The sequence below is a fragment of the Marinobacterium sp. LSUCC0821 genome (assembly GCF_012848475.1).
Taxonomy (GTDB): domain Bacteria; phylum Pseudomonadota; class Gammaproteobacteria; order Pseudomonadales; family Balneatricaceae; genus Marinobacterium_E.
On the sequence record NZ_CP051666.1, the window covers coordinates 1,470,456 to 1,575,000 of the forward strand.

Below are 104,545 nucleotides of genomic sequence, written 5' to 3' on the forward strand. Positions count from 1 at the left end.
TGTGAGCAAAGTCAGTCACTTCAAATTCAACACGCAGACTATTTGGATCGCGTTTAACACTACCCTCTACCACCATACCACCTGCTCGAATACGTGTATTAACAGGCGCTTCACCAGTAGCTATCTGAGTTGGCGAGTAGAATAGATTGATGTTTTGGCTCAATGCATAGAGTGTTAAACCAACGGCAACACCTACACCAATAACAATTGAAAGGACGATGATTAATCGCTTTTTACGTTTAGGATTCACGCCTTACCCTCTTCACGCAATATTCTGCGTCGTAGTGATTTACGGACTTCACGACCCTGAACTATAGGAACATAGATACAGAGCGCAATCGTGATGAGGCCAAGCCCATAGCTCAACCAGACGTAGAGACCATGACCACCCATGTTTAAAAATTCAGCAAACGAATTAAAAGCCATAACAGAACCAAACCACTCAATTTAAGAGGCAAAAATACCGAAACTAACTGAAATAAACCTTAACCTTTGGTGCCCGCCAAAAGCTCTTTAACCCAACCGCTGCGACGTTCACGCTGAAGAATTTCGTTTCTGAGACGTAGCATCAATGCCAACCCAAATACCATGTAACAGGCTATGACCATCACTAGCAGAGGCATCCACATCTCAGGAGGCATAGCTGGTTTTTCAGTAATCTTAAAGGTCGCAGGCTGGTGCAGGGTGTTCCACCACTCTACCGAGTATTTGATAATCGGAATATTCACTAAACCTACAAGCGCCAATACCGCTGTTGATTGTGCCGCAGTTGTTTCACTCTCGATAGCTGAGTTGAGTGCAATAACACCCAGGTAAAGGAAAAGCAGCACAAGCATGGATGTTAGTCGCGCATCCCAAACCCACCAAGAGCCCCAAGTAGGTTTACCCCAAATTGCACCCGTAGCCAGTGCTAGCACTGCGATTGCCGCACCTAAAGGCGCCACAGATTTAGCAACCATATCGGCAACTTTGATCTTCCAAATCAATCCAATAGCGCCGGCAATAGCCATCAGCATGTAGAAGCTTTGTGCCAAGATTGCAGTAGGCACATGCAAATAGATGATTCGAAAGCTATTACCCTGCTGGTAATCTGAAGGAGCAAACGCCAATCCCCAGACGATACCAACAGCCATCAACAGCCCACCCACTAGAGCAAACCAAGGAATTAATTTACCTGTGAAGGCATAACACCAACGCGGCGATGCCAATTGATAAAACCAACGAGGTAACCAGTTACTAGCCATAAACCTATCCGCTTACAGAAATTCTTAATGCAGCACCTGCCGCTATCGGAGCAAGTGCTAAAGCCAATGCTAATAGAGCGCCTAGCAGTGCGAGGTAACCTGATAGAGGCAAACCTGTCACAGCCGCTTGTACGGCACTCGACCCAAATATGAGCACAGGAATATACAACGGCAATACTAACAGTGAGATTAAAACGCCACCGCGACGTAGCCCAACAGTCAGTGCTGCACCAATTGCGCCAATGAGCGAAAGTGTCGGTGTGCCCAATAGAAGACTGAGCATGAGGCCCGGCATCCCTTCGCTAGGCAGGAATAGCATCACACCCAAGAGCGGTGCAATTAGCGTGAGCGCGAGACCTGACATCAACCAGTGCGCCGCCACTTTCGAAAGCACAATCAGAAATAGAGGCTGAGGGCTGAGTAACAACTGCTCGAGCGAGCCATCTTCAAAGTCCGATTTAAACAGAGACTCCATTGAAAGAAGAGTCGCTAAAAGCGCCGCAACCCAAAGCAGCCCAGGTGCTAGTTGCGAAAGAAAGTTCGGCTCTGGACTTACGCCGATTGGAAATAGCGACGCGACAATCAGAAAGAATATGAGTGGATTAACCAGCTCACTTTTACGCCTAAACGCCAGCACCATGTCACGCTTAAACGTCATCACAAATAGACGCGATATAGAGATCTCTTTGGACTGACTCACCACACTCTCTCCGATTTCGCGAACGCTTCAACATTGAGAGTGTGCACTGGCATGTCAGCACTCAAATCCTGGTGAGTTGTCATGATGACACTTCCACCTTGCGCGATATGATCCAGCATTAAGCTCTCTTTGGCTGCGACACCGATCTTATCAATTGCAGTAAAGGGCTCATCCAATACCCAAAGTGCAGCCCTGCTCATATACATTTTTGCCAAAGCGATACGGCGTTTTTGACCTGCAGATAACTGGTGTGCTGGCACATCTTCAAAACCACGCAAACCAACTTGCTCAAGAGCATATGCGATTTTGTTCTCATCCAACGATGGATGGAGTGCACACTGCCAACGCAAATTCTCTTCAGCTGTAAGTAAAAGACTGACACCGGTCTGGTGACCAATAAATAGAAGCTCCGAGACAAACTGATCACGAGACTCTGAGATAGCCTCGTCTCGCCAAAATAGCTCACCTTCAAAGTGAGTACTTAAGCCACATAGGATGCGAAGAAGTGTTGTTTTGCCACTACCGTTTCGTCCTTCGACCTGCCAAATTTGGCCCGGAGCAACTGAGAAGCTGAGATCATCAAATAGAATTCGATCATCTCGCTCACAGAAGAGGGATTCAGCTTTTAGTAGCGATTCGGACACGCACACTCCGCATATACAGACTAGAGACTATCTAGACACCTAGAAACAAAGAAGTATAACGTTATTCCGCGAGGCAGTCAGGAGGTTATTCCGAGAAATAGCCAGGAGGTCAATTAACATCCAAGGGTGAGTCACCATGTTTCAGCCGCACATACATAAGAGCCACAGTGATTGCATCACCTAATGCGGTGTGCCTCTGGATAATCGGCATATCCAATTTGCTCGCAATAGTATCGAAGCGAAGGTCAACATCTCCACCCACATGCTTCCACTTAATAATGTCATGATAGACGTGAGACAACTCAATCGCTTTATTTGGCAGACTGAAGTCAAACTCCTGACGCAAGAACTTATCCAGCATACGGATATCGTAATTGACGTAGTAACCAAGAATTGGACGGTTTCCCACAAACTCCAACACCTGCTCTAAGGCTTCACGAATATCCACACCATCAGCCAGGTCTGCTGCGCGAATTTTGTGAATCTTAATCGAGTCACCATTGAGGTCCGTGGGCGGTTTAAGACGAATATCAAGACGATCACTAGTCTTAACGCGCTTACCTTTAATCTTCACCGCACCAATAGAGAGGATCGACGCCTTACCCACATCGAGACTGGTCGTTTCACAATCCAGCGAGACGACCTCATCACCCTCGTAAGCATCAAAAAGGTGCGCCCAACGGCTATCAGCCATGGCGCGCTTATCGCGAAACTTACGAATACTGCGGGGCAAAATCATCTGCGAATCCTTTCAGCCTTTAACTTGAGAGGTGATAACGTGAGGTCAGTGATTTCTTAAAGCTTTTCACCACCAAGAGACCATCACGCAATAGATCACGGTCCATTTTATTCAATTGGTGTAGCTCAATGATATTAGGCGTTGGATCTAGACCGTCTTCACTCTCTTCTGCTCTTCGCATCTGCTGACGGAGTCGAATATTGATAAAGAGCCCCAAAGCCTCACAAAGATCTTTCGAGATACCAGACTCCAAAACGCCCGCTTCAGTTAAGGCTTCAAGACGGTCAAAGGTATTGGTAACAAGAATTCTATTCTCAAGCGCCATGGCACGCACACCGTGAACGATGGGGAAAATACCACCCTTCTTAATATCTAGCTCACCCTTATCTTTCAGGTTGCCGAAGAAGGTTAATGGGGTATCAAACTCAATAGCCGCTTTCGCAAAGTGCGAGAAGAACAGGTCATTATTCTTCATATTGCGCAGGAACCAGTTACGCGCCACTTTAAAGAAGGCGACATTACCTGCAACCGGCTTAGCATCGACAGCAATAGCCAAACGCATTTGATCTTCGCCATCATTACTCATCGACCAATCTTGTAGCTTCTGCGTCCAATCATCGACTGAATTATTCCACTCAGGATTAGAGACCATGATATTGCCAGGACAAGGCGGAAAACCAAAAGAGATTAGAGTCTCACTAAATCGCTGCATCACCTCACGCATCTCTGGCCATATCAAACCATTACGAAAGATCAGTGCATTATCCTGGTCGGTCTTCATAATCTGCTCAGCACGCCCTTCCGATCCCATCACAATCAGACAGACGTGAGGATGCATATCGGCAGGTACTACAAGGTCAAAGAGCTTAGCGATGATACGGCCATTCATGGCTGCCAATAGATCCATCGTAAAGCGAATACGTACACCAGTTGAGATCAGGGCTTTAATTAGAGTAGTCAGCCCCTGAGCGGCTTCACGAAGATCATCAAGCGTACTTGCTCGCTCCAAACGCAAGCCAATTACATGCGAGTGGCTTGAGAAGTAGGAGAGCACATCTGTCAGCTGAACAATACCGATCAAGGTGTCACCATCCATAACCACGACACGCTCAATCTGCTGCTGCGTCATCAGGACTAGGGCGCTAAATAGGTAGTCATCAGGCTTACAGGTAACAAGACGATAGGTCGCGATACCCGACACCTCAGAGCCTGTAGATTGCTCATTAATGACGACCGCATCAAGTATATCGGTACCGGTGACCATACCAATACGACTGCCTTTGCGAACTAAAACACAGTCGTTTTTTGTCTCGCGCATCAAGCGCGTCGCTTCGCTGATAGTGGTACCGGCATTCACGATGAGAGGATCTTGAATCACAACATCCTCAACCGTAGCAAGCATAAACTCCGCCATATCCTGGCCTTCGCCCTGCTGTGCCGCGATTTCACTCTTTACGGATAAGTTTTGTTGGAAGTAGTCTGCAAACCCTGGGTTAGAGCCAATCAACTCTAAAAGCGTTTCTGTAGGAAGGATGTGACAAATAGTCTCCTCTTCCGCCTCGAAGTTATGGATAGCGACCCCATTCAAAGCAGACCAACCGCCAAAGTAGTCTTCGTTCTCGTAGTGCATGAAGACGTGATGGATATCATCGCCCTCGGTCTGAGGCTCACTCTCAGCCACACGTCCTTTGAAGATAACGTAGACACCTTCAGACTGCTCACCTGCCTTTAGAATCATCTCCCCTGCCGAGTAGTAACCAAGATCTAAATTAGCGCCAAGCAAACGCTGCTCCTTCTCATTGAGCAGGCTAAACGGGAGATTTTGTAACTTAAACGAGTCAGGCATTTGATCCTCACAATTCAAAACAGATGATCTGTCGAGTATTACGCGTTTTAGAAAAAATTGCAGGAACTCACATCAACTTTTTCTAAAAAGCTCGGCAATTAAAAAAGGCGTCCCGAGGGACGCCTTCTTAGACTAGCGACTTCTTAGTGAGAAGAAGCTGCGCCCGCACCGCGTGGGATACGGATGTCTTCAACGATCTGCTGGATTTCAGCAGGTGGTTCAGCAGTCATAGAAGAGACTACTTTAGCCACTACGAAGTTCAGAATCATACCCACAGTACCGAAGCCCTCTGGAGAGATACCAAACCACATTTCGTCTTTTGTGCCGCCCATGAACTTGAAGTACACGATGTAAGCCATTGTTGATGCGATACCAACAATCATACCTGCAACTGCACCCTGAGTGTTCATGCGCTTGCTGAAGATACCCATTAGGATTGCAGGGAATACAGAAGATGCTGCTAGACCGAAGGCTAGTGCTACTACCTGTGCTACGAATCCTGGTGGGTTAACACCGAAGTAACCTGCTACAAGAATTGCTAAAACCGCTGCACCACGTGCATAGAGCAGTTCCTGTTTCTCGGTTATGTTCGGATTAATTGTTTTCTTCATCAAGTCATGCGAGATCGACGTAGAGATTACAAGCAACAGACCTGCAGCAGTTGATAGTGCCGCCGCTACTGCACCTGCAGCTACCAGTGCGATTACCCAGTTTGGAAGCTGAGCGATCTCTGGGTTAGCAAGTACCATGATGTCGCGGTTTACAGTCAACTCGTTCTCAGCAGTTTTGCTGTAGAACACGATGCCGTCGTTGTTTTTATCTTCCCACTTGATCAGACCAGTAGTTTCCCAACGTGCGAACCACTCAGGAATCTCTGAGTAAGCACGACCAGTGTTTTCTGGACCGTTTACAGTCTGGATTAGGTTTACACGACCGAAGCCTGCTACACCTGGTACAGATGTGTAAAGGATAGCGATGAAGATCAACGCCCAACCAGCAGATGCACGAGCATCTTTAACACGTGGTACTGTGAAGAAACGTACGATTACGTGTGGTAGACCTGCAGTGCCAGCCATTAGAGCCGCTGTCATGAAGAACAGGTCAACGGTGGTCTTAGAACCTGCAGTGTACTGTGCAAAGCCTAGATCAACTGATAGTTGGTCAAGAGTTGCAAGTACTGACTGACCGCTTTCAAGAGTTGCACCAAGTGCAGTCTGTGGAAGAATGTGGCCAGTTACCTGTACAGATAGGAAGATTGCAGGAACCATGAACGCCAGGATAAGTACTACGTACTGCGCAACCTGGGTGTACGTGATGCCCTTCATACCGCCTAGTACAGCGTAGAAGAATACGATAGCCATACCGATGATTACACCAGTGTTGATGTCAACGTGTAGGTAACGTGAGAATACGATACCAACGCCGCGCATCTGGCCAGCTACGTATGTGAACGAAATGATGATCGTACAGATTACTGCAATTGTACGTGCAGTGTTGCTGTAGTAACGGTCACCGATGAAGTCAGGCACTGTGAACTTACCAAACTTACGTAGGTAAGGAGCCAGAAGCATCGCTAGTAGTACGTAACCACCAGTCCAACCCATTAGGTAAGCTGATGCGTCACGACCGATGAACGATACGATACCCGCTAGTGAGATGAACGATGCAGCTGACATCCAGTCCGCAGCAGTCGCCATACCGTTTGCGATTGGTGGTACACCACCGCCTGCAACATAAAATTCCTTAGTTGATCCAGCACGCGCCCAGATCGCAATTGCGATGTAGAGTGCGAATGAACCGCCGACAAATAGATACGTTAACGCGTCAAGACTCATTTCCTATCTCCTTACTCGTGAACGTCGTACTTTTCGTCGAGTTTGTTCATGCTAGACACGTATGCCCAGATCAAACCTACGAATACGAAGATCGAACCTTGTTGTGCGAACCAGAAGCCCAGCGGGAAGCCGAAGAACTGGATCTGATCGAGTGCATCTACGAATAGAACGCCGCAGCCGTAAGACACGACGAACCAAATCGCTAGATAGGTGATGATAATGCGCAGGTTTTCACCCCAGTAGGCCTGTGCATTTTCGTTGCTCATTGACATAGCATCATCCCTTATTAGGTTGTTGTTATATTCCAAATTTACTGTGCTCCCACACAGATAACCCGAATAATACCTAATGAAAACGATAAATAAGAGAACGACTTTAGTAGTGCATATAGGAATAACAGCCTGTTTTTTAATCAATTTCGCTACTTATTTAGTCTCATACGCGCAAAACTCTTTTTTGCACGCCTGATCCTAATCGTTAGAATAGAGTTATTCGAAAGCCCATAGGGGCAATAAAAGGATAATAGGATGCTATCCGGATTAACCATTACGCTTATCGCCCTGGGCTATTTAGGCTTACTCTTTGCTATAGCCTACGTGGGTGAACAGAGCCGAGCGGGTAAAAGCCTTGCCGGAAACCCTGTTATCTATTCATTATCCCTTGCCGTTTACTGTTCGTCATGGACCTTCTATGGGGCAGTTGGACGCGCCAGCTCGACGGGATGGGAGTTTCTAGCGACCTACCTTGGCCCAACACTAGTATTCATCTTTGCATGGCGCGTTATTGAGAAGATCAACCGAGTCAGTAAACAGCAAAACATTACAACCATCTCTGACTTCATATCTTCGCGTTATGGTAAAAGCCAAACCATTGCAGTTTTAGTTACCGTCATCGCTGTACTCGGCACCATTCCCTACATCGCTCTTCAACTTAAAGCGGTCGCCGTTAGCTACAACGCGATAGCCCCTGGTGCTAGCGAGGCAGTTGGCCAGGGTAGTGACACCGCACTTATCGTTGCCATCATCATGGCCGTCTTCGCTATCCTGTTTGGTACGCGAGACATTGACGCTACAGAACACCATGAAGGGTTGGTATTAGCTGTAGCCTTCGAATCGGTCGTAAAACTCACTGCATTCTTAGCGATTGGCTTCTTTGTAACCTACGAGCTGTTCGGAGGAATCCAACCGACAATAGCGACTGTGCAACGCGAGATGATGGGGACCAGTGGCTTCACGAACTCAATTTTTGCAGGAAGTTTCCTTACTGAAATTGTTCTGGCCTTAGGTGCCACCATCTGTCTTCCTCGCCAATTCCACGTGACCATCGTGGAGAATATTCGTAGTAGGAACTTAAAAGTCGCTCGCTGGCTGTTCCCAACCTACTTAATGCTTCTCGCGCTATTCGTTCTACCGATTGCGACAGCTGGACATATTCTTATCCCCGCCTCTAACCCTTTCGGTCCAGATAGCTACGTTCTCACGCTACCTTTGCATTTTGGTAACGATGGTCTCGCTGCCTTTGCCTTTATTGGTGGCTTATCAGCGGCAACCAGCATGGTCATTGTTGCAGCTATTACTCTTGCAACGATGGTATGTAATGACATCGTGATACCGGTTCTGTTGCGTATTCCTAAGCTCAGACTGGCGGAAACGAAAGACCTTGGCGCACTTCTTTTAAGTGTGCGCCGAATCACAATCATCTCTCTGTTACTTTTAGGCTACTTCTATTACCGAATTCTGGGCGACAACGGCTCACTCGCCTCGCTTGGCCTACTGGCTTTTGTGGCTGCAATCCAGTTTTTGCCCTCTATCTTAGGCGCTGTCTACTGGAGCGAAGGGAACCGTTATGGCGCCATAGCAGGCCTAGTGAGCGGCTTCCTGCTCTGGCTCTACACCCTCGTACTCCCAGTTATTGAAGGTGCCAACCTTATTCCTGACACACTTCGCACAGATGATCTTGTGCCTATCTGGCTGTCGCCAACAAATATTCTGGGACTATCGAATGTTGACCCTCTGACACACGGTGTCATCTGGAGTTTGACGATCAATACGCTTGCTTACATTGTAATGTCGAAGCTAACCCGCCCAAGGCTGGTAGACCGCATCCAAGCCAGCGCATATGTTGATAGTCGCCGCGACCCTAACTCAGAGCCGGGCCGCCAAACTGCTCCGGTAACAGTGAGTGATCTTCAGATGCTTGCTGAGCGTTTCATTGGTATTCGAAGAACACAGCAAGCATTCAGCAGTTACTGGGCACAGCGCAAAGAGGAGCCGCAAGCACTTGGCGAGAAAGCGGTACCCGAGCTCATCCAACACACAGAGCGACTATTAGCTGGTGTGATTGGTGCATCTTCTGCTCGCATCGTGATGGACTCCACCCTACGTGGCAAAGATATGCAGCTTGGTGACGTGGTTGCCATCGTTGATGAGGCTTCGCAAGCACTCCGTTTCAACAGAACGCTCCTGCAATCAACGATTGAGAACGTGACCCTTGGCATTAGTGTAGTGGATCAAAAGTTTCGGCTTGTGGCTTGGAACCAACGCTTTGTTGATATGTTTGATTATCCAGACGAACTTATTGTTGTTGGCCGTCCAATAGAAGAGATCATCCGCTACAACGCCATTCATGGTGAATACGGCTTCTCTGGCCGCTCAGTTGATGAGCAGGTCAAACAACGCATGAGCTATCTGCTCGCCGGCGAACCACATGCATTTGAGCGCTACCGCCCTAATGGTCAGGTAATGGAGGTGCGTGGCAACCCAATGCCTGATGGCGGTTATGTAAACACCTACATGGATATCACGGAGCACAAACGCGTTGAAGAGGCGCTGCGTGAGAGTGAGCAGAACATTCGTGTCTACACCGACAACGTGCCGGTCATGATCACCTACCTCGATCCAGAACAGAACTTCCTCTTTGTGAACAAAGCGTTTGCCGACGGTGTAGGGATAGATAGACACAATATTGCAGGCACACCTTCTTACAAAATTTTCAGCACTGACCAGTACGAACTGCGCCAACCTTTTGTGAGACGCGTCTTAAACGGCGAGCGAGTGAAATTCGAGGCTATTCTCCCAACTCAAGATGATGAACACCGCTACGCCGAACTGACCATGATTCCGCATATCGGCGAGTACGGTGACGTGTTAGGTTACTTTACGCTCTATCAAGATATCACCGAGCGACGTAATGCCGAGATAGCACTTCAAGAGACCAACGAGAATCTTGAGAAACGCGTACTTGAGCGTACCCAAGCTCTCTCTCTAGTGAACAAAGAGCTGCGCAAAGAGAACACAGTGCGCGCATTGATGGAGGATGAGCTTCGCCAAGCGAAATCAGATGCTGACGCAGCTAACCTGGGTAAAACTCGCTTCCTCGCTGCGGCTAGCCACGACCTATTGCAGCCTTTAAACGCAGCCCGTCTGTTTACATCAGCTCTAGCGCAGCAGAGCCACCAAAGTGAAACAGCTCAACTGGTGGACAACCTTGATGGGGCTCTTCGTTCAGCTGAAGAGCTAATTACTACAATTCTAGATATCTCCAAACTCGACGCAGGGGCGTTGGAGCCTAACCTAACTCACTTCCACCTGCAGAACGTATTCACCAATTTGAATAACGAGTTCACTGCGATGGCGCAAGAGAAGGGCTTAGAGTTTAAGAGCATCGACTGTAAAGCTGTGGTGCACTCGGACCAGACGCTTTTACGCCGTATTCTGCAGAACTTCATCTCCAACGCTATTCGCTACACAGGCAAAGGGCGCGTGCTACTTGGCGCGCGACACCGCGGCAATCACCTTGAAATTCAGGTGTGGGATACCGGTGTGGGGATTCCTAAGGATAAAATAAACGAAGTGTTTGAAGAGTTTCGTCGCATCGACAATCCAAGACACTCTGAAGTTAAAGGTCTTGGACTGGGCCTTGCGATTACAGATCGTATCGCAAAAATGCTTGACCATAAGTTACGTGTCGAGTCCTGGCCTACACAAGGCACCATGTTCAGTGTGCTAATCCCACTAGGTGATGAGACTCGTGCTGAAAAAGCGAAGCCTCAACAACGCGGCTGGATCCGTTCGAAAGGCCTTAATGGCATCAAAGTACTCGTCATTGATAACGAGCCTAAAATCCTCGAGGGGATGTCTGCTCTGCTGAATGGCTGGGCGTGTGAAGTTAAAACAGCTATCTCAGCAGAGGTTGCAGAAGCTGAAGTCGCAGGCGGGTTCATACCCGACATCATGCTAGTCGACTACCACCTAGGCGAGACAGATACCGGCATCATGGCCCTTAAACAGCTTGAGGGGCATGGCACCAAAGAGGTACCTGCGATCATCATCACAGCTGACCGAACCGATGAGGTTAAAGCGGAGATCGCAGAGTACGGCGCGATTCTACTGAACAAGCCAGTTAAACCGGCTGCTCTTCGAGCACTGATCAGCAAGAACGTTTCGAAGTAATCAAAGATCAACATCGGGGTCAGAGTAGTCTAATAAGACTACTCTGACCCCGATGTTCTGTAGGAACCTACCCGCAGGGTCGGTGACCAAAAAGTTCTCGGCACCCCTTTGGGGAACCTCCCACAAAAAGCTAAACTCCAGCCTTCCAACCCGAAGTGATTGGATAGCGGCGATCACGACCGAAACCACGCTGGGTAATACGAGGTCCGATAGGCGCCTGACGACGCTTGTACTCGTTGATATCGATCAGACGAATCACACGCAAAACATCGGCTTCGTTGTAACCCTTCGCGATAATCATCTCTGCACTGTAGTCGTGCTCGACATACATCTCGATAATCGCATCAAGTTGATCGTAATCAGGCAGGCTATCTTGATCTGTCTGGTCTGGACGCAGCTCAGCTGAAGGTGGACGAGTTATCACGCGTTCAGGAATCACAGGGCTAATTTCATTACGGTAACGACAGAGACGATAAACCAGAGTCTTAGGAATATCTTTTAAGACACAGAATCCACCCGCCATATCTCCGTAAAGGGTCGAGTAACCTACGGCAGTTTCAGATTTATTACTGGTGGTCAGAACCAACAATCCCTTCTTGTTCGAGATGGCCATCAACATTACACCACGACAGCGGGCCTGTAGGTTCTCTTCAGTTGCATCCAGCCCTGCGCCTGAAAACTCGTTAGAGAGCTGCGACATAAAGGCTTCGTAAGTTGGTTCAATTGAGATCACTGAGTGTTTAATACCCAGAGCCTCTGCCTCTAAAGCCGCATCTTCAACACTAATTGATGATGTATAACGGAAAGGCATCATCACACACTCAACACGATCTTTACCAAGTGCATCAACTGCAACCGCAGCCGTTAACGCAGAATCGACCCCACCAGAAAGACCAAAAATCACACCTTTAAAGCCATTCTTATTGATGTAATCACGCACGCCCATAACCAGCGAATCATAAACCGCTTTCTCAATAGAGGGCTCAGCAGCGGATGCTTGATGCGGCACTACGCTGCCTGAATCAAGCTCAATAGTAACAAGGTAAACACCCTCTTCATGATGCGGCGCGAGGTAGGCAAGCTCACCCTCAGAGTCGACAACCTGTGAACCACCATCAAATACCAACTCGTCCTGCGCACCCACTTGGTTAACATAGATAACGGGGGCATTGGCGCTTTTAGCTCGAGCAGATATCTCATCAGTGCGCTCAGTTGTTTTGCCCATGTGATAAGGCGAGGCATTCGGCACTAGAATAGCTTTAACGTTCTGTTGCGCCTGTCGTGCTGTTGGCTCAACTTCCCAGATATCCTGACAGATCTGCAGCCCTAATTTGTGACCTTTAAACTCAAACACACCATCGTTTGAATGCGGTTCAAAGTAGCGCAGCTCATCAAAAACACGGTTGTTAGGTAGATGCTGCTTAGCGTATTTAATGACAACCTCACCGTTATGGATAACTGCGGCCATGTTACGCAACTCACCATCGAACTCGGCAGGGTAACCAACCACCATAGCCACATCAGTCACTTCTGACTTCAGACGTGATAGTGCCTCATCGATACGGCGTTTTAAACTTGGACGAAGCAGCAGATCCTCTGGTGGATAGCCCGTAAGCGACAACTCAGAAAAGAGCACCATATCCACCCCACCCTGCTTAGCAAGCTGGTTTGATGTATCAATAATTTTCTGTGTGTTACCTGGAATATCGCCCACAAGGAAATTGATTTGAGCTAGTGCAACGACAAGTTGTTGAGACATAGTGCGCTTAGAAGTCTTTAAATTAATCAGAATGCCAGAGTATACCGAGATGGACGGGGTCAGAGTAGTCTTATAAGACTACTCTGACCCCGAGGATGATCGAGTCAAAACGGTCTTGCAATAAACGGGTGGGTCCATTTAAGGTTTCCCAAAGGGACGCCGACAGATTCTACTCTGATCCCGAAGATTGGCAGTGACTTGGTAGATATTCACTTGGGATAAAAGAACTGTCTGAATCATCACTGATACAGCGCCAGCTTGTTGGAAAATCAGGATTGATAGCGCGAAGAACCAAACGGCGACCATCCAGTTGATCGATGTTGGCGATGGATACCCTTATCTCGCCTGCAGAGTGACTCCACCAGGCATTTTTCACATAGTCGGAGTTATCACCAAAGAAGTTGTTTGGCACCCCTAACTCTTTAAGCGCTGAACTCCAGTGCAGCCCTGCAAGGCCTGATGTCCCACCGTTAATGATTGCATAATCAGCAAGCGCGAGTTTAAGTTGATGTGTCGCCGCAATGGCATCTGTGATCTTCGCTTTTATGACGAAGGTTTGATACGAAGGGAGCGCCACGCCAGCGAGCACGCCGATGATCGCCACCACGATCATCAACTCGACCAACGTGAAGCCACCCATCCTTGGGATTGGCTTCTTTTTCATTTTCTCCTCCTTGAGAAAAGCTACTAATCAAGGGTATGAAGCTGTTACAGATGTTCCACTAACATTGGTAATTGTCACAGTTATATTTGTAGCTCCATCCAACAAAATCGAATCACTTGTATCTAATGATGTTGGAGCATCACATGATAAGGTCACCGTTTTGCCATTTTTCTTCCACGAAGCAGTAGAGTCTGTACACGCATAACTCACACTATCCACAACAATGTACTCGACATAATCTGCCAGATCATATGTCGTACCAGTATTATTGGTCATTACGACAGTATAGGTGCCTAGTGCCGGGGTTTCTCCGCATGACGCTCCGCTTGCAATTACGGAAACGGTTGCCCCCGATACGGATCCACTGATTGATGGGAAGGTTTGCATACCACCACTCGGCGCACAAATAGAGTAATTCGCATCAGAAATGCTGTGAGTAATTGACCCACTCCAAGTGGCTCCAGAGGCAGCAATAACAGAGCATAAAAAGCTAGAACTAGTATTGGTACAAATTGGCTCACTCGTACAACTCAAGTTACCGTTACCATCTCTTATACAGTTGTTAATTACACCAGTAGGAAACTGACTTGTAGCTGTTGAAACCAAAGGAGATGTTAAGGCTTGAGAAATAGTTCCAGAAATTGAGTAAATAGAAGCGCTCGTGACAGCACCTAGGGAACTAGGAATATTCGCTGGACAACTAAAGGCTCCATTAACTTCAAGACAGACAAAGTCACCATTATTTCCGGTAAAACTTGTAAATGCACCTGAAGAAGCGCCACTTGTTCCTGGGAAGTGTCCAGCGTAGCTCGGTATAGTGACTGTACTTAAAACAGTTCCACAAGTGGTATCCAGTTCGGCCGATGAGGGATTGCCTCCGGGCTGTTTCTCTAGCACGAAATCGTGGTTCCCATCGCCAATTACCAGTTGCTGTCCTGCCTCAGCAAGCCCATACCCATAAACAGCACCCTCAGCTAGCCCCTGCGCGACATAGAGTAGATTACCCGAGCTGTCAGCTTCGTAGCCACTACCTGCAACAACAGCAAGACCATATCCTCGGTACTCACGTTTATCGTCCAAAGGCTCGATCCAGTTAGGATGCCTACTCAGGTCTGTTCCATCATCAATCTCATTAGGATCACCTACACACTGGTTACGATAGGTGTCAGATTCGGACACAACATCATACAGGACATCAATATTTCCGTACCATCCAGCGCCGAAAAAGCAACGATACTCCACGAACCAATCACTACTTCCAGGGATAGTATGCGCATCACTTCTCGGGCATACACCGGTATCTGATGCTCGAACAACAAGATCATTAAAGCTAGTTGAGGGAATATTGGTTGAACTGAAATCAACATAAACAACACCACGTATTTCCGAAAAGGCATTCCCGTTATATGTCAAAAGTTCATATTCAATCGGATTAGAAGGATCAGTATCATCCGTATAGACTAACTTAACTCCACCGCCCTCGCTTTGCTGAACTGAGACAACTGAAATTTGGTCTCCCGTCAGGGTTACAATGTCGGGGAGATTCCCGCCTGGAGCATCATCACCATACTGCGCACCACCCGTTGGAGGGGTTAGCGCATATGGGTTACCACCCGCCTCTGCGTCGCCATTTCCACCCTGGGCTTTAGAGTCAAACATGTCCTCCACAATCACCGTATTGAGTGTCACAGATCCTTCATACCAACTTACTGTTATGGATGCGTCAGCCAGGCTAGTTCCAGATATCGCAGACCAAACCACATCACCGCTTAGCGTGTAGTTTTCACGAGTACCTGAAACCGATGTGCTGACGGGCCACACAGGTTCATCAGATATGATCGAACTCAATGAGTAAGAAGCAGCGTAGCCTCTAAGTACTTCAATTTCCTTTTGGGCAATTGATATAGCCTCAGATTCAGACTTAGCCTTAGAGGACTCGCCGATCATATTAGAGGTAAACAAAGCTATACCCAGCAATCCAACGGCTGAGATAACAAGGGCAATAATCGCTTCGATTAAAACAAAACCTCTTTGAGAGAAATTCATCACCAATCCCTCCAGGTTCCAACTACCGCTGTAGCTCCACTTTCGTCACCAAGATTATTGGTGTAAGTAGAGTCAAATATGACAGTAAAGCCGCCATTACCTAAATCGATATCCCCCTGAACGATAACACTACCGTTAAATTGTGCGTTACCGTTTGCCTTGTTGATATCGCCGGTTACAAACAATAACCCATAAAATTCAACATTACTGTTTACCTCAAAATCACCATCAATGATCAATACTTTGGGCGCAAGCGGGCTTCCCAATGATAAATTAGGCTTGATCGTTGCATTTGAAGCACTTGTTAAACAGACTCGCGCCCCTGCCAAATCGGCTGCAGCTTGAACATCAGATGTAGCGTCTACATCTATGAATGAATCACAAAAATCAGCAACCGTGTCACCCAAAAAAGCCCTTTGAAACTCAGAACTTGTTAGCCCAGCTAAATTAGGATCACTATCAACTATATCGCCGCCCCGATAATCCTTATTAGATGCTGTAATACAACTACCACTGGTTTCATTATCACATTTCGGATAACCAGGCGCGGGAATCGTTGTAGTCGCACTGCCGCCGAGTGAAACCTGATCACCACTCCAAATATTTAGGTTTCCTTGGGTGTTAGTAATGTCTAAGTTTCCGCTTGCTGTCATCACTCCACCGGCAACTACAGAAACCTCTGGAAGATCTAATTTAGCGAAACCGATTAACATACGAACTTGTCGTTCGACAGATAGATCATCGCTAAATCCTTTAGCGTATAGAAATACATCATCTCCACTGGATGCCCCCCAGTAGCTCCATCTAGCTCCAGCAGCATTGGATCCAGAAGCCGCAGAGGCTATAGCGGGTAGCTCACCTGAACGTCTAAATGAATCTATGCCCACTGCAAGCCCAGACTGAGCGGCCTCAAATGCGGCCAATGCTCTCATTTCATCTGCCACGATCTGCTTTTCACTCAAGATTGCAGAGGAAATTGTGAATGCCGTTATTGTGGTAATTAACAACAACACTAGGACGGTCACTAAGGTCGCAACCCCTCTCTGTTTGTGTTGGTTATTTTGGGAATGGAAGTACATCATCAATTCACAACCACATTATTAGGGATAAGAATTGAAACCGACTTAGTACCGCTAGTAATACCTTTGTGATCTTTGGCAGTGACTGTCATCTCAACTTTTCTAGTATAGGAGGTTGTACTGCCCGTAGTGTGAGCATCAATATTCAAATTAAATAAAAGTGACTCCACTAAAACGCTATTAGTGCTACTAAACTCTTCCCAGCCAGTGGTTGAAGCACAGGCTGCTGTTGCTGTTCGGGCAAACCAAAGCTTTTGCAGATCTAATTTAAAGCCACGAAACTCATTATCATTCTGTACCCCGTCTGCATTGACATCATAACCATATAAAATACAGGAACCGGAGATAGAAATACCTGCACTGCTGCTAGCTTGGTATGGATTTGCTCCCGAATTTGCGAAGTATCCATGGCGTCGAATTTCACCAGACATTGTATCTACCAAAATACCTAACTCACGATTTAGCTGCGTCGATGCGAGGGTAGATTGACTGACTGTATAGATCTTCAAATAGAGAAAAAGCGCACCAGAAAGCACAATCAAACCTACAGCCATGCCGATCATCAGTTCGATTAACGTAAAGCCGCTTTGCTTTTGAGTTGCAGTTTTATCCATCACTCAATTACAACCATTTGATTTTCAAAAATCTTTAGCGTTTTAACATCACCATTTTCGCCCGTAATTTCTACACTCACATTTGTTGCAACCAGTGCAGGCATAACAAAAATTGATGTAACACCGGTAGAGACGGTGACACCACTAAAATCCCTACCGTGTGTATAAAGCAAACTTGTCGCACATGTAGCATCACTCGTAGTAGAAACAAAGGCACACCAATCGCCTGAATCATCTTCAATCTTGAAATAGCGAGTGTCGTTATTAGATACCGATTGGCGTTTCGCCATTAACGCTTGTGCATAGATAGCCTGAGATGCGCCCGTCAATCGCTCACTGAATATATGATTTTGATACGCAGGTATTGCGATAGCAGCAATTATTCCAATAATTGCGATCGTCACCATTACCTCAGTGAAAGTAACCCCTTTTTCCCTATTGAGCATAAACTCTAGCGCTCCCAGCAAACATCAAGCGTTGCAGTTACAGCATCTACTGCACCATTTCGGTTTGCTACAAATTGGGTACAAACAGAGTCAACATGCGGACTTTTCGGCTCAGCGGTTACAACATAAGCAGATCCTGTAGCATCAGAGACAGCAAGGGTCCAGTAACCTTCTGGGGATGTTGAATAGTCAACGCTGTTAATGGTGGTAGATGAAGAGAAGGTTGTGTTACTGGATCGATGTTGCTCTTGTGCAATTCTAAGTGCTGCAATTCCATTCATTGCATCACCACGTTTCGCTCGGAGCAAATAATCCTGGTACGACGGATAAGCTATAGACGCAAGAATGCCGATGATCACTACAACGATCATCAACTCAATTAGCGTAAAACCTTTTTGATGGGACATAACAAAAACTCCGCCTCTTTATCTCAATATAGCAGAGGCTAGGAGTTTTAGTGCAAACAGTTCTACTGAATCTCTAGAACTTTGACTTCGAACAAAATAGTTTTGCCCGAGAGGGGATGGTTGAAGTCGATCACTACGTTTTTCTCATCGAACTCAACTACGACACCAGGTAGTTCACCACCTGGCTCTTGGAAACTGATCACCAAACCTGGCTCTAGTTCCATATCTTTGAAGTCTGAACGCTTAAGTGTCTGAATATTGCTTGGGTTGTGCTGACCAAAGCCGCGCTCTGGCGCGATTGTAAGATCTAGGTGGTCACCCACTTTCAAACCAACAAGCGCCTGCTCAAAGCCCTCTGGAATATTGCCATCACCAAATTCGAACTGAGCAGGATCACCTTCAAAATTACTGTCCACGATCTGGCCATTCTCTAACTTAATCGCAAAATGAAGTGTCACTTTTTTGCCTGGACCGATAGCCAATTCACTCATCTCAAATCTCACTCTTACTCTTAAAAAAGCCCAGTGCATCGACTATTAATGCTGCAGCACCCAGGGTTATTGCGATGTCTGCCACATTGAATGCAGGGAAGTACCAACCCTGATAATGGACAGAGATAAAATCAACGACATGACCGTGCACTATACGATCAAAAAGATTACCTAGAGCACCACCTAATATCAGCGCATAACCACTGGCAAGGAGGCAATCTGAGGAGTCTGTCTGTTTTAACCAACGGACGATAAAGAGAGAGACAACAATAGCGATGGCAACAAATAACCAACGCTGCCAACCCTCTTCAGAGGCAAGAAAACTAAACGCAGCTCCTGTGTTATGGAGTAGTCGAAGATCAAAAATTGGAAGCAACTCAACTGGCGAGTTGTAGGTGAGCACTGAGCTCACCCAATATTTACTCGCTAGATCTACGAGGACAATCGTAACGCTCAGCCACAACCAGCCAAGCGCACTCTTGTTAGGCAAAGTGACGTTGCTCACCCTCGCCCTCTACGTTGTCGATACAACGACCACAAAGATCTTCGTGACCTGCGTGAGTGCCCACATCTTCACGGTGGTGCCAGCAGCGACCACACTTCGCATGCTCAGATGCTTTCACAGCCACTTTCAGACCTGTAACCTGAGTTTCAGCTGCAGAACCAGCATTCTCTAGCGGCTCAACTGCAGCAGTCGATGTGATCAATACGAAACGCAGCTCATCGCCTAGACGGTTAAGATCTGCTGTTAGCGCTTCATCTGCATAGAGCGTAACTTCCGCAGCAAGCGAACCTTTCACAAGCTTCTCGTTACGCGCATCTTCAAGACACTTGTTCACTGCCTGCTTAACTTCAAGGATACGTTCCCAGTATGCACGACCAAATTGGTCGTTATCAGCCATTTCAAAGAGGCCATCGTACCAAGTTGTCAGCATCGCACTCTCTGGATTATTACCAGGCAGCACTTCGATGATCTCATCTGCAGTGAAGCTCAGAATTGGTGCGATCCAGCGAGTTAGCGCCTGTGCCACATGGTAAAGCGCCGTCTGACATGAGCGACGCGCAAAGCTGTCTGCCTTAGTGGTGTACTGGCGGTCTTTGATGATATCAAGGTAGAAGCCACCTAGCTCTTGTGCACAGAAGTTGTGAACAGCCTGGTAAACATCCAAGAAACGGTAGCTATCGAACGCATCAATAACACGTTTCTGCAGACGGTACGCCGCATCAACAGCCCAACGGTCTAGCGCCAGCATCTCTTCTGGTTTTAGAAGATCTGTCTCTGGGTTAAAGCCGTTCAAGTTCGCCAATAGGAAGCGAGCTGTATTTCGAATACGACGGTAGCTATCCGCAGTACGCTGAAGAATCTGATCTGAAACTGCCATATCGCCAGAGTAGTCAGTAGATGCCACCCATAGTCGCAGAATATCTGCACCAAGCTTGTCATTTACCTGCTGAGGCGCAATTACGTTACCCAGCGACTTAGACATCTTGTAGCCCTTCTCATCCACGGTAAAACCGTGAGTCAGAACCTGCTTGTAAGGTGCACAACCGTTAATAGCGATAGATGTTTTCAGAGATGACTGGAACCAACCACGGTGCTGATCCGAACCCTCAAGGTACATATCGGCTGGGAAGTGGAGACTCTCTTTGGTACGCAGAACAGAGTGGTGCGTAACACCTGAGTCAAACCACACATCCATGGTGTCGGTAACTTTATCGTAGTCGTTAGCCTCTTCACCCAGCAGCTCAGCGGCATCCATATCAAACCAGGCATCGATACCCGATTGTTCGATACGCAGAGCAACCTGCTCGATCAACTCGGCAGTGCGTGGGTGTAGATCACCAGTCTGCTTATGCGTGAATAGCGTGATTGGAGTACCCCAAGTACGTTGACGAGACACACACCAGTCTGGGCTCTGACCAACCATCGACTCGATACGGTTTTGACCCCAATCAGGGAACCACTGAACACCCTTAATCGCTTCCATCGCGTCAGCTTTAAGGTTCTTCTTATCCATAGAGATAAACCACTGCGGTGTCGCACGGTAGATCAATGGTGTTTTGGTACGCCAGCAGTGTGGGTAGCTGTGTTGGAAACGTTTTAGGTGAACCAACTTACCCTCACGCTCAAGCGCTTCAGTAACTGGACCATCTGCTTTGTAGACATGGATACCTGCAAATTCGCCAGCGTTATCGATGTATGTACCATCCGCTTGAACAAGGTTCAGTGTTGTTAGGCCATATTTAAGACCAACAACAAAGTCATCCATACCGTGGTCTGGTGCAGTGTGGACAGCACCAGTACCCGCATCAGTTGTTACGTGATCACCAAGAATGACAGGTACTTCACGATCATAAACTGGGTGTTTAAGCATCAGACTTTCAAGTGCCGCGCCATTAACAGAGGCAAGTACAGAGTAATTATCTACGCCCCAACGCTCCATGATCGACTCAACCATAGACTTAGCTAGAACCTGGTAATCAACGCCCGATTCAAGATGCACTTCAACCAGCGCGTAATCCAACTCACCGTTGATTGATACCGCTTGGTTAGCTGGAATTGTCCAAGGTGTTGTAGTCCAGATTACCAAAGAGACATTAGATTTATCTGTACCAAACAGCGCGTTAACTTTTGCCTGATCGATAAAAGTGAAGCGTACATCGATAGCTGTCGACGTCTTGTCTTGATACTCAACCTCAGTCTCGGCAAGCGCTGATTTACCAACAACACTCCAGTAGACCGGCTTGTAACCTTTTACCAGGTGTCCACGCTCAGCAATTTTACCCAGAGCGCGAACGGTGTCGGCTTCAGTTTTGAAGTTCATGGTTAGGTACGGGTCATCCCAATCACCCTGGATACCTAAGCGTATGAAATCCGCTTTCTGTCCTTCGATCTGCTCAGTTGCGTATGAACGACACTTAGCGCGGAAATCAGCATAAGAAACTTTCTCGCCGGCTTTACCGATAAGCGTTTCAACCTTGTGCTCGATAGGTAGACCGTGACAGTCCCAACCCGGCGTGTAAGGCGCGTCAAAGCCGCTCAGCGTTTTAGACTTGATGATCATATCTTTGATGATCTTGTTAACAGCGTGACCGATATGGATGCTGCCGTTAGCGTATGGAGGGCCATCGTGCAGAATAAATTTTGGACGCCCTGCACTCACCTCGCGAATTCGCGCATATAGATCCATCTCTTTCCATTTCGCAAGGCGAACTGGCTCAGCTGATGGTAGGTTACCGCGCATTGGGAACGCAGTTTCCGGTAGGTTAAGGGTCGGTTTGTAATCGGTCATTATCCAGTTCCAGTTAGGTATTTGCAGACGCGAACCAAGTTCGTGCTGCTGAAATATCTTTCGCGATCTGTTCGCGCAACGCATCCAGCCCATCAAAGCGTTTTTCAGGGCGCATAGGATGCAAAAATTCAACACTCAGAAGCTCTCCGTAGAGATCCCCTTTAAAATCTAAAAGGTGAACTTCCAAAACGGGACGAACACCATTCACAGTTGGTCGGCTGCCTACGTTACAGACACCATTAAACTGCGCACTTCTTAAATGTCCTCGTACTGCATAGACCCCTTTCAAGGGACAAGCGTACTTGTGCATTCTAACGTTAGCGGTTGGTGCACCCAGTTCACGGCCAATTTTTTGACCATGCTGGACACGCCCCGTTACGCGATATCTACGACCAAGCAATCGCGATGCCAACATCAAATTATTGGCACCTAGCGCTTCACGAATACGCGAACTGCTCACCCGCTCATCTTCAAGGATCAGAGTTTCAGTCTCTGCTACTGTAAAGCCATGACGCTGACCCGCTGCTTTAAGCAACGCATAATCACCACGACGATCACAGCCAAAACGGAAGTCATCACCGACAACAAAGTGCTTAACGCCAAGCCCTTCAAGCAACAGGCTCTCGATAAACTGTTCAGCAGAGAGAGCACGCAACCGCTCGTTAAAGCTTAAACAGAGCACGCGATCAACGCCCTCCGCCTCAAGGAGACGAATCTTCTCGCCAAAACGCGTCAGCCTTGGTGGCGCCGCATCAGGTGCAAAAAACTCACGTGGCTGAGGTTCAAATATGATAACCACCGAAGGTACACCGAGCTCTTGCGCTTTGCGACGCACCCCCGAAAGAACCTGCTGATGACCACGATGTACGCCATCAAAGTTACCGATAGTGGCAACGCAACCGCGATGTCGCTCGCGAAGATTGTGCAGGCCTCTGATCAGTTCCATGAATCTTAACTCACCGCCGTAATTTTGGACGTTAATTAAACGCGCGATTATAGCGCATTGGAGGGGCTAGGTTTAAGACCTAGGAGCAGGAGATTTGCAGAAAAAACGCGATTAGCCGCGAAGATGGCGTATACGCACACCGGTTAGTGCAAGCGTCACTAGATAGACAGCAACAGCACCACCCACTAGAAGCGCCATCCACTCTATGCGCCACCAGAGATCCCGAACAAGCCATTCACTAGCCGCAGGCGCTAGAAAGAGCACAAACAGTGCCATCAGCAGATTAGCCAAACCTAACTGCATCGACCAACGCGCCCAGCCAGACTGCCACTTAAAGACACCCTGCTTAATGAGCCCATGCAGCAACCAGCCCGCATTCATAAATGCTGACAGAGCTGTAGCCAATGCCAAACCCGCGTGCGCCAGAGGCACTATAAGCATCAGATTAAACACCATATTGGCAACCATCGCTTTTACAGCGATCTTAACTGGGGTTTTGGTATCTTGCCGAGAGAAGTAACCCGGCGCCAGCACTTTGATCAGCATAAAAGCGAGCAATCCAACGCCATAAGCCCGCAGACTCATTGCCGCCATCTCAACATCACGGTCACTCATCTGACCATAATGGAAGAGAGTTGTTAAAAGCGGTTCCGCCAACAGAATCAATGCCAAGGCTGCAGGCAAACCAATCAACAGCACCATCCGCACCGCCCAATCGAGCATCTGCGCGAACTGCTCACCTGACTTTTCAGCATGCTTGCGCGAAAGACTAGGCAGAATCACAGTTGCTATAGCTATACCAAACACACCCAAGGGGAGCTCAGCCAGACGGTCTGAATAGTAGAGCCACGAGACGCTGCCGGTTTGCAAGAAGGAGGCCAGCACCGTATCCAATAACAGATTGATTTGCGCTACAGAGACACCAAACAGTGCCGGCAGCATCAACCTCAGAATGCGGCGCACACCCTCATCCTTCCAGCCACTCTGCGGCATAGGCAAAAGCCGCAGCCTTGCAAGGAAAGGCATCTGGAAGATCAACTGCACTGCACCTGCCATCAACACACCCCAGGCTAACGCCATAATTGGCGGATCGAAGAGTGGACTCAAATAGACGGCAGAACCGATAAGACAAAGATTCAACAGCACCGGGGTGAAAGCAGGAACGGCAAAGCGCTGATAAGAGTTAAGTATCGCACCTGCAAAGGCAGTCAACGAAATCAACATCAGATAAGGAAAAGTAATGCGCAACATCTCTGCCGCCAAGTCATAACTTGGCGAACCAGACATATAGAAACCCGGAGCAAAAAGCATCGCCAATAGGGGCGAGCCGACACTACCCAGAAAAGTCACTACCAGAAGGACAGAGCCTAAACTACCTGCCGTTTTTGCCACCAGCAGACGGACAGCATCTAAATCTCGCTGCGTTCGATATTCAGACAATACAGGGACAAATGCTTGAGCAAAAGCACCCTCTGCAAAGAGGCGACGCAGGAAGTTCGGGATCTTAAAGGCAACAAAGAAGGCGTCGGAAGCACCGCTTGCACCGAAGTAACCCGCAACCACAACATCTCGGATCAAACCAAGCACACGGGAGATCATCGTCATTACGCCAACCACGGCGCTTGAACGCAACAACCCTTCACTTTTTGTTTGTGACCCGCTCAATTGCGACCCCTTAATTGGAAACTATGCGGTGATTATGGACTCAACTCAAATAAGGTCAACCAAAAGTCTACGAAAAGAACGAATAGGGCTTGACATGCAAAGCTGATATCGGAATAATTTCGCATCCAAATTTAAGAGACCTCGGTCTCACTAATGTATAACTAAATTTAAGGAGCCGACTGTGGCAAATTCCGCAGGATCTCGTAAACGTGCTCGTCAGGCGGAAAAGCGTCGTCAACATAACGCTAGCCTACGCTCTATGGTACGTACTTACATCAAGAAAGTACTTAAAGCTGTTGCTGGTGGTGACCAAGCTGCTGCTAACGAAGCATTCAAAGTTGCTCAGCCTATCCTAGATAGCTCAGTAAACAAAGGAATCTTCAAGAAGAGCGCTGTTGCACGCACTAAGAGCCGCCTAAACGCTCGTATCAAGGCAATGGCTGCTTAATAGCAACCTGCCAAGATCAAAAAACCCGCTAAGTGCGGGTTTTTTAATGCCTGAATTCACACCAGGGGTCAGAGTAGTCTTATTAGACTACTCTGACCCCATCGCATTAAGCCAACGCCATATTATCGCGATGTACCAATTCCGGCTCGCTGATATGACCAATTAAAGACTCTATCTCTTTAGTGGCGTGACCAATGATCTGCTTAGCATCAGCTACAGAGTAGTTCACCAGGCCTCGAGCGATCACATCACCCTGACCATTAACCAACTCAACCATCTCTCCACGTGAGAAGTCGCCCTCAACTGCAACAACACCCGCAGGCAGAAGACTTTTACCACCGGTTTTAAGCGCCTTAACAGCACCCTCATCCAAAACCAGTCGACCACGCGACTGCAAATGACCTGCAATCCAGTGCTTACGTGCAGTTTGACGCTCATGCTCTGGAAGCAACAGCGTGCCAAGCTCTTCGCCAGCAAAGATACGCAACAGCGCAGACTCTTCGCGGCCACTGGCTATGATTGTTGAGGCACCCGAACGCGCAGCCAAACGTGCAGCACGCACCTTCGTTGCCATACCGCCACGACCTAAACGACCACCGCCGCCAGCCATCGCGACAAAACGCTCTTCACTCGCCTGCCCTTCGGATATCAATTCAGCCGATGCATCTAATCGCGGGTCAGCCGTATAGAGACCCTGCTGATCCGTCAGAAGAATAAGCGCATCAGCCTCAACCGCATTGGCAACCAAAGCACCTAAGGTGTCGTTATCACCGAAGCGAAATTCATCGGTAACGACGGTATCGTTCTCGTTAACGATTGCTATAACACCAAGATCGATAAGCGAGCGAAGCGTAGAACGCGCATTAAGATAACGCTTACGGCTTGCAAGGTCATCATGCGTCAACAGAACTTGAGCCGTATGAATTGCGTGTCGATGGAATGAAGACTCATAAGCCTGCACTAACCCCATCTGACCAATTGCAGCAGCAGCCTGAAGCTTTGCTAGCTCGTTAGGCCGCTCCGTCCAACCCATGCGGGTCATACCCTCAGCAACCGCCCCTGAAGATACAAGAACAATCTCGATCCCCTGCGCAACAAGATGAGCAATTTGATCGACCCAATGCGCAATTGCATCTCGATCCAGACCCTTGCCATCATTGGTTAAAAGAGCGCTACCGATCTTAACGACCCAGCGACCTTTCTTAGTAAGACGTTTGCGAGCTACAGACACTTAAGGCCCCTATTTAGCGAACATACTCAACTTCAACATCGAACTCATCGTCGTCAAAGTCATCATCCCAATCATCATCTTCTGCCGCTTCGCGACGCGCACGCATCGCTGCACGCATATTCTCTAGGTTCTCTCGAGCCTCACGATCTATCTGACGGCGCACTTCAAGCTCAGCATCAACCAACTCAGGATCTTCAGCCAAAGCTGCCTTATGAGCATCAAGATAATCTTGGAGGTCATGAACCAACTGATCCAAACCCTGTTTATTAATGGCAGATATGCGATAGACAGGACCATCCCACTCAAGCGCATCAATGACAGACTGACAACGCTCTTCCAGCTCCTCTTCAGGAACCATATCCAGCTTATTCAGAAGCAACCAGCGAGGCTGATCTGCAAGCGTTTCAGAGAACTTAGTAAGCTCTTGAACAGCAGTTACTGCAGCCTGAGCAGGAGTGACTTCATCCCAAGGCGCCATATCGACAAGATGCAAAAGCACACGGTTACGCGCCAAGTGCTTGAGGAAGCGAATACCCAATCCAGCACCTTCAGCAGCACCCTCGATAATTCCAGGAATATCGGCAACCACAAAACTACGATGCGCTTCAGTACGCACTACACCTAGGTTAGGAACCAGTGTAGTAAACGGGTAATCAGCAACCTTAGGACGCGCAGCAGAGATAGAACGAATCAGCGTCGATTTACCCGCATTTGGTAGACCTAAAAGACCCACATCAGCCAGCACGCGCAACTCTAGACGAACGTTACGCAATTCACCTTCAGAGCCTTTAGTCGTCTGACGCGGCGCACGGTTCACACTACTCTTAAAACGAACATTTCCAAGACCGTGCCAACCACCCTGAGCAATCTTCTCAACCTGACCTATCTGCGTAAGATCCGCCAACACTTCATCAGTATCGACATCTACAACGGTTGTACCAACTGGGACTTTAAGAACCAAGTCCTCGCCTTTATTGCCGGTACAGTTACGCCCCTGGCCACCTTGACCATTCTGCGCCTTGTAGTGACGGGTAAAACGGTAATCGATCAGCGTGTTAAGACCCGCATCCGCCTCGACGAATATAGAACCACCGTCACCACCGTCGCCGCCATCAGGACCACCCTTAGGGATGTACTTCAAACGAAGAAAGCTTAAACAACCGTTTCCGCCTTTACCGGCTTGAACTGTAATTGTCGCTTCATCAACAAATTTCATTAGAACCTCACATATTTGAGGAAAAATAGGGGCGCACCCTCAAGAAGGCAAGCACCTATTTCCCCTCTCCAAAAACACAAAAACCCCGCCTTAAGCGGGGTTTTATCATACAGCAACGTGCTTAAGCAGTTACGATGCTGATGAATTTACGGTTGTTCGGGCCTTTGATTTCGAACTTAACAACGCCATTTGCTTTAGCAAATAGAGTGTGGTCTTTACCAATGCCTACGTTAGTACCAGCATGGAATTTAGTTCCGCGCTGACGTACTAGAATGTTGCCAGCAAGTACTTCCTGACCACCAAAACGTTTAACGCCAAGGCGTTTCGATTGTGAGTCGCGACCGTTCTTCGTTGAGCCGGCGGCCTTCTTATGAGCCATTTGTTATCTCCTAAATTCGGTATCAGCCGTTGATGCCAGTGATTTTAACTTCAGTGAACCACTGACGGTGGCCCTGACGCTTCATGTGGTGCTTACGACGACGGAACTTGATGATTGTCACCTTGTCACCGCGACCGTGAGAAACCACTTCTGCAGAAACTTTAGCACCTTCAACAACTGGTGCGCCAACTTTAACGTCGTCGCCGTTGCTAACAAGTAGTACGCGATCGAAATCAACGCTTGCACCAGCTTCAGCAGCTAGTTTTTCTACTTTAAGGGTCTGACCTTCTTGTACGCGGTACTGTTTACCACCGCTTACGATTACTGCAAACATCTATGTTCTCCAAGTTTTGCTTGTCCGGCTACTAAGTGCAAACCTACTTAGAAGGGCTTGAGGGCTGATGCCATCTCGTTTTGTCTTTCGACACCCTCTTGTAGGGAGCGGATTTGGACAAGCTAGGGCGCGCAATATTACAGAAAATCCCTACCAAACTCAACTCTTTTGACAGAATAAAATAACCCACTATCACCACCACATACTGAACAAGAGTTTTATTGACACCCCTCGCTTTGCTCCCTAGGATTTCGGGAACTATTTTTAGGCAGAATTACGATGCAACCACACCAACTCAATCCACATATCGAGCCACAATTTGACGCTGTTACGGAATACATCCTTAACAACCTCGGCTCGAACGTGCCATTAGTTGAAAAAATTGCACACCATATCGTTGAAGGCGGTGGCAAACGAATTCGCCCGCTTCTAGTTCTTCTTGCTGCCAATGCGTGTAATTACAAGGGCGAACAGCACATCTCTCTGGCTGCTGTGATTGAGTTTATTCACACAGCAACACTTCTTCACGATGATGTGGTCGATAACTCTGAGCTTCGCCGTGGTAATGCCACTGCTAATGCAAAGTGGGGTAATGCCCCTAGCGTATTAGTGGGCGATTTCCTCTACTCCCGCTCTTTCCAAATCATGGTTGAGATTGGCCGTATGGAGATCATGCAGGTTATTTCTCACGCAACAACCATTATTGCCGAAGGTGAAGTCCTTCAGCTCCTAAATCAGAGAAACCCAGATACAAGCGAAGAGTCTTACCTCCAAGTAATCTTAGGTAAAACAGCAATGCTCTTTGAAGCGGCGACTGAAGTCGGCGCCATCCTTGCCGACGCACCAGCAGAACATCGTGAAGCACTTCGCCTCTACGGCCGCCATATCGGCATCGCATTCCAGATTGTAGATGACCTACTGGACTACCTTTCAGACAGCGAAACCATGGGCAAAAACGTCGGTGATGACCTTGCTGAAGGTAAAGCTACACTACCACTTATCCATGCCATGCGTGTCGGGACTGATGATGATAAGGAGCTGATTCGCCATGCCATCCGCAAAGGCGGGCTTGATGATCTATCTCCTGTATTAGAGGTCGTTCACCGAAACGGCTCGATCGAATACTCAAAAGAGAAAGCAAAAGCGCAGGTCAATCTGGCTAAAGAGGCGATCAGCGTTCTTGATAAAACCTCTTTCAAAGAGACACTTCTCCAGATCGCCGATCTAGCGGTGGCGCGAACCAACTAAGTAATTTGATGACAGGCCTTCAGCCTGTCATCGGCTATCGAATTAAACTCACTGCCTAGTCAACAGGTAAACAACCTCTCGCTCATTCTCCATACGCCCACCCTCAATCTGTGCGCCATCAAGAACCTCAAGGGTAAAAGATGGCTCAAATAGCGAACGAACCTCATGACCAAAGACTGCAAAAGGAGGCTCATCTCGATCATTGTCATACTCAAGCGTCACTAGAAGCATTCGATCCCCACTTTGCGTCAACGCTTTAATATGCTTGGCATATCTCTCCCGCATTGAAGGCGGAAGCGCGATCAGAGCAGCACGATCATATATCGCCTTCACCGCTGGAATATCCGCCTCGTGCAGATCGAAAAAGTCCCCTGCTAACAACCTAATCCCATCACGCTCGCGAATATGAAAGCGATCGCGTGTTATTGCATCGACATCGACCTGTTGCTCAGCAAAAAAGTCTCGGCAGGCAAGATCACTCAGCTCAACCCCAACAACTCCGTGACCCTGCTCTCTAAGCCAGAGCATATCCTGACTTTTACCACAGAGCGGCACAAGAACATCACTTTCAGCAGAGACACCTAATACCGACCAGTACTCGGCTAACCAACGATTTGTCTTTTGCTGGTGAAAACCAATACGATTTTCCGCCCAACGTTTATGCCAAAAACCATGTTCCATAAACCCAATTCCTTACCAAGAAACGACATACGACCAATTTAACTGATGCATATCGTGATTAGCGAGCCCGAAAAAGGTATAATCCGCTAAATTTTTGAAAATAAGTTAGAAAATCTTAGATATGACTAGACCTTCATCTTTTAATCGTGACGAACTTCTTAGCTGCGGCTACGGGGAAATGTTTGGCGAGGGCAATGCCCGTCTACCTGTTGGCAACATGCTAATGATGGACCGCATCACCAAGATCTCTGCGGAAGGCGGCGAGCACGGTAAAGGCGAAATCATCGCTGAGCTAGATATTCATCCAGACCTTTGGTTTTTCGAATGCCACTTCCCAGGTGACCCGGTAATGCCAGGCTGTCTAGGCCTCGACGCTATGTGGCAGATCGTTGGCTTTTACCTAGGCTGGAAAGGCAACCCAGGACGCGGACGTGCACTTGGTTCAGGCGAGGTTAAATTCACGGGTCAGATACTTCCTACTGCTAAAAAGGTGACATACAACATCCAGATGAAGCGTGTCATTGAGCGCAAACTTGTGATGGGTATTGCAGACGGTTCTGTATCCGTTGACGGTCGCGAGATCTACACAGCAACAGATTTGAAAGTCGGTCTATTCACTAGCACCGAGAACTTCTAAGCCAAACCTTAGAAGCGACATAGATAGCAGCGATATAGATAATTAGAGAGAGAGTAAGCATGCGTCGAGTAGTTGTTACCGGAATGGGTATCGTTTCTTGTCTTGGAACAGACAAAGAGAGCGTTCTGGAATCACTAAAAGCGGGCAAGTCTGGCATTAAATTCCAACAGGAGTATGCAGACCTAGGTTTCCGCAGCCAGGTTGCAGGTAGCATTGATGATTTAGATCTTGATGAGATGATCGACCGTAAGCTTCGCCGTTTCATGGGCAATGCAGCAGCTTACTCTTACATCTCTATGGAGCAGGCGATCAAAGATGCAGGTCTAAGCGAAGACCAGGTATCAAACGTTCGCACCGGTCTTATTGCCGGCTCTGGTGGCGCATCTTCTGCAGATATCGTAGAGACTGCAGACATCCTTCGCGATAAAGGCGTTCGCCGCGTTGGCCCATACCGCGTTACTCGCACCATGGGCTCTACAGTATCTGCCTGTCTTGCGACTCCGTTCAAAATCAAAGGCGTTAACTACTCTATCACTTCTGCATGTGCGACCAGCGCACACTGTATCGGTAACGCGATGGAGCAGATTCAGCTTGGCAAACAGGACATCGTTTTCGCAGGTGGTGGTGAAGAACTTCACTGGTCACTAAGCGTCATGTTCGATGCAATGGGCGCGCTATCAAGCAAATACAATGAGACGCCTGAAAAAGCATCACGCGCATACGATGCAAACCGTGACGGTTTTGTTATCGCAGGTGGCGGCGGCATGCTCGTTCTAGAAGAGCTAGAGCACGCTAAAGCTCGTGGCGCTAAGATCTACGCCGAACTTGTTGGCTACGGTGCTACTTCAGATGGATACGACATGGTCGCTCCATCAGGCGAAGGTGCAGTACGTTGTATGCAGCAAGCGATGAGCACAGTAGATGGCTCTATCGACTACATCAACTCACACGGTACCTCTACGCCAGCAGGCGACATCCAAGAGCTTAAAGCGATGAAAGAGACCTTCGGTAGCAACATGCCACCAGTAAGCTCAACCAAGTCGCTAGCAGGCCATTCATTGGGTGCTACAGGTGTTCAGGAAGCGATCTACTGTCTACTTATGCAGGAGAACAACTTCATCTGTGCCTCTGCTAACATCGAAGAGATCGACCCAGAAGCCGAAGGCCTACCTGTAGTGCGTGAGCGTATGGATGGCGTTAACCTAGAGCGCGTTATGTCTAACAGCTTCGGCTTCGGTGGCACTAACTCAACTCTAGTGTTCCAGAAATACAACGGCTAATCGTATTTCGAATAGCAAAAAGGCGACCATCGGTCGCCTTTTTTGGTTTTTAATAAGGAATTTACATCCCTACGCCAAACATCGCCTCAAGGTCATATCCACTGAACGTCTTGAAAGCGAGCATCGTTTCAGTGGTCTGAATTGCATCCACCTTAGCAAGCTGCCCGGTCACCAAGTCCGACAAAGCCTCATTGTTCGCCACACGAACAATTGTGATCAGATCATAGTTACCACTCACCGAGTAGACCTCAGAAACACCTTCAATTCCCGCCAACAACTCTGCTGTTTTAGCAATTTGCTGACGATCGACATTCATTAAGATAAACGCAGTAACCATGTATAACCCCTATTTCAATCTATGGCGCCGGATTTGGGTAAGCGCGATGAATTGAATCTATCTCTTTAAGTAGCTCTTTGTCGAGCACCAACTCAGAACTATTAATATTCGACTCTAGCTGCTCAAGCGAAGTTGCACCAATAATGTTTGAGAGCACGAATGATCTAGAGCTGACAAAAGCCAGCGCCATTTGCGCAGGATCGAGGCCATTAGCCTCTGCCAACTGGCAGTACTTTTCGGTCGCAGATATCGATGGTTCGTTTGTGTAACGCGAGAAGCGCTCAAAAAGAGTCAAGCGCGCTTTCTCAGGCCGTGCACCATTACGATACTTGCCACTTAACATTCCGAAGGCTAGCGGCGAATATGCAAGCAAGCCCACATCTTCTCGATGGGAGATTTCTGCCATTCCGATCTCATAGGTACGATTCAAAAGACTGTAGGGGTTTTGAACAGTTTCAATGCGTGGTAGCCCAAGCGCCTCTGCATAATGGACAAACTTCATTGCACCCCAGGGGTTTTCATTGGATAAACCAATAGAACGAATTTTGCCGCTATCAACCAAATCACTCAGCCCCCGAAGTATCTCATCGACCGGCGTCTCATCTGAATCACGGTGACGATACTCCAATTGACCAAAAATGTTGGTATTTCGGTCTGGCCAATGCAACTGATAAAGATCGATGTAGTCTGTTTGGAGGCGCTTAAGACTCGCATCAACCGCCGCTTTTAACTGATCCGCAGTATGACGAGGACCGTTACGCATGTAATCGAGGCCTCGCCCAGGACCTGCTGCCTTAGATGCCAACACCCACTGATCACGCTTTCCCGACTTCGCAATCCAGCTACCGATATACTCTTCGGTGCGACCATAGGTTTCACCTGTCGGCGGCACTGGATACATCTCAGCTGTGTCCATGAAGTTGAGACCGCGCTCTAGGGCATAATCAATTTGAGAGTGCGCCTCGGCCTCTGTGTTCTGCTCGCCCCAGGTCATAGTACCAAGACAGAGTTTAGATACTTGTTTACCCGCAAGAGTTGTCAGTGCCATTACGCTTCATCTCCACTTTTCTTAGCCAGGGTTTCCTGTTTAGTATCAACCTTGGTTTCAAATTTAATTGTTGGGCGGTTTTCCTCAACCTCAGCCAAAGCTTCCGTCTCGATACAACTTAACTTAGATCGACGACCTAGCTCAATGTAGGCCTCTGTGCCCGAGTGTTTCCATGCCATCTCTTCTGAAGAGAGAGCTCGAACATCTTTCGCAGGCGTTCCCAAAATCATGCGCTCTGCATCAAACTGATCACCTGTTTTAACAAAGCTATGAGCTGCAACAAAACTGCGCTCACCGACAACTGCTTTATCCATCACAGTGGCACTCATACCGACCAACACACCCGCTTTTATGTGACATCCATGTAACGTAGCGCAGTGTCCAATATGTGCATAATCTTCGATGACTACGGTAATATCTTGGAAACTGTGCACAACACAACTGTCCTGAATGTTTACGCCACGCCCAATGTGGATGGGACCGAAATCACCGCGTAGACTCGCTAATGGACCTATGTAGCAGTCTGGTCCAATGATAACGTCGCCAATAATGACAGCTGTTGGATGTACATAGGATGAGGGGTGCACCACTGGAGTGACACCATCAATCTGATAAACCGGCATCAGAATTTTGTCCTTATTCTTAATTTCGTTGCTGAGATGTAATATATTTCATGTTTCGATTATAAAAAACAACCCTTATACCTAGGATTAATCATGAGCACGCAACTTCCGTTTACACCAGACCAGTATCCAAACCTACTCTGCTCACTGGATTCAGGGGTGCTCTTGATTCAATTTAACCGCCCAAAAGAGCTGAACGCCCTTTCGACCGATATGCTCAGTCAAATCGCTGGAGCACTCGTTTCTGGGGATAACTCAGATGCCGTTAAAGTGATGGTAATTACAGGTAACCAAAGAGCCTTTGCCGCTGGAGCAGATATCGATGAGCTGGCTCGCAAAACGGGTGACATGGTAGCTACAGATCCCCGTAATCACCACTGGGCAGCAATACGCAACATCAACAAACCTTTGATCGGTGCTGTAAACGGATTTTGTCTAGGTGGCGGGAATGAGCTAGCGATGCAGTGTGATTTCTTGATCGCAGGCAAGAATGCACAGTTTGGGCAGCCTGAGATCAACCTAGCGATACTACCTGGCGCTGGAGGCACGCAGAGGCTGACTCAACTTGCCGGCAAAGGACGTGCGATGCGCTGGACTCTAACAGGCGAATTCATCGATGCAAACACTGCGTTAGAGATTGGCCTTGTGACCGAACTATGTGAGCCAGAACTTACTCTAGAGAGAACGCTAGAGGTCGCTAAACAGATCACCAAAAAGGCGCCAACTGCTATTGATGCAGTAAAAAGAGCAATTAAAGCCGCGTCGGATGAGCGTCTTGAACCAGGATTAACTATCGAGCGAGAGCAGTTTGCTCGCGTTCTCTCTAGCGAAGACAAGCTAGAAGGTATTGCGGCATTTAAAGAGAAAAGAGCTGCTAAGTATCAAGGCAAATAACGTCAATATGAACTATTGTGCATTGACTTGCGTCTATAAAATGCATTATAAATCACATCACAGAATAATAATTCGGCGTACAACGTCGTGAAATTCAGAGACAGATTATGAGCGCACAAGCATTACAAGCACTTTTGAAACCCGTCGTTGATTCAATTTCTGGCAAAACGATTGAGGCCTCTCTATCTCAGGAGTTAAACACTCAATTTGCACACGGAAGTGAATGGTATGAGCAGGTTAAAGAGCTCTGCCAACAGGGGCTTGAGGCTGGCTGGGCATGCCAGTTCGAAGCTGGAGGCATTAAATATGGTCGCGTTATTAAGCCTTCCGAAGAGCTAAACAACTACAGCGTTGATATCGTACTTATGAATGATGTAGTTGGCCCTCACCATTCACACCCTAACGGTGAAGTGGATCTAGTCATTCCGCTCAATGAAGGGGCAGCATTCGATGGAACTTCTGAGGGTTGGGTTGTCTACCCACCGGAATCAGCACACAAACCAACAGTGACAGGTGGCGAAGCTTTCGTCATCTACCTACTTCCTGAGGGTGCAATCAACTTCACCCGCTAATGATTAATTAAAGCGCCAGAGAGCTGCTAAACATAAGAACAAGCAAGGACCTAAAGCAATGGGATACGAACTCAGCAGCTGTGATCACTCACAGATTCCACCACAAGTAACCGTTCCACGACTCTACAACGCCGCTCGCGATCTGATGGATCGCAACCTGAATGCAGGTCGTGGCGACAAGGTGGCCTACATTGATGACAATGGCACCTGTACCTACAACGAGCTTAACCGACGTAGTAATCGCGTAGGTTCAGCACTAGCAACTCTCGGACTACAACAGGAGCAGCGTGTTTTCCTTTGTGCTCTTGATAGTATCGATTGGCCGGTCAGTTTTTTGGGTGCAATCAAGGCGGGCGTCGTACCTGTTGCGATTAACACACTACTTACGCCTAGTGACTACGAATACATGCTGACAGATAGCCGTTCAAAAGTAGCCATCATCTCTCCGCATTTTGTCCCTGTATTCAAAGATCTATTGGAAAAGATTCCAACACTAGAAACGCTTATCGTCACTGGTAACGAGTCAGTTGATGGCGTGATGTCACTTGGAGAGTTAGAAGCACGCGGCACTGATGAATTTGAAGGCCCTGTCACAACAAGTGATGACCCTTGTTTTTGGCTCTACTCTTCAGGCTCAACTGGCGCACCTAAAGGCACAGTTCACATTCACCAATCGATCATCTACACCGCTGAGTTGTTTGGCACTGGTGTACTGGGTCTTCGAGAGAGCGACACAGTTTTCTCAGCAGCTAAGCTCTTCTTTGCTTACGGCCTCGGCAATGCCTTCAGCTTCCCTCTCTCGGTAGGCGCCACAACGGTGCTTATGGCAGAACGCCCAACTCCGGATGCCGTATACGAGCGATTAATCAAACATCAAGCGACCGTATTCTGTGGCGTGCCTACCCTATATGCCGGCATGCTCGCTAAAGCGGATAAACCTGCAAAAGGTGAACTTCCTATCCGAATTAGTACATCAGCAGGTGAGGCACTTCCAGCAGAACTGCTTCGCCAATGGTGTGACGAGCGCGGCAGCGAAATTATCGATGGCATAGGTTCTACTGAGATGTTGCACATCTACCTATCCAATATGCCAGGCAAAGTGGCTGCAGGTAGCACAGGCCAACCAGTCCCAGGCTATGAGATTAAGCTACTGGATGCAGATGATAACGAAGTACCTAAAGGCGAGATTGGCGATCTTGTTGCCAAAGGCCCTTCTACAGCGATCATGTACTGGAACAACCGCGCTAAAAGCACTGCAACCTTCCAAGGTGAGTGGACGCGCAGTGGTGATAAGTTCTACATCAATGAAGATGGTAACTATGTCTATGCTGGTCGATCTGATGACATGCTAAAAGTGAGTGGTATCTACGTATCACCAGCTGAAGTAGAAGCAACTCTGATCAGCCACCCGGCAGTTCTAGAGGCTGCGATTGTCGGCGCTAAAGATGAGAACGATCTGATCAAGCCTAAGGCATACATTGTTCTTAAAAACCCAAGCGATGAATCGGCTGAACTTAACCAAGAACTCAAAAATTTTGTTAAGGCCAACCTTGCTCCTCACAAATACCCTCGCTGGTTCATCTATGTGGAAGAGCTACCAAAAACGGCTACTGGCAAAATCCAACGCTTCAAGTTGCGTGAGCTCGGCTAGTGAACGGTTTTATCGATATCAAAGGCCGTCTTCATGAGACGGTCACTTTCACACCTGAAAGCTACCTTTTTAAAGATGCTGCCTTTGTGCTTCTTCACGAAGGGCTAGGCTGTGTTGAGTTGTGGAAGAATTTCCCACAAAACCTCGCTGATGCAATGGGTATGGATGTGGTTGCCTATAGCCGTGCAGGCTATGGTAAATCATCTCCTGTGGAGGTTCCTCGTGAACTCAGCTACATGCACGAAGAGGCAGAGGAGTGGCTACCGAAAATACTGAAGACGCTCGACTATCAGCGCATCATTTTAGTAGGCCACAGTGATGGCGGATCAATTGCCCTCATTCATGCCGGCAGTTGTGCAGATGAGCGCGTCAGTGGTGTTGTGACCCTGGCTGCACACGTTTTCAACGAGCCTGTCTGTGTTGCCAGTATCGAAAAGGCTAAAATCGCATTCCAAAAGGGTGACCTTAGACCTGCTCTAGAAAAGTACCACGGTGACAATGTCGATGTCGCATTTTGGGGCTGGAACCAAGCCTGGCTTAACCCTGGTTTTCTAAACTGGAACATCGAAGAGTACCTACCGAAAATTCGAATCCCTCTGCTCGTGGTTCAGGGTGATGCCGACGAATACGGCACCGAACAGCAGGTTGATGCAATCGTCTCAAAAACAGGCGGAGCTGCTGAAAAGCTAATGATCAAAGAGTGCCGCCACTCAATTCACCGCGATGCGCCAGCAGATCTTATCGGCGCGATTGCAGGTTTTATTGCCAAATACCAACTCGTTTAATTTTTAAGGATTTTTCATGCGCATTAGCAGCTTTCTTGCCGGTCAGTGGCAGGATAATGGGCAGACATTGGCTCAAGTATTTTGTGCTTTAGATGGCACCGTTATGGGCGACGTTGTCGGCCACAACACAAATATGGGCGATGCACTCAACTACGCTCGAACTGTCGGTGGACCAGCGCTTCGCAACCTAACCTACGCACAGCGAGGCCAGTTATTGAAGGCAGTCGCTGCAACACTTGCAGAAAATAAAGCAAAGTATGCTGAGCTTAGTTATAGAAATAATGGCGCCACTGATACTGATACCTTCCTAGATGTAGAAGGTGGTATTGGCACCCTTAAGTACTACGCTTCACTAAGTAAAGGCTTGGGTGAGCGTCACTGGATAACCGAAGGCGATATTGAGCCTGTCACTAAAGATGAGAACTTTCGCGCGGTACATCTTCTGACCCCAATCCGCGGAGTTGCTGTTCACATCAACGCTTTCAACTTCCCAGCCTGGGGCATGCTAGAGAAGCTTGCTGTCTCCCTTCTTGCTGGTGTGCCTATGTTAGTTAAACCAGCAACAGCTACCCTTCCGGTCGCTTATGAGATGGTAAGAGATATCGTAGCCGCAGAGATTCTCCCAGCAGGCGTTTTAAGTTTGCTAGCAGGTGGCGGCCGTGATCTGCTAGACCACATTACGTCACAGGATGCCGTGGCTTTTACAGGTTCTGCTGATACTGCAGAAAAACTTGCAAGCCATCCACGAATGATCAGCGAGCACGTCCGTTTTAACGCAGAAGCAGATAGCATTAACTCGTCGATCCTAGGTCCCGATCTAAATTCAGAATCAAGCGGTTTCAAATCATTCATTCATGAAGTTTCCAAAGAGATGACCATCAAAGCGGGTCAGAAATGCACAGCAGTTCGCCGTATTTTTGTTCCAGCAGCACTGCTTGATGATGCGCAACAGGCACTTAGTAACAAGCTTGCCAAAGGAGTACTTGGCGACCCCAAACGTGAAGGCGTGACTATGGGGCCACTTGTTAGCGCATCTCAAAAGCAGGCTGCGGTTGACGGAACCGAGCGTCTTGCCAGCGAATGTGAACTTGTCTTCGAAGGTAATCAATCGATTGATGGCGATGAAAACGGCTACTATGTGACCCAGAAACTGATGTTGTGCCGCAATCCAGTGGATGCCAAAGTAGTGCATTCGACAGAAGTTTTTGGCCCTGTTTCAACGCTTATGCCATACAGCTCAAACGAGGAGCTATTTGAGCTAGTTCGCCGTGGCGGTGGCTCACTAGTATCATCGATCTTCACTAATGATGATGAGTTTGCGTTTTCTGCAGTTGCAGAACTCGCATCTTCGCACGGCCGACTACTCGTTGTAGATGATACTATTAGTCGCGGGCACTCAGGACACGGTAATGTAATGCCTAACTGTAATCACGGCGGCCCTGGGCGCGCAGGCGGTGGTAGCGAACTCGGTGGTTTACGAGGACTTGGGTTCTACAACGTCCGCACTGCCGTGCAAACCAATGTAAACCGTGCTGCAACGCTTGCAGGCGAAATTAGCTAACCAAAGGCTAAATAGGAGTTAAGATGCAAGGGCTAGAATCCTTAACAGATCTCGAAGCTATCAAGGTAGCTGGCGAGAATGGCGTTGTTAGAATCACGCTTAACCGACCTGAGCGCCTTAATAGCTTTAGCAAAACAATGCACTTGGAGCTTAAACAAGCACTTGCTGCAATCAAACGGTTAAAAGATCTGCGTCTCTTAGTTCTTACTGGTGAAGGACGTGGATTCTGTGCCGGCCAAGATTTGGAAGAGCGCCGAATTCCAGAGGGGGAGCCACGTCCTGATCTTGGTGACTCACTAAAAAACACCTACAGCCCATTAGTATCTGCTCTACGTGAACTGCCAGTACCAACCATTGCCGCGGTCAATGGTGTGGCTGCTGGAGCTGGTGCATCTATAGCACTTGCATGCGATATCGTTATTGCAAAGCGTGGCGCTAAGATGACGTTTCCATTCAGCCACCTAGGCTTGGTACCAGATGCTGGGGCTACTTCGACTCTGGTGCGAAATATAGGTCAAGCGCGAGCGATGGCAGTTGCCATGCTTGGCGAGATGATTCTTGCTGAAGAGGCAGAACAGATGGGCTTAATCTGGTCAGCAGTCGATGCAGACCAGTTTGAAGATCAGGTTGAGAGCACCATCAAAAATCTATTAGGCCGCCCCGCTCTTGGATTGGAGCTCATCAAGCGCTCAATGTATCAAGCTTATGAAAACAGCTTTGCAGAGCAGCTTGAACTAGAAAGCAGCTGTCAGAAACTAGCGGGCCGCAACCCTGAATTCTGGGATCGCGTGAACGCATTCCTAAACAAGAAGTGATATGTCATGAGTAATCAAGTTTTAACACCCGAAGAGATCAAAACCGTTGGCGTCATTGGCGCTGGAACTATGGGCGCAGGTATTGCACAGGTTGCAGCTCAAGGTGGTTGCAAAGTGACGCTGGTTGATTTGAACAGCGAAGCCCTCGAACGCGGTATTGCAGGTATTGCAAAAGGTCTAGATGGTTTGGTCGCTCGTGGCAAGATGGATGCTACTCGCGCTAAAGAGATCGTAGCGGCTATTACACCGGCAACAGAACTTGCAGCACTTGCCGATGCAGATCTTGTTATTGAAGCAATCGTTGAACGCTTAGATGTAAAACAGAGTGTGTTCAAAGAACTAGAGAGCATCTGCTCTGAGAAGACCATTCTTACAAGTAACACATCGTCAATTTCAATCACCTCTATTGGTGCAGCACTTGAACACCCAGAACGTCTAGCAGGTCTTCACTTCTTTAATCCTGCACCAATCATGAAGCTGGTTGAAGTGATTCAAGGATTGGCTACAGACAAAGCGGTCATCAATACTTTGCTAACGCTTGCAACTGGCTGGGGCAAAACGGCTGTTGCAGCCAAATCAAGTCCTGGCTTCATCGTCAACCGTGTAGCACGTCCATACTATGCAGAGGGCATGCGCCTGGTTGAAGAGGGTGTTGCATCTGCACCGATGGTTGATGCACTTCTGAAAGAGGCCGGTGGATTCCGCATGGGACCTTTCGAGCTAACCGACCTCATTGGCCAAGATGTTAACTATGCGGTGACCTGCTCTGTCTTTGATGCTTTCTACAACGACCCTCGCTTTAAGCCATCGCTTGTTCAAAAAGAGCTTGTAGACGCTGGCTGGCTTGGCCGCAAATCGGGTCGTGGTTTCTACCAGTACGAAAATGGTAACCAGATCAAACCTGAGCTCGAGTGGGATAACATTCGCTTTGGCGGATTTTTCCAGATTCGTGAAGTTATTCGTTCACCACAAATAGAAGCTCTACTATCGCGAATTGAAATTGCAGGTGTCGCTCTTCCTTCAGTTACAGAAGGTGAAGTTGGCGAGATTCGTTTTGCAAATGGCGCACGCCTGATGCTGACCAATGGCCAGACAACTCTTGAGCGCTGTATAGAAGAGAATGATCCATTCATCATTCAGTTTGACCTAGCCCTCGATTACCAGAAAGCGACAGCACTAGCTCTTTCATGCCATCCTGAAGTACCCGAAGAGGTTTGGACTGAAGTGTACGCCCTACTCGACTTCATCGGCATTAAGAGCATTCGCCTAAAAGATATGCCTGGTCTAGCAGTCATGCGCACCGTCGCTATGCTCATCAATGAAGCAGCTGATGCGCTGCATTATGGCATTGGCTCAGCAGAGGGTATCGATGCTGCAATGTGTGCTGGCGTGAACTACCCAACAGGTCTTCTAAGCTGGGCAGATCAGTTAGGGGCTGACTACTTCTTTGAAGTACTCGATAATATGAATCTATTTTATGGAGATGACCGCTACCGTGTATCTCCTGCACTGCAGCAGCACAGCATGGCTGGCATGCAGTTCCACAGTGTTTAAGGAGTGACACATGCCTGAAGCTTTTATCTGTTTAGCAAAACGTTCAGCAATTGGCCGCTACGCTGGAACACTCGCCGCCGTTCGTCCAGATGATCTGTTGGGTGATGTCATTCGCCAAACACTGGCGCAAGCACCTAACCTAGATCCTGCATCCATTGAAGATGTACTGATGGGCTGTGCAAACCAAGCAGGGGAAGATAACCGCAACGTAGCTCGTATGTCGACGCTACTTGCCGGTATGCCAACTTCTGTTTCAGCAGCAACAATTAACCGTCTCTGTGGCTCTGGCCTTGATGCTGTAGGCACTATGGCACGCGCTATTAAAGCGGGAGAAATGAGCATCGCGCTTGCCGGTGGTGTCGAATCAATGTCTCGCGCACCCTATGTAATGGGCAAGTCAGAGACAGCTTTCGGCCGCAGCCAAAAGCTTGAAGATACAACCATGGGCTGGCGCTTTGTGAACCCAATCATGAAGCGCACTCATGGCATAGACACTATGCCTCAGACTGCTGACAACGTAGCAGTTGAGTACGGTATCTCACGTGAAGAGCAGGATCAGTTTGCACTTCACAGCCAGCAGAAAACAGCAGCGGCACAAGTAAACAACCTATTTGCCGACGAGATCGTTCCGATTGCTATCCCGCAACGCAAAGGCGACGCCATCATTTTTGACACTGATGAGCACCCACGCGCCAGCACAGATATGGCTGCACTCACAAAACTAAAACCGGTTAACGGTGAAGGCGGAACTGTTACTGCGGGTAACGCATCGGGCATCAATGACGGTGCTTGTGCTGTACTACTTGCAGATGAAATTGGCTGTCAGCTGCAAGGTCTTGAGCCTATGGCACGTGTGCTAGGCATGGCTACAGCAGGCATTGACCCGCGTATTATGGGCGTAGGCCCAATCGAAGCTGTAAAAAAGGTCTTGAAACAGACAGGTCTCACTTTAGAGCAGATGGATGTTATTGAGCTAAACGAAGCGTTCGCTGCTCAAGCGCTTGGTGTACTTAAAGGCTTAAACCTAGATGCACAAGATCCACGACTCAACCCACTAGGCGGTGCCATCTCTCTTGGCCACCCTCTAGGTATGAGTGGAGCTCGTCTAGTCACCTCTGCTACTTATCAACTGCAGCGAAATGGTGGAAAATATGCACTATGCACCATGTGTATCGGTGTAGGCCAAGGGATTGCGCTGATTATTGAGCGCGTTTAAACCCTCAATAAGAACATAAAGGCTCCTTTTTAGGGGCCTTTTTTCTGAAAAATATTGCATTTAATTGTGGTCAATCAATAAAACATGCAATATAATGCATCTCAAGCAATCGAAATAATAAGAACGATGCAAGCAACGAGGATGTATAAATGATCGACTTTCAGACAAACCCTTCAAAATACAATCACTGGAAAATCAGTTTTGAAGGTGAAGTAGCAACGCTAATAATGGACGTTAATCCAGCGGCTACTCTTAAACCTGGTTACGAGCTTAAGATGAACTCCTACGATCTAGGTGTTGATATTGAGCTATATGATGCAATTCAGCGTCTGCGCTTTGAACACCCTGAAGTTAAGACCGTTGTTATGACTTCAGCAAACCCTAAAATCTTCTGTGCTGGTGCAAACATCAAAATGCTTGGCCTATCATCACACGCACACAAGGTTAACTTCTGTAAATTCACTAACGAAACGCGCAACTCAATCGAAGATGCGAGCGCTGCTTCTGGCATGAAGTTTATCGCTGCAGTTAACGGCACCGCAGCAGGCGGTGGTTACGAGCTTGCACTTGCATGTGACGAAATTCTTCTAATCGATGATGGCAACAGCGCTGTATCTCTTCCAGAAGTACCACTACTAGCTGTACTACCTGGTACTGGTGGTCTTACTCGTGTTGTTGATAAGCGTAAAGTGCGCCGTGACCGTGCAGATATCTTCTGTTCAATCGAAGAGGGTGCACGTGGCCAGAAAGCTGTTGATTGGCGCCTAATCGATCAATCAATCCCACGCTCACAGTTCAGCGAAGCTGTTGTTCAGCGCGCTAAAGAGCTAGCAGCACTTTCCGATCGTCCAGCAGGTCAGGGTTGTTCACTTGGGGACCTAAGCCGCCAGTTCACTGATGCAGGTGTTGAATACTCAACCGTCTCTGTAGCAGTAAACCGCGATCGTCACGATGCAGAGATCACGTTGAAAACAGTGGGTACTGATATGCCTGCTGATGCTGAAGGCGCACTTGCGATGGGTGACCAGTTCTGGCCACTACGTCTGACTCGCGAACTAGATGATGCCCTACTTCACCTGCGTACCAATGAGACACTAGAAGGTGTTATGGTATTCAAATCGCAGGGTGACCTAGACGCTGTGATGGCTGCAGATGCATTCCTACAGGCTAACGCTGACCACTGGTTCATTCGCGAAATCCTTGCTTACTGGAAACGCACAATGAAACGTGTCGACATGTCTTCACGCACCCTAATCACTCTTGTTGAGCCAGGTAGCTGTTTCGGCGGTTTCATCTCTGAGCTTGTATTCGCAGCGGACCGCGCTTACATGCTTGAAGGCCAGTTCGAGGGTGATGATCGTCCAGCAGCTGAGATGAAGCTTAGCGCTCTCAATTTTGGCGCACTACCTATGAGCAATGATCTAACTCGCCTTGAAACTCGTTTCTATGGTGAACCTGAATCAGTAGATGCAGCTAAAGCACAGATCGGCGTTGCCCTTGATGCTGCTGCAGCTAACAAGCTAGGGCTAGTAACTGACGCACTTGATGATATCGACTGGGAAGATGAAGTTCCTATGGTAATCGAACTACGTGCTAGCTACTCTCCAGACGCGCTTACAGGCATGGAAGCGAACCTTCGCTTTGCTGGCCCTGAGACAATGGAAACTAAGATTTTCGGTCGACTTACTGCATGGCAGAACTGGATCTTCCAACGTCCAAATGCTGTATCAGACCAGGGTGCACTGAAACTTTACGGTACAGGCACTCGTCCAAACTACGACTTCAACCGTGTTTAATTGAATAACTGGGAGAACAACAATGACTGAATCAGTTCGCGTAGAAGTAAACTACGAAGACTCAATTCCAAACAACGTTGACCTATCTGGCGACCGTCGTCTTCTTAAAGCTCTAGAAGAGTGGCACCCAGGTTACATCGACTGGTGGAAAGACATGGGTCCTGAAGGCTGGAACGACAAAGAGGTTTACCTGCGTACCGCTGTAGGTGTAGACCCTAAAGGTTGGGCTGTATTTGACCACGTTAAGATGCCTGAGTACCGCTGGGGTATCCTTCTAGCACCACAGGTAGAAGGCCGTACCATTCCTTTCGGTAAGCACAAGGGCGAGCCTGTATGGCAGGAAGTACCTGCAGAGTACCGCTCAATGCTACGTCGTCTTCTTGTAATTCAGGGTGATACTGAGCCAGCATCTGTTGAGCAGCAGCGTCACCTAGGTGCTACAGCGCCTTCACTTTACGACATGCGTAACCTTTTCCAGGTTAACGTAGAAGAGGGTCGTCACCTATGGGCGATGGTCTACCTACTTGTTAAGTTCTTTGGTAAAGATGGCCGTGAAGAGGCGAAAATGCTTCTTGAACGCCGCTCTGGTAACGAAGACCTTCCACGTATTCTTGGTGCGTTTAACGAAGCGACTCCAGACTGGCTCTCTTTCTTCATGTTCACTTACTTCACAGACCGTGACGGTAAGATGCAGCTTGAGTCTCTAGCTCAGTCAGGCTTCGATCCACTATCACGTACTTGTCGCTTCATGCTAACTGAAGAAGCACACCACATGTTTGTTGGTGAGTCTGGTGTACAGCGTGTACTTGAGCGTACTTGTGAAGCGATGAACGAGGCAGGTATCACAGATCCAAACGACATCGAGGCCGTTCGTGCGCTTGGCGTTATTGACCTACCAACGATCCAGAAGAAACTGAACTTCCATATGTCAGTTACTCACGATCTATTTGGTGCCGAGCTCTCTACTAACGCTGCTGCAGCGTTTGAAGCAGGCCTAAAAGGTCGCTTCATGGAAGAGAAGATCGATGATGACCACCAGCTATACAACGATACCTACATGGTTATGCAGGTTGAGAATGGCCAGCTAGTTGAGAAAGAAGAGAACGCTATCGCAGCGATTAACGGTCGCCTTCTCGATGATTACATCAACGATGCTAAAGGTGGTATCAAGCGCTGGAACAAAGCGATTGCTAAGACTGGTATCGAATTTGAGTTAGTTGCACCTCATAAAGCATTCAACCGTAAGATCGGCCAGTTCTCTGAAATCAATGTAACTCCTGAAGGTGAAGTAGTTGACGCAGCGACTTTTGAAGCTAACTTAGACAACTACCTACCAAGCCAAGATGACCTTCTATTCATCAACAGCTTGATGAAGCCTTGTTACGAGCGTGGACAGTACGCTAACTGGATTAAAGAGCCTAAAGTAGGTATCAATAGCCAGCCAGGTGATTTCGAGTACGTACGTCTCGCTTAATCACTGACTAAAACCCCACTGGCATTCCCAGTGGGGTTTTATCGATTATAAGAATCTATATAAGAGCAACGTTATGACAGCATTACGCCAACACCTTATCGATCCAGAAGTTTGTATTCGCTGTAACACCTGTGAAGAGAACTGCCCTGTTGAAGGCGCGATCGAGCATAATGAAGACAACTACGTAGTTAACTCAGATCTATGTAACTACTGCATGAACTGTATCGCTCCATGTCCTACTGGCGCTATCGACAACTGGCGCATGGTTAACGATGCTTATTCACTTGAAGACCAGTACTCTTGGGACGAGCTTCCTGAGCAGATTGAACTGGCAGATATTACTGATGAGGCTGGCGAATCTGAAGCCGCATCAATTCTAGATACTGCGCACGCAGGCACAGGAGCCGTACCTGCGCCAGCAACAGCATCTAAGCCTGTAATCAACATGTGGACACGTGAGCAACCCGCCAAGGCCACTGTGACAGGTAACTACCGAATCACTGAAGAGGGAACTGATTCCGATATTCACCATATCGTATTGGATTTCGGTTCACAGTCCTTCCCAGTTTTGGAAGGGCAATCGATCGGCATCATTCCTCCAGGGACCGACGCAAAAGGCAAGCCACACCTTGTACGCCTCTACTCTATTGCCAGTGCCCGCGATGGTGAACGTCCAGGTTATAACAACCTCGCCCTCACAGTTAAGCGCGTCACTTTTGAGGCAGACGGCGAAACACACGAAGGGGTTGGCTCAAGCTACATGTGCAACCTCAACAAGGGCGATGAAGTACAAGTTACTGGCCCGTTTGGTAACACCTTCCTGATGCCAAACGACCCAGATGCGAACCTGGTAATGATCTGTACCGGAACTGGTGCTGCACCGTTCCGCGGTATGACTGAACGTCGTCGCCGTATCGGTGGTAATGGCGCTGGTAAGATGATGCTTTTCTTTGGTGCTCGCTCACCAAGCGAACTGCCATATTTCGGACCACTTCAGAAAGTACCTTCTAATCTGTTAGATCAAGAGCTTGTCTTCTCTCGCATGACAAAACTTGATGATCAACAGAAAGAGTACGTTCAACATCGCATGCTAAAACGCTCTACTGATTTAGCTAATCTTCTAAAAGATTCAAATACATACATTTATTTGTGTGGTTTGAAAGGAATGGAAGATGGTGTTGAACAAAGTTTTGATAAGATATGCTCAGACAACGGTTTGAACTGGTCTGAAATACGCCAAACGCTTCGCAGTGAAGGCCGCTACCATATCGAAACTTACTAACACTCAAGGATAGCTAACGAGATGAATGCCCCAGTTGAGTATATTCGCCAACCTCAATGGGGCGATACCGATGCTGCACACATTGTCTTTACGGGACGTATCGCTGATTACGTGGTAGATGCAATAGATCACTTTATGCGTGAAGTGGTGGGTGTACCTTGGTTTGAGCTTAATATGGACCACCAAATTGGTACGCCATTCGTCTCTGTTAGCTATGACATCTACAAGTCAATTACACCTCGCAGCCCTATTCGCTGCTTGGTCTTTGTCGAAAAGCTGGGTAACTCATCCATTATCTTTAATGTAGAGATCTACTTAGAGGATGGGACTAAGTGCGTTGATGGCCGAACAGTTAATGTCTTTGTTGATAACAGAGATATGACAAAAATCGACATTCCTGCTGAGTTTCGTGCGAAAATCGAAGCTTATATGCATGCAGGAGGTTCGCATCATGTCTGAGGCAATGGTACTGACACTATCGCCTGAAGAGGTCACCCTTGATCACTACATCGAGGATATAGGTAATCGGGTTCGCGCTTTGCGTGCGAAACGCGGCATGACGCGTAAGGATCTGGCCAAGCACTCAGATGTATCTGAACGCTACCTCGCCCAATTAGAGACTGGTAAAGCGAATATCACGCTGGCGGTGCTTTGGCGTGTTGCGGATGCCTTTGATATCTCTCTGTCATCACTTATCCCCTGCCCTCAACGCGACCGTATCAATCCGTTGTTGAGCAGCTTTGTGGCGCAACTTACAGCGGATCAGCAGCTGACTGCCTTACAAATCGTGAAGCGCAGTTTCAACGAGCAACTTTCGCGTGGTCACGGTATTGCACTGATTGGTCTTCGCGGCGCAGGTAAATCGACCCTGGGTGAAGCACTTGCCAAAGAGATGGGTGTTCGATTCATTCGTCTCACTGCACTTATTGAAGAACAGGCCAACATGAGTGTTGCTGAAATTCTAGACCTAGGCGGTCAGAAGAAGTTTCGTCGTATTGAAGCACAAGCACTTAACTCTGTTATGGAGCTTGGTGAACCCGTTGTTTTGGAAACAGGTGGCTCACTTGTTTCGCAAACAGAGACGTTCAACATGCTGCTTGAGAACTTCTTCTCAGTATGGATCAAGGCGTCACCAGAAGAGCACCTTGGCAGGGTTATGCAACAAGGCGATACACGCCCGATGCAAGGGTTTAAAGAGGCGATCGAAGATCTTCGCTTGATCCTTGAAGAGCGTGAAGCCGAGTACCAGCAAGCAGACTATGCACTAGACACAACTGCACGTGATATTAATGATTGCCTAAGTGAGCTGCGCAAACTCTCTAGCCCATTTTTGCAGCCAAGCTCAAAGGCCTAAGGAGCGAGCATGAATGTTTCACAAGCGCTACTGCAGCGAAAAACCGTTCGTGCTTTTACAAATAAGCCGGTTGAGCCTGCGCTGATTAAATCGATTTTGCAGCGAGCCTCGCGAGCACCTTCTAACGGAAACATTCAGCCGTGGAAAATATATGCGGTTACAGGCTCAACGCTTGAGCAGATAAAACAGGAGGCGGTATCTAGACATGAGTCTGGCCTTCCACCTGATGAACCAGAATACACCGTCTACCCGATGCCGCTTCCAGCAGAGTATAACCAGAGACGCAAAGCGATTGGCGAAGATCTTTATAACCTCCTGGGTGTAACCCGCGAAGACAAAGCTGGTCGTCAACGGCAATTCGCAGAGAACGGTCGTATGTTTGGGGCACCGGTAGCTCTGTTCGCTTATGTGGATCGTCAATTAAGCCTTGGCCAGTGGATGGATCTTGGTATGTTCCTACAGAGCGTGATGCTTCTTTGTGAAGAGGAGGGTCTTGCGAGCTGTGCACAGGGATACTGGAGTTTCTTCCACACTATCGTCAACAAGGCGACCAAAGCTCCCGACGAGCTCATGCTCGCCTGCGGATTGGCGATTGGTTACGAAGATAAAGAGGCTAAGATTAACTCTCTCGTTGCCACTCGCCTTGCTGTTGATGGATTCACAACGTTTCTGGATTAGAGCGCGACTGCGGGCATTCTTACTAGAGTCCCCGCCACCTCACAAATAACACTGAGCTGATCTGTTTCATAGTGAAGCGTCACTAGCTCTTCGGTATCGGTTTTTAAAAGATCAGCCCGCGCCACTTTAAATTCATAGTCCGAATCGGTATCGGTAATAAACGAGACCATAGTGTGGTCCACGATCACACCATATTGGGTAATCTCGATCTCAACGAACTTCGATTTCTCAGTTCCTAGATGTGCGAGCAGTTCCCGCCAATGATGCTTTGGAAAGATACCTTTAGCCATTGTATTAGACCGCCAGGGGAGGTCGACTGAGCTCTTCAGAAAAGTTACTCATCAACAATCTCTGCACCAGTGTTTCCATCTCTTGTGCTGCTGGAGTCAGTGGCATACCGCGCACTCTAACGATGCCCAGCGTTGCCATAGGCGGTAGCGGCTGAATCGCAAAAGGTTCGAGCCCCTGCCCCGATAAGGAATCACTCATGTAACGGGTAGGACCAAATCCTATTAGATCCGTTCTCCGCATCATCTCCAGCATAATTTGTGGCGAGGTGCACTGCACGATCTCTTTGGGTCGGGGAAGTCCTTGCTCATCCAACCAAGACAAAAGACCATTTGAGCTACTCCCTAAAGAGATATTCAACACCCAGCTCGCCTCTAAAAGCTTTTCCCAATCCTGCTCTTTGGCTAGCGGATGCCCCTTGCGACCGGTAACTGCAATAGAGACATTGCAGAGCGGGGTAAACACAAGTTCTGTTGGCAATTCACTTTGCGTGGCAATGGCGACACCAAAATCGAGATGCCCTTCAATCAGCCCTGGGACAATAGTGGTTAAAAGCCCTTCCGTCAGAACCAAATCTGCATCTGGAAGTTTATGTTTAAACTGACGGTAAATGTCCGGAAATACGGTAGAAGAGACCACGGGCGTAATACCAATAGAGACTTTAGCCCCCTTACCACCACTAATTTGAGCAACTTCATCCTTCGCACGCTCTATAGTGGCGAGAATCATCCTTGCACGTTTAAGAAGCGCATCGCCTGCAGGAGTAAAACTTATCCCGCGATAACTGCGCGAAAGCAGCTCTGCACCAAAATTTTCTTCAAGCTCTTTCATTGAACGGGTCAGCGCACTTTGGCTGGTGCCCAGCTCTGCAGCTGCACTTCGAATAGAGCCTGTATCAGCAATTTTGACCAGTGCTCTGATTTGTTGGTTCTTCATAGTAGTGACACCAAAATTAGATCGCCAAACCAAAAATATTATCTATTTGTTTTCACTGCAACCCTTTACTCTTTAAAAACAGAAAAATAAAAGTAATAGCAATGAAAGATCTAGACATTAAATCGATGAAAGAGTGGCGACATGCCATTCATGCCAACCCAGAACTTGGCTTTGAAGAGCACCAGACCAGTGAGTTTGTACTCTCCTTGCTCAAGAGCTGGGGCTACCAAGTGACAACAGGCTTAGCGGTAACTGGCCTAGTTGCACAACGTGTCTTTGGTGACGGGAGCGGCCCAAAGATTGGCCTGCGTGCAGATATGGATGCACTCCCTCTTCAAGAGCTCACAGGACTACCTTGGCAAAGCAAAAGTGCTGGCAAAATGCATGCCTGCGGGCATGATGGCCACACAGCCATTTTGCTGGGTGCCGCTAAGTACATCAGTCAGATGGATACAAGCGCATTCAACGGCACACTCAATCTTATCTTCCAACCTGCAGAAGAGGTCGGGGGCGGCGGTGGCGCTCAATGCATGATCGATGACGGACTATTTGACCGTTTTCCTTGTGATGCAATCTTTGGTCTACACAACTACCCAGGCGTTCCTGTAGGGCATTGTGAACTCCGTGCCGGCTCATTCATGTGCTCATCTGATGTAGTACGTTTAACCTTCTCTGGCAAAGGTGGCCACGGTGGTTTACCGCAAATGGCGATTGACCCAACACAACCGCTAGCAGCAACCATCACTGGCCTTCAGTCAATCATCAGTCGCAATATTGACCCACTCGATACGGGCGTTATAAGCGTAGGGCGCATTCAGGCTGGCCATACCTATAACATCATTCCTGAGACCGCTCTTCTTGAGTTGAGTGTACGCGCTCTGCAACCAAGCGTAAGAGATCGTCTTCAACAACGTATTGAAGCGCTAGCTAAATCTCAAGCTGCAGCCTACGAGTGTACTGTAGATATCAGTTATGAGATGGGTTACCCAGTTCTCATTAATGATGAAGCATCCGCACAATTGATAAGTGAAGTAGCTACTCATCTCTTTGGAGAAGAAAAAGTAGATGCGAAAGCAAGACCACTCACGGGCAGCGAGGACTTTGCCTACATGCTGCAAAAAGTCCCTGGCTGTTACTTTCTAATAGGAAATGGTGACAACGGATTTGATGGCGGTGAACATAGGCAAGGGCCTTGTAGTGTTCACAACCCTCATTACGATTTCAATGACGAAGCACTCGATACTGGTGCCCAAGTATGGGTGGCTCTGGTCGAAAAATTGTTCAGCGAAAAATAAAATAAAAAACAAACGAGGATATAAAAGATGAACCTCTCAAACAAAATAGCAACGACCCTAACAGCTGCAACACTTGCTGCCTCAATCACGGCACAGGCACAAGCAGCGACACTAACCATGTCGAACTGGGTACCACCTGCACACTTTGTCAGCGGCATTCTGAAAGATTGGGCTGATGATGTTAAAGAAGCCACTGATGGTCGCGTTGAAATTCGCATCCTGCCTAAGGCAGTAGGTAGCCCGCCACAGCATTGGGAGCTTGCACGTAAAGGCGTAGCCGATATCACTTGGGGTAACTGGACATACGAACCAGAGCGTTTTAAAGCAGTATGGTTTGCGGAAGTTCCAGGTGTCGGTGATAGCGCAGAAGCGTCCTCTCTAGCTCTTTGGGATACCTATGAGAAGTACCTAGATAGCAACTCTGCTTTCGATGGTGTGAAAGTACTTGGCGTCGGTACTCTAGGCCCTGGTGTAATCAACCACGGCTCTAAAGCTATGGTGAACCCAAGCGACTTTGAGAACCAGAAGTTCCGCATGGGTGGCCCAATCCAGAAAGTACTGATTGAATCACTCGGTGCAATTCCTGTAGCAGCTCCAGGACCTAAAGCCTATGAGATGCTTAACAGCGGTGTAATCGACGGCTCTCTACACCCAATGGAGTCTGTAGTTAACTTCCGAGTTGATGGCGTACTGACAAACCACACTAAGATTCCTGGCGGTTTCTACGATGCAACCTTCTTCCTTGCTATGAATGAAGGCAAATTCAATAAGCTATCGGCTGCGGACCAAAAAGCAGTAATGGAAGTGTCTGGCGCTGCGTTCGCTCGCCTATGGGGAAGCACCTTCGATAGCCAAAGTGCAGCAGCTGAAGTGAAATTGCGCGCATCAAAGGACCATACGTTTAGTGAACCATCTAAGGAGCTATTGACGCTGATTAGCAACTCTCGAGAACAGTTACTATCTGACTGGGCAGCAGACGCAGTGAACTTCGGCATCAATAACCCAATGGAGATGGTAAAGTACCACCAGGACAGCTACCGCAAGCACGCGGCTAAGTAATTCTGAAAATACGGCTGCCCCTAAAAAGGCAGCCGTTGTCGTCTCTGGAGATAGTAATGAAATCCCTAATAGGCAAAGCATTCAAAGGTATAGAGATCATATTAATGCTCTCACTGTTTGCCATGGTTGCCCTAACCTTTGCAGATGTAATTGGGCGTCGATTCTTTGATGCACCAATTTACGGCGCACACGACCTTACTGAACACCTCATGGCCGTAATTGTATTTTCAGGCCTACCTTTACTCACATCAGCAAGAGGACACCTCTGCGTTGACCTTCTAGACCGCTGGTTACTCCAAGATTCGATGCGCTGGTGGCACCACCTTATCCAACTTCTACTAACCTGCGCACTTGCCCTAATTGGCTATCAGTTTGTGATTGCAGCAATGGACGCAAAAGAGATTATTGAAGTGAGCCACGAGCTGCTAATACCAAGAGAATATATGTACTACCTAATGGCAACTGGCGCCTTTGCTAGCGCCGCAACAAGTCTTATGCCGAAACGTACCCATGAGGCAATAAACACCGAGGAGGCACTATGACACTCGGACTAATCGCATTAGCACTTGTACTTGTTTTAGCATTCCTTCGCGTACCCCTAGCCTTTTCACTACTTACTGTTAGTTTCTTTGGTATCGCGTGGGATTATGGCTACTCCACCTCTATCACAATGCTGTCGATGACCATATCTGAGGCTGTCTTCTCATATGATCTTGCAGTCGTTCCACTATTTATTCTGATGGGTAACATTCTCTCTAAGACAGGCATTGCAGCAGACCTATTCAGAGCTGCTAACGCCTACCTTGGAAGAGTACGTGGCGGCCTAGCACTATCAACCATGGTGACTTGCGCGGGCTTCAGTGCAGTGTGTGGTTCAAGCCTTGCAACCGCAGCGACCATGTCGAAAGTGGCTTACCCTAGCATGAAGAAGTATGGCTACTCAGATTCTCTAGCCTCAGCATCTATTGCTGCGGGTGGCACGCTTGGCATCCTAATACCGCCATCAATTATATTGATGATCTATGGCATTTTGACGCAAACCAACATTGGTGAGCTATTTATTGCAGGCGTTGTACCTGGAATGCTAGGGGTGGGTTTATACCTTCTAGCCATCTATATCGTCGCTATATTTAAGCCAGAACACGCACCACGTGGAGAGGGTTCGACGATTCAAGAGAAGATTGCATCCCTGAAGGGCGTATGGCCATTCTTCATGCTATTTTTCCTGATCTTTGGAGGAATATACGCAAAATTCTTCACACCTACAGAAGCAGCTGGAATGGGAGCAGGCTTTGCCTTAATTATTTCCCTAGTTCAGCGTCGTATGAGTTGGAGCGCATTTAGACATATCTTTCTAGATTCAGCATTTACTTCAGTCATGCTCTACACCGTTCTGTTTGGTGCAATGCTATTTGCAAAACTGGTCTCATTCTCTGGTTTGGCAGAAGGGATTCTCGATGCAGTTCAATCTTCAGGCCTATCAAGTTATGAACTCATCGCAGCCATTATGTTGATCTTCTTATTATTAGGTTGTGTCATGGACTCGTTGGCGATCATACTTATCTGTGTACCGCTATTCGTCCCACTAGTGACTGCAAATGGTTTCGATCTCGTTTGGTTCGGTATAGTCGTTGTAGTTGTTACAGAGATAGCACTAATCACACCACCTATAGGTATGAATGTGTTTGTGTTGAAGGCAACTCTACCGAATGTAGCCTTCCAAGATATCTTCAAGGGCCTAATACCTTTCATTACTGTAGATCTATTGAGGCTAATCCTACTGATTGCCTTCCCATCGATCTCACTAACACTTGTGGGTATGATGAATTAATCAGCATTCACGAGCGCACAAGGGAGAAATCAGTTCTCCCTCTTTTTGTATATGCAGTTTGCATATCGATAAGAGTAAAAAATTTAGACAATAAAAAACCCGGCAATAGCCGGGTTTTTATATTTGATCTACTTCTTAGTCTTCAGAAGACTCAGAAGCCGCTGCAGGACGATCAACTAGTTCTACGTAAGCCATAGGTGCAGAGTCGCCAGAACGGAAACCACACTTAAGGATACGTACGTAACCACCTGGACGCTGTGAGTAGCGTGAACCCAGTTCGTTGAACAATTTACCTACTGCTGCGTCGCTACGTGTACGAGCAAATGCAAGACGACGGTTAGCAACAGAATCAGTTTTAGCCAGTGTGATCAGAGGCTCAACCACGCGACGTAGTTCTTTAGCTTTAGGCAAAGTCGTTTTGATCAACTCGTGTTCGATCAAAGAGACAGCCATGTTCTTGAACATCGCCTTACGGTGAGAGCTGTTACGATTCAACTGACGGCCAGATTTACGATGACGCATCTTCTATATCCTTTAAAACTTAGCTAAAGCCAGCTCAAGAAGCCGCTTTGTCTTCGCCTTTGAGACTAGCTGGTGGCCAGTTCTCTAGACGCATACCCAGTGACAGACCTTTAGACGCAAGAACGTCCTTGATCTCTGTGAGTGACTTTTTACCCAAGTTCGGAGTTTTTAACAGTTCAACTTCGGTGCGCTGGATAAGGTCACCGATGTAGTAGATCTGCTCAGCCTTCAAACAGTTTGCGGAACGTACAGTCAACTCAAGATCATCAACTGGGCGGAGAAGCACAGGATCGATCTCAGGTTCACTTGGTTCTGCCTTAGCCTGCTCGCTCGCATCTTCGAGATCAACAAATACTGCTAGCTGCTGCTGCAGAATTGTTGCTGCACGACGAATGCACTCTTCTGGATCGATTGTGCCGTTAGACTCAATATCGATTACCAGTTTATCGAGGTCAGTACGCTGCTCTACGCGCGCTGCTTCTACTGCGTAAGAAACGCGTAGGACAGGGCTGTAGCTCGCATCCAACATCAGGCGACCAATTGCACGTGTTTCATCGTCTTCGCTATTGCGTGCATCAGCAGGCACATAGCCACGACCACGAGTAACAGTCAGGCGCATGTTCAGACTGCTAGCACCAGTTAGGGTAGCAATCACGTGTTCCGGGTTTGCGATCTCAACATCTTGGTTAACCTGAATATCGGCAGCAGTAACTGCGCCAGGGCCAGATTTATTGATAGTCAGCACCGCTTCATCGTTGTTGTGCATAGTAACAGCAACACCTTTGAGGTTCAGAAGGATCTCAATGACATCTTCCTGAACACCCTCAATGGTGCTGTACTCATGCAGAACACCATCAATCTCAACTTCAGTGATGGCACAGCCAGGCATTGAAGAGAGAAGGATGCGGCGCAGCGCGTTACCCAAGGTATGACCGAAGCCACGCTCTAGAGGTTCCAAAGTAACCTTAGCGCGAGTCTTGCTGATCTCCTGTACGTCAATATGACGTGGGCTTAGAAACTCATTTACTGAACGCTGCATAGTTCCACCAGTTAATTAATTACTTAGAGTAGAGCTCAACAATCAACTGTTCGTTGATTTCTGAAGAAAGATCAGAGCGTTCTGGAATTGACTTGTAAGTACCTTCCATTTTCGCCGAATCAACTTCGATCCACTCTACTGGTGCACGCTGTGCAGCAAGTTCCAACGCCGCTTTAATGCGAAGCTGGTTCTTAGCTTTTTCACGTACTGCAACAACGTCGCCAGCATTCACTTGGAATGAAGCGATGTTTACTACCTGACCGTTCACAGTGATAGAACGGTGAGAAACGATCTGACGTGCTTCTGCACGTGTAGAACCGAAGCCCATGCGGTAAACAACGTTGTCTAGACGGCCTTCAAGAAGTTGCAGAAGGTTTACACCTGTTGCACCCTTGCGACGGTCTGCTTCTTTGTAGTAACCACGGAACTGCTTCTCTAGCACTCCGTAGATACGACGAACTTTCTGTTTTTCACGTAGCTGTAGACCGTAATCTGATAGACGACCGCGACGAGCGCCGTGTACACCAGGATTAGTCTCAGCCTTGCACTTACTGTCTAGAGCACGAACACCACTCTTAAGAAAGAGATCGGTGCCTTCGCGACGTGACAGTTTGCACTTAGGTCCAATATAACGAGCCATAATTACTTACCGTCTCCAGATTAAACGCGACGTTTCTTCGGTGGACGACATCCGTTGTGTGGGATAGGCGTCACATCGGTGATGTTTGTGATTTTGTAGCCACAAGCATTCAGTGCACGCACTGCAGACTCGCGACCAGGACCAGGGCCCTTCACAAACACGTCTAGGTTTTTCAAGCCGTACTCAAGTGCAGCTTGACCAGCACGTTCAGCAGCAACCTGTGCAGCGAACGGTGTGCTCTTACGAGAACCACGGAAGCCAGAGCCCCCTGAAGTAGCCCATGAAAGAGCATTACCCTGACGATCGGTAATGGTAATAATGGTGTTGTTAAAAGAGGCGTGGATGTGCGCTAGGCCATCAACTACCTGCTTTTTAACTTTTTTACGTGTGCGATTACTCGGCTTAGCCATAGTTCGTAATTCCTATCGCTTACTTACGGATCGGTTTACGTGGGCCCTTACGGGTACGCGCGTTTGTTTTAGAACGCTGACCGCGCACCGGCAAATGACGACGGTGACGGATACCACGGAAACAACCAAGATCCATAAGACGCTTGATACTCATGTTTACTTCACGACGAAGGTCACCTTCGACAGTAAACTTGGCAACTTCACCACGGACAGTCTCTAGGACTTCTTCTGACAGATCACCGATCTTTACAGATTCAGCGATGCCAGCAGCGGCACAGATCTGCTGAGCAGTAGTGCGGCCGACCCCAAAGATGTAGGTAAGTGAAATTACCGCATGCTTGTTGTCAGGAATATTGACGCCTGCAATACGGGCCATTCAATTTACTCCATAAGTTAAATATATACGCTTCCGGTCGAACCGGTACGAAATTCAATCAGTTCGTGGAAGGCGCGCAATGATACATGATGATTCGTTACAAATCAAATCACTGCGCTCTTCCGCCTCGTCACAGCTTAGGAATTAACCCTGACGCTGTTTATGACGAGGTTCAACCTTGCAGATCACGCGAACAGAACCGTTACGACGTACGATCTTGCAGTTACGGCAAATCTTTTTAACAGATGCACGTACTTTCATGATTCACCTCTTTGGCTTAACGCAGGAGACCCGCGCCGCCCTTAAGATTTGATTTCTTCATCAGGGACTCATACTGGTGTGACATTAGATGCGATTGCACCTGAGCCATGAAGTCCATTACCACAACTACAACGATAAGTAACGAAGTACCACCGAAGTAGAAAGGCACGTTCCAAGCAACAACCATCGCCTGCGGCATCAAAGATACTGCAGTGATGTACATAGCACCGAACAGAGTTAGGCGGCTAAGTACGCTGTCGATGTAACGAGCAGACTGTTCACCAGGACGAATACCAGGAATGAAGGCACCCGATTTCTTCAGGTTATCTGCAACTTCACGTGGATTAAACATAATCGCAGTATAGAAGTAGCAGAAGAAGATAATTGCAGCAGCAAACAACAGAATGTATAGCGGCTGACCAGGGCCAAGCGCCAATGCAACATCCTGAAGCCAACTCATTCCCTCAGACTGGCCAAACCATTGACCAAGTGATGCAGGGAACAGAAGGATAGAGCTTGCGAAAATAGGTGGGATAACACCCGCCATATTCACTTTAAGTGGCAAATGGCTAGTTTGTCCCGCATATACGCGGTTACCCTGCTGACGTTTCGCATAGTTAATTGTGATACGACGTTGTGCGCGTTCCATGAACACAACAAAACCAACTGTCGCAACAGCAATTACAGCGATCGCAAGCAGCGCCAGGATGTTTAAATCACCCTGACGAGCCGACTCAAAGGACTGACCGATTGCACCAGGAAGACCTGCCACAATGCCCGAGAAGATCAGAATAGAGATACCGTTACCGATACCACGTTCTGTGATCTGCTCACCAAGCCACATAAGGAATACAGCACCTGCAACAAGCGTAATAACAGCTACAAAGTAGAAGTTAAACGCAGTTGAGAATGCAACACCCTGGTTAGCTAGACCAACCGTCATACCCAAGCCCTGAACAGTAGCAAGTGCAACCGTTCCGTAGCGAGTGTACTGGTTAATCTTACGACGACCAGATTCACCCTCTTTCTTAAGCTGCTCAAGCTGCGGGCTAACTGCTGTCATCAACTGCATAATAATAGATGCAGAGATGTACGGCATGATACCCAGCGCAAGAATAGACATACGCTCAAGTGCACCACCAGAGAACATGTTGAACAGACTCAGGATAGTTCCCTGATTCTGATCAAACAGTGCTGCTAGGCGGTCTGGGTTGATCCCCGGTACCGGAATGTGTGCACCAATACGATACACAATGATCGCAATAGCGACGTAGCGAAGACGTGCCCAAAGCTCGCCTAAGCCACTACCCATTCCTGCTGGTACTTGTCCTTTTTTTGCCATTACGCTTCTACCTTACCACCGGCAGCTTCAATAGCAGCCTGAGCGCCTTTAGTCACTTTAAGACCTTTGACGGTTACTGCTTTGGTAATTTCACCAGACAGAATTACACGTGCAGAGGTGATCTCTTCACGAATAATGTCAGCCTGTTTTAGGGCTGCTAGGTCGACGATATCGACACCACAAGCCACTAGTTCGTTCAAACGAATCTCAGCAACATAACGTGCTTGACGAGACGTAAAACCAAACTTTGGCAGACGACGCTGGATAGGCATCTGACCGCCTTCAAAACCCGGGCGCACACTGCTACCTGAGCGAGATTTCAGACCTTTGTGACCACGGCCACCAGTCTTACCTAGTCCGGAGCCGATACCGCGACCAACACGTTTAGGAGCGTGTTTAGAACCGGCACCCGGGCGAAGAGTATTCAAACGCATGGGAGACTCCTCTATTAATCTTCTACACGAAGCATGTAGATGACTTTGTTAATCATGCCACGTACTGATGGAGTGTCTTCCAACTCTACAGAGTGGTTGATACGACGTAGACCTAGACCTGTAAGGGTCGCTTTGTGACCCGGAAGGATACCGATTGGACTACGAACCAGTGTTACTTTTACTGTTTTCTTAGCCATCGATTAGTTCCCCAGAATCTGGTCAACTGACATACCGCGCTTAGCAGCAACATCTTCAGGAGACGACATCTGCGATAGACCTTTAACAGTCGCACGCACAACGTTTACTGGATTAGTTGAGCCGTAGCACTTAGCCAATACGTTTTCTACACCTGCTAATTCAAGCACTGCACGCATCGCACCACCTGCGATAACACCAGTACCTTCAGAAGCTGGCTGCATGTATACAGTTGAAGCGCCGTGAGTTGCTTTAACTGGGTACTGCAAAGTATGAGCATTAAGAGAAACGCTCACCATGTTACGACGAGCTTGCTCCATCGCTTTCTGAATTGCGACAGGTACTTCACGTGCCTTGCCGCGACCAAAGCCTACTCGGCCTTTGCCATCGCCAACTACTGTAAGAGCTGTGAAGCTAAATATGCGACCACCCTTAACAACTTTGGCTACACGGTTAACTTGAACAAGCTTCTCTTGCAGTTCACCGTCTTTCTGTTCGTGATTTGCCATAATAGAGACCCTTAGAATTCCAGACCGCCTTCACGTGCAGCGTCTGCAAGAGCAGCCACACGACCGTGGTATTTAAAACCAGAGCGGTCAAACGCTACCTGGCTAACACCTGCTGCTTTAGCACGATCGGCAATAAGAGCACCAACCTTCTTAGCAGCTTCAACGTTACCAGTTGCGCCTTCACGCAGATCTTTTTCAACTGTAGAAGCAGAAGCTAGTACAGTGCTGCCATCAGCAGAGATCACTTGCGCATAGATATGACGCGGTGTGCGGTTAACGCACAGACGTACAGCACCCACTTCACGCATTTTAGAGCGTGAGCGACGAGCGCGACGTAAACGAGTTTCTTTGTTTGCGTTCATAACCCTACCTTACTTCTTCTTAGCTTCTTTACGGCGAACATATTCAGTAGAGTAGCGAACACCTTTACCTTTGTAAGGCTCTGGTGGACGGAATCCACGAATTTCTGCTGCCACCTGACCAAGAACCTGTTTATCAGCACCCGTAAGAACAACAGTTGTTACGTTTGGTACTTCCGCCTTGATACCTTCTGGCAGTGCGTACTCGATTGGGTGAGAGAAACCTAGGTTAAGGTTTAGAGTGCTACCAGCTACAGAAGCACGGTAACCGACACCAACAAGGGTCAACTCTTTCTTGAAGCCTTCGTTAACACCAGTAACCATGTTGTTTACTAGTGAACGAGTTGTTCCAGCTAGTGCAACTGACTGCTTCGCACCATCGCGAGCAGCGAACTGCAGCGCACCTTCAGCCTGTTCAACAGTAACTGATGGGTGGATTTCATGAGTCAACTGACCATTTTTGCCTTTAGCAGTGAGTGACTGACCAGAGATTGAAATCTCAACGCCAGCTGGCACAGTAACAGGCGCTTTAGCGATACGTGACATCGTAAATACCCCTTAGAATACTGTGCAGACTACTTCGCCACCAATACCAGCAGCGCGCGCTGCGCGATCGGTCATTACACCTTTGCTAGTAGAGATGATAGCGATACCAAGACCATCCGAAACTTTCGGAAGATCTGATGCAGATTTGTAGATACGTAGAGATGGCTTGCTTACGCGTTTGATCTCTTCGATTACTGGCTTGCCTTCGAAGTATTTAAGTTCGATAGACAGCACAGGCTTAACATCACCTTCAACTGCGAAGCCAGCGATGTAACCCTCTTCCTGCAGAACTTTAGCGATAGCTACTTTCTGCTTCGAAGATGGCATTGCAACTGCTGCTTTCTCAGCCATGTGACCGTTGCGGATGCGAGTGAACATATCCGCGAGCGTGTCTTGCATGCTCATGCTTTTTTCCTTCTCATGTGCAGCGCAGCGCGGTAGCCCCGCTTATGCGAGGCCCTGACCACTGCGCTTACCGTTGGACTAGCTGGTAATTACCAGCTAGCTTTCTTAAGACCCGGTACGTCGCCGCGCATTGCAGCTTCACGTAGTTTGATACGTGATAGACCGAACTTGCGGTAAACCGCATGTGGACGACCTGTCACCTGACAACGACGCTGTTTACGTACTGGGCTAGCATCACGTGGCAGTTTCTGCAACGCAACTTGTGCTTCCCAAGCTTCTTCTTCAGAAGAGTTTGGAGATACGATGATCGCCTTAAGCGCAGCACGTTTCTCAGCGTATTTAGCCGCCAATTTTTCGCGCTTAGCTTCGCGGTTCTTCATAGATACCTTAGCCATTATTCAACCCTTCCTTATGACTTGAACGGGAACTGCAGGGCAGCTAGTAGAGCACGACCTTCGTCGTTAGTCTTCGCAGTAGTCGTGATAGTAATATCAAGACCACGTAGAGCGTCTACTTTATCGTAGTCGATCTCTGGGAAGATAATCTGCTCTTTAACACCCATGCTGTAGTTACCACGACCATCAAATGACTTAGGGTTTAGACCACGGAAGTCACGAATACGTGGAATAGCAACGTCTACCAGACGGTCAAGGAACTCCCACATACGCTCGCCGCGTAGAGTTACCTTACAACCGATTGGCCAACCTTCACGAACTTTGAAGCCCGCTACAGATTTACGTGCTTTAGTAACAACAGGTTTCTGACCAGAAATCTGAGTCATCTCGCCTACAGCGTTTTCAAGAACTTTCTTGTCCGCTAGCGCTTCACCAACACCCATGTTAAGAGTGATTTTGGTGATACGTGGCACTGCCATTACGTTTGGTGAATTCAATTCTTCTTTTAGACTCAGTTTAACTTCTGAATCGTAAAGCGATTTTAATCTAGACATCTGTTCTACTCCTCTTATCCAACGAATTCGCCAGTTGATTTGTAGAAGCGAACTTTCGTGCCATCTTCAAGAGTCTTGAAGCCTACACGGTCGCCTTTACCAGTGGCAGCATTAAAAATAGCAACGTTAGAAGTAGCGATAGCCGCTTCCTTCTCGATGATGCCACCCGGCTGCTGCAGCATTGGGTTTGGCTTCTGGTGTTTTTTCACCATATTGATGCCAGACACGATCAAACGATCGTTTTCGAGTACACGCATAACTTTGCCGCGCTTACCCTTATCTTTGCCTGCGATTACGATGACTTCGTCGTCACGTTTAATCTTACGCATTTTAAATTACCTTACGTTTCCTACTACCTTCCTCATGCTCAAAAACGCCAAACTCTCGCGAGCTTGGCGTTTTCAAATAAAACTCTGTAAAAACAGGGTCTTATAGCACTTCAGGCGCCAGGGAAATGATCTTCATGAACTTCTCTGAGCGAAGCTCACGCGTTACTGGCCCGAAGATACGAGTTCCGATTGGAGCGTCGTTGTTGTTCAAAAGAACCGCTGAGTTAACATCAAAACGGATTAATGAACCATCTGGACGACGAACACCTTTACGGGTACGTACTACGACAGCCTTAAGTACCTGGCCTTTCTTAACTTTGCCACGAGGCGCCGCTTCTTTAACGGTAACCTTGATAACATCGCCAACATTAGCGTAACGACGGTGTGAACCGCCCAGGACCTTAATACACTGCACTCGCTTAGCACCGCTGTTATCAGCGACATCAAGCATCGTTTCAGTTTGAATCATGGTCTACTCCACAATCTCTTAATCTTCGTTCACCCTTCATTACAAACAGCGAACGAAGTGACTGGTGAATCAAAGGTGCAATAGTTTACACCTTCGCTCCACGTTCTTCAATGCGTACCAATGACCAAGTTTTAGTCTTGGACAAAGGGCGACTCTCTGCGATAGTCACAAGATCACCCATCTGGCATTCATTCTTTTCGTCATGTGCGTGCAACTTAGTTGAACGCTTAACGAATTTACCGTAGATAGGGTGCTTTTCCTTGCGCTCTACTAGCACAGTGATGGTTTTATCCATCTTGTCACTGATAACCTTACCGGTCACAGTACGTGTACGTTTTTCAGCACTCATTTAGTCACCTGCTTTTCGTTAAGTACAGTCTTAACGCGAGCAATGTCGCGACGAACCTGACCCAACATGTGAGTCTGTGCCAACTGGCCAGTAGCTTTCTGCATACGCAGGTTAAACTGGTCCTTGAGAAGAGACAGCAGAGACTGCTGCAACTCTTCTACGGACTTATCACGTAGTTCAGTAGCTTTCATTACATCACCGTCCGCTTAACAACAGTTGTATTCAAAGGAAGCTTAGCAGCCGCTAGGTTGAATGCTTCTTTTGCAAGATCTTCAGGCACACCTGACATCTCGAAAAGAACCTTACCTGGCTGAATCTGAGCAACCCAGTACTCAACGCTACCTTTACCTTTACCCATACGCACTTCTAGTGGCTTGCCAGTAATCGGCTTATCTGGGAACACACGGATCCAGATTTTACCACCACGTTTAACGTGACGAGTCATGGTACGACGAGCCGCTTCGATCTGACGTGCAGTGATGCGACCGCGCTCAGTAGCTTTAAGAGCGAATTCGCCGAAGCTTACGCTGCTGCCGCGCTGAGCAAGACCGCGGTTACGGCCTTTAAATACCTTACGGAATTTTAGACGCTTTGGTTGTAACATTGACGTCTACCTCACTTAGCCTTCTTCGCAGGCGCTTTCTTCTCAGCACGCACCTGTTCGATGCCGCCAAGGATTTCGCCTTTGAAGATCCACGTTTTGATACCGATCACACCGTAGGTGGTGTGAGCTTCGTAGGTCGCGTAGTCGATATCAGCACGCAGAGTGTGTAGAGGCACACGGCCTTCACGGTACCACTCAGTACGCGCGATCTCAGCACCACCTAGACGGCCTGCAAGAGAGATCTTGATACCTTTCGCGCCAGCACGCATGGTGTTCTGTACAGCGCGCTTCATAGCGCGACGGAACATAACACGACGCTCAAGCTGACCCGCAATGTTCTGCGCAACTAGTTTCGCATCCAAATCTGGCTTACGAATCTCTTCGATGTTTAGCTGTACAGGTACACCCATCATCTTAGAACAAGTTGAACGAAGAACTTCTACGTCTTCACCTTTCTTACCAATCACGATACCTGGACGGGCAGTGTGGATGGTGATCTTAGCATTCTGTGCAGGACGCTCGATTTCGATGCGGCTTACAGATGCTTTTTCTAGCTGCTTCTCAAGGTACTTACGTACTTCAAGATCGTTTAGCAGTTTTTTCGCGTAATCGGCTTTGTCCGCATACCACACAGAAGTGTGATCTTTAACGACACCAAGTCGAATACCGGTTGGGTTAACCTTTTGACCCATGATTAAATCTCCTAGTACTCAGCTCTTAGTCTGCGACCTTAACCGTGATATGGCACGAGCGTTTCAAAATACGATCAGCTCGACCCTTAGCACGCGGACGAATACGTTTCATGGTCATGCCTTCATCAACGAAAACAGTCGCAACGCGAAGTTCGTCAATGTCAGCGCCTTCATTGTGCTCTGCGTTTGCGATAGCAGACTCAAGCACTTTCTTAACTAGGTGCGCACCTTTTTTAGTGCTGAACGCAAGAATGTTCAGAGCTTCACCGACAGATTTGCCACGGATCTGGTCAGCAACCAGACGAGCTTTCTGTGCAGAGATGCGGGCGCCGTTATGCTTTGCAATAGCTTCCATCATCAACTCCTATTACTTCTTAGCCTTCTTATCTGCAACGTGACCCTTGAAAGTACGAGTCAGTGCAAATTCACCCAGCTTATGACCTACCATTTCCTCAGTAACGAATACTGGGACATGCTGGCGGCCGTTGTGTACTGCAATAGTCAATCCAACAAAGTTTGGAAAGATTGTAGAGCGACGAGACCAAGTCTTAATAGGCTTGCGGTCACCGCCCTCAATTGCAGCTTCTACCTTTTTCAACAAGTGAAGGTCGATAAATGGACCTTTCTTCAATGAACGTGGCACAGCTGTATCCTCTTACTTACGACGATCACGTACGATAAGCTTATCAGTACGCTTGTTCTTACGAGTTTTGTAGCCCTTAGTCGGTACGCCCCATGGAGTCACAGGATGACGACCACCAGAAGTACGACCTTCACCACCGCCGTGTGGGTGATCAACAGGGTTCATTACCACACCGCGAACGGTAGGACGAACACCGCGCCAGCGCGTAGCACCAGCTTTACCCAATACACGAAGGCTATGCTCGCCGTTGCCCACTTCACCAAGAGTTGCACGACATTCAGACAATACTTTGCGCATTTCGCCAGAACGTAGACGTATAGTCGCGTACTGACCTTCACGAGCAACTAGCTGAACCGCAGCACCTGCTGAACGACCAAGCTGAGCACCTTTACCAGGCTTCAATTCGATACAGTGAATAGTTGAACCAACAGGCATGTTGCGCAGCGGCATACAGTTACCTGGTTTGATATCAACCTGCTCACCAGACATGATTGCCGCACCCGCTTCAACGCCTTTTGGAGCGATGATGTAACGACGCTCACCGTCTGCATATTTAAGCAGTGCAATGTGCGCTGAGCGGTTTGGATCGTATTCCAGACGCTCTACAACAGCTGGGATACCATCTTTATTACGACGGAAATCGATAACACGGTAAGCCTGCTTGTGACCGCCGCCAACGTGACGAGTCGTGATACGACCGTTGTTGTTACGACCACCAGACTTAGATTTCTTTTCGACCAAAGCTGCGAAAGGTTTGCCTTTGTGAAGCTCAACACCTTTAACAGTTACGACGTGACGACGCCCTGGGGAAGTCGGTTTTGCTTTAACAGTAGCCATTACTCATCCCTCCCTTATTCGCCAGCAGCCAGAAAATCAATTTCTGAGCCTTCAGCTAGACGAACGTACGCTTTACGTACATCGTTACGTTTACCTAGACCACGTTGAGTACGCTTAGTCTTACCTTTAGCGTTCAGAACGTTTACAGCTGCAACCTTAACGTTGAAAAGCTGCTCTACAGCAGTCTTGATCTCAGGTTTAGTTGCATCGCTAGATACACGGAAAACAACCTGCTGAGAATCTTCAGCTACGATTGTAGCTTTCTCAGAGATGTGCGGTCCTAGCAACACTTTGTATACGCGTTCCTGGTTCATGCGAACACCTCCTCGATCTTCTTCAGAGCAGGGACAGTCACAACAACTTTGTCAAAGCCGATCAAGCTAACTGGATCAATTGCAGCGGCATCGCGCACATCTACATGTGGCACGTTTCGTGCAGCAAGGTACAGGTTAAGATCAACTTCTTCTGTCACTACCAGAGCATTGCTCAGGTCGAACTCTTTCATTTTCGCTAGGAACTGCTTAGTTTTTGGAGACTCCACAGAGAAGTTCTCAACAACAACTAGACGCTCCTGACGTACAAGCTCAGACAAGATAGAACGCATCGCAGCGCGGTACATCTTCTTGTTAACTTTCTGATCGTAGTTACGTGGCTTAGCAGCGAACGTAACACCACCAGTGCGCCAGATTGGAGAACGAGTAGTACCCTGACGAGCACGACCTGTACCTTTCTGACGGAATGGCTTAGCACCACCACCAGCTACTTCTGAGCGTGTTTTCTGAGCTTTAGTACCCTGACGGCCGCCTGCCATGTAAGCAGTAACAACCTGGTGCACTAGAGCTTCGTTAAACTCTTTACCAAACGCAGTATCGGCAACTTCTACCGAACCTTTGGCGCCAGTCAGATTTAAATTCATATCAATCTCCCTTAGCCGCGCGCTTTAACTGCTGGTTTAACGATAACATCGCCACCAGGAGCACCAGGAACAGCACCCTTGATGAGAAGCAAACCGCGCTCAGCGTCTACACGTACAACCTCAAGGCTTTGTGTAGTTTGACGCTCAGCACCCATGTGCCCTGCCATCTTTTTACCTTTAAAAACGCGACCCGGTGTTTGACACTGGCCGATTGAACCCGGAGCACGGTGAGATAGTGAGTTACCGTGAGTCGCATCCTGAGTAGCGAAGTTCCAGCGCTTAACGCCACCCTGGAAACCCTTACCTTTAGTTTGACCTGTAACGTCTACTTTCTGACCAGCTTGGAAGCGCTCAACTGTTAGTGAATCACCAACGTTGATTTCCTCATCACCATTCGCGCGAAACTCCCACAAACCTGCACCTGCTTCAACGCCTGCTTTAGCAAAGTGACCTGCTTCTGGCTTAGAAAGACGATTTGCTTTCTTAGCACCAGTAGTCACCTGCACAGCTGCGTAACCGTCTGTATCAACGGTCTTCACACAAGTCACGCGGTTCGGTTCCACCTCGATGACGGTGACTGGCACGGATACGCCGTCTTCAGTGAAGACACGGGTCATGCCCGCTTTACGTCCGATTAGTCCTAATGACATTTTAATTACCTCTTGCCAGTTGTGTACGGGGCTGTTACCCACTACGGCTACCCTTTACAGGGATATTCCACAAATAGCGCTTCATTAATAAAAATTAATATATTAGCGCGTGCTATTAGCCTAGGCTGATCTGCACTTCTACACCCGCTGCGAGATCTAGTTTCATTAGAGCATCAACAGTTTTTTCTGTTGGCTCAACGATATCTAGAACACGCTTGTGCGTACGAATTTCGTACTGATCACGCGCGTCTTTGTTGACGTGCGGAGAGATCAGAACGGTGTAACGCTCTTTGCGAGTAGGAAGTGGGATCGGACCACGGACCTGAGCACCAGTTCGCTTAGCGGTTTCAACGATCTCCTGAGCCGAAGTATCGATCAGACGATGGTCAAAAGCTTTCAGACGAATTCTGATTTTTTGGTTCTGCATTTTGATCACGCATTTCCTAAAAAATTAAACAAACGGCAATAGCCGACCTCCCCTCAAATGAAGGGACGCAAATTCTACTTGAATTTAAACCGGTAGGTCAACTACAGATTTAGTTTTAGGCATACCCTGAAATTTGCTCCTGCAATTTCAGGATACCGCCCATCCCTGGACATAAAAAAACCCGCTCGAGAGCGGGTTTTCTTTAGAAGATTATCAGCAATTAAGCGATGATCTTAGATACAACGCCAGCGCCAACAGTACGGCCACCTTCGCGAACTGCGAAACGTAGACCTTCGTCCATTGCGATTGGGTTGATTAGCGTAACATTCATCTTGATGTTATCACCTGGCATTACCATTTCTACACCTTCTGGAAGCTCTACAGCACCAGTGATGTCAGTAGTACGGAAGTAGAACTGTGGACGGTAACCTTTGAAGAATGGAGTGTGACGACCACCTTCATCTTTGCTTAGTACGTATACTTCGCCTTCGAACTGAGTGTGAGGCTTAGTAGTGCCTGGCTTACAAAGAACCTGACCGCGCTCAACGTCATCACGCTTAGTACCACGTAGAAGAACACCACAGTTCTCACCAGCACGGCCTTCGTCAAGAAGTTTACGGAACATCTCAACACCAGTACAAGTAGATTTCTGAGTATCACGGATACCAACGATTTCGATCTCGTCGCCCACTTTAAGGATACCGCGCTCGATACGACCAGTTACTACAGTACCACGACCAGAGATCGAGAATACGTCCTCGATTGGCATTAGGAATGCCTGGTCAACTAGACGAACTGGCTCTGGGATGTAAGTATCTAGAGCTTCAACAAGAGCTTTAACAGCTGAAGTACCAAGACCGTCTGCATCTTCACCGTTAAGTGCCATTAGAGCAGAACCAGCGATGATTGGAGTGTCATCACCTGGGAAGTCGTAAGTGTCTAGAAGCTCAGTGATTTCCATCTTAACTAGCTCTAGCATCTCTTCATATTCTTCAGTACCAACGCCGCCACAGTCTTCAGCAAGAAGGTCAGCTTTGTTTAGGAATACAACGATGTAAGGTACACCTACCTGACGTGAAAGAAGGATGTGCTCACGAGTCTGTGGCATAGGACCGTCAGTCGCACCACAAACAAGGATAGCGCCGTCCATCTGAGCAGCACCAGTGATCATGTTCTTAACGTAGTCGGCGTGTCCTGGACAGTCAACGTGCGCGTAGTGACGAATGTTAGAATCGTACTCTACGTGAGAAGTGTTGATTGTGATACCGCGCTCACGCTCTTCTGGAGCTTTGTCGATACCGTCGAATGCTACAGCTGTACCACCGAATACTTCTGCACATACACGAGTAAGTGCTGCAGTAAGAGTTGTTTTACCGTGGTCAACGTGGCCGATAGTACCAACGTTAACGTGCGGCTTGTTACGTTCAAATGCTTGCTTAGCCACGAGCTTAATTCCTGTATTTGATTAAAAAAGAAGACTGCCAATCAAAGTTAGCAATCCTTCTGGGCGCGAAATTTTAACGCTATCGACTTTAGAGTCAAGTAATACCGTATTTTTTTCTTCGCTATTTTCGATTTCTTAACAACTGTCAGATTTATATAAGCGGTAAATGAATATACATATATATGTCACACATTCTGATTACATTTCGATCAACCCTTCCATACAAAAGTATAGGAGCGTATAATCTCGCGACTTTTTCCAAGGAATAGGCGAATTATTCGCTGGTTCTGTAACGTTCATGAATTCGAGTGAGACCATGACTGATCTAAGTAAATACCGCAACATAGGCATCTTCGCTCACGTAGATGCGGGTAAAACCACAACTACCGAGCGTATCCTGAAACTTACAGGTAAGATCCACAAAACAGGTGAAGTACACGAAGGTGCTGCTACTACCGACTTCATGGAACAGGAGCAGGAGCGTGGTATCACCATCCAGTCTGCAGCAACGACCTGTTTCTGGAAAGACCACCGTTTCAACATCATCGACACTCCTGGACACGTTGACTTCACTGTAGAAGTTTACCGTTCACTTAAAGTACTCGACGGCGGTGTCGGCGTATTCTGTGGTTCTGGCGGTGTAGAGCCTCAGTCAGAAACTAACTGGCGCTACGCAAACGAGTCTGAAGTTGCTCGTGTAATTTTCGTCAACAAACTAGACCGTCTTGGCGCTGACTTCTACCGCGTTGTCGGCCAGATCAAGAAAGTTCTTGGCGCTAACCCACTGATCATGACTCTACCAATCGGTACTGAAGAGAACTTCGTGGGTGTTGTAGACGTTCTAACTAAGAAAGCTTACGTATGGGATGACTCAGGTCTTCCTGAAAACTACGAAATTACAGATGTCCCAGCGGACATGGTTGACGACGTAGAGATGTACCACGAGCAGCTAATCGAAACAGCTGTTGAGCAGGACGACGACCTAATGATGGCTTACATGGAAGGTGAGATGCCATCTATCGAAGACATCAAACGTTGTATCCGCAAAGGTACTATCGCTCTAGACTTCTTCCCAACATTCTGTGGTTCTGCATTCAAGAACAAGGGTGTACAGCTTGTACTAGACGGTGTTGTAGATTACCTACCAAGCCCAACAGAAGTTGATCCACAGGATCTTACTGACGAAGAAGGCAACCCAACTGGCGGCAAAGCGATCGTATCTGCTGATGAGCCACTACGCGCTCTTGCATTCAAGATCATGGATGACCGCTTCGGTGCACTAACATTCGTACGTATCTACTCAGGTGTATTGAACAAGGGTGACACCATCCTTAACTCTGCAACTGGCAAAACTGAGCGTATCGGCCGCATGGTTGAGATGCACGCTAACGAACGTAACGAAATTTCATCAGCACAGGCTGGTGACATCATTGCAATCGTTGGTATGAAAAACGTTCAGACTGGCCACACGCTTTGTGACCAGAAACACGAATGTACACTTGAAGCGATGGTATTCCCTGAGCCAGTAATCTCTATCGCCGTTGCTCCTAAGGACAAAGGCGGTTCTGAGAAGATGGGTATCGCTATCGGTAAGATGGTTGCAGAAGACCCATCATTCCGCGTTGAAACTGACGAAGATTCAGGCGAAACCATCCTTAAAGGTATGGGTGAGCTTCACCTAGACGTTAAAGTTGACATCCTTAAGCGTACCTACGGCGTTGAACTTATCGTTGGTAAACCACAGGTTGCTTACCGTGAGTCGATCACAACTAAGGTTGAAGATAGCTACACGCACAAGAAACAGTCTGGTGGTTCAGGTCAGTACGGTAAGATCGACTACCGCATGATGCCAGGTGAGCCAGGTTCTGGTTTCACTTTCACTTCTACAGTTGTCGGCGGTAACGTTCCTAAGGAATTCTGGCCTGCAGTTGAGAAAGGCTTCGAATCAATGATGAAAGAAGGTACTGTTGCAGGCTACCCAGTAGTTGACGTAGCAGTTGAACTATTCGACGGTGGCTACCACGCAGTCGACTCATCAGCTATCGCGTTCGAAATCGCAGCGAAAGGCGCATTCCGTCAGTCAATGCCTAAAGCGAACCCACAGCTTCTTGAGCCTGTAATGAAAGTTGACGTGTTCACTCCAGAAGATCACGTAGGTGACGTAATCGGTGACCTTAACCGTCGTCGCGGCATGATCAAAGACCAGGAAGCTGGTGTAACTGGCGTACGCATCAAAGCTGACGTACCACTATCAGAGATGTTCGGTTACATCGGACACCTACGTACTATGACTTCTGGTCGTGGTCAGTTCTCTATGGAGTTCAGCCACTACTCACAGTGTCCATCTAACGTAGCTGAGACTGTAGTAGCAGAAGCGAAAGCACGTAAAGAAGCTAAGTAAGATAGCTTCCAACAAAAAACCCCAGCATCTTCGGATCCTGGGGTTTTTTATTACCTAAATAGAGCAAAAATTTTAATAGAGATAGATCTTATGAACCCAGCGCTTCGGCACGCGTCTCTGTTGTAGGCTGCACCACCTTACTACCATCTTGACCATAGAGCTCACGCACCAAACGCTGCAGGTCCACTCGCCAAGGCCGCTGACGTACCCCAAAGGTGTTCAATATCTTTTTACAGGTCAAAACAGAGGAAGTTGGACGTTCAACCCCCTCCTCCTGTGCACCTGGTATAGGCACAATATTTCTAACCGCTAACTCTTCATATTGGCTAGCAGCCGCAATGATCGCCTCAAGGAACCGGTAGCGAGTGGTAATTTCAGCACCCGAGTAGTGGTAGGTACCCCAAGCTTCAGCACCCTCTTCAATCTGCTCCATAATGGCCAGTATTACACGAGCAACATCATGCGCGGCCGTAGGACAACCACGACGATCATCAACTGCACGCAGTGTCTTATGCTCACGCGCTTGATCGAGCATCTTTGTGAGGTAGTTCACACCGGTCTCACTAAAGACCCAACTGACGCGAAGTATAATGTGCTTAGCATGCGCTTCACGTACATGCTGTTCACCCTGCAACTTAGATTGACCAAAAATACCAAGCGGGGCTGGCTCATCATCCTCTTTATAGCCACTCTCATAGTGACCATCAAAGATATAGTCTGACGATATATGGATTAACGGAATACTGAGGTCATGACAAGCTTGCGCCAGACAGCGCGGACCTTCAGCATTAACAGCAAAAGCGCGATGAGGATGCGCCTCAGCAGCATCCACCTGATTAAAGCCCGCACCATTAAGGACGTAGTGCGGTAATTCGGAAGCGAGCTTAGCAGTCACCTGCTCCAGATTGGTGACGTCAAAGTTGCGGTGCGTAACGGCGACCAACTCTATTTGATCAATCTTGTTCGCAATGCGGCAGAAGGCACGACCAATTTGGCCTTCAGAGCCTGTCACCAAGATCTTTATCTTATCGCCGTACACCAGACACTCGCATCACTTAACAATTGGGATAGCTTAAGTGTACGAAACAGGGGTTCTTGGGGGCAATAGGCAATTAATCCCTAAGTGCTACTTTTTGGGCGGAATTACCGGAAAGGCGGTAACCGTACCTTCAGCATCACTAATACGTACCTTGCCGCGCTTCTCAACCTCATCTATCTGAATAATCGCCTGCATAGGTACAAAAGACCGTTTCACACCTTCAAATTCTGAACGTAAACGATCTTCGGCCGGGTCTATTAGCATCTCCGTATGACTACCAAATACAAACCCCTCCAGCACAACAAAGCCCCAGAGATCTGCGCTGTAGACCTGCTCAACAAAAAGCTCATAAACCTTATCTTTATTCACATAGACAACTCGATAGAGTCGTTTCTCTTTTGCCATAAACACCTCTTAACAACTATTCATGCTCAATGGGGGCGTCGTCGCTAAAAACAAGTTTGTTAGCACCCGAAGCACCCCTAATGTATAATCGCGAGCCCGCAATAGCGGCACATATGAATTGATATACGGTGGACACATGACTAAGAAACTCTTTATCAAGACACACGGCTGTCAGATGAATGAGTATGACTCTGCGCGAATGGCTGACCTCCTTGGTGAAAGCCATAAACTCGAACTGACAGATAACCCAGAAGAGGCGGACGTACTGCTTCTAAATACCTGTTCAATTCGCGAGAAAGCGCAGGAAAAAGTGTTTCACCAACTCGGTCGCTGGCGCCTTCTGAAAGAGAAGAAGCCGGGGCTTATGATTGGCGTGGGCGGCTGTGTTGCAAGCCAAGAGGGCGAAGCTATTCGAGATCGCGCACCCTTCGTAGATATGATCTTTGGCCCACAAACACTTCACCGTCTACCTGAGATGATCGAAGATACCCGTGGCGGAAAAGTTGGCATTGTTGATGTCAGCTTCCCTGAAATCGAAAAGTTCGATCACCTACCAGCACCAAAAGTTGAAGGTGCCGAAGCCTTTGTATCGGTCATGGAAGGCTGCAGCAAGTACTGTACCTTCTGTGTCGTACCTTACACGCGTGGTGAAGAAGTTAGCCGCCCACTTGATGACGTGATCACCGAAGTTGTCGAGCTTGCCGAACAGGGTGTCCGTGAAGTTAACCTGCTTGGCCAAAACGTTAATGCTTATCGCGGCGCGACCCATGATGGCGACACTGCAGATCTTGCTGAACTGATTCGCAATGTTGCAGCAGTTGAAGGGATCGATCGTATTCGCTTCACAACCTCACACCCTGTTGAGTTTACAGACAGCCTGATTGAGGTTTATGACGAAGTACCTGAATTGGTCAGCCATCTTCACCTACCTGTACAGAGTGGTTCTGACAAAATTCTGATGGCGATGAAACGTGGCCATACTGCGATTGAGTACAAGTCAAAACTGCGTCGTATTAAAGAGAAGCGCCCAGAAATCAGCTTCTCTTCTGACTTTATCATCGGTTTCCCAGGCGAGAGCGATGAGGATTTTGCAGCGACCATGAAGCTCATTGAAGATATCGGATTTGATACTTCGTTTAGTTTTATCTATAGCCGCCGTCCAGGAACACCGGCAGCTGATCTGCCGGATACCGTAACGGAAGAGACCAAGAAACAGCGTCTACATATCCTGCAGTCACGCATCACTCAGAATGCACTTCAGATCAGCCGCCGCATGGTAGGCAGCACGCAGCGCATTCTAGTAAATGGCTACTCTAAGAAGGATCCTGGCCAGCTATCAGGTCGCACCGAGAACAACCGTGTTGTGAACTTCCGTTCGGACAACCCAGATCTAATCGGACACTTTGCTGACGTTAAGATTGTTGAAGCCTACCCTAACTCACTGATTGGCGAGCTAATGGGCTCTGAGCTTGATAACTAATGAGTGAACCAAAAGAGGGCTTCAACCTAAGTTTACAGCCTGAAGATGGCGCATCTCTGGCAAACCTAGTTGGGCAGTTTGATGAGAACCTTCGCCTTATAGAAGAGCGTACCGGCGTCTCGATCAGCAACCGAGGGTTCAAATTCCGTATCGGCGGCGACATACGTCTATCGCGTCCCGTTGCCGGGCTGCTGGAGCAGCTCTACAAGGAGTCGTTAGCAGGGAAACCGCTATCACCCTCGTCTGTTCACCTAGCACTTCAACAAGCTGGAATTGGCAATGAAGTGAATAAAGCTGTAGTCAGCGATGAAGTAAGTATTCGCACCCGCAAAATGACCATTCGTCCACGCGGTGAGAATCAGCAAAAATACGTTCAGATGATTCGCTACCACGACATCAACTTTGGCATTGGCCCTGCAGGAACGGGTAAAACTTATCTTGCTGTTGCAGCCGCGGTAGAGGCACTGGAGCGCGAAGAGGTGAGTCGAATCTTACTCGTGCGCCCAGCAGTAGAAGCGGGTGAAAAACTTGGCTTCCTGCCTGGCGATCTGACACAGAAGGTCGACCCTTACCTGCGCCCACTTTACGATGCTCTGTATGAGATGATGGGCTTTGAGAAGGTCGCCAAATTGATCGAAAAGAATGTGATCGAAATCGCACCGCTCGCCTACATGCGTGGCCGTACTCTTAACGGCTCATTTGTTATTCTTGATGAGTCACAAAACACCACGCGCGAGCAGATGAAGATGTTTCTAACGCGCATAGGCTTTGGTTCTACTGCAGTCATTACTGGCGACCGTACCCAAATCGACCTACCTCGCGGTGCCAGCTCAGGCCTGATTCACGCCATGCAGGTTCTCAAAGATGTAAAGGGTATAGGTTTCACCCATTTTGAAGCCAAAGATGTTGTGCGCCACCCAATCGTGCAGCACATTGTCAGAGCATACGAAAAATTTGAAGCCGAACACGCATCTTCAAAAACGCAGGATGAACATAAATGAGCATCTCACTTGAAGTCATTCGCGCTATAGATTCAGACAAGCTTCCATCTGACGAGCTATTCCAAAGCTGGGCAGATTTAGCTGCCGGCTCGCAGCAAATTGAGGGCGAGCTTTGCATTCGCATTGTCGATGAAGCAGAGAGCCAGCAGCTAAACAGCGATTACCGCGGCAAAGATAAACCGACCAACGTTTTATCCTTTCCGTTTGAAGCTCCACCCGGCTTTCCTGCAGAGATACTGGGCGATCTAGCCATCTGTGCTGCAGTTGTAGAGCGAGAAGCAGCGGAGCAAAATAAAGAATTAAATCACCATTGGGCACACATGGTGGTACATGGCGTCTTGCATCTACTTGGATTCGATCATATAAATGACGAAGACGCTGAGGAGATGGAGTCACTTGAGCGCGAGCTTCTCGCCCAAATCCAGATCCCAGACCCATATATTTGAGGTTAATACACGCATGAGCGAAGACCGATCGAGCGGCTCATCCAAAGGTTTTTTTGGCAAACTTGCCCAAGCCTTTTCGGATGAGCCAAAAACCCGAGAAGACATTCTCGAAGTACTCTATGAAGCCAATGAAACAGGCCTCCTAGACCAAGATGCCCTATCAATTGTTGAGGGGGCTATTCAGGTTACCGATATGCAGGTGCGTGATGTAATGATCCCGCGCTCACAAATGGTTTCGGTACAGATTAACCAACATCCACAAGAGTTTATGCCACTGATCATTGAGAGCGCCCACTCGCGCTTCCCTGTGACCGGTGAAAACCCTGACGAGATTGTTGGCATCCTGCTCGCAAAAGATCTTCTACCCTACGCACTTCAAGGCAACCTTGAGCAGTTCGATATTCATAATCACCTGCGCAAAGTGACCTTCATTCCGGAGAGTAAACGCCTCAACGTACTGCTAAGAGAGTTCCGTGTAACACGTAATCACATGGCTGTTGTTGTCGATGAGTACGGTGGTATCGGTGGTCTTATCACCATTGAGGACGTTCTTGAGCAGATTGTCGGCGAAATCGAAGATGAGCACGACGATGACGAGGATGATGGCAACATCAAAGCCTTTGAAGATAACGGCTTTATCGTGAAGGCACTCACTCCGATTGAAGACTTCAATGAGTATTTCGATGTCGGCCTACCTGATGATGAATTCGATACTGTTGGCGGCCTAGTAACACGCCAATTTGGCCACCTCCCAGATAAGGGCGAAACGGTGCGTTATGAGCAGTTCACCTTTACCATTCTGGCTTCCGATAATCGTCGCATCCGCCTACTTCAAGTACATCATCACAAGGAGTAGTGAGGGGTGCTGGACAAGTCAGTTCCTTATCTGGCAGCTCTCATACTAGGTGCACTCGCAACACTCGCGTTTGCACCTTTTTCATATCCAGTTTTTAGCCTTATTTCAGTCGCCGGGGCCTACCTCCTGCTACAAGATAGGTCCGCTTTTAAGTTTGGCTTGAGTTACGGCTCTGGTTTTTTTCTTGGCGGCATCTCGTGGGTGTACGTAAGTATTCACTATCATGGCGGCATGAGCTCCTTTGTTGCTGCGCTAATGACACTTCTTTTTGCATGCGCTCTAGGCCTGCTATTTGCAGTGCAATTTTGGCTCTATAGGAAGCTCTCAAAAGGAGCACAAAATGCCCTACTGTTTGCTGGTATCTGGATTCTATTCGAGTGGCTTAGAAGCTGGTTTTTAACAGGCTTCCCCTGGTTGCTTTTAGGCTACGCTTGGATTGATACACCTCTAAAAAATCTCGCCCCAATAGGTGGTGTTTGGTTAGTTTCAGCCGCAGTCCTAACCATCGCCCTACTCGCAGCGACAACAATCCAAGGGCGAAGCAAACTAGCACTTATGAGTGCAGTAATTCTGTATGCTAGCAGCTATCTGCTAGCGCACGACTGGACCCAAAAGAGCAGTGACGATCTATCTGTGACGCTCATCCAACCCAATATCTCACAGAGCCTAAAGTGGGATATCAACAGCGTGGATGCGCACATTCTGAACCTCATGAGGATGACTGAAACTGCGCCTCAATCCGATCTCATCATCTGGCCGGAAACCGCCATCCCTAAGTTAATTAACAAAGCGATTGCACAACTATCTCCTCTCACCGAGCAACTAGAGAAGCAGAATAGGCTTCTTCTATCTGGTTTTCCTCGGGCTGTATGGCGTGATGATGAGGGTCGCTGGCTCTACCACAACTCTATTGGCACCCTGACGGGCAGAGCAATTATCTACGATAAACAGAGACTAGTACCCTTTGGAGAGTACCTACCTTTTGAAGAGCAGCTTCGTGGAGTTATCGAGTTTTTCAACCTTCCCATGTCTAGCTTTAGTCTACCTAGCGGCGAGTTGACTGGCTTAGATACTGACAAAGCGAAGATTGCCGCCGCCATCTGTTACGAAATCGCCTATCCAGAATTGGTCTCAGAGAGCGCCAAGAATCGCGATATAATTTTGACACTCTCAAACGACACCTGGTTTACCGGGTCCCACGCACCTGCACAGCATTTTGAGATCGCTCGAATGCGTGCAGTTGAGAATGGCCGCTGGGTCATTCGCGCAACCAATAACGGCATTAGCGGTCTCATTAACCAGCAGGGTGAAATTGTCGCAACCGCCCCAACCCAGACCCAAACAACACTGGTCGGTAAAGTTGAGTTCTACACAGGTCAAACACCCTATCAACGCTTCGGCATCTGGCCGGTGCTACTACTCGCTTTACTCGCTATACTGAGCCAGCTACACATATCAAATCTATTCAGAAGTAAGCGCAAATAGGCGCAAATAGAATGTGCCTTCGCACTGTTTGCACAGGGCGATCTACTGTACACTTAGTACTATCGATTAAAACTCTAGAGTTAACCATTGAGCGGTATCAGTTAACGCCTCTATTTCGGAAGATTTTTGAAGCGAAACAGCTGGTGCCGTTTTTATATTTGTAGATAACAGGCCGATGAACGAACAGTACAATCCGCAGGAAATTGAACCACGCGTACAACAGCAATGGGATGAGAGCGACGCATTTAAAGTCGAAGAAGATTCAAGCAAAGAGAAGTTTTACTGCCTCTCGATGTTCCCATACCCAAGTGGTCGCCTCCACATGGGCCACGTACGTAACTACACCATAGGCGATGTTATCTCTCGCTACCAGCGCATGCAGGGTAAAAACGTACTGCAACCAATGGGTTGGGACGCATTCGGCCTACCTGCAGAAAACGCAGCACTAAAGAACAACGTACCACCAGCAAACTGGACCTACAGCAACATCGATTACATGCGTAATCAGTTGAAGCAGATGGGCTTTGGTTATGACTGGGATCGTGAACTTGCGACCTGTCACCCAGAGTACTACCGTTGGGAACAGTGGTTCTTCACACGCCTTCTAGAAAAGGGCCTTGTTTACAAGCGCGAAGCGGAAGTGAACTGGGACCCAGTTGACCAGACTGTATTGGCCAACGAACAGGTTATTGATGGTCGCGGTTGGCGTTCAGGCGCTCTGGTTGAACGCAAAAAGATTCCACAGTGGTTCCTAAAAATCACTGACTACGCAGACCAGTTGCTAGATGACCTTGACCAGCTAGATGGCTGGCCTGAACAGGTTCGCACTATGCAGCGCAACTGGATTGGCCGCTCACAAGGTGTCGAACTGATGTTCCATGTACCTGGCAAGGGTGATCTAGAAGTTTTCACAACCCGTCCCGATACACTGATGGGTGTAACCTACGTTGCAGTAGCAGCTCAACACCCGCTGGCACTTGAAGCGGCGCAGAACAATCCTGAACTAGCATCCTTCATTGATGAGTGCCGCCACCAAAAAGTGGCCGAAGCGGATATGGCTGTCATGGAGAAACGCGGCATGCCTTTGGGCCTTGAAGCCGTACACCCTCTTACAGGTGAAAAAGTACCTGTGTGGACTGCCAACTTTGTATTGATGGATTACGGTTCAGGCGCAGTGATGGCTGTACCTGGACACGACCAGCGCGACTGGGAGTTTGCGACCAAATACGGTCTAGGTATCAAACAGGTTATTAAACCTATTGGCAAGGATGTTGAAGTCGATCTGAGCAAAGAGGCCTACACCGAGAAAGGTGTGCTCTGTAACTCGGGTGATTTTAATGACCTCGAATTTGAGATGGCATTCAAAGCGATCGCCTCTGAACTTGCCAGCAAAGGTCGCGGCCGTACAACGATTAACTTCCGCCTCCGTGACTGGGGTGTCTCTCGCCAGCGCTACTGGGGTGCACCAATCCCTGTTGTTAACTGTTCATCATGTGGCTCAGTACCTGTACCTGCTGACCAGCTACCTGTTCTACTTCCAGAAGAGGTAACCTTTGATGGTGTAGGCTCACCTATCAAGAAGATGGAGAGTTTCATCAACACTAGCTGTCCTAAGTGTGGCGGTGCGGCTGAGCGCGAAACAGATACCTTTGACACCTTCATGGAGTCGAGCTGGTACTTCGCACGCTATGCGAGCCGCTTCGCTGATGGCGAGATGCTAAACCCTGAAGCTGCAAACTACTGGCTACCTGTAGATCAATACATCGGCGGTATTGAGCACGCAATCCTTCACCTACTTTACTCACGTTTCTACCACAAGCTACTTCGTGATGAAGGCCTAGTGAACTCTGATGAGCCATTCAAAGGTCTTCTATGTCAGGGCATGGTTCTTGCTGACGGTTACTACTACGAAGACGAGCAAGGCGGCAAAGTGTGGGTTTCTCCTACAGATGTTGACGTTGAGACCGATGGCAAAGGACGTATTCTTTCTGCCAAACATAAAGAGAGTGGTCAGGTTGTTCTGCACGACGGCATGTCGAAGATGTCTAAGTCGAAGAACAACGGTATCGACCCACAGGTGATGATCGATCGCTACGGTGCTGACACAGTTCGCCTATTTATGATGTTTGCAGCACCACCAGAGCAGTCACTTGAGTGGTCTGACTCAGGTGTCGAAGGTGCACACCGTTTCCTTAAACGTCTTTGGAAACAGGTGAATGATCACCTTGCAGCGGGTATCGCCCCTGCATTGAGTGCCAAAGATCTGAACGAAGCGCAGAAAGAGATGCGCCGTAAAACTCACGAGACCATTAAGAAGGTCTCTGATGACGTTGAGCGCCGCCAGACTTTCAACACCGCAATTGCAGCTGTGATGGAACTTTCCAATGCAATTGGTAAGTACTCGGACACTAGCGATCAGGGCCGCGCTGTTGCACAAGAAGCCCTAGTTGCAGCCGTACAGCTATTGTCACCGATTGTTCCTCACATTGCTGATGAGCTACTCAAGGCACTCACAGGCTCAGCTCAGACTGATAACTGGCCACAGGTTGATGAAGATGCATTGACCCGTGATAGTATCGAGATGATTGTTCAAGTGAATGGCAAACTACGTGGCCGTATTACGGTTGCTGCAGATGCAGGTGAGGATATGATTCTTCACATGGCACTTGCTGAAGAGAGTGTTCAAAAGCACATGGATGGCATGACACTTCGTAAGAAGATCGTGGTTCCTGGCAAGCTTGTAAACATCGTTGTCGGTTAATCCTAAGGAGTGATGATGAAAGCGGTTCGTACTCTACTGTTAGGCTCTCTAACACTGATCTTAGCTGCGTGCGGCTTTCATCTTAAAGGTTTCTATGAAGTGCCAAGTGCACTTCAACGCCTCACCCTGGTCGAGAATGCTCAACAGCCTACTGAGCTGGGTCGCGAGCTGATTGCCCAGCTCAAGCAGAGCGGCGTTACAATCGAGAGCAGAGCCGATATCCGCTTGGTTATTGAACCGGCTCGCTACAACCGACGCGCAGTCATTCTTGATAGCAGTGCTAATGCTAAAGAGTATGAGCTGAGTGGCGAAGCGGGCTTTGCCATCTATCAAGGCGATAGCATAGCACCTGCAGTGGAACGACGTGTTACTGCGCTACGCACTGTCCTGGAACAGAGTACCGGCAGCACTGACGCGACACTTTCACAAGAGACTCTTGAATCTCGCTACCGTAAAGAGATCAACTCGGCTCTTGCTGAGCAGATTATTCGTCAATATCTGAGCTACGTTCCGAGGTAGATGTGAAGATTCGAGTTGATCAACTCGAGCAACATTTAGCTGGGGCTCGATCTGAGCTACCGGTCTACCTGGTGACAGGTGACGAGGTGCTGCTGCATGACGAAGCCTGCGATGCTATCCGCAAACACCTACGCGCCCTCGACTACTCCGAGCGCGAACTCTACCACGTTGATAGTCAGTTCAACTGGGACTCATTAATCGAGTCAGCGAATAGCCTCTCACTCTTTTCCGAGCGCAAGATTATTGAGCTACGGCTTGGCAGCCAATCAATCAAAAAAGCAGAAAGCGACCTACTTCAGCGCTATTTAGACAACCCAGCACCAGACACCGTTGTCTTTATATTGGCAAATCGTCTTGATGCTAACGCTAAAAAAAGTGCTTGGTTCAAAGTGGTTGAGAAACTGGGTTTGGTCGTAGAGATCTGGCCTGTCGAGATTGATGAATTACCACGCTGGTTGGCGGGACGAATCAGTCGCTACCCGATCCAACTCGATCGCGAAGCACTGCAGCTTCTTGCAGATCGTGTCGAAGGCAATCTACTAGCAGCGCAACAAGAGCTAGAAAAACTTGCCCTGCTCTACCCTAATCAAACCCTAAGTGCATCGGATGTTGATGAAGCTGTTGGCGATATGTCTCGATTCGATGCATTCTCATTAGCCGATGCAGCCATGCAGCGCCAGCCTGCCCGAGTTCAACACATCATCCAGACCCTTCGCTTAGAAGGTGTAGAGGCGACACTTATTCTCTGGGCATTAAGTCGCGAAATGCGCACTCTAGTCAGCATTATTAATGAGATCGCTGCAGGAAAAAGTTACGACACACTGGCCACTAAATTTAGGTTGTTTGGTAAGCGCAAGAACGTATTACGAAATGCCAGCCGACAGATCAGCGTGACCGAGCTAGAGCGTCTCTTAAGACTCTGTGGCGATGCAGATCAAGCCGTAAAAGGGCAGCTTCAGACCGACCCTTGGCTACTGATTAGCCAGATATCACTTGGACTTGCTGGCATTCAAGTTCCTAGCAGCCAATCCGCCTAATCCTGTTAAAGCAGATTGCAGAACGGTATAAAGTCGAACTGCTGACCCTTCTTGATTTCCAGATCCGACGGAAGATGCAACAGACCATCGGCATTGAGTGCTGAAGAGAGCACACCAGAGCTTTGACTAGCCATACGCATGGCAACACCATCGTGAAGCTCAACACGCACAAACTCATCGCGCATTTGGCTATTTCGATCGAAACCTACAGGTACAGGAATACGCAGTGCCGGCTTATAGGTGGCACCCTGAATCTGCATCAAACAGGGGCGAGCCAACATGGCAAAGGTCACCAAAGCTGACATTGGGTTACCCGGTAAACCAAATACTGGCGTACCTTTCACCTCCCCTGCCGCGAAGGGTTTTCCAGGACGAATTTTGATGCGCCACAGATCAAGTGAACCAAGCGCTTGAATAGCATTCTTTACATGGTCCTCTTCACCTACAGAGACCCCACCCATCGTTAGAATGGCATCCGCTTCAGCTTGAGCCCTTTCAAGAGCAGCTAGCGTTGCATCCGGATTATCTGCCACCTGGCCCAGATCTACAGGCGCAAAACCAGCCTGTCGAAGTAGATTGAGAAGCATCGGACGATTTGAGTTATAGATCTGACCAGCCCTAAGCGCAGTACCAGGCTCAACTAACTCATCACCTGTAGATAGCAGCGCAACACGAAGAGGTTTATATAGTTCGACTCTCTCAATACCTATGGAGGCACAAACACCCAGGGCTGCAGGGGTAAGTCGAGTGCCCCGTTTAAGAACAACCTCACCCTGCTTAATATCGAGCCCCGCCTGGCGAACATTTTCTCCTGCTCTAGCTGTCTGCAGAATACGCACTTCACCCGAATCCAGCCGTTCAGTATTCTCCTGCATAACCACGAGATCTGCGCCATCAGGTAACTCCGCACCCGTAAAGATACGTGCCACCGATCCAGCAATATGTGGCTGAGTGACGGCACCTGCCGGTATCCGTTGCGAAACAGTTAATACCCGCCCTTCAACGGCATCCTGCTCACATAAAGCGTAGCCATCCATCTCTGAATTGGCTTTAGGCGGCACATTCATATGAGCCACCAGATCTTGAGCCAGGATACGACCGTTTGCATCATCAAGAGCAACGGACTCAACAGCAGCACTAACTTTTAGCTGATCGAGTAGTCGTGCTCTTGCTTCATCAAGCGGGATTAACGGTTGCATATATTTAGATAGCCTCTAACTCAAGACGAAGCTCTTTTACCTTTTCCAATAAGGCAACGAAGTTACATGGACGATGACGGGCATCGAGTTGCGACTCAATGATTGACCAACCGGTACGGCAAGCACCCGTAGAGCCCGGCAAACATACTATGAGAGTACCGTTTGCTAAACCTGCAAAGGCGCGTGATTGAATGGTTGATGTACCAATCTCATCCCATGATACTTTGCGGAACATCTCACCAAAGCCTTCAACATCTTTATCAAAAAGCACTTTCAAAGCTTCCGGTGTCGAATCACGTAGCGCAAAACCAGTACCACCAGTAGAGAGCACCACCTGAATTTCAGGGTCAGCTATCCACGCTGAAACCTGTGCTCGAAGAAGGTAAACGTCATCAGGCACTAGCGAGCGATCCAATAAATTATGACCCGCTTCAACCACAGCATTAGCTAGAAAATCACCCGAGGTATCGTTGCTTGAATTGCGTGTATCTGAAACGGTTAATACCGCTACACCCAAGCCAACGAACTGATCTGTATTGCTACTCATATCTTCTCCAAATAGAAGTTAATCGCGAATTTGAAACTCAATCGGTGCCGCTTTTTCCGGAAAGCGCCCTTCGATATCACTATAAAACGTCTTTAATTGTGCCAGATCCTGCTCCACATCACCGCTGACCTCGATCACATTTCCAAACCCGATAGTACGCGTTTTAAAATCGAGATAGGCCGGTACAACTGGCACCTTGGACTCCAAGGCCATGTAATAGAAACCAGAGCGCCAAAATGGCTTATAGGAGCGCGTACCTTCAGGCATCATCGCAATAACCAAAGGTGAACCGGATGATTTTGCAGCACGGAATTTATCCGCAACCTGACCGATAAACCCATTAGGCTTGCTCCGATCCACAGGCACGCCACCCAGCGCCCGCATCAATGAGCCCAAAGGACCTTTGAAAAGTGAATCCTTTGCAACAAACTGAAAACGGTAAGCCAACGCAGAACGGGTCAATATCGCAAGAAAGAAATCGACATTACTCGTGTGGGGATAGCCAATCAGAACAAAGTGATCAGGTAGGTCTGGAAGCGGAGCCACTTTCCAGCCAAGCAAACGCAGAATGAGCTGACTCAATCTCTGCACTGCTTAGCCTCCCGTTGCATTCATGAAACGAAGAATTTGCGGCTCGTTCTCCAGATCAAAGTGGTGTTTCTCTGGTTTTAGATCCATAGAATCGATGATCGCTTGTTGAAGTTTTTCAGATCGAGCTACTGGGTCACTCTCAGACCGCAACAGTTCTCGAAGATCCATCGAATGTTCATTGCCAAGGCAGAGTAACAAGCGCCCCTCGACAGTTACGCGCACACGGTTACATTCAGAACAGAAGTTATGAGAGTGCGGCGAAATAAAACCGATACGACTCTCTGAATCCGCCATACGGTAATAGGTAGAAGGTCCTGCCGTCTGCTCATCAGTTTTGGTAAGCGGGTAGCGCTGATCGATGATAGCGCGCACCTCATCACTTGAGCAGTAGGCTTCAGCACGATCATGCTCACTAATGACACCTAGCGGCATCTCCTCAATGAAACTGATATCTAAATGACGATCACGAGCAAAGTCGACGAGATCAATCACCTCATCATCATTTCGTCCTTTAAGAATGACCGCGTTTAGCTTCACCTTTTTAAAACCGGCGTTACAAGCGGCATCAATACCCGCCATCACTTGATGGAACTTATCTTTGCGGGTCAACTCTTGGAAGCGATCTGCTTTAAGGGTGTCGAGGGAGATGTTGATTCGTGCGACACCCGCATCCACCAAATCATTTGCCATCTCAGGAAGCTGCGAGCCATTGGTTGTTAATACCAACTCAATATCAAGCTCACCCAACCGACGAATCAACTTTAGAATTTCTTTGCGCACCAAAGGCTCACCACCCGTGAGACGCAACTTTTTAACACCAAGTTGAGCAAAGGCCAAACCCACCTCATAGATCTCCTCGAGTGACAAAACCTGATCACGAGGTAGGAAGGTCATCTCTTCTGCCATGCAGTAGACACAGCGGAAGTCACAACGGTCAGTTACGGAAATTCGAACGTAGTCGATATGGCGACCAAAACGATCAATAAGTTTAAGTGAATTTGTCATCCCAACGAGTATACCGATTAGCGTCATATTTTATTAGCAAATCTTTGCTTAACTTTACATACAAATCAATGCGAAACCCATGATTTATGGATATTATTAGAAAATACTAATTTAAGGATGTTTTATGGATACTAAACAGCAACTGAGCAAATCTTCAGTAACTCTTCACTGGCTAGTTGGCCTCGGCATGATCGTCGCTATGGTGATGGGGCTCACACTTGAAGAGATGGAGCGCAGCCCAGAGAAGTTCGACCTACTCAAGAACCACATGACGATTGGCTTACTGGTACTGATTTTTGCCATTTGGCGCATTGTTGTCCGCATCAAAAACGGTCTACCACAACCGCTTTCTGAAGTACCTGCGGGCCAGAAACTTATCTCTAAGATCGTTCTCACCTTCCTACTCGTTGCGACACTAATGATGCCAATTTCTGGAATCTTTATGCAAATTGGCGAGGGGCACGCTGTCTACTTCTTTGGTATGGAGCTTATCGCTAAAAGTGGAACTGAAGTTGCATGGTTGGAGACGATGGGCAAAATTGGCCACGGCTTAGGTAGCAAGCTCGTTATGTTAGCTCTCTTCCTTCACATTGCAGCGAGCCTGAAACACGCTATCATCGCGAAAGATGGCACACTCAGCCGCATGCTAGGAAAACGTGTAGGCTAAAAACCTACCCAACTAGAGACAGCACCCTTAGGCTTTTACCAGGGTGCTGTTTTTGTTTTACCTTAGAGTGTTAATCTTACCTTGGCTAAATGCTAAGGGAACAACTAACCATGAGCGACACTTCATCTCCATCAGAACAACAACTTCAAGAAACCGCCGAGGCTTGCTGCCAAGCGATGCTTAAGGGTGATGGCTTAACAAATGCTTTAAACATTGTCATTGAGAGGGTTGCCCACTGTAGCTCAGAGCTCAGCATGACCGTTCAAGATTGGATGACCAATGGCCACAAAACCTGTCACGGCGGCATGATATTCTCGCTAGCTGACAGCGCCTTTGCTTACGCCTGTAATACAGAGAACCAACCAAACGTTGCCGCTTCAGTTTCCATCGATTATCTAAATGCCGCCTTTGCTGGTGACACATTAACCGCAAGCGCTCAGAAAACCTTTCAACGTGGCAGAACCGGGATCTACGACGTCAGAGTAGAAAATCAAAAGGGTGAACTGATTGCACTATTTAGAGGGAAATCAGCACGCATACCCGGCGTGATCATCCCCGGCAGCGACATTACAAAAAATTAAGGTTCAAATCACCCTAGGGTGCTAGCCAGAATCTGACCGGCAAGTTACAATTTCCGGATTATTTATCAGGATATCTAGGAGCGCCCGTGTCCAATCTGCCGGTTATTGTTGGTTTTGGCGGAATAAGTCCAGCGGGGCGTTCATCCTTCAATCAAGGCTACAAACGCCTTGTCTTTGACAAACTGAGCCAATCAGAGCAACAAGAGGTTCTTCAGGACCTTAAAACGATTACGGGTGACAGAGACTCTGATCAAGCTGCGCTCTTGAACAAAACGCTGATCCGCAAAATACCAAAACCCTTTTTTGATGCCGACCAGGTTCTGATGAACAAAGGTGCGGTTGTGAAATCTGGTAGCGACGCTATCCGTTTCCAACTGAGAAAACGCTACCTTCCGACCGTCACTCCATCGCACTGGAGCATCACTGAGATCGATGCAGGTACAGTTGAAGTTTCCGTACAAGGCGAGATGGAACTTCTCTTCCCAGACACGCGCGAACTTCCAGTTCAGAGTGCAGGGATGCTTCCTGATGGCTTTGAACCAGGCAAGCTTTACCAGTCTCGCAACCATCCACGCGCAATCCAGATGGCCATCTATGCAGCATCAGATGCTCTTGCCTCAGTTGGTATTGATGTTGACTCACTACTCGACACCCTAGCGCCTGACCAGATTGCAGTTTTTGCGAGCAACTCGATTGGCCAGCTTGATGACCTAGGTTTTGGTGGATTGACCAAATACCCAGCACTTGGCAAACGCACTACATCTAAACAGATGCCACTGGGCTACGCTCAGATGCCTGCAGATTTTGTTAACGCTTACATGCTTGGCAACCTAGGCACGACAGGCGGCGCATTAGGTGCTTGTGCCACCTTTCTCTACAACCTCCGTAATGGTGTTGAAGCGATTCGCACTGGCAAAGCGGAGTTTGTACTTGTAGGCGGTGCTGATGCCCCTGTCACCCCAGAGGTGATTGAAGGTTTCCGTGCAATGGGTGCACTTGCTGAAGATAAGCAGCTTCAGGCACTTGATAAACTTGCCAATATCAGCGAGGTGGACCACCGCCGTGCATGTCGTCCATTCGGTGAGAACTGTGGTTTCACGATTGGCGAATCAGCTCAATTCATCGTTCTGATGAGTGACCGTCTCGCTATTGAATCAGGCGCAAACATCTACGGTTCGGTACCGGATGTATATGTGCATGCTGATGGCTACAAGAAGTCAATCTCAGCTCCAGGTGTTGGTAACTACCTGACCCTCGGCAAGGCCGCTGCGCTGATTGAGAAACTGCTTGGCAGTGACGCATTGAAACACCATTCAATGATCCAAGCACACGGCACCAGCACGCCACAAAACAGAACAACTGAGTCACATGTACTCAACCAGATCGCCAAAGCGTTCGATATTCAGGATTGGACCGTGGCAGCGGTTAAAGCTTATCTTGGCCACTCACAGGGCACAGCAGGTGGCGACCAGCTAGTGACGACATTGGGTGTATGGTCACACGGCATTATTCCTGGCATCACTACGACACGAGCGATCGCTGAAGATGTCTATGCAAGCAACCTTAACCTGCCACTCGCACACATGGAGGTGGGTACCACCCATATCTCTAGCGCACTGATTAACTCGAAAGGTTTTGGCGGAAATAACGCAACGGCTGCACTGTTATCACCTGAAGCGACTAAAACGCTACTAACAAAACGTTACGGCGAGAAGGCGATGAGTGAATGGCAACACAAAGCTGAAAGAACGTTTGAAATTGCTAACGCCTACAATCAGGCCGCAATTAAAGGCGAGACAACACCAACTTACCGCTACGACTACCGTGTCCTAAATGGCGAAGACCTCGATATCACCCATGCGGGCATTCGCGTTCCAGAACATAGTCTGCCGGTAAGTTTTGATGTAGCTAATCCCTACGACGATCTAGTCTAGAGCCAACTTCTCAGCGCTGGCCGGCAAAACCGAGCTGGCGCCAAGCTTCATAAACCACAATCGCACAAGCATTAGATAGATTGAGACTGCGAGAGTCCGCTCTCATGGGCAGGGTTATAGCCTCTGTGGCTGCAATAACCTCTGCTGGAAGTCCTCGCGTTTCAGGCCCTAACAGAATCATATCCCCAGCCTGAAAATCAGCCTCAGTATAGGAGCGATCTGTTTTCGTGGTCATTGACCAGATCTTGCGGGGCGTAAGTTCTGCGATACACTTATCAAGATCTGGATGCACTTTGAGTGATGCAAACTCTGCATAATCTAAACCAGCACGACGCAGTCGCTTATCATCGAGCTCAAAGCCAAGCGGCTCAATAAGATGGAGACGAAATCCGGTATTAGCACAGAGCCGAATGATATTCCCCGTATTGGGAGGAATCTCCGGCTCAAATAGAACCACATCTAACATAGTTAATCTTCAACACCGGCCGATTCGCTCATACCGTGATCTTTGAGCTTGCGCGTTAATGTATTTCTGCCCCAGCCAAGTAACTCTGATGCATCCCGTTTACGGCCGCCAGTATGCTTCAACGCCGTCTCCATTAAAACCCGTTCAAAGAGCAACTCAGCCTCTTTCAAAATACCGCGCTCACCTTCAAACAGACGCTGATCTGCCCAACTTCTGAGCGCCTGCTCCCAACTACCCACTAGCACCGGACGATCTGCTACATTTTCAAGTAGCTCCGGAGGCAAATCTGAAATTAACACTTCACGCCCAGAAGCCATCACCGTAAGCCATCGACAGGTGTTCTCAAGTTGGCGAACATTACCCGGCCAAGGCAATTTACGAAGAAACTCCTCAGTCTCAGATTTGAGAATCTTAGCCTCTACATTCAGCTCTTTTGCCGAGCGTGACAAGAAGTGCCTCGCCAAACGAGGAATATCTTCACGACGCTCAGAGAGCGAAGGAATATGTACACGTATAACATTAAGACGATGGAAGAGATCCTCACGGAACTTGCCCTGCTTTACGAGCTCTTCAAGGTTTTGATGGGTTGCCGCAATGATACGCACATCCACTTTGACTGGCGTATGACCACCAACACGATAGAACTCACCATCAGCCAATACACGCAACAGTCGAGTTTGTGTATCGGCCGGCATATCTCCGATCTCATCTAAAAACAGTGTGCCGCCATCGGCTTGCTCGAAGCGACCACGGCGCGCCGCTGCAGCGCCAGTGAAGGCACCCTTCTCATGACCAAAAAGCTCAGACTCAATAAGATCTTTTGGGATGGCCGCCATGTTTAGTGGGATAAAGGCGCTTTTTGATCGCGGGCTGTGTTTATGCAGTGCATGAGCAACCAGCTCTTTACCGGTTCCTGACTCACCATTGATCAGAACTGTGATAGGCGAGTGACTTAAGCGACCAATGGCACGAAATACCTCCTGCATCGCAGGCGCTTCACCGATGATCTCTGTAGGGGCATCCTCGACACGCACTACCTCACCCTTTCGCTGCTCCTCTACATGCTGAACTGCACGCTGAACAAGGGCTACTGCCTCATCGACATCAAAAGGTTTTGGCAGATACTCAAATGCACCTCCCTGATAGGAGGCAACGGCACTATCAAGATCTGAGTGAGCCGTCATAATGATCGTTGGAATGCTAGGAAACTCTTTCTGTAAAGCACCTAGCATCTCTAAGCCATCAATACCCGGCATACGGATATCGCTGACAATGACATCCGGCTGCTCTCTCTGAATCTTTCGTAACAGCGAGTCACCTGACTCAAAGCACTCCGTCTCCAACCCCGCAGCCGATACAGCTTTTTCCAAAACCCAACGAATTGAGCGGTCATCATCTACTATCCAGACCTTAGCGGTACGACTCATATTAGAGCTCCAACGGAATTAAAATTTGAAAATTGGTTTCACCTGGAATCGACGTCACTTCAATCAATCCCTGATGTTGGTTAATTACTGACTGGGCTATCGATAGGCCTAATCCAGAGCCCTCTGCTCGGCCCGTCACCATCGGGTAAAAGACCGAATCCAGAAGTTCTTTAGGGATACCTGGACCATTATCGATAATGTCGACCTTGCAGACTAAACGGTGCTGTTCTGTCCCTAGAGTCACACGCCTAACAGCACGAGTTTTCATCGTAATCGTTGGAGACTCGGTACCCGCCTCTGTTAGCGCCTGCATTGCATTTCTACAGATATTAAGCACAACTTGAATGAGCTGTTCATAGTCACCATCAAACTCAGGCAAGCTAGGGTCGTAATCACGCACCATCTTAATATTACCCTGATCTTCAACCTCAATCAGGGAGCGAACATGCTCAAGCACTGCGTGGATATTTAGCCGCTCAATATTGGGTTTGCGATAGGGACCCATTAAGCGGTCGACGAGATTACGTAAACGATCCGTCTCCTCAACGATGATTCGTGTGAACTCTTTTAACTCCTCATTATCGAGCTCTCGATCAAGGAGTTGAGCTGCACCACGAATACCTCCTAGAGGATTTTTAATCTCGTGTGCTAAACCACGTACAAGCACCTTAGCGGTAGCGTGTCGATTCAACATCTCCTCTTCACGCTCAATACGGGCTAACCGATCGCGCGGTTGAATCTCTATAAGTAGGTTGTGAGGTGATATTTTAGTCGCAGTAAAATCGGTGATGATCTCGTTACCTTTAAAGGTCATCAAGCGTGCCTCACGTTTACTTACGCGCTGCCCTGCTTGCACCAACCCCTGTAGCAGCTCCAACTCTTCTGTGGCACCTAGAAATAGCTGATCAATCGGCTCTGCCAAGAGTCTGCGCAAACTCGCCTCTAGCAGCATCTCTGCAGAGGAGTTCATATAGGTCACCTCAAAACGACCGTTTAGCAAAATCACGGCAGATGTGAGGTTTTCTAAGATCTGCTTTTCAGTAACTGGGCGCGACATATAACGACTCTTAATTGATGGCATTTCTAATGCAAGAAAGCTGCCAACTTTGAGAAAGCCCATAAATACGGGACTCTTCTATATTTTGATGCACTCAATCATGGCACAACCAAAGCGACAATGCACCAATTTGGTGCAGCGTCTTTTTGACAAACAGCAGAGACCAAAAAGCCCGGACAGTGCCGGGCTTTTTGGTAGAAGAGAGATCTTATACTGAGTAGTACAGATCGTACTCAACTGGGTGAGTAGTTGTGCTAACACGTAGACACTCTTCACGCTTAAGCTCGATGTAAGCTTCAAGCATGTCTTCAGTGAATACGCCACCACGAGTTAGGAACTCGTGATCAGCTTCTAGAGCAGCAAGAGCTTCTTCTAGAGAACCACACACCTGTGGGATCTTAGCAGCTTCTTCAGCTGGTAGATCGTAAAGGTCTTTATCAGCTGCATCGCCAGGATGGATCTTGTTCTGAATACCATCTAGACCCGCCATCATAAGCGCTGCGAAACATAGGTATGGGTTCGCAATTGGGTCTGGGAAGCGAGTTTCGATACGACGGCCTTTAGGGCTAGTTACGTATGGAATACGGATAGACGCTGAACGGTTACGAGCAGAGTAAGCAAGCATTACTGGTGCTTCGAAGCCTGGTACTAGACGCTTGTAAGAGTTAGTACCTGGGTTACAGATAGCGTTCAGTGCTTTAGCGTGCTTAATGATACCGCCGATGTAGTAAAGCGCTTCTTCAGATAGGCCAGCGTAAGCGTCGCCTGCGAAGATGTTCACACCGTTCTTAGATAGAGACTGGTGAACGTGCATACCAGAACCGTTGTCACCAACCATTGGCTTAGGCATGAAAGTAGCCGTTTTGCCGTAAGCGTGAGCAACGTTGTGTACAGCGTACTTAAGAATCTGAACTTCGTCAGCTTTCTTGACTAGTGTGTTACCAGCAACACCGATTTCACACTGACCAGCAGTTGCTACTTCGTGGTGGTGAACTTCAACGTGAAGACCCATAGCTGTCATCGCGTCACACATAGCTGCACGGATGTCGTGTAGTGAGTCTACTGGTGGTACTGGAAAGTAACCGCCTTTAACGCGTGGACGGTGACCAGTGTTACCACCTTCGAATTTACCGCTTGAAGACCAAGCAGCTTCTTCAGAAGAGATAGTGTAGCCACAACCAGACATGTCGTTGTGGAAGTGAACTTCGTCAAATACGAAGAACTCTGGCTCTGGACCGAACATTGCAGAGTCTGCGATGCCAGTAGATTTTAGGTACTCTTCAGCGCGACGAGCAACTGAACGTGGGTCACGCTCGTAGCCAAGACCAGTAGCTGGCTCAACGATGTCACAACGTACGATTACAGTTGCATCTTCGAAGAACGGATCAACGAAAGATGAGCTGTCATCTGGAAGAAGGATCATGTCAGAATCGTTAATACCCTTCCAACCTTCGATTGATGAACCGTCGAACATCTTGCCATCTTCGAAGAAGTTGTCGCCCATCTCATGAACTGGGATAGTAACGTGCTGCTCTTTACCACGTGAATCGGTGAAGCGAAGATCAACCCACTTCGCATCAATTTCTTTGATCAGATTAATTGTTCTGTCTGACATTTGGCTCTCCATTTCAGATATTGCCAGCCTGTAAGCTTTGATTAGCGTCTAAACCTAGACGTAGGTTCGGCAGTAAGTAAGCAAACAGTATGCCAACTTTGCAGAACCCCGTGTTTTCAGTGTTTTGCGCTGACTCGGGGGAGCTTATTAACACGCAAAACGCACCAAATTAAGGCACACTCAAACTTCGCGCACCAAAATGGTGCAAACTGTACACAGCCGCAGCTTGATTGTGCGAATATAATACTCTTACTAGAGTTTTTTGCACTAAGTAAGCCAGTCAAAATAACGTTTTTTTACCATTAATAGGGCTTATAAGTTCGCTATGAGAGGCCGCGACGCGTATAATCCGCGCATCTTAAATCTATAGAGAATTTCCACGTGATTGAGAATCTACGAAATATCGCGATTATCGCGCACGTCGACCATGGTAAAACCACTCTGGTCGATAAACTGCTACAGCAGTCAGGTACGTTAGACCGTCGTAACGAAGGCGCAGAGCGCGTTATGGACTCAAACGACCAGGAGCGTGAGCGCGGCATTACAATCCTAGCTAAAAACACCGCAATCAAGTGGAACGACTACCGTATCAACATCGTTGACACACCGGGGCACGCTGACTTTGGTGGTGAGGTAGAGCGCGTACTTTCAATGGTCGACTGTGTACTTCTGCTTGTCGACGCTGTTGATGGCCCAATGCCACAGACTCGCTTTGTTACGCAAAAAGCCTTTGCTCGCGGCCTAAAGCCTATCGTTGTTATCAATAAGATTGACCGCCCAGGCGCTCGTCCAGATTGGGTTATGGATCAGGTATTCGAACTATTCGACAACCTAGGCGCAACTGATGAGCAACTAGACTTCCCTGTTGTATACGCTTCAGCTATTAACGGCATCGCTGGTAATGACCACGAAGCGATGGCAGAAGACATGACTCCGCTGTTTGAAGCGATCATCGAGCACGTAGAAGCACCTCATGTAGATGTTGACGGCCCTTTCCAGATGCAGATCTCCGCGCTTGACTACAACAGCTTCGCTGGTGTTATCGGTGTTGGTCGTATCTCTCGCGGCAAGGTCAAAACTAACACGCCAGTTAAGATTATCGACGCACACGCCAAAGTGCGTAACGGTCGAGTTTTAACGATCATGGGCTACCACGGCCTTGAGCGCGTTGAGGTCTCTGAAGCTCAGGCGGGCGATATCGTCTGTGTAACGGGTATGGACGAACTAAACATCTCTGACACCATCTGTAACCCAGATGTTGTTGAAGCCCTTCCAGCTCTATCTGTAGATGAACCTACAGTATCAATGACCTTCCAAGTAAACGACTCTCCGTTTGCTGGTAAAGAGGGTAAATTCGTTACTAGCCGCAACATCAAAGAGCGTCTAGAGCGTGAATTGATTCACAACGTAGCACTTCGCGTAGAACAGGGCGACAGCCCAGAGAAATTCCGCGTATCGGGTCGTGGTGAACTTCACCTTTCAGTACTTATCGAATCTATGCGTCGCGAAGGCTTTGAGCTTGGCATCTCCCGTCCTGAAGTAATTCAGAAAGTTGTTGATGGCGTAGTTCAAGAGCCGTATGAGATTGTAATGATCGACGTAGAAGATCAGCACCAGGGCGCTATCATCGAAGAGCTAGGCAAACGCCGCGCTGACATGACCAATATGGAAGTGGATGGCAAAGGTCGTTGCCGACTAACATTCATGATCCCATCACGTGGTCTTATCGGTTTCCGTAGCCAGTTCCTAACCATGACATCTGGCACAGGTATCATGAACTCTATCTTCGACCACTACGGCGAAGTGAAAGAGGGTGAATCGGTTACTCGTAACAACGGCGTACTTGTTTCAATGGTTACAGGTAAAGTGCTTGGTTACTCACTGTTCACGCTTCAGGAGCGTGGCCGCCTAATGATCGGACCAAACATCGATACGTACGAAGGTATGATTATCGGTATCCACAGCCGCTCGAATGACCTAGCCGTTAACCCAACTAAAGGTAAACAGCTAACCAACGTTCGTGCATCGGGTACTGATGAGAACATCATTCTGACTCCACCAGTTCGCTTCTCACTTGAGCAGGCACTGGACTTCATCGAAGATGACGAGCTAGTAGAAGTAACGCCAGAGAGCATTCGTATCCGTAAGAAGCTACTTACAGAAAACGCTCGTAAACGCGCTAAGAAGTAATCACCTCTTAACTTCTCTTAAAAGGGCGCCAATGAAAATTGGCGCCTTTTTTTATGCTGAAATCAACACAACTGAGAGTTACACTCGCTTAATGTAATTGCATTCGACTAGATGGAACTAGTGCCATGTCAAAAAAGAAAAATAGTATCTTCTACCGCGTCAGCCCTATCCTCTTCTCAATAATCGGGATGGCGCTAAGCCACAACCTCTTTTTCCTTGTTCTACCGCTTCAAATGAAGAGCGCAGGGCTTAACTCTTCGCAGGTTGGTATTGCGATGGGTATGTTTGCAGCAGGCTCAATTGCTGCAGGCCTTTTTGGTTCAAAGTTGGTCAACCGAGTCGGTCACATACGCGCCTTTGCAAGTTTTGCTGCCACGCTCTCTATCGTCTCAATTGCCCATAGTTTTATGGACTCGTTTTTTGTCATTAGCGCGCTACGTGTAATCGCGGGTTTCTGTTTTATCGCAAGCTTTATCACGCTAGAGAGCTGGCTCAATGTAATGAGTGACAGTTCGAACCGCGGCAAGTTGTTTAGCGTCTACCAGATCTTCTTCGCTTTGGGCTTTGGCGCAGCGCCCTTCTTGATGAGCCAGACAGGCGAGAGTGACATCCGCCTTTACGGAGTAATCAGCGCGCTAACGGCGGTCGCTTTAATCATCATGGCGATGAGTCGCATGCCACAGCCAGAGCTCCCTGGCAGAAGCAGAGCAATGAGCCTAAAGAAACTCTGGGGCTACTCACCCTCTGGCACCTTCTCTTGTGTAATTGCGGGCTCCATTGGTTCAGCAAGCGTATCGCTAATAGCACTGTACGCTTATGCTCGAGGCTTTCACGGTCCACTCTTATCCGTCATTCTTGGCTCATACCTGCTAGGCGGCCTATTAACACAGTATCCGACAGGTTGGTTCGCTGACCGTTTCGATAAACGTACGGTTGGCGCAGCATTAATGTTGGTGGGTATAGGTTCAAATGCGATCATCATTTTGGACTACTTTGAAAACCTTCCAACGAGCATTGTTGTTCTATTCTTCCTACTTTCGGGCGGTGCAGGCGCTGCCATTTTTCCACTTGCAGTGACACAGGTGTTTGACCACATTGAGACCAAAGAGGCGCTACCAGCAACAAGTACAATGCAGATTTTGCTTGGGGTAGGCGGCGTACTGGGGCCAATCATAGCCGGCGCTTTGATGACCGCATTCAGTGAGATCTGGCTCTACTTCTATGTCATTGTCCTGCATGTGATACTGATGGCATTCCTGCTTATACGTAAGCTATTCATTCGTACGGAGCGATTGGAACCAGCACAGCCATATCAGATGACAACCAACCCCGCTTCTGTACCTCCACTTGAAGAGTATGTTAAGGCTGAGATTGCAGAACCTGCACTCAAGCTACTGATAGAAGCGCTTAAGCAGACGCCGAAAAACCCACAAGCACTTATCAAAGTAACTTTGGAGTCGGCCAAATTGCAGGCCGAAGACGTAGCCCTGCAAATGGTTCTGAAGCTACCTAAATACGCTGGTGAACTGACAGAGCACCTCGTCACTCTATACCCAGAAAAACGTTTAGAAGTTGCCCGCTCGTTGACCGACTTTTTTGACCTACACAAAACCCGAATCAACTATGCGATTGTTGGCGGTCTTAAAACCAACGCGACGGACAAAGAGATATTTGAAATTGATAGACTCATTGAGCTGCGTAAACAGCGCCTCAAAGAGGTAGGACTCCCTGTCGAATGAGAACACTTTATCCAGAAATAGCCCCCTTCAATCACAGTTTTTTTGAAACTGAGGATGGCCATAAGATCTATTTCGAACAGTGTGGTAATCCTCATGGCGAACCTGTCATATTCATCCATGGTGGGCCAGGGGGTGGCTGTTCAAGCGAACACCGTCGTTTCTTTAACCCTGAACACTACCGCATTATTCTTTTTGATCAGAGAGGATGTGGTCGTTCACTACCGCATGGCTCACTAAGCAATAACACCACTCAAGCACTGATATCAGATATGGAGCAGCTCCGAAATCTGCTCAATATTGATAAATGGCTACTGTTCGGCGGAAGCTGGGGCTCGACCCTAAGCCTTGCCTATGCACAGCGACATACTGAGCGCGTATCTGGAATGATTCTTCGCGGTATCTTCCTGTGTAGGCCACGAGACCTAGAGTGGTTCTATCAAGATGGTGCTAGCCACGTGTACCCGGATTACTGGCAGGATTATATTGAACCAATAGATCCGCAAAGCCGTGACAATATGATGCAGGCCTACTATCAAATTTTAACGGGTCCGGATGAGATCAAACGCATGCACGCAGCCAAGGCTTGGTCTGTCTGGGAAGGTCGCTGCTCTACCCTAGCACCAAGCCCAAGCCTTGTTGATCACTTCGAAGATCCGCATGTTGCACTTGCCATGGCCCGCATCGAAGCGCACTACTTTGTAAACAACGCATTCTTTAGCGAAGATCAGTTACTTAAAGAGTGTAATAAGCTTGTTAACCTACCAACTTGGATTGTTCACGGACGATACGACATGGTCTGCCCAATTGAACAAGCTTACCTACTTTCTAAGCAACTCCCGCATGCGCAATTTGAGATAGTTCGAGATGCAGGTCACTCAGCCTTCGAACCTGGCATCACTGACCGCTTAATCCACGCAACGGATCAATTTTTGGAGCTTAGCGCCTAATGAAGGGTCTTATTCAACGTGTCAGTAGTGCACAGGTAGTCGTTGATGGTGAAGTGATCGGCAAAATCGACAAAGGCATTCTGCTCCTACTGGGTGTAGAGAAGGATGATGATACAACCCGAGCAGACAAACTGATCGACAAGGTGACTACCTATCGAATCTTCAGTGATGACGACGGCAAGATGAATCTAAGCCTTCGCGATATTGAGGGCGAGCTGCTAGTTGTATCCCAGTTCACTCTGGTCGCTGACACAGCCAAGGGAAAACGCCCCGGCTTCTCCCGCGGCGCCCCACCAGCGCTAGGCGAAGAGCTCTACAACTACTTTTGCGAAACTGCCAAGGCTAGCGGAATTAAAGTCGCTACCGGACGGTTTGGTGCGGATATGAAAGTATCGCTGACCAATGATGGGCCAGTAACGTTCTGGCTAGAGAGTTAACAGCGTCACCTGCTGGTGCAGTTGGCACTGGTTTGCTTCTACGCACTGACGTAGGAGCGCATTCAGCGTAGCTGAAGCCGCGATCACCGCGAAGCGGTGTATTGATGATTATGGACTGGTGCCAGGTTTATCTTACAACGTACCGGTGACTGGATTTATCCTGTCATCTGCGCTGTTTGATGGCAGAGATTCTGGAAGACGTATTGAGAGTGGTGTCAGACCGTAGGTCAGACACCGGAGTGCTGAACTGTCTACGTAGCTGTGGGTCTGCCCTACGGTCTGACCCGACATCTTCAACAGGCACAACTTTGCTACTTCGCACGGATGTAGGAGCGCATTAACGCGCAGCGGAAACAAAACTGATTTATCAGTTTTGAACAGCATTAGCTGGCCCGAAGGGCGAGGGTTTTACCCGAGTAACCCGCGATCACCGCGCAGCGGTGTATAAAAATGATGGACTGGCGCCAAGTTTGTCTAACGGAGTGGGCAATGACCTACAATGATCAGAACCTATGGTTCTGACCCTACGGGCGTTGGCATAGCCAACGTCCAAACCTGCTCTTGCAGAGCATCGGTTTGTCACATGGACCCGTTGTAGTGCAGAGTGGGGCATTGCCCATGATAAACAAAAAACCCCAGGACCTTTCGGTACTGGGGTTCTTTGTTTATTAGGTGCCTGGCAATGACCTACTCTCACATGGGGAAACCCCACACTACCATCGGCGATGACACGTTTCACGACTGAGTTCGGGATGGGATCAGGTGGTTCCATGTCTCTATTGTCACCAGGCAAAACTGGTTGGTTACCGCTTTCACGTTAACCTTGAAACTGTAATCAATTGTCTGTATCGATCATACAAGCTACAACCGGATCGATCTGATCTTGCGATCTTACGTTACCATTCAGCTGTTCATCTGATGTTATGCACTCAGACAGCTTTGGCGTTATATGGTCAAGCCTCACGAGCAATTAGTACTGGTTAGCTCAACGCCTCACAACGCTTACACACCCAGCCTATCAACGTCCTAGTCTTGAACGGCTCTTTAGGGGGCTCAAGGCCCCAGTGAGATCTCATCTTGAAGGAGGCTTCCCGCTTAGATGCTTTCAGCGGTTATCCCGTCCGAACGTAGCTACCCGGCAATGCTTCTGGCGAAACAACCGGAACACCAGAGGTTCGTTCACTCCGGTCCTCTCGTACTAGGAGCAACTCTTCTCAAATCTCAAACGCCCACGGCAGATAGGGACCGAACTGTCTCACGACGTTCTAAACCCAGCTCGCGTACCACTTTAAATGGCGAACAGCCATACCCTTGGGACCGGCTTCAGCCCCAGGATGTGATGAGCCGACATCGAGGTGCCAAACACCGCCGTCGATGTGAACTCTTGGGCGGTATCAGCCTGTTATCCCCGGAGTACCTTTTATCCGTTGAGCGATGGCCCTTCCATACAGAACCACCGGATCACTAGAACCTACTTTCGTACCTGCTCCACGTGTCTGTGTCGCAGTCAAGCACCCTTATACTCTTGCGCTCATTGCATGATTTCCGACCATGCTGAGGGTACCTTCGTGCTCCTCCGTTACTCTTTGGGAGGAGACCGCCCCAGTCAAACTACCCACCACACACTGTCCTCGATCCGGATTACGGACCAGAGTTAGAACCTCAACATTACCAGGCTGGTATTTCAAGATTGGCTCCACTCGAACTGGCGTCCAAGTTTCAAAGCCTCCCAGCTATCCTACACAAGTAAGGTCAAAGTCCAGTGTGAAGCTATAGTAAAGGTTCACGGGGTCTTTCCGTCTAGCCGCGGGTACGCTGCATCTTCACAGCGAGTTCAATTTCACTGAGTCTCGGGTGGAGACAGTGTGGCCATCGTTACGCCATTCGTGCAGGTCGGAACTTACCCGACAAGGAATTTCGCTACCTTAGGACCGTTATAGTTACGGCCGCCGTTTACTTGGGCTTCGATCAAGAGCTTCGCTTACGCTAACCCCATCAATTAACCTTCAAGCACCGGGCAGGCGTCACACCCTATACGTCCACTTTCGTGTTTGCAGAGTGCTGTGTTTTTAATAAACAGTCGCAGCCACCTGGTATCTTCGACCGGCCTCAGCTTAGGGAGCAAGTCCCATCACCAAAACCGGCGCACCTTCTCCCGAAGTTACGGTGCCATTTTGCCTAGTTCCTTCACCCGAGTTCTCTCAAGCGCCTTGGTATTCTCAACCTGACCACCTGTGTCGGTTTGGGGTACGATCCCACATAACCTGAAGCTTAGAGGATTTTCCTGGAAGCTTGGTATCAACTACTTCATCGCATATAGCGACTCGTCATCAGATCTCAGTCTTAGAAGGACCCGGATTTGCCTAAGCCCTAAACCTACATCCTTAAACACGGACAACCAACGCCGTGCTAGCCTAACCTTCTCCGTCCCCCCATCGCAGTTATGTGAGGTGCAGGAATATTAACCTGCTTCCCATCGACTACGCTTTTCAGCCTCGCCTTAGGGGTCGACTCACCCTACCCCGATTAACGTTGGATAGGAACCCTTGGTCTTCCGGCGGGGGAGTTTTTCACTCCCCTTATCGTTACTTATGTCAACATTCGCACTTCTGATACCTCCAGCCTGCCTTACAGCTTGACCTTCAACGGCTTACAGAACGCTCCTCTACCATGCTTTACAGCATCCGCAGCTTCGGTCTCTAGTTTGAGCCCCGTTATATCTTCCGCGCAGGCCGACTCGACTAGTGAGCTATTACGCTTTCTTTAAAGGGTGGCTGCTTCTAAGCCAACCTCCTAGCTGTCTAAGCCTTCCCACATCGTTTCCCACTTAACTAGAAGTTTGGGACCTTAGCTGGCGGTCTGGGTTGTTTCCCTTTTCACGACGGACGTTAGCACCCGCCGTGTGTCTCCCATGATTGCACTCTTGGGTATTCGGAGTTTGCATCGGGTTGGTAAGTCGGGATGACCCCCTAGCCGAAACAGTGCTCTACCCCCCAAGGTGAGACATGAGGCGCTACCTAAATAGCTTTCGAGGAGAACCAGCTATCTCCGAGCTTGATTAGCCTTTCACTCCGATCCACAGGTCATCCGCTAACTTTTCAACGGTAGTCGGTTCGGTCCTCCAGTTGATGTTACTCAACCTTCAACCTGCCCATGGATAGATCGCCCGGTTTCGGGTCTACTCCCAGCAACTATACGCCCTATTAAGACTCGGTTTCCCTACGCCTCCCCTATTCGGTTAAGCTTGCTACTGAAAGTAAGTCGTTGACCCATTATACAAAAGGTACGCAGTCACCGAACTAAGTCGGCTCCCACTGCTTGTACGTACACGGTTTCAGGGTCTATTTCACTCCCCTCACAGGGGTTCTTTTCGCCTTTCCCTCACGGTACTGGTTCACTATCGGTCAGTCAGGAGTATTTAGCCTTGGAGGATGGTCCCCCCATATTCAGACAGGATAACACGTGTCCCGTCCTACTCGATTTCACTTAAAAGGCAGTTTCGTGTACGGGGCTATCACCCACTATGGCCGCACTTTCCAGAGCGTTCCACTACCACCAATCAAGCTTAAGGGCTGGTCCCCGTTCGCTCGCCGCTACTAAGGGAATCTCGGTTGATTTCTTTTCCTTCGGGTACTTAGATGTTTCAGTTCCCCGAGTTCGCCTCTCTAAACCTATATATTCAGTAAAGAGATACCGCCTAAGCGGTGGGTTCCCCCATTCGGAAATGTACGGATCAAAGCTCGTTTACCAGCTCCCCGTACCTTATCGCAGGTTACAACGTCCTTCATCGCCTCTGACTGCCAAGGCATCCACCGTGCACGCTTATTCACTTGACCATATAACCCAAAGGTGTCTGATCAACTGAATGGTTCTCGTAACGATCGATTTCGCCGGTTGGCGCTTGTATAAAACATACAAGACAATCTTTCTTGATTAAACAGTTCCAAATTTTTAAAGAGCGTTTAGAGTAAAACTCTAAAAGATAAGCTTTCAT

At 48.2% G+C, this 104,545-nt stretch carries 109 protein-coding genes, 2 rRNA genes and 1 other annotated feature (1 of these 112 running past the window's edge); of the genes, 39 read left to right on the plus strand and 72 right to left on the minus strand.

The features are described 5' to 3' along the window. The 9 genes from ccmE to HH196_RS07075 form a co-directional block, all read right to left on the minus strand. Positions 1–250, minus strand: partial view of a cytochrome c maturation protein CcmE gene (ccmE, locus tag HH196_RS07035; RefSeq protein ID WP_169451441.1) — the 5' portion only. It extends 212 nt beyond the left edge of the window; 250 of the gene's 462 nt are visible here — the first part of the coding sequence; it begins with the start codon at positions 248–250; its stop codon lies beyond the left edge, outside the window. Then, positions 247–426, minus strand: a complete 180-nt coding sequence (ccmD, locus tag HH196_RS07040) for a heme exporter protein CcmD (RefSeq protein ID WP_169451442.1) — start codon at positions 424–426, stop codon at positions 247–249. Before ccmD ends, ccmE begins: the two co-directional genes overlap by 4 nt. A 59-nt stretch (positions 427–485) precedes the next feature. Continuing rightward, on the minus strand, positions 486–1,244 hold the full coding sequence (locus HH196_RS07045; protein WP_169451443.1) for a heme ABC transporter permease: 759 nt from the start codon (positions 1,242–1,244) through the stop codon (positions 486–488). A gap of 4 nt (positions 1,245–1,248) precedes the next feature. Continuing rightward, complete coding sequence (gene ccmB, locus HH196_RS07050) at positions 1,249–1,902, minus strand: heme exporter protein CcmB (protein ID WP_169452340.1); 654 nt, start codon at positions 1,900–1,902, stop codon at positions 1,249–1,251. Positions 1,903–1,940: 38 nt separating this feature from the next. Then, positions 1,941–2,588, minus strand: coding sequence for a cytochrome c biogenesis heme-transporting ATPase CcmA (ccmA, locus tag HH196_RS07055; protein WP_169451444.1), 648 nt, complete (start codon positions 2,586–2,588; stop codon positions 1,941–1,943). A gap of 109 nt (positions 2,589–2,697) precedes the next feature. Beyond that, positions 2,698–3,327 (minus strand): 3'-5' exonuclease, encoded by a 630-nt coding sequence (locus HH196_RS07060; RefSeq protein ID WP_169451445.1) that lies wholly within the window; start codon positions 3,325–3,327, stop codon positions 2,698–2,700. Positions 3,328–3,346: 19 nt separating this feature from the next. Further along, entirely contained in the window at positions 3,347–5,173 is a 1,827-nt protein-coding gene (locus HH196_RS07065) for a DUF294 nucleotidyltransferase-like domain-containing protein (RefSeq protein ID WP_169451446.1), read from the minus strand. A 143-nt stretch (positions 5,174–5,316) separates the two neighbouring features. After that, positions 5,317–7,008 carry a sodium:solute symporter family protein gene (locus HH196_RS07070; protein ID WP_169451447.1) on the minus strand — a complete coding sequence of 564 codons (1,692 nt, stop codon included), beginning with the start codon at positions 7,006–7,008 and terminating at the stop codon, positions 5,317–5,319. An 11-nt stretch (positions 7,009–7,019) separates the two neighbouring features. Next, positions 7,020–7,274, minus strand: a complete 255-nt coding sequence (locus HH196_RS07075) for a DUF4212 domain-containing protein (RefSeq protein WP_169451448.1) — start codon at positions 7,272–7,274, stop codon at positions 7,020–7,022. Between the two features lie 261 nt (positions 7,275–7,535). On the opposite strand from HH196_RS07075, the gene HH196_RS07080 reads away from it, so the two are divergent. Then, complete coding sequence (locus HH196_RS07080) at positions 7,536–11,459, plus strand: NahK/ErcS family hybrid sensor histidine kinase/response regulator (RefSeq protein WP_169451449.1); 3,924 nt, start codon at positions 7,536–7,538, stop codon at positions 11,457–11,459. 130 nt (positions 11,460–11,589) lie between these two features. Here the strand turns inward: HH196_RS07080 and HH196_RS07085 are convergent, their stop codons facing one another. From HH196_RS07085 to murJ, 12 genes are all read right to left on the minus strand, one after another. Next, on the minus strand, positions 11,590–13,218 hold the full coding sequence (locus HH196_RS07085) for an NAD+ synthase (protein ID WP_169451450.1): 1,629 nt from the start codon (positions 13,216–13,218) through the stop codon (positions 11,590–11,592). A gap of 169 nt (positions 13,219–13,387) precedes the next feature. Further along, the gene (locus tag HH196_RS07090) at positions 13,388–13,882 is read right to left on the minus strand and encodes a prepilin-type N-terminal cleavage/methylation domain-containing protein (protein ID WP_169452341.1); all 495 of its coding nucleotides are present in this window, start codon (positions 13,880–13,882) and stop codon (positions 13,388–13,390) included. A gap of 27 nt (positions 13,883–13,909) precedes the next feature. Next, entirely contained in the window at positions 13,910–15,928 is a 2,019-nt protein-coding gene (locus tag HH196_RS07095) for a hypothetical protein (RefSeq protein ID WP_169451451.1), read from the minus strand. Then, on the minus strand, positions 15,928–17,010 hold the full coding sequence (locus HH196_RS07100; RefSeq protein WP_169451452.1) for a hypothetical protein: 1,083 nt from the start codon (positions 17,008–17,010) through the stop codon (positions 15,928–15,930). The genes HH196_RS07095 and HH196_RS07100 overlap by 1 nt, the downstream gene beginning before the upstream one ends. After that, the gene (locus HH196_RS07105) at positions 17,010–17,621 is read right to left on the minus strand and encodes a PilW family protein (protein ID WP_169451453.1); all 612 of its coding nucleotides are present in this window, start codon (positions 17,619–17,621) and stop codon (positions 17,010–17,012) included. The genes HH196_RS07100 and HH196_RS07105 overlap by 1 nt, the downstream gene beginning before the upstream one ends. After that, positions 17,621–18,067, minus strand: a complete 447-nt coding sequence (locus tag HH196_RS11620) for a prepilin-type N-terminal cleavage/methylation domain-containing protein (protein WP_169451454.1) — start codon at positions 18,065–18,067, stop codon at positions 17,621–17,623. Before HH196_RS11620 ends, HH196_RS07105 begins: the two co-directional genes overlap by 1 nt. A gap of 5 nt (positions 18,068–18,072) precedes the next feature. Next, on the minus strand, positions 18,073–18,474 hold the full coding sequence (locus tag HH196_RS07115) for a type IV pilin protein (RefSeq protein WP_169452342.1): 402 nt from the start codon (positions 18,472–18,474) through the stop codon (positions 18,073–18,075). A 62-nt stretch (positions 18,475–18,536) separates the two neighbouring features. Further along, the gene (locus HH196_RS07120; RefSeq protein ID WP_169451455.1) at positions 18,537–18,965 is read right to left on the minus strand and encodes a peptidylprolyl isomerase; all 429 of its coding nucleotides are present in this window, start codon (positions 18,963–18,965) and stop codon (positions 18,537–18,539) included. A gap of 1 nt (position 18,966) precedes the next feature. Next, positions 18,967–19,470, minus strand: coding sequence for a signal peptidase II (lspA, locus tag HH196_RS07125; RefSeq protein WP_169451456.1), 504 nt, complete (start codon positions 19,468–19,470; stop codon positions 18,967–18,969). Further along, complete coding sequence (gene ileS, locus HH196_RS07130; RefSeq protein ID WP_169451457.1) at positions 19,448–22,258, minus strand: isoleucine--tRNA ligase; 2,811 nt, start codon at positions 22,256–22,258, stop codon at positions 19,448–19,450. The genes lspA and ileS overlap by 23 nt, the downstream gene beginning before the upstream one ends. A gap of 13 nt (positions 22,259–22,271) precedes the next feature. Then, complete coding sequence (ribF, locus tag HH196_RS07135) at positions 22,272–23,204, minus strand: bifunctional riboflavin kinase/FAD synthetase (RefSeq protein WP_169451458.1); 933 nt, start codon at positions 23,202–23,204, stop codon at positions 22,272–22,274. 111 nt (positions 23,205–23,315) lie between these two features. Then, positions 23,316–24,809, minus strand: coding sequence for a murein biosynthesis integral membrane protein MurJ (gene murJ / locus HH196_RS07140; RefSeq protein ID WP_169452343.1), 1,494 nt, complete (start codon positions 24,807–24,809; stop codon positions 23,316–23,318). Positions 24,810–25,050: 241 nt separating this feature from the next. On the opposite strand from murJ, the gene rpsT reads away from it, so the two are divergent. Further along, complete coding sequence (rpsT, locus tag HH196_RS07145; protein ID WP_169451459.1) at positions 25,051–25,317, plus strand: 30S ribosomal protein S20; 267 nt, start codon at positions 25,051–25,053, stop codon at positions 25,315–25,317. A 15-nt stretch (positions 25,318–25,332) separates the two neighbouring features. Next, positions 25,333–25,424, minus strand: a sequence feature (Trp leader region). Here rpsT and proB read toward each other — a convergent pair. The 4 genes from proB to rplU form a co-directional block, all read right to left on the minus strand. Further along, the gene (proB, locus tag HH196_RS07150; RefSeq protein ID WP_169451460.1) at positions 25,424–26,548 is read right to left on the minus strand and encodes a glutamate 5-kinase; all 1,125 of its coding nucleotides are present in this window, start codon (positions 26,546–26,548) and stop codon (positions 25,424–25,426) included. It overlaps the preceding feature by 1 nt. 13 nt (positions 26,549–26,561) lie before the next feature. Further along, complete coding sequence (gene cgtA, locus HH196_RS07155) at positions 26,562–27,764, minus strand: Obg family GTPase CgtA (protein ID WP_169451461.1); 1,203 nt, start codon at positions 27,762–27,764, stop codon at positions 26,562–26,564. 121 nt (positions 27,765–27,885) lie between these two features. Further along, positions 27,886–28,143, minus strand: a complete 258-nt coding sequence (rpmA, locus tag HH196_RS07160) for a 50S ribosomal protein L27 (protein ID WP_169451462.1) — start codon at positions 28,141–28,143, stop codon at positions 27,886–27,888. Between the two features lie 22 nt (positions 28,144–28,165). Then, positions 28,166–28,477, minus strand: a complete 312-nt coding sequence (gene rplU, locus HH196_RS07165) for a 50S ribosomal protein L21 (RefSeq protein ID WP_169451463.1) — start codon at positions 28,475–28,477, stop codon at positions 28,166–28,168. Between the two features lie 279 nt (positions 28,478–28,756). Here rplU and HH196_RS07170 point away from each other — a divergent pair, with 279 nt between their 5' ends. Continuing rightward, on the plus strand, positions 28,757–29,725 hold the full coding sequence (locus tag HH196_RS07170) for a polyprenyl synthetase family protein (protein ID WP_169451464.1): 969 nt from the start codon (positions 28,757–28,759) through the stop codon (positions 29,723–29,725). A 48-nt stretch (positions 29,726–29,773) separates the two neighbouring features. Here the strand turns inward: HH196_RS07170 and HH196_RS07175 are convergent, their stop codons facing one another. After that, positions 29,774–30,406 carry a thiopurine S-methyltransferase gene (locus tag HH196_RS07175; RefSeq protein WP_169451465.1) on the minus strand — a complete coding sequence of 211 codons (633 nt, stop codon included), beginning with the start codon at positions 30,404–30,406 and terminating at the stop codon, positions 29,774–29,776. Positions 30,407–30,527: 121 nt separating this feature from the next. On the opposite strand from HH196_RS07175, the gene fabA reads away from it, so the two are divergent. Both fabA and fabB read left to right on the plus strand, forming a co-directional pair. After that, entirely contained in the window at positions 30,528–31,043 is a 516-nt protein-coding gene (fabA, locus tag HH196_RS07180; RefSeq protein WP_169451466.1) for a 3-hydroxyacyl-[acyl-carrier-protein] dehydratase FabA, read from the plus strand. 59 nt (positions 31,044–31,102) lie between these two features. Next, positions 31,103–32,323 carry a beta-ketoacyl-ACP synthase I gene (gene fabB / locus HH196_RS07185; protein WP_169451467.1) on the plus strand — a complete coding sequence of 407 codons (1,221 nt, stop codon included), beginning with the start codon at positions 31,103–31,105 and terminating at the stop codon, positions 32,321–32,323. A gap of 61 nt (positions 32,324–32,384) precedes the next feature. Here fabB and HH196_RS07190 read toward each other — a convergent pair whose 3' ends face one another. The 3 genes from HH196_RS07190 to HH196_RS07200 are packed head-to-tail and all read right to left on the minus strand — an operon-like array spanning position 32,385 to position 34,331. Next, a complete protein-coding gene (locus HH196_RS07190; protein ID WP_169451468.1) occupies positions 32,385–32,660 on the minus strand; it encodes an Lrp/AsnC family transcriptional regulator in 276 nt (91 codons plus the stop codon). Positions 32,661–32,679: 19 nt separating this feature from the next. Beyond that, positions 32,680–33,708 (minus strand): NADP(H)-dependent aldo-keto reductase, encoded by a 1,029-nt coding sequence (locus HH196_RS07195; protein ID WP_169451469.1) that lies wholly within the window; start codon positions 33,706–33,708, stop codon positions 32,680–32,682. Next, positions 33,708–34,331, minus strand: coding sequence for a transferase hexapeptide repeat family protein (locus HH196_RS07200; protein ID WP_169451470.1), 624 nt, complete (start codon positions 34,329–34,331; stop codon positions 33,708–33,710). Before HH196_RS07200 ends, HH196_RS07195 begins: the two co-directional genes overlap by 1 nt. A 93-nt stretch (positions 34,332–34,424) precedes the next feature. Here HH196_RS07200 and HH196_RS07205 point away from each other — a divergent pair, with 93 nt between their 5' ends. From HH196_RS07205 to HH196_RS07270, 14 genes are all read left to right on the plus strand, one after another. Further along, on the plus strand, positions 34,425–35,225 hold the full coding sequence (locus HH196_RS07205; protein ID WP_169451471.1) for an enoyl-CoA hydratase-related protein: 801 nt from the start codon (positions 34,425–34,427) through the stop codon (positions 35,223–35,225). 107 nt (positions 35,226–35,332) lie between these two features. Beyond that, the gene (locus tag HH196_RS07210; protein WP_169451472.1) at positions 35,333–35,797 is read left to right on the plus strand and encodes a DUF4863 family protein; all 465 of its coding nucleotides are present in this window, start codon (positions 35,333–35,335) and stop codon (positions 35,795–35,797) included. A 58-nt stretch (positions 35,798–35,855) separates the two neighbouring features. Continuing rightward, positions 35,856–37,448: a benzoate-CoA ligase family protein gene (locus HH196_RS07215; protein WP_169451473.1), complete on the plus strand. Its 1,593-nt coding sequence runs from the start codon at positions 35,856–35,858 to the stop codon at positions 37,446–37,448. Further along, a complete protein-coding gene (locus tag HH196_RS07220; protein WP_211160764.1) occupies positions 37,448–38,233 on the plus strand; it encodes an alpha/beta fold hydrolase in 786 nt (261 codons plus the stop codon). Before HH196_RS07215 ends, HH196_RS07220 begins: the two co-directional genes overlap by 1 nt. Positions 38,234–38,249: 16 nt before the next feature. Further along, a complete protein-coding gene (locus tag HH196_RS07225) occupies positions 38,250–39,794 on the plus strand; it encodes a 3,4-dehydroadipyl-CoA semialdehyde dehydrogenase (protein ID WP_169451474.1) in 1,545 nt (514 codons plus the stop codon). Positions 39,795–39,817: 23 nt separating this feature from the next. Further along, the gene (locus HH196_RS07230) at positions 39,818–40,609 is read left to right on the plus strand and encodes an enoyl-CoA hydratase-related protein (RefSeq protein WP_169451475.1); all 792 of its coding nucleotides are present in this window, start codon (positions 39,818–39,820) and stop codon (positions 40,607–40,609) included. Between the two features lie 6 nt (positions 40,610–40,615). Beyond that, entirely contained in the window at positions 40,616–42,163 is a 1,548-nt protein-coding gene (locus HH196_RS07235) for a 3-hydroxyacyl-CoA dehydrogenase (RefSeq protein WP_169451476.1), read from the plus strand. Positions 42,164–42,173: 10 nt separating this feature from the next. Further along, positions 42,174–43,379, plus strand: a complete 1,206-nt coding sequence (gene pcaF / locus HH196_RS07240) for a 3-oxoadipyl-CoA thiolase (RefSeq protein ID WP_169451477.1) — start codon at positions 42,174–42,176, stop codon at positions 43,377–43,379. Positions 43,380–43,528: 149 nt separating this feature from the next. Then, positions 43,529–45,175, plus strand: a complete 1,647-nt coding sequence (gene boxC, locus HH196_RS07245) for a 2,3-epoxybenzoyl-CoA dihydrolase (RefSeq protein WP_169451478.1) — start codon at positions 43,529–43,531, stop codon at positions 45,173–45,175. 22 nt (positions 45,176–45,197) lie between these two features. Beyond that, positions 45,198–46,649: a benzoyl-CoA 2,3-epoxidase subunit BoxB gene (gene boxB / locus HH196_RS07250; RefSeq protein ID WP_169451479.1), complete on the plus strand. Its 1,452-nt coding sequence runs from the start codon at positions 45,198–45,200 to the stop codon at positions 46,647–46,649. 73 nt (positions 46,650–46,722) lie between these two features. Next, positions 46,723–47,931 (plus strand): benzoyl-CoA 2,3-epoxidase subunit BoxA, encoded by a 1,209-nt coding sequence (boxA, locus tag HH196_RS07255; RefSeq protein ID WP_169451480.1) that lies wholly within the window; start codon positions 46,723–46,725, stop codon positions 47,929–47,931. Between the two features lie 21 nt (positions 47,932–47,952). Continuing rightward, positions 47,953–48,390, plus strand: a complete 438-nt coding sequence (locus HH196_RS07260; RefSeq protein WP_169451481.1) for a thioesterase family protein — start codon at positions 47,953–47,955, stop codon at positions 48,388–48,390. Beyond that, positions 48,383–49,285 (plus strand): helix-turn-helix transcriptional regulator, encoded by a 903-nt coding sequence (locus tag HH196_RS07265; RefSeq protein ID WP_169451482.1) that lies wholly within the window; start codon positions 48,383–48,385, stop codon positions 49,283–49,285. Before HH196_RS07260 ends, HH196_RS07265 begins: the two co-directional genes overlap by 8 nt. A gap of 9 nt (positions 49,286–49,294) precedes the next feature. Beyond that, on the plus strand, positions 49,295–49,963 hold the full coding sequence (locus HH196_RS07270; RefSeq protein ID WP_169451483.1) for a nitroreductase: 669 nt from the start codon (positions 49,295–49,297) through the stop codon (positions 49,961–49,963). Here HH196_RS07270 and HH196_RS07275 read toward each other — a convergent pair. Then, positions 49,960–50,253 carry a hypothetical protein gene (locus HH196_RS07275; RefSeq protein WP_169451484.1) on the minus strand — a complete coding sequence of 98 codons (294 nt, stop codon included), beginning with the start codon at positions 50,251–50,253 and terminating at the stop codon, positions 49,960–49,962. The genes HH196_RS07270 and HH196_RS07275 overlap by 4 nt on opposite strands. Before the next feature lie 4 nt (positions 50,254–50,257). Continuing rightward, complete coding sequence (locus HH196_RS07280; RefSeq protein ID WP_169451485.1) at positions 50,258–51,187, minus strand: LysR family transcriptional regulator; 930 nt, start codon at positions 51,185–51,187, stop codon at positions 50,258–50,260. Positions 51,188–51,288: 101 nt separating this feature from the next. On the opposite strand from HH196_RS07280, the gene HH196_RS07285 reads away from it, so the two are divergent. The 4 genes from HH196_RS07285 to HH196_RS07300 are packed head-to-tail and all read left to right on the plus strand — an operon-like array spanning position 51,289 to position 55,372. Next, a complete protein-coding gene (locus tag HH196_RS07285; RefSeq protein WP_248276834.1) occupies positions 51,289–52,482 on the plus strand; it encodes a M20 aminoacylase family protein in 1,194 nt (397 codons plus the stop codon). A gap of 27 nt (positions 52,483–52,509) precedes the next feature. Then, on the plus strand, positions 52,510–53,541 hold the full coding sequence (locus tag HH196_RS07290) for a TRAP transporter substrate-binding protein (protein ID WP_169451486.1): 1,032 nt from the start codon (positions 52,510–52,512) through the stop codon (positions 53,539–53,541). A gap of 56 nt (positions 53,542–53,597) precedes the next feature. After that, entirely contained in the window at positions 53,598–54,083 is a 486-nt protein-coding gene (locus HH196_RS07295) for a TRAP transporter small permease (protein ID WP_169451487.1), read from the plus strand. Then, a complete protein-coding gene (locus HH196_RS07300; RefSeq protein ID WP_169451488.1) occupies positions 54,080–55,372 on the plus strand; it encodes a TRAP transporter large permease in 1,293 nt (430 codons plus the stop codon). The genes HH196_RS07295 and HH196_RS07300 overlap by 4 nt, the downstream gene beginning before the upstream one ends. A 135-nt stretch (positions 55,373–55,507) precedes the next feature. Here the strand turns inward: HH196_RS07300 and rplQ are convergent, their stop codons facing one another. The 29 genes from rplQ to tuf form a co-directional block, all read right to left on the minus strand. Beyond that, positions 55,508–55,894 carry a 50S ribosomal protein L17 gene (gene rplQ, locus HH196_RS07305; RefSeq protein WP_169451489.1) on the minus strand — a complete coding sequence of 129 codons (387 nt, stop codon included), beginning with the start codon at positions 55,892–55,894 and terminating at the stop codon, positions 55,508–55,510. 34 nt (positions 55,895–55,928) lie between these two features. Further along, on the minus strand, positions 55,929–56,933 hold the full coding sequence (rpoA, locus tag HH196_RS07310; RefSeq protein ID WP_169451490.1) for a DNA-directed RNA polymerase subunit alpha: 1,005 nt from the start codon (positions 56,931–56,933) through the stop codon (positions 55,929–55,931). A 19-nt stretch (positions 56,934–56,952) separates the two neighbouring features. Continuing rightward, positions 56,953–57,573, minus strand: a complete 621-nt coding sequence (gene rpsD, locus HH196_RS07315; RefSeq protein ID WP_169451491.1) for a 30S ribosomal protein S4 — start codon at positions 57,571–57,573, stop codon at positions 56,953–56,955. Positions 57,574–57,593: 20 nt separating this feature from the next. Further along, positions 57,594–57,983, minus strand: a complete 390-nt coding sequence (gene rpsK / locus HH196_RS07320; RefSeq protein ID WP_169451492.1) for a 30S ribosomal protein S11 — start codon at positions 57,981–57,983, stop codon at positions 57,594–57,596. Between the two features lie 19 nt (positions 57,984–58,002). Continuing rightward, the gene (rpsM, locus tag HH196_RS07325) at positions 58,003–58,359 is read right to left on the minus strand and encodes a 30S ribosomal protein S13 (protein ID WP_169451493.1); all 357 of its coding nucleotides are present in this window, start codon (positions 58,357–58,359) and stop codon (positions 58,003–58,005) included. Between the two features lie 144 nt (positions 58,360–58,503). Then, positions 58,504–58,620, minus strand: coding sequence for a 50S ribosomal protein L36 (gene rpmJ / locus HH196_RS07330; RefSeq protein WP_007021200.1), 117 nt, complete (start codon positions 58,618–58,620; stop codon positions 58,504–58,506). A 16-nt stretch (positions 58,621–58,636) separates the two neighbouring features. Further along, positions 58,637–59,962 (minus strand): preprotein translocase subunit SecY, encoded by a 1,326-nt coding sequence (gene secY / locus HH196_RS07335; protein WP_169451494.1) that lies wholly within the window; start codon positions 59,960–59,962, stop codon positions 58,637–58,639. After that, entirely contained in the window at positions 59,962–60,396 is a 435-nt protein-coding gene (gene rplO, locus HH196_RS07340) for a 50S ribosomal protein L15 (protein WP_169451495.1), read from the minus strand. The genes secY and rplO overlap by 1 nt, the downstream gene beginning before the upstream one ends. Positions 60,397–60,410: 14 nt before the next feature. Next, a complete protein-coding gene (gene rpmD / locus HH196_RS07345; RefSeq protein WP_169451496.1) occupies positions 60,411–60,593 on the minus strand; it encodes a 50S ribosomal protein L30 in 183 nt (60 codons plus the stop codon). 3 nt (positions 60,594–60,596) lie between these two features. Further along, positions 60,597–61,100: a 30S ribosomal protein S5 gene (gene rpsE, locus HH196_RS07350; protein ID WP_169451497.1), complete on the minus strand. Its 504-nt coding sequence runs from the start codon at positions 61,098–61,100 to the stop codon at positions 60,597–60,599. An 11-nt stretch (positions 61,101–61,111) separates the two neighbouring features. Further along, entirely contained in the window at positions 61,112–61,462 is a 351-nt protein-coding gene (gene rplR / locus HH196_RS07355; RefSeq protein ID WP_169451498.1) for a 50S ribosomal protein L18, read from the minus strand. A gap of 9 nt (positions 61,463–61,471) precedes the next feature. After that, positions 61,472–62,005 (minus strand): 50S ribosomal protein L6, encoded by a 534-nt coding sequence (gene rplF, locus HH196_RS07360; RefSeq protein WP_169451499.1) that lies wholly within the window; start codon positions 62,003–62,005, stop codon positions 61,472–61,474. A 12-nt stretch (positions 62,006–62,017) separates the two neighbouring features. Further along, positions 62,018–62,410, minus strand: a complete 393-nt coding sequence (gene rpsH / locus HH196_RS07365; protein ID WP_169451500.1) for a 30S ribosomal protein S8 — start codon at positions 62,408–62,410, stop codon at positions 62,018–62,020. Between the two features lie 89 nt (positions 62,411–62,499). Continuing rightward, complete coding sequence (gene rpsN, locus HH196_RS07370; protein ID WP_169451501.1) at positions 62,500–62,805, minus strand: 30S ribosomal protein S14; 306 nt, start codon at positions 62,803–62,805, stop codon at positions 62,500–62,502. A 14-nt stretch (positions 62,806–62,819) separates the two neighbouring features. Next, positions 62,820–63,359 carry a 50S ribosomal protein L5 gene (gene rplE, locus HH196_RS07375; protein WP_169451502.1) on the minus strand — a complete coding sequence of 180 codons (540 nt, stop codon included), beginning with the start codon at positions 63,357–63,359 and terminating at the stop codon, positions 62,820–62,822. A 14-nt stretch (positions 63,360–63,373) separates the two neighbouring features. After that, positions 63,374–63,688, minus strand: a complete 315-nt coding sequence (gene rplX / locus HH196_RS07380; protein ID WP_169451503.1) for a 50S ribosomal protein L24 — start codon at positions 63,686–63,688, stop codon at positions 63,374–63,376. A gap of 100 nt (positions 63,689–63,788) precedes the next feature. Next, complete coding sequence (gene rplN / locus HH196_RS07385; RefSeq protein WP_169451504.1) at positions 63,789–64,157, minus strand: 50S ribosomal protein L14; 369 nt, start codon at positions 64,155–64,157, stop codon at positions 63,789–63,791. Positions 64,158–64,242: 85 nt separating this feature from the next. After that, on the minus strand, positions 64,243–64,506 hold the full coding sequence (gene rpsQ / locus HH196_RS07390) for a 30S ribosomal protein S17 (protein ID WP_169451505.1): 264 nt from the start codon (positions 64,504–64,506) through the stop codon (positions 64,243–64,245). Continuing rightward, positions 64,503–64,697 carry a 50S ribosomal protein L29 gene (gene rpmC / locus HH196_RS07395; protein WP_169451506.1) on the minus strand — a complete coding sequence of 65 codons (195 nt, stop codon included), beginning with the start codon at positions 64,695–64,697 and terminating at the stop codon, positions 64,503–64,505. The genes rpsQ and rpmC overlap by 4 nt, the downstream gene beginning before the upstream one ends. Next, positions 64,697–65,110 carry a 50S ribosomal protein L16 gene (rplP, locus tag HH196_RS07400; protein WP_169451507.1) on the minus strand — a complete coding sequence of 138 codons (414 nt, stop codon included), beginning with the start codon at positions 65,108–65,110 and terminating at the stop codon, positions 64,697–64,699. The genes rpmC and rplP overlap by 1 nt, the downstream gene beginning before the upstream one ends. A gap of 11 nt (positions 65,111–65,121) precedes the next feature. After that, entirely contained in the window at positions 65,122–65,802 is a 681-nt protein-coding gene (rpsC, locus tag HH196_RS07405; protein ID WP_169451508.1) for a 30S ribosomal protein S3, read from the minus strand. Positions 65,803–65,827: 25 nt separating this feature from the next. Then, positions 65,828–66,157, minus strand: coding sequence for a 50S ribosomal protein L22 (gene rplV / locus HH196_RS07410; RefSeq protein WP_169451509.1), 330 nt, complete (start codon positions 66,155–66,157; stop codon positions 65,828–65,830). 12 nt (positions 66,158–66,169) lie between these two features. Further along, entirely contained in the window at positions 66,170–66,445 is a 276-nt protein-coding gene (gene rpsS, locus HH196_RS07415) for a 30S ribosomal protein S19 (RefSeq protein ID WP_169451510.1), read from the minus strand. Between the two features lie 12 nt (positions 66,446–66,457). Next, positions 66,458–67,282 (minus strand): 50S ribosomal protein L2, encoded by an 825-nt coding sequence (gene rplB / locus HH196_RS07420; RefSeq protein ID WP_169451511.1) that lies wholly within the window; start codon positions 67,280–67,282, stop codon positions 66,458–66,460. 14 nt (positions 67,283–67,296) lie between these two features. Beyond that, positions 67,297–67,596 carry a 50S ribosomal protein L23 gene (rplW, locus tag HH196_RS07425; RefSeq protein WP_169451512.1) on the minus strand — a complete coding sequence of 100 codons (300 nt, stop codon included), beginning with the start codon at positions 67,594–67,596 and terminating at the stop codon, positions 67,297–67,299. Continuing rightward, positions 67,593–68,198, minus strand: a complete 606-nt coding sequence (rplD, locus tag HH196_RS07430; RefSeq protein WP_169451513.1) for a 50S ribosomal protein L4 — start codon at positions 68,196–68,198, stop codon at positions 67,593–67,595. Before rplD ends, rplW begins: the two co-directional genes overlap by 4 nt. 11 nt (positions 68,199–68,209) lie before the next feature. Beyond that, positions 68,210–68,848, minus strand: a complete 639-nt coding sequence (gene rplC / locus HH196_RS07435; RefSeq protein WP_169451514.1) for a 50S ribosomal protein L3 — start codon at positions 68,846–68,848, stop codon at positions 68,210–68,212. 115 nt (positions 68,849–68,963) lie between these two features. Further along, positions 68,964–69,275 (minus strand): 30S ribosomal protein S10, encoded by a 312-nt coding sequence (gene rpsJ / locus HH196_RS07440; protein WP_169451515.1) that lies wholly within the window; start codon positions 69,273–69,275, stop codon positions 68,964–68,966. A gap of 220 nt (positions 69,276–69,495) precedes the next feature. Continuing rightward, a complete protein-coding gene (tuf, locus tag HH196_RS07445) occupies positions 69,496–70,719 on the minus strand; it encodes an elongation factor Tu (RefSeq protein ID WP_169451516.1) in 1,224 nt (407 codons plus the stop codon). Positions 70,720–71,035: 316 nt separating this feature from the next. Here tuf and fusA point away from each other — a divergent pair, with 316 nt between their 5' ends. Then, positions 71,036–73,120: an elongation factor G gene (gene fusA / locus HH196_RS07450; RefSeq protein ID WP_169451517.1), complete on the plus strand. Its 2,085-nt coding sequence runs from the start codon at positions 71,036–71,038 to the stop codon at positions 73,118–73,120. An 88-nt stretch (positions 73,121–73,208) separates the two neighbouring features. On the opposite strand, the gene rfbD is transcribed toward fusA, so the two are convergent. Further along, positions 73,209–74,159, minus strand: coding sequence for a dTDP-4-dehydrorhamnose reductase (rfbD, locus tag HH196_RS07455; RefSeq protein WP_248276835.1), 951 nt, complete (start codon positions 74,157–74,159; stop codon positions 73,209–73,211). Positions 74,160–74,246: 87 nt separating this feature from the next. Continuing rightward, entirely contained in the window at positions 74,247–74,564 is a 318-nt protein-coding gene (locus HH196_RS07460; RefSeq protein WP_169451518.1) for a DUF1820 family protein, read from the minus strand. Positions 74,565–74,700: 136 nt separating this feature from the next. On the opposite strand from HH196_RS07460, the gene miaB reads away from it, so the two are divergent. From miaB to holA, 8 genes are all read left to right on the plus strand, one after another. Next, on the plus strand, positions 74,701–76,044 hold the full coding sequence (gene miaB, locus HH196_RS07465) for a tRNA (N6-isopentenyl adenosine(37)-C2)-methylthiotransferase MiaB (protein ID WP_169451519.1): 1,344 nt from the start codon (positions 74,701–74,703) through the stop codon (positions 76,042–76,044). Beyond that, entirely contained in the window at positions 76,044–77,045 is a 1,002-nt protein-coding gene (locus tag HH196_RS07470) for a PhoH family protein (RefSeq protein ID WP_169451520.1), read from the plus strand. Before miaB ends, HH196_RS07470 begins: the two co-directional genes overlap by 1 nt. Continuing rightward, positions 77,042–77,491: an rRNA maturation RNase YbeY gene (ybeY, locus tag HH196_RS07475; protein ID WP_169451521.1), complete on the plus strand. Its 450-nt coding sequence runs from the start codon at positions 77,042–77,044 to the stop codon at positions 77,489–77,491. The genes HH196_RS07470 and ybeY overlap by 4 nt, the downstream gene beginning before the upstream one ends. A gap of 13 nt (positions 77,492–77,504) precedes the next feature. Next, a complete protein-coding gene (locus tag HH196_RS07480; protein WP_169451522.1) occupies positions 77,505–78,347 on the plus strand; it encodes an HlyC/CorC family transporter in 843 nt (280 codons plus the stop codon). Positions 78,348–78,353: 6 nt separating this feature from the next. Beyond that, a complete protein-coding gene (gene lnt, locus HH196_RS07485) occupies positions 78,354–79,832 on the plus strand; it encodes an apolipoprotein N-acyltransferase (RefSeq protein ID WP_169451523.1) in 1,479 nt (492 codons plus the stop codon). A gap of 175 nt (positions 79,833–80,007) precedes the next feature. Continuing rightward, positions 80,008–82,593 carry a leucine--tRNA ligase gene (gene leuS / locus HH196_RS07490; RefSeq protein WP_169451524.1) on the plus strand — a complete coding sequence of 862 codons (2,586 nt, stop codon included), beginning with the start codon at positions 80,008–80,010 and terminating at the stop codon, positions 82,591–82,593. A gap of 12 nt (positions 82,594–82,605) precedes the next feature. Further along, positions 82,606–83,112: an LPS assembly lipoprotein LptE gene (lptE, locus tag HH196_RS07495; RefSeq protein WP_169451525.1), complete on the plus strand. Its 507-nt coding sequence runs from the start codon at positions 82,606–82,608 to the stop codon at positions 83,110–83,112. 2 nt (positions 83,113–83,114) lie between these two features. Continuing rightward, positions 83,115–84,149, plus strand: a complete 1,035-nt coding sequence (holA, locus tag HH196_RS07500) for a DNA polymerase III subunit delta (RefSeq protein ID WP_169451526.1) — start codon at positions 83,115–83,117, stop codon at positions 84,147–84,149. A gap of 5 nt (positions 84,150–84,154) precedes the next feature. On the opposite strand, the gene glp is transcribed toward holA, so the two are convergent. From glp to moaA, 4 genes are read right to left on the minus strand one after another with little or no spacing between them, the layout of a single operon-like run. Continuing rightward, positions 84,155–85,348, minus strand: a complete 1,194-nt coding sequence (gene glp, locus HH196_RS07505; RefSeq protein WP_169451527.1) for a gephyrin-like molybdotransferase Glp — start codon at positions 85,346–85,348, stop codon at positions 84,155–84,157. Positions 85,349–85,352: 4 nt separating this feature from the next. Further along, positions 85,353–85,895, minus strand: coding sequence for a molybdenum cofactor biosynthesis protein B (gene moaB / locus HH196_RS07510; protein ID WP_169451528.1), 543 nt, complete (start codon positions 85,893–85,895; stop codon positions 85,353–85,355). An 18-nt stretch (positions 85,896–85,913) separates the two neighbouring features. After that, on the minus strand, positions 85,914–86,486 hold the full coding sequence (locus tag HH196_RS07515; protein ID WP_169451529.1) for a 1-acyl-sn-glycerol-3-phosphate acyltransferase: 573 nt from the start codon (positions 86,484–86,486) through the stop codon (positions 85,914–85,916). A 3-nt stretch (positions 86,487–86,489) separates the two neighbouring features. Further along, the gene (gene moaA, locus HH196_RS07520; protein ID WP_169451530.1) at positions 86,490–87,491 is read right to left on the minus strand and encodes a GTP 3',8-cyclase MoaA; all 1,002 of its coding nucleotides are present in this window, start codon (positions 87,489–87,491) and stop codon (positions 86,490–86,492) included. 124 nt (positions 87,492–87,615) lie between these two features. Between moaA and HH196_RS07525 the strand changes: the two genes are divergently transcribed. The 3 genes from HH196_RS07525 (at position 87,616) to HH196_RS07535 (ending at position 90,673) form a co-directional block, all read left to right on the plus strand. Then, positions 87,616–88,158 (plus strand): cytochrome b, encoded by a 543-nt coding sequence (locus HH196_RS07525; protein WP_169451531.1) that lies wholly within the window; start codon positions 87,616–87,618, stop codon positions 88,156–88,158. Between the two features lie 110 nt (positions 88,159–88,268). After that, complete coding sequence (paaI, locus tag HH196_RS07530; RefSeq protein WP_169451532.1) at positions 88,269–88,739, plus strand: hydroxyphenylacetyl-CoA thioesterase PaaI; 471 nt, start codon at positions 88,269–88,271, stop codon at positions 88,737–88,739. An 86-nt stretch (positions 88,740–88,825) separates the two neighbouring features. Beyond that, positions 88,826–90,673 carry a beta-ketoacyl synthase gene (locus HH196_RS07535; RefSeq protein ID WP_169451533.1) on the plus strand — a complete coding sequence of 616 codons (1,848 nt, stop codon included), beginning with the start codon at positions 88,826–88,828 and terminating at the stop codon, positions 90,671–90,673. Positions 90,674–90,683: 10 nt separating this feature from the next. On the opposite strand, the gene HH196_RS07540 is transcribed toward HH196_RS07535, so the two are convergent. From HH196_RS07540 to glnA, 4 genes are all read right to left on the minus strand, one after another. Then, positions 90,684–91,139, minus strand: a complete 456-nt coding sequence (locus tag HH196_RS07540) for a tRNA (cytidine(34)-2'-O)-methyltransferase (protein ID WP_169451534.1) — start codon at positions 91,137–91,139, stop codon at positions 90,684–90,686. Positions 91,140–91,141: 2 nt separating this feature from the next. Continuing rightward, positions 91,142–92,566 (minus strand): nitrogen regulation protein NR(I), encoded by a 1,425-nt coding sequence (gene glnG / locus HH196_RS07545; RefSeq protein WP_169451535.1) that lies wholly within the window; start codon positions 92,564–92,566, stop codon positions 91,142–91,144. Position 92,567: 1 nt separating this feature from the next. Then, complete coding sequence (gene glnL / locus HH196_RS07550; protein ID WP_169451536.1) at positions 92,568–93,623, minus strand: nitrogen regulation protein NR(II); 1,056 nt, start codon at positions 93,621–93,623, stop codon at positions 92,568–92,570. Between the two features lie 208 nt (positions 93,624–93,831). Next, positions 93,832–95,238, minus strand: a complete 1,407-nt coding sequence (gene glnA, locus HH196_RS07555) for a glutamate--ammonia ligase (protein ID WP_169451537.1) — start codon at positions 95,236–95,238, stop codon at positions 93,832–93,834. Positions 95,239–95,619: 381 nt separating this feature from the next. Here glnA and typA point away from each other — a divergent pair, with 381 nt between their 5' ends. The 4 genes from typA to dtd all read left to right on the plus strand — a co-directional run bounded on the left by typA (position 95,620) and on the right by dtd (position 100,551). After that, a complete protein-coding gene (typA, locus tag HH196_RS07560; protein WP_169451538.1) occupies positions 95,620–97,428 on the plus strand; it encodes a translational GTPase TypA in 1,809 nt (602 codons plus the stop codon). Between the two features lie 125 nt (positions 97,429–97,553). After that, positions 97,554–99,167: an MFS transporter gene (locus HH196_RS07565; protein ID WP_169451539.1), complete on the plus strand. Its 1,614-nt coding sequence runs from the start codon at positions 97,554–97,556 to the stop codon at positions 99,165–99,167. Then, positions 99,164–100,114: a prolyl aminopeptidase gene (pip, locus tag HH196_RS07570; RefSeq protein WP_169451540.1), complete on the plus strand. Its 951-nt coding sequence runs from the start codon at positions 99,164–99,166 to the stop codon at positions 100,112–100,114. Before HH196_RS07565 ends, pip begins: the two co-directional genes overlap by 4 nt. Continuing rightward, positions 100,114–100,551 (plus strand): D-aminoacyl-tRNA deacylase, encoded by a 438-nt coding sequence (gene dtd, locus HH196_RS07575; RefSeq protein WP_169451541.1) that lies wholly within the window; start codon positions 100,114–100,116, stop codon positions 100,549–100,551. The genes pip and dtd overlap by 1 nt, the downstream gene beginning before the upstream one ends. 674 nt (positions 100,552–101,225) lie before the next feature. Here the strand turns inward: dtd and rrf are convergent. After that, positions 101,226–101,341 (minus strand): 5S ribosomal RNA (gene rrf, locus HH196_RS07580). A gap of 159 nt (positions 101,342–101,500) precedes the next feature. Then, a 23S ribosomal RNA gene (locus tag HH196_RS07585) occupies positions 101,501–104,387 on the minus strand. Positions 104,388–104,545 lie beyond the last annotated feature (158 nt).

Bases quoted from the DNA above. Each gene is read 5' to 3' on its own strand.
- ccmD (WP_169451442.1), bottom strand. From the start codon at position 426: ATGGCTTTTAATTCGTTTGCTGAATTTTTAAACATGGGTGGTCATGGT.
- HH196_RS07045 (WP_169451443.1), bottom strand. From the start codon at position 1,244: ATGGCTAGTAACTGGTTACCTCGTTGGTTTTATCAATTGGCATCGCCG.
- ccmB (WP_169452340.1), bottom strand. From the start codon at position 1,902: ATGACGTTTAAGCGTGACATGGTGCTGGCGTTTAGGCGTAAAAGTGAG.
- HH196_RS07060 (WP_169451445.1), bottom strand. From the start codon at position 3,327: ATGATTTTGCCCCGCAGTATTCGTAAGTTTCGCGATAAGCGCGCCATG.
- HH196_RS07065 (WP_169451446.1), bottom strand. From the start codon at position 5,173: ATGCCTGACTCGTTTAAGTTACAAAATCTCCCGTTTAGCCTGCTCAAT.
- HH196_RS07070 (WP_169451447.1), bottom strand. From the start codon at position 7,008: ATGAGTCTTGACGCGTTAACGTATCTATTTGTCGGCGGTTCATTCGCA.
- HH196_RS07075 (WP_169451448.1), bottom strand. From the start codon at position 7,274: ATGAGCAACGAAAATGCACAGGCCTACTGGGGTGAAAACCTGCGCATT.
- HH196_RS07080 (WP_169451449.1), top strand. From the start codon at position 7,536: ATGCTATCCGGATTAACCATTACGCTTATCGCCCTGGGCTATTTAGGC.
- HH196_RS07085 (WP_169451450.1), bottom strand. From the start codon at position 13,218: ATGTCTCAACAACTTGTCGTTGCACTAGCTCAAATCAATTTCCTTGTG.
- HH196_RS07090 (WP_169452341.1), bottom strand. From the start codon at position 13,882: ATGAAAAAGAAGCCAATCCCAAGGATGGGTGGCTTCACGTTGGTCGAG.
- HH196_RS07095 (WP_169451451.1), bottom strand. From the start codon at position 15,928: ATGAATTTCTCTCAAAGAGGTTTTGTTTTAATCGAAGCGATTATTGCC.
- HH196_RS07100 (WP_169451452.1), bottom strand. From the start codon at position 17,010: ATGATGTACTTCCATTCCCAAAATAACCAACACAAACAGAGAGGGGTT.
- HH196_RS07105 (WP_169451453.1), bottom strand. From the start codon at position 17,621: ATGGATAAAACTGCAACTCAAAAGCAAAGCGGCTTTACGTTAATCGAA.
- HH196_RS11620 (WP_169451454.1), bottom strand. From the start codon at position 18,067: ATGCTCAATAGGGAAAAAGGGGTTACTTTCACTGAGGTAATGGTGACG.
- HH196_RS07115 (WP_169452342.1), bottom strand. From the start codon at position 18,474: ATGTCCCATCAAAAAGGTTTTACGCTAATTGAGTTGATGATCGTTGTA.
- HH196_RS07120 (WP_169451455.1), bottom strand. From the start codon at position 18,965: ATGAGTGAATTGGCTATCGGTCCAGGCAAAAAAGTGACACTTCATTTT.
- ileS (WP_169451457.1), bottom strand. From the start codon at position 22,258: ATGACCGATTACAAACCGACCCTTAACCTACCGGAAACTGCGTTCCCA.
- ribF (WP_169451458.1), bottom strand. From the start codon at position 23,204: ATGGAACTGATCAGAGGCCTGCACAATCTTCGCGAGCGACATCGCGGT.
- murJ (WP_169452343.1), bottom strand. From the start codon at position 24,809: ATGACGATGATCTCCCGTGTGCTTGGTTTGATCCGAGATGTTGTGGTT.
- cgtA (WP_169451461.1), bottom strand. From the start codon at position 27,764: ATGAAATTTGTTGATGAAGCGACAATTACAGTTCAAGCCGGTAAAGGC.
- rpmA (WP_169451462.1), bottom strand. From the start codon at position 28,143: ATGGCTCATAAGAAGGCCGCCGGCTCAACGAAGAACGGTCGCGACTCA.
- rplU (WP_169451463.1), bottom strand. From the start codon at position 28,477: ATGTTTGCAGTAATCGTAAGCGGTGGTAAACAGTACCGCGTACAAGAA.
- HH196_RS07170 (WP_169451464.1), top strand. From the start codon at position 28,757: ATGCAACCACACCAACTCAATCCACATATCGAGCCACAATTTGACGCT.
- HH196_RS07175 (WP_169451465.1), bottom strand. From the start codon at position 30,406: ATGGAACATGGTTTTTGGCATAAACGTTGGGCGGAAAATCGTATTGGT.
- fabA (WP_169451466.1), top strand. From the start codon at position 30,528: ATGACTAGACCTTCATCTTTTAATCGTGACGAACTTCTTAGCTGCGGC.
- fabB (WP_169451467.1), top strand. From the start codon at position 31,103: ATGCGTCGAGTAGTTGTTACCGGAATGGGTATCGTTTCTTGTCTTGGA.
- HH196_RS07190 (WP_169451468.1), bottom strand. From the start codon at position 32,660: ATGGTTACTGCGTTTATCTTAATGAATGTCGATCGTCAGCAAATTGCT.
- HH196_RS07195 (WP_169451469.1), bottom strand. From the start codon at position 33,708: ATGGCACTGACAACTCTTGCGGGTAAACAAGTATCTAAACTCTGTCTT.
- HH196_RS07200 (WP_169451470.1), bottom strand. From the start codon at position 34,331: ATGCCGGTTTATCAGATTGATGGTGTCACTCCAGTGGTGCACCCCTCA.
- HH196_RS07205 (WP_169451471.1), top strand. From the start codon at position 34,425: ATGAGCACGCAACTTCCGTTTACACCAGACCAGTATCCAAACCTACTC.
- HH196_RS07210 (WP_169451472.1), top strand. From the start codon at position 35,333: ATGAGCGCACAAGCATTACAAGCACTTTTGAAACCCGTCGTTGATTCA.
- HH196_RS07215 (WP_169451473.1), top strand. From the start codon at position 35,856: ATGGGATACGAACTCAGCAGCTGTGATCACTCACAGATTCCACCACAA.
- HH196_RS07225 (WP_169451474.1), top strand. From the start codon at position 38,250: ATGCGCATTAGCAGCTTTCTTGCCGGTCAGTGGCAGGATAATGGGCAG.
- HH196_RS07230 (WP_169451475.1), top strand. From the start codon at position 39,818: ATGCAAGGGCTAGAATCCTTAACAGATCTCGAAGCTATCAAGGTAGCT.
- HH196_RS07235 (WP_169451476.1), top strand. From the start codon at position 40,616: ATGAGTAATCAAGTTTTAACACCCGAAGAGATCAAAACCGTTGGCGTC.
- pcaF (WP_169451477.1), top strand. From the start codon at position 42,174: ATGCCTGAAGCTTTTATCTGTTTAGCAAAACGTTCAGCAATTGGCCGC.
- boxC (WP_169451478.1), top strand. From the start codon at position 43,529: ATGATCGACTTTCAGACAAACCCTTCAAAATACAATCACTGGAAAATC.
- boxB (WP_169451479.1), top strand. From the start codon at position 45,198: ATGACTGAATCAGTTCGCGTAGAAGTAAACTACGAAGACTCAATTCCA.
- boxA (WP_169451480.1), top strand. From the start codon at position 46,723: ATGACAGCATTACGCCAACACCTTATCGATCCAGAAGTTTGTATTCGC.
- HH196_RS07260 (WP_169451481.1), top strand. From the start codon at position 47,953: ATGAATGCCCCAGTTGAGTATATTCGCCAACCTCAATGGGGCGATACC.
- HH196_RS07265 (WP_169451482.1), top strand. From the start codon at position 48,383: ATGTCTGAGGCAATGGTACTGACACTATCGCCTGAAGAGGTCACCCTT.
- HH196_RS07270 (WP_169451483.1), top strand. From the start codon at position 49,295: ATGAATGTTTCACAAGCGCTACTGCAGCGAAAAACCGTTCGTGCTTTT.
- HH196_RS07275 (WP_169451484.1), bottom strand. From the start codon at position 50,253: ATGGCTAAAGGTATCTTTCCAAAGCATCATTGGCGGGAACTGCTCGCA.
- HH196_RS07280 (WP_169451485.1), bottom strand. From the start codon at position 51,187: ATGAAGAACCAACAAATCAGAGCACTGGTCAAAATTGCTGATACAGGC.
- HH196_RS07285 (WP_248276834.1), top strand. From the start codon at position 51,289: ATGAAAGATCTAGACATTAAATCGATGAAAGAGTGGCGACATGCCATT.
- HH196_RS07290 (WP_169451486.1), top strand. From the start codon at position 52,510: ATGAACCTCTCAAACAAAATAGCAACGACCCTAACAGCTGCAACACTT.
- HH196_RS07295 (WP_169451487.1), top strand. From the start codon at position 53,598: ATGAAATCCCTAATAGGCAAAGCATTCAAAGGTATAGAGATCATATTA.
- HH196_RS07300 (WP_169451488.1), top strand. From the start codon at position 54,080: ATGACACTCGGACTAATCGCATTAGCACTTGTACTTGTTTTAGCATTC.
- rplQ (WP_169451489.1), bottom strand. From the start codon at position 55,894: ATGCGTCATCGTAAATCTGGCCGTCAGTTGAATCGTAACAGCTCTCAC.
- rpoA (WP_169451490.1), bottom strand. From the start codon at position 56,933: ATGCAGCGTTCAGTAAATGAGTTTCTAAGCCCACGTCATATTGACGTA.
- rpsD (WP_169451491.1), bottom strand. From the start codon at position 57,573: ATGGCTCGTTATATTGGACCTAAGTGCAAACTGTCACGTCGCGAAGGC.
- rpsK (WP_169451492.1), bottom strand. From the start codon at position 57,983: ATGGCTAAGCCGAGTAATCGCACACGTAAAAAAGTTAAAAAGCAGGTA.
- rpsM (WP_169451493.1), bottom strand. From the start codon at position 58,359: ATGGCCCGTATTGCAGGCGTCAATATTCCTGACAACAAGCATGCGGTA.
- rpmJ (WP_007021200.1), bottom strand. From the start codon at position 58,620: ATGAAAGTACGTGCATCTGTTAAAAAGATTTGCCGTAACTGCAAGATC.
- secY (WP_169451494.1), bottom strand. From the start codon at position 59,962: ATGGCAAAAAAAGGACAAGTACCAGCAGGAATGGGTAGTGGCTTAGGC.
- rplO (WP_169451495.1), bottom strand. From the start codon at position 60,396: ATGCGTTTGAATACTCTTCGCCCGGGTGCCGGTTCTAAACACGCTCCT.
- rpmD (WP_169451496.1), bottom strand. From the start codon at position 60,593: ATGGCTAAGAAAACAGTAAAAGTAACACTGGTTCGTAGTCCAATCGGT.
- rpsE (WP_169451497.1), bottom strand. From the start codon at position 61,100: ATGGCAAATCACGAACAGAAAGACGGTGAACTGCAAGAGAAGCTTGTT.
- rplR (WP_169451498.1), bottom strand. From the start codon at position 61,462: ATGAACGCAAACAAAGAAACTCGTTTACGTCGCGCTCGTCGCTCACGC.
- rplF (WP_169451499.1), bottom strand. From the start codon at position 62,005: ATGTCACGTATCGCTAAAGCGCCTGTTACTGTGCCAGCTGGCGTTGAG.
- rpsH (WP_169451500.1), bottom strand. From the start codon at position 62,410: ATGAGCATGCAAGACACGCTCGCGGATATGTTCACTCGCATCCGCAAC.
- rpsN (WP_169451501.1), bottom strand. From the start codon at position 62,805: ATGGCTAAGGTATCTATGAAGAACCGCGAAGCTAAGCGCGAAAAATTG.
- rplE (WP_169451502.1), bottom strand. From the start codon at position 63,359: ATGTCTAGATTAAAATCGCTTTACGATTCAGAAGTTAAACTGAGTCTA.
- rplX (WP_169451503.1), bottom strand. From the start codon at position 63,688: ATGCGTAAGATTAAACGTGACGACGAAGTCATCGTAATCGCAGGCAAA.
- rplN (WP_169451504.1), bottom strand. From the start codon at position 64,157: ATGATTCAAACTGAAACGATGCTTGATGTCGCTGATAACAGCGGTGCT.
- rpsQ (WP_169451505.1), bottom strand. From the start codon at position 64,506: ATGAGTGCTGAAAAACGTACACGTACTGTGACCGGTAAGGTTATCAGT.
- rpmC (WP_169451506.1), bottom strand. From the start codon at position 64,697: ATGAAAGCTACTGAACTACGTGATAAGTCCGTAGAAGAGTTGCAGCAG.
- rplP (WP_169451507.1), bottom strand. From the start codon at position 65,110: ATGTTACAACCAAAGCGTCTAAAATTCCGTAAGGTATTTAAAGGCCGT.
- rpsC (WP_169451508.1), bottom strand. From the start codon at position 65,802: ATGGGTCAAAAGGTTAACCCAACCGGTATTCGACTTGGTGTCGTTAAA.
- rplV (WP_169451509.1), bottom strand. From the start codon at position 66,157: ATGGAAGCTATTGCAAAGCATAACGGCGCCCGCATCTCTGCACAGAAA.
- rplB (WP_169451511.1), bottom strand. From the start codon at position 67,282: ATGGCTACTGTTAAAGCAAAACCGACTTCCCCAGGGCGTCGTCACGTC.
- rplW (WP_169451512.1), bottom strand. From the start codon at position 67,596: ATGAACCAGGAACGCGTATACAAAGTGTTGCTAGGACCGCACATCTCT.
- rplD (WP_169451513.1), bottom strand. From the start codon at position 68,198: ATGAATTTAAATCTGACTGGCGCCAAAGGTTCGGTAGAAGTTGCCGAT.
- rplC (WP_169451514.1), bottom strand. From the start codon at position 68,848: ATGTCATTAGGACTAATCGGACGTAAAGCGGGCATGACCCGTGTCTTC.
- rpsJ (WP_169451515.1), bottom strand. From the start codon at position 69,275: ATGCAGAACCAAAAAATCAGAATTCGTCTGAAAGCTTTTGACCATCGT.
- fusA (WP_169451517.1), top strand. From the start codon at position 71,036: ATGACTGATCTAAGTAAATACCGCAACATAGGCATCTTCGCTCACGTA.
- HH196_RS07460 (WP_169451518.1), bottom strand. From the start codon at position 74,564: ATGGCAAAAGAGAAACGACTCTATCGAGTTGTCTATGTGAATAAAGAT.
- miaB (WP_169451519.1), top strand. From the start codon at position 74,701: ATGACTAAGAAACTCTTTATCAAGACACACGGCTGTCAGATGAATGAG.
- HH196_RS07470 (WP_169451520.1), top strand. From the start codon at position 76,044: ATGAGTGAACCAAAAGAGGGCTTCAACCTAAGTTTACAGCCTGAAGAT.
- ybeY (WP_169451521.1), top strand. From the start codon at position 77,042: ATGAGCATCTCACTTGAAGTCATTCGCGCTATAGATTCAGACAAGCTT.
- HH196_RS07480 (WP_169451522.1), top strand. From the start codon at position 77,505: ATGAGCGAAGACCGATCGAGCGGCTCATCCAAAGGTTTTTTTGGCAAA.
- leuS (WP_169451524.1), top strand. From the start codon at position 80,008: ATGAACGAACAGTACAATCCGCAGGAAATTGAACCACGCGTACAACAG.
- lptE (WP_169451525.1), top strand. From the start codon at position 82,606: ATGATGAAAGCGGTTCGTACTCTACTGTTAGGCTCTCTAACACTGATC.
- glp (WP_169451527.1), bottom strand. From the start codon at position 85,348: ATGCAACCGTTAATCCCGCTTGATGAAGCAAGAGCACGACTACTCGAT.
- moaB (WP_169451528.1), bottom strand. From the start codon at position 85,895: ATGAGTAGCAATACAGATCAGTTCGTTGGCTTGGGTGTAGCGGTATTA.
- moaA (WP_169451530.1), bottom strand. From the start codon at position 87,491: ATGACAAATTCACTTAAACTTATTGATCGTTTTGGTCGCCATATCGAC.
- HH196_RS07525 (WP_169451531.1), top strand. From the start codon at position 87,616: ATGGATACTAAACAGCAACTGAGCAAATCTTCAGTAACTCTTCACTGG.
- paaI (WP_169451532.1), top strand. From the start codon at position 88,269: ATGAGCGACACTTCATCTCCATCAGAACAACAACTTCAAGAAACCGCC.
- HH196_RS07540 (WP_169451534.1), bottom strand. From the start codon at position 91,139: ATGTTAGATGTGGTTCTATTTGAGCCGGAGATTCCTCCCAATACGGGG.
- glnG (WP_169451535.1), bottom strand. From the start codon at position 92,566: ATGAGTCGTACCGCTAAGGTCTGGATAGTAGATGATGACCGCTCAATT.
- glnL (WP_169451536.1), bottom strand. From the start codon at position 93,623: ATGTCGCGCCCAGTTACTGAAAAGCAGATCTTAGAAAACCTCACATCT.
- glnA (WP_169451537.1), bottom strand. From the start codon at position 95,238: ATGTCAGACAGAACAATTAATCTGATCAAAGAAATTGATGCGAAGTGG.
- HH196_RS07565 (WP_169451539.1), top strand. From the start codon at position 97,554: ATGTCAAAAAAGAAAAATAGTATCTTCTACCGCGTCAGCCCTATCCTC.
- pip (WP_169451540.1), top strand. From the start codon at position 99,164: ATGAGAACACTTTATCCAGAAATAGCCCCCTTCAATCACAGTTTTTTT.
- dtd (WP_169451541.1), top strand. From the start codon at position 100,114: ATGAAGGGTCTTATTCAACGTGTCAGTAGTGCACAGGTAGTCGTTGAT.